This is a genomic window from Trueperella abortisuis (assembly GCF_030811095.1).
Taxonomy (GTDB): Bacteria; Actinomycetota; Actinomycetes; order Actinomycetales; family Actinomycetaceae; genus Trueperella; species Trueperella abortisuis.
Map to the genome: position 1 here is coordinate 1260549 of NZ_JAUSQL010000001.1, position 115343 is coordinate 1375891.

A 115343-nucleotide genomic window follows, 5' to 3' on the forward strand; every position below is an offset into this window, starting at 1 on the left:
ACGGGGATAATCTCCACCGTGTCTCCCCGCACGCGGAACGTGCCGCGCGTGAATGCCATGTCGTTACGCGTGTACTGCATGGTGATGAACTGCTTGAGCAGCTGATCGCGATCCAACTGGTCACCCACCTTGAGCTGCACCATCCGGTCCACGTATTCCTGGGGGGTGCCCAGGCCGTAGATGCAGGAGACGGAGGCGACCACCACCACATCGCGCCTCGTCAACAGCGAATTCGTGGCCGAGTGGCGCAGACGCTCCACCTCGTCATTGATGGAGGAATCCTTCTCGATGAAAGTATCCGACTGCGGCACATAGGCTTCGGGCTGGTAGTAGTCGTAGTAGGAGACGAAGTATTCGACCGCGTTGTTCGGCAACAGTTCGCGGAACTCCGCGGCCATCTGCGCCGCCAGCGTTTTGTTCGGTTCAAGGATGAGGGTGGGGCGCTGTATCTGCTCAATGAGCCAGGCCGTGGTGGCGGATTTACCGGTGCCAGTGGCTCCCAGCAGCACGATATCCGATTCACCGTTGTTGATGCGTTCGGCCAACTCCTTGATTGCCTGCGGCTGATCGCCCGAGGGCGTGTAGTCGGAGATGACTTCGAACGGGGCATCCTGGCGGATAATATCGGTGACGGGTCGCATGCCCTCAGGGTAGCGCCTTCCTCCGACAATTAGTATTGGCCGCGTGACACGTTCGCCCGCAGATCAAGAGCCGGGTTAGCCAAACGCCACGACGAGCCCTCCCAGACCCAACCGGCACGCGCCATCGCCTCGTCGGTACCTATGACGGCTAGACCCGCCTCGCCGCGCGGCCTAACCCCGTGGTAGCGCAATCTGGCCAGCTGCAGGCCGACGTCGTCGTTGACGGCGAGCGCCGGGTGGCACAGGCGCGTCGGAGTCCAGGATCCCGAGCGCAAGTTTTCGGCAAAAGGCAGGATCCAGCCCTCCCACGCCGCCCCAGCCGCCGACTGCAGGCTCGGCTCGTCGGCGTCGTTGACGATGGTGAGGTCGCTAATGAGCGAGCGTTCTTCATCAGTAGCCTGGGCGGCGATGCGTGCCCGCGCGTCGGCCTCAGACATAGCGCGATTCTCATGCAGGCGCTGGGCACGGATTTCGGGCGCCGCGGCGATGGAGACGTTGGCGATCATCTCAAACTCGCGACCATAGCCGGCCAGTAGCGGGACATCGTAGACGACGACGCCGTCGGGGTCTTCCCTCCTCACGGCCTCGATCTGCTCATTGACACTCGTCCAAATGACCGGGTGAGTGATGTCATCGAGGGCCTTCCGCGAAGCCGCATCCTCAAAGACGATCGCCGCGAGAGCCTGCCGGTTGAGGACGCCGTCATCGAAAACCTGCTCCCCCCACCGTTCTGCAATCTTTGCAAGCGCCGGGCTGCCCGGCTCGAGGATGGCGCGGGCCGTTCGATCGGCGTCGACGACGTGTGCGCCAAGGCGAGCCCAGATGGCGGCCACGTGCGACTTTCCTGACCCGATGCCTCCGGTCAGCGCAAGCGTCAGCATCTGTGCTCAATCAACTCGGACAACAAGAATTCAACAAGCACAGCGCCGTCATCAACGGAAAACACCTCCGCAGGAGGCAAATGAAGGAACCCCGCAGCCCGAGAGGTCTGGATTCCAGTGAACATCACCGTGTTGCACACGTACAGCCCCGCGCTGTACGACTCCTTCAGGCAATAGCCAGCGGCAGTGGCTCGTTCGATCAGGCGCCGTAGCGGCAACGTAGTCTCGAGGGCAAGCGGTGCCGTTTCGTCGATGCTCTCCCCTCTCGCCGTGTATCCGGCATTGTCGGGCGCCGCGGCATCTTGCCGGTTCATCGCAAAGCGCTCCAACGTGGGCATATCCCGATCAGCGGCAAGCCCGAGAGCGAGATGAACATCGAAAGACCCAAGCTCGCCTACCCGTGCGCGTGCCGCATGGTATTCGACGGGCAATATCTCCACCGTAAGCGGCACCGAATGGGACCACTGCTCCCCGACAAGGCGAGCAACATGCTCAGTCGGATTGTACGAATTGGGCCCGAAAGGACCGAAGGCGGTTAAGAGGATCGACATACAATCAGTCTAGCGAATACGCCCCCGAACACCATGCTCTCCGCTATATTTCTTGGCGTACCAGCTTGATTATTCGGTCGGCTCTTTGCGCGATGGCAGGATCATGCGTGACGAGCATGAGACAGCATTGACGCCGTCGTACCTGGGCAAGTAACAGATCCATGGCCTCGTCACGCAAGTCTGCATCGAGTGCTCCGGTGGGCTCATCTGCAAGGATCACCGCAGGATTATTGATGAGAGCCCGAGCCAGAGCTGTTCGTTGCCGTTCTCCACCAGATAGTTGTTCAGCCATACGTGTTTTTTCCACGTCTAGCTCACGCAAGAGTTGTGCGGCTTCATCTTGCACGGTTGGATCGTGCTTGTCCCAGAGTAAGCGCGGCAGCATCACATTGTCCAAGGCACTATAACCGCTGAGGAGTTCACCGTTTTGGAATACGGTACCTATCGTCGTCGATCTCAGCCGTGCGAGTTGGTCGAATTTGAGCTGGTGAACGTCAATTCCATTAATGACAACAATGCCACCAAGCGGACGGTTCATTCCAAGAATGGTCGTCAACAGGGTCGTCTTACCGACGCCAGAACGACCCATGATAGCGACGGTTTCGCCAGGGTTGAGCTCAAGGTCGAGCGGAGCAAACAACGGACCGGTGTAGCCACATGTGAGGTTGTGACATTGAAGGATGTTCATTTTACCTCTTTCCGGGCAGCCAGCTAGACGCTTCGTTTCTCACCAGCACATACATCAGAATTCCTTGGGTGAGAGTAAACATGAGATAGATGGCTCCTACGCTGATGATGAATGTAGACGGGAAAAACCCGCCGATGGGGAACAAGAACTGGTGAGCAAGGAAGATACCGACACTCAAGGAGAGGATTCCCGTGACGATATTGACCAGCGTAAGACGCATACTGATCGTTCGCGCAATCATATCCGCCTTGCCTGTTATAGATGCGATCGAAGCAAATTCTTTGGCATGATGGCCAGCCTCTCGCATGAACTGCATCCACACTGACACCATCGCATAGATGAAAGATAGCGTGGTCAACAAAGTCAACCACGATGCCTGTTGACGATATATCTGCGCTATCGCACGCCCATTTTCCCCATCGATGATAGACAAGGCCACGATCGCCGTATCGAACGTGATCTTTTGGATATGCGACAGCAAGTCCGAATTTTGGTCAGAAATCGTATAGATCCATGCCCAACGCGACTCTAACGATATCTCGTCAACCTCACCACCATATTCTGGACCTAGTCCATAGTGAATAAACTGCGACAAAAACGCCGGGTCCACCTGGCCGGCGCTGACCTGTGCAACACCTTGACCATAGGCGGCAACATAAACAGCAGCCGTAGGATCAGAGGAACGAACTCTGTCTGCTGCGCCTTTCAGACACGCCGTATAGTCCCCATCGCAATTAAGCGACGTCTTCACAATCTGGATACCGTCCGGAGGGCGTGGAGGGGGAACTTGGGCTCCAGCGATGGTTGCGAAGACGGCTACGAGAATCACCCCGACCGATACAAAACTTCCAGCGAAAGTGCCTGTTCGAGATGCGTCATAAGGATGGTGAATCACCCAACGGAAGAACACACCAGCCCGGAGGTCTTTACCCATGATCCTGATAGCAACACGAGTCATTACCGTACACAGCACCGCAAGAGTTGAATGCAGCCCCATGAGCACGAAGAAAACCGAGGCCAGCATCAAAAACGCCATAAGATTACTAGGGATCTTCACGTACCACAACCTCATGATAGCGGCAATAACAATCCCCAGGCCGAATAGCGCAAGCCCACTTCCGGTGCCAACCAACCGTCGTCTGTGTGAATGAGGCCGCGCCCACTGTAAACGCGGCCAGGTCAAGTAGGCAAACGCCAAGCCCGCACCTAAGGCGAAGTATCCGATGAGTAGTGCAAGCTTGTCAGTATAAAGATGGGTGTGCAGACGAAAACCAGTCAGCGGCACACTCACGCATCCAGCTATCAACACCACAATAAGCAACGCAGCAAGACTCACGCCCAACAAAAAGGGCTTGTAAAGATAGTTAACCGAATGGCGTATCAGCTCACGACGCGGAGCACCTATAGATTCAAGCACAAAACGCTCACCGGCGAGTGATTCGTCCACCGCTGCTCGTGTAGTACGAAGATTTTGAATAAGCGGAAAAGCGAAAACAAGCAGAGCAATCGGCAACAAATACTGCGACCACAACTCGTAGGTAATATCCCCGAAGAGCGCGCCCGTACGACCGTCATTGGCAAATCCAGAAGCGAAGTAGACCCCCTCACCTTTTCTTGCCATGTCAAGAAACGCTTGACCGTTACTGGGTCGGTAGTAAACGACAAGTTCGTCTTCAAGGATTACTGATTCATCGATAACAGCCTGAACTGGGCCAAACTGTCTTTCTAAAATATGCGAATACTGTACTGCAGCCTTCGACACCGCGATATGACCCGGCTCCAGCGAATCGGATAACCCTACCGGAACCACAAAGCCACCACCGACGGGTTCGAGTTCTAACACTCCCACCAAGTGTGAATCGATAAAGAGATTGTCCACCCGGTATGCGAAACTCGCGTCCTCTTCATCAACAACGTATTCAGGAGAACGCGAGTTCGCTATCGAATGCCTCGCATCAAGCTCAATAGGAATCGCTGCCAGGGCAAATAAACACATCATAAGAAAAAATGAGGTAAGCCCTACAATGATTCGCTTAACAAAAAGCTGATGCACCATCTGCACCCTCGAATACTAGTAGATCCAGGAGCCGCAGCTCATCGATAGGGGAAACGGGCGAGAGATGCACGGCTGGATCGCAGTAATCGTACTGGGAGCATACTTACTCACTGTTGTGCCATAACCATGCTTATTTGCCAAACCTGCTTGCTTCGTCCCCCATCATACTTGTAATTTACAGCAGGAAACCTTCCATCTCCATAAGCGTCCTTAATTGAGATGAACGAACCTGAGGTATAGGTATGTTGACCATATTCCGATCCTGAGTAACTAAGCGCGGATGCGGTGGATGCACCCCCCATCAACACGCCGATCGTAGCCAAACCTGCAACTAGTGATCGTTTCATATCGCTTGATCCTTCCCCATTGAAGACTCATGACAATTTCATGCGTGGAACTCCCACGCAATACATATATTACATGGCTCACTTTTCGCTGACAACTAAACTGTGTACCGAGCGCTTGGATGACAATATGAGAAAGCCATGGCGAAATGCTCGGAAACCATGACCAGCAACATATTGGTCAGCCACCCTTAGAGAAACAGTGCGCCCCGCCAATCTCATGGGATTGGCGGGGCGCGTGTAAATTTGAGCGGGCTATCTACCCTGCGTCAAGTCTTAGTTGCCCGTCAGCTTCTCGCGCAGAGCGGCGAGAGCCTCGTCGGACGCGAGCGTTCCGGCGCCGTCGTTACCGGAAGAGAACGACGTCGGCGCCTCGGCCGCGGAGGAAGCGTCGCCGCCGGCAGCGGCCTCGGCATCAGCCTCCATGTGGGCCAGGACCTGCTTCTTGTGAGCGATCCAGCGCTCCTCGGCCTTAGCGTACTCAGCCTCCCAGGCAGCCTGGTTCTCCTCGTAGCCCTCAAGCCACTCGTTCGCCTCCGGGTCGAAGCCCTCGGGGTACTTGTAGTTGCCATCCTCGTCGTACTCGGCGGTCATGCCGTACAGCGACGGGTCGAAGTCCTCCGAGTGCGGATCGACGCCCTCATTGGCCTGCTTGAGCGACAGGGAGATGCGGCGACGCTCGAGGTCGATATCGATGACTTTGACGAAGACCTCGTCGCCGACCTTGGCCACCTGATCGGGCAGGTCGATGTGGCGCTGAGCCAGCTCGGAGATGTGAACCAGGCCTTCGATTCCGTCCTCGACGCGGACGAACGCACCAAACGGAACCAGCTTGGTCACGCGGCCCGGCACAACCTGACCGATGTGGTGGGTGCGGGCGAAGGTCTGCCACGGATCTTCCTGGGTAGCCTTGAGCGACAGCGAGACGCGCTCGCGATCCATGTCCACATCCAGCACCTCGACGGTGACGGGCATGCCAACCTCGACAACCTCGGACGGGTGGTCGATGTGCTTCCAAGACAGCTCGGAGACGTGCACGAGGCCGTCCACGCCGCCCAAGTCGACGAAGGCGCCGAAGTTGACGATCGAGGAGACGACGCCCTCACGGACCTGGCCCTTCTGCAGGGTATCGAGGAAGTGAGCGCGGATCTCCGACTGGCTCTGCTCGAGCCAGGAGCGGCGGGAAAGAACGACGTTGTTACGGTTCTTATCCAGCTCGATGATCTTGGCCTGCAGCTCACGGCCGATGTAGGGCTGCAGGTCGCGCACGCGGCGCATCTCGACCAGGGAAGCCGGGAGGAAGCCGCGCAGGCCGATGTCGAGGATGAGGCCGCCCTTGACGACTTCAATGACCGTACCGGTCACGACGCCGTCCGCTTCCTTGATCTCCTCGATCTTGTCCCACGCCCGCTCGTACTGCGCACGCTTCTTCGACAGGAGAAGCCGACCCTCCTTGTCCTCCTTCTGGAGAACGAGGGCCTCGATCTGGTCACCAACTTCGACAACATCATCGGGATCGATGTCGTGCTTGATGGAAAGTTCCTTGGAGGGGATAACACCCTCGGTCTTGTAGCCGATGTCGAGCAGCACCTCGTCGCGGTCGACCTTGACTACGGTTCCTTCAACGATGTCGCCGTCGTTAAAGTACTTGATGGTTTCGTCGACAGCGGCAATGAGATCTTCTTCAGTGCCGATGTCGTTGATCGCGACCTCAGTGGAGGTCTGGTTGTTAGTTGTCATAGAGTTGGTGACTCCGAAATAATTCTACTGTTACGGACATGGTGCCGGATGGCACCACCTGCCAAGTTTACGGGGAGAAACAGCCGCGATTCAAGCGGACAAGCGCACCCAAATGCCGAATTGCCCACAGGATCAGTGAGCCGCGTCGCGCCAGTTACGCCCGACCCCCACGCTCACGGACAACGGCACCGACAGTTGCGCCGCTTTTTCCATTTCCTCGCGCACGATCCGCTCCACACTCTCGGCCTCCTCGGCCTTCACCTCAAGCACGAGTTCGTCGTGAACCTGAAGCAGGACGCGCGAGGCGAGACCGGCTTTCGTGAGGGAATCGTGGACGGCGACCATCGCGAATTTGATGATGTCCGCCGCCGAACCCTGGATCGGGGCATTGAGGGCCATGCGCTCGGCTGCCTCGCGTAGCTGGCGGTTGGGGCTGTCAAGCCCCGGCAGGTACCGACGCCGCCCCCAGATCGTCGAGGTGTAGCCATCCTTGCGCGCCTGATCGACAACCGCGCTCAGATACTGGCGTACCTTGCCGAAGCGGGCGTCGTAGTCCTTCATGAGCGCCTCGGCCTCCCCCACCGTGATGTGGAGCTGCTGGGAGAGCCCGTAGGAGGACAGACCGTAGGCGAGCCCGTAGCTCATCGCCTTAATCTTCGAACGCTGCTCGCTCGTGACCGCCTCCTGCGCCACTCCGAACACGCGGGATGCGACGAAGCTGTGAAGGTCCGCGCCCCGGCGGAAGGCTTCGATCAGATCCGCGTCCCCGGAAAGGTGGGCCATGAGGCGCATCTCGATCTGGGAGTAGTCGGCCGTCATCAGGTAGTCATACCCCTGCCCCGGAACAAACACGCCCCGGATTTGGCGGCCCTCCTCCGTGCGGGCGTGGATGTTTTGCAGGTTCGGGTCCGTTGAGGACAGGCGGCCCGTTGCCGCCACCGTCTGCTGGTACGTGGTATGGATCCGCCCGGAAATAACGGAGCGCTGCAGCCCCTCCACCGACTGGCGGAGCTTGAGCGCGTCGCGATGCTCGAGGAGCCCGGCGAGGAACTCCTGTGCCGCCACCGCAACGTCGTCCTCCCGGTAGGCAATCTTGGCCAGCAGCTCGGCGAGAGCATCCGCGTTCGTGGTGTACCCCGACTTCGTCTTCTTCGTCACGGGCAACTTCATACGCTCAAAGAGGACCTCCTGTAGCTGCTTCGGACTTGAGAGGTTAACCGAGTAGTCGTCGATTGCCTCGTGCGCCTTGCGCGCCGCATCCTCCACGCGCGTGTTGAAAGCGTGGTAAAGGGACTCCAGTAGATCTTCATCCACCGCGATGCCGACACTTTCCATTTCGAAAAGCACCTTCGCCACCGACAGTTCAAGCTCGACAAGCGCCCCAGCCGGATCAGCCTTGCTCAGCTCGCCAGCGAAGGCCTCCTGCAGGTCCAGGAGCACGCCGGCACGCTGGGCCGTTGCGGAGCGGATGATCGCGCCGTCCGCTCCGATGCCCAGCGTGTCGTCCCCGCCCGCGGAGATGTCCTGATCGAGGTAACGTTGGGCCAGATCGGCCAGGTCGTAGGTGCGCTGGTCTGGGTGGAGCAGGTAAGCCCCAATCTCCGTGTCCCCAACGACGCCGGCAAGACTCACCCCCACGCCCTTCCAGGCGTGGGCGAGCCCCTTCGTGCCGTGCCCGACCTTGGGCTGGTCGCCGTCTTCAAGGAAAGCCACGAGCGCCCGCTCGTCGGTAACGTCCAGCCCGGCGCGCTCGCCGTAATAGACATAGTGATCCGCGCAGGCCACGGCGAAGCCCACCACGTCTCCGCGCATCGCACGCCGATCCCCGTCAACCTCAATCCCCCACGGGCCCTCGTGACTGGCGAGGAACTCCGCGAACGACACGCTACCCGCTGGCACAAGCGTGGCCTCCACCGCTGGTTCAGCCGCCTCGGCCCGCTCACCGCCGCGCATCGGCAACTCACGTAGCACCCGTTCACGAAGTCGGGTGAAGTCGAGGGTGTCAAATAGCTCGTGCATTTCCTCCCGGGCGACGCCCGCCGGGCGCAGCTCGTCAAGGTCCTCCACGATCGGAAGGTCGCACACTAGGGTGTTGAGCGCGCGGTTACGGCGCACCATCTCCATATGGTCGCGCAGGTTCGCACCCGTCTTTCCGCCTACCTCGTCTGCGTGCTCGAGCAGGTTGTCCAAACTACCGTAGTGATTGAGCCACTTCGCCGCTGTCTTCGGACCCCACAGGGGCACACCCGGGATGTTGTCCGCGCCCTCGCCCACGAGAGCCGCCAGATCCGAGTACAGCTCCGGCTTCACGCCCGCCTTCGCCTCGATACCGGCCGGGTCGAGCACCGCCATCTGGGATCGCGGCATCGGGTAGATCAGCGTGATAGCCTCATCCACCAGCTGGTACGTATCCTTATCGCCGGAGGAGATGTAGACCTTCATCCCGCGTTCCTCGCCGCGCGTGGCGAGCGTTGCCACGATGTCGTCCGCCTCGTAATCCTCCACCGTCAGCCAGGCCATCCCGAGCACGTCCAACACCTGCTGAATAACCGAGATCTGGCCCTTGAACTCCTCCGGCGTGGCCGCACGCCCACCCTTGTAATCCGCATACTGGCGCGTGCGGAACGTGCCGCCAGGCAAATCAAAGGCAACGGCCACGTGGCTGGGCTGATAGTCGGCCACGAGCTTGAGCAAGGTGGATGTAAAACCGTGTACAGCGTTCGTGTACTGGCCCTGAGCCGTGACAAAGGAATCGGCGGGTAGGGCGAAGAACGAGCGGAAGGCCAGAGAGTGGCCGTCGAGCAAAAGCAGAGTTTCTTGAGTCACCCCACCAGCCTATCGTGCCCCGCCGACAAACACGCCAGTTCCGTCCCCGCGCCGGACGTTGCTACGCTGAATCCATGACCACACTCGACAAGACCCTTGACATCACCGTCGAAGTCAACACGCCCGAAACCTGCACCGTCTCCATGCCCACAGACCGCGCACACCAGCCCTACGGCGTCGTGCATGGAGGAATCAACGGGGTGCTGGTCGAGCACGCCGGCTCGCTCCTCGCGTTCGCGAACGCCCCCGAAGGCAAGGTCGCCGTGGGCACCGAGCTTTCTGTCTCCCACGTGGCGGCCAACGCAACCGCGCTGGTCCGGGCGAGCGCGAGCCTCATCAAGGTGACGCGATCCTCCGTCATTTCCTCGGTGATCGTCACCGACGAAAACGGCCAGGTGACCGCCGCCGGGCGGCTGACCTGCGTCTTCGTTCGCGCCTAAGCTACTTCTCGCCCACCTGCTCGACGACGGCGTCCGCCACCTCGCGCATCGTCAGGCGCCGATCCATCGACGTCTTCTGGATCCAGCGGAAAGCCTCCGGCTCCGTCAGGCCCATCTTCTCCTGAAGCAGGCCCTTCGCCTGATCCACGCGCTTACGGGTCTCGAACTTCTCGGTCAGCGAAGACACTTCGCTCTCCAGCGAGGCGATCTCCTGCGAGCGCGAAATCGCGATCTCGACCGCCGGGATCAGGTGCTCCGGGGTGAAGGGCTTGACCACGTAGGCCATCGCGCCCGCGTCCCGCGCACGCTCGACAAGCTCACGCTGAGAGAAGGCGGTAAGCATGACGATCGCCACCTGCTGCTCGGAGAGGATCTTCTCGGCCGCCGTCAGCCCGTCCATGACCGGCATCTTCACGTCCATGACGATAAGATCCGGGTTGTGCTCAGCGGCGAGCTCCACCGCCTCCTCACCCGAAGCGCCCTCGGCAACCACGGTATAGCCCGCATCCTGGAGCGTCTCCACGATGTCCAGGCGAATGAGGGTCTCATCCTCGACCACGAGCACCCTGACGGTTGCCGGATCGGTATCTGCCTTGATCTTCTCCACCCGGCTTCCCGCTACTTCCTCACTCACGGCTTCCTCCATTCTCTTCCCGCTACCCGTGGCTCACGCATATTCGGTGGCATGCCACAGTAAGAGCGTTAACCATCAAGTGCTCCCGGCGGGACTCGAACCCGCACGCCTTTCAGCGCTGCATTTTGAGTGCAGTGTGTCTGCCAATTCCACCACAGGAGCTCCGACCCCACCTTACAGCAAGGCCGCTTCATCCTCGTAATACGAGGACATTCGTCACATCACCGAAGAGAATGTCTCGCCCATCTTGTGGACGCGGATCGTGTTGGTCGATCCGACCTTGCCCGCAGGCATGCCTGACACGACGACGACGCGGTCGCCGTCCACGGCAAAACCACGATCACGCAGGGCATGATCGACCTGCTCGATCATGTGGTCGGTGTCCTCCACCTCGGGCACGATGATCGTCTGCGTTCCCCATGTCAGGGCGAGCTGCTGGCGGATGTCGTTGCTCGGCGTGAAGACCAGCAGCGGGATACGCGCACGCAGTCGGGCCATACGCCGAGCCGTCTGGCCCGAGGAGGTGAACACCGCCAGGTACTTCACGCCCAGGGCCTCCCCGATATCCATCGCCGAACGGGTGATAACACCGTTGCGGGTGCGGTGAAGGTTACCGATCTTCGGGATCGACTCCAGCCCGTGTTCCTCGGTGTACTGGATGATCGAGGCCATCGTCTGCACGCACGCGATCGGGTACTTGCCCACCGAGGTCTCGCCCGAAAGCATGACCGCGTCCGCACCGTCGAGGATGGCATTCGCGCAGTCGGAGGTCTCGGCGCGCGTCGGCGTGGGCGAAGTGATCATCGACTCGAGCACCTGGGTGGCAACAATCACCGGCTTGGCCTCGCGGCGCGCGATGGAGATGGCACGCTTCTGCACGATCGGCACCTGCTGGAGCGGGAGCTCGACGCCGAGGTCGCCGCGGGCAACCATGATGCCGTCAAACGCGGAGACGATCTCGTTCAGGGCGGTGACAGCCTGCGGCTTCTCGATCTTTGCGATGACCGGGATGCGGCGGCCGACCATGTCCATGATCGCGTGGACGTCCTTGACGTCCTCCGCCGTGCGCACGAAGGACAGCGCGCAGATGTCGGCGCCATAATTGAGCGCCCACTCGAGGTCGACCTTGTCCTTCTCCGACAGGGCCGGCACGGATACCGCAACGCCGGGGAGGTTAACGCCCTTGTTGTTCGAGACAGTTCCGCCGATGATGACCTCGGTCTTGACCTCCGGGCCGTCAACGGACAGGACGCGAACCTGCACCTTGCCGTCATCGATGAGGATCAGGTCCCCCGGGCTGCAGTCGCCAGGAAGACCCTTGAACGTGGTGGAGACCAGGTCCTTGTCACCCGGCACATCCTCCGTGGTGATCGTGAAGATGTCGCCCTGCTCGAGGAGGACCGGGCCGGACTCGAAGGTGCCGAGGCGGATCTTCGGCCCCTGGAGGTCGACGAGGATCGCCACCGCCTGCCCGAGCTCTTCAGCCGCCTCGCGCACCATGTCAATGCGCTGCTCATGCTCAGCATGCGAGCCGTGAGAGGCGTTAATGCGGGCAACGTTCATGCCCGCCTTGACAAGTTCGACGATTCGTTCCTTGGTGTCGGTGGCCGGACCTAGCGTACATACAATCTTCGCTCTGCGCATGACCCCCATCCTACCCGATGAAGGCCAGCTTCGAAGACCCATGACTCATCGTGTCAGGTTACTCGTTCGTCGGCGCTTGGGCCGGATCGCCTTCCTCGCTCTCAGCGTGTTCGGCAGCTGGAACGACGACGCCGTCCGCGGCTTCGGGATCCTTACCCGGAAGATAGACCTCGCCAAGCCCGGGATTGCTTCGGCGTAGCTTGGTCAACACGAGGAAGATGAGGACCGCCGCCACGAGCACGATGAGCGAGGTCCACACGTTCAGCCGCAGCCCCCAGACGATCTGGGCCGTGTCGATCCTCATGTTCTCAATCCAAACCCGGCCCAGCACGTAGAGGATGACGTACATGAGCGTGGTCTGCCCACCCTTGAAACGGAACTTCTTCTCCAGGGCAAGCAGGATCCCGGCCATAGCCACGCACCAGATCGCCTCATAGAGGAAAGTGGGGTGGAAGAGCGTGCCCGAGGGGTAGCCGGCGGGCAGGTGGGCATCGTCGATCCTCAGTCCCCACGGTAGATCCGTCGGGCCGCCGAAGAGTTCCTGGTTAAAGTAGTTGCCAAAGCGGCCGACCGCCTGGGCGATGAGGACGCCCGGCGCTACGGCGTCGGCGAAAGGCGCAAAACGCAGACCGCGCCGGTGAAGCGCAATGAAACCGCCGACCGCCCCCGCGGCAATGCCACCCCAGATGCCGAGACCGCCCTCCCAGATCCGCAGGGCCTTGAGGGGGTCGCCGTTCGGTCCCCAGTACGGGTCCGGGGTGGTGATGACGTGGTAGATCCGGGCGCCCACGATGCCAAACAGCACCATCCACACCGCCACGTCGATGGAAACATCCTCTGGGCCGCCCCAGCGCACGTAACGCCGATCGCCGATCTTCCAGGCCGCAAGGATACCGGCCAGGATGGCGAGGGCGTAGAAGTGGATGGACACCGGGCCGAGCGGGATCACGTTGATAGACGGTGACGGAATGGCGGTGAGCACTACTTCTCCCTCGGGGTATGGGCGCCGATGGCGATGTCCGTCGCGACCTCACGCACGCGGCGCAGGCTCGCCTCGCGGTCGCCCTCGTTCTCTAGCAACGCGCGGATGATGGCCGAACCAACGATGACGCCGTCGGCGAACTGGGCCACCTCAACCGCCTGGTCGTGGGTGGAGACCCCGATGCCGACACAGACGTTCTTGGCACCCGCCGCGCGCGTACGTGCCACCAGCGACTCCGCGTCGGAGGAGAGCGTGGCACGCAGGCCGGTCACACCCATGCGCGAGGCGGCGTAGACGAAGCCGCGCGCGGCCTGGGCATTAATCCGTAGCCGTTCGTCGGTACACGAGGGCGCAACGAGGAAGATGCGCTCCAGGTCATACTTGTTCGAGGCCTCGATCCACTCCCCGCTCTCCTCGACGATGATGTCGGGGATGATCAGGCCGGCGCCGCCGGCGTTGGCGAGGTCGCGGGCGAAGTTGTCCACGCCGTAGCGGAAGATCGGGTTGTAGTAGGACATGACGAGGGCGGCCGCGCCCGACTCCGCGACGGCCTCGACCATCTTGAACACGTCCGAGCGCCGCAGACCGCGCTCGAGCGCCTTCGTGCCCGACTCCTGGATAATCGGCCCGTCCATGGTCGGATCCGAATAGGGAAAGCCCACCTCAATGACGTCCGCACCCGCATCGACGACGGCCCGCGCCGCCTCGATGGAGAGGTCCACGTCCGGGTATCCCGCTGACAGGTAGGCGATGAATGCGGCGTGGCCCGCCGCCCGAGCCTGGTCGATCTTGTCTGCCGCGTACATCATGCGTTCTCCTTGGCCAGGTCGAAATACGTCATTGCCGTCTCCATGTCCTTATCGCCGCGCCCGGAGAGCGAGACGGCGATCGTGATCTTCTCGCCCTTCGCGGCCGCTTCCTTGCCGAGCTTCATCGCGACGGCGAGGGCGTGGGCGGATTCGATGGCCGGGATGATGCCCTCGGTACGCGACAGCGCCCGGAAGGCCTCCATCGCCTCGTCGTCGTTGATGGGCCAGTACTCGGCGCGGCCGCTGCGCGCGAGCCAGGCGTGCTCAGGGCCGACTCCGGGGTAGTCCAGGCCCGCCGAGATCGAGGTGGACTCGATCGTCTGGCCGTCCTCATCCTGAAGCACGTACGTCTTCGAGCCGTGTAGCACGCCGACGTCGCCCTGGGTGATGGACGCCGCGTGTCGCCCGGTGGCAACGCCCTCGCCGCCGGCCTCGCCGCCGACCAGGCGAACCGTGGGGTCGTCGAGGAAGGCGTTAAACATGCCGATCGCGTTCGATCCGCCGCCCACGCACGCCACGACGGCGTCGGGCAGTTCGCCCGTCAGCTCCAGGATCTGGGCGCGGGCCTCCTCTCCGATGATCTTTTGCAGATCGCGCACGAGGGTTGGGAACGGGTGCGGCCCGGCGGCCGTACCGAAGATGTAGTTGGTGGAATCGATGTTCGTCACCCAATCGCGGAAGGCTTCGTTAATCGCGTCCTTGAGCGTCTTCGAGCCGTTGTCCACTGCCACGACCTTCGCGCCCAGTAGCTCCATGCGGGCCACATTGAGAGCCTGGCGTCGGGCGTCCTTGGCCCCCATGTACACCGTGCATTCCAACCCGAGGAGCGCGGCCGCAGTCGCGGTAGCCACCCCGTGCTGGCCCGCTCCGGTCTCCGCGATCACGCGCTTCTTGCCGAGCGTGCGAGTGAGGAGGGCCTGGCCGAGCACATTGTTGATCTTGTGGCTACCCGTGTGGTTGAGGTCCTCGCGCTTCAAAATGATTCGGGCGCCCCCACAGTATTGCGCGCCGAAGCGGGGTGCCTCCGTGATGATGGAGGGTCTGCCCGAGTAGGTGCGGTGTAGGTGGTCGAGCTCGGCGTTGAAGTCCGGGTCCTGCCGCAGGGCCAACCACGCCTGCTCCAGCTCGGAAAGCGCTTTCACAAGCGCCTCGGGGATGAAGCGGCCCCCGAACTCGTCAAAATAGGGTCCCTGTACCTGAGCTAGTCGCATTTCTGTCCTCTTAGATCGAATATAGAGAGGGGTGTTGGCCGGCGGCCACCATGTCCCGTACCGTCTGGCGCGGATTCCCGTTCGTCACGAGCACCTCGCCCATCAGTACCGCGTCGGCTCCGGAACGGGCATAGTTGAGCATGTCCTGGGCGGAGGCAACACCGGACTCTGCCACGCGGATCACCGAATCGGGGACGACGTCGACCACCTCGTCGAAGGTGTGCATGTCAACCTTGAGGGTCTTGAGGTTGCGGGCGTTGATGCCGATCACTTGCGCCCCGGCATCGAGCGCGCGCAGCGCCTCGGTGCGGCTATGCGCTTCGACGAGCGCCGTCATTCCAAGGGAGTGGACGCGCTCGATGAGCGAGGTCAGCACCGTGTCCTCCAGCGCCGCCACGATGATAAGCGCCAGGTCGGCGCCGTGGGCGCGCGCCTCCCACACCTGGTATGGCGTGACGATAAAGTCCTTACGCAGCACCGGAATTTCAACCCGAGCGCGCACCGCGTCCAGGTCCGCCAGCGTGCCGTTGAAGCGGCGCTCCTCGGTCAGCACCGAGATCACGGCCGCACCGCCCTCCTCGTACAGGCCGGCGAGATAGGCCGGGTCCGGGATGTCGGCCAGCGCGCCCTTGGACGGCGACTTGCGCTTGACCTCCGCGATGACCTGCACGCTGTGGTGATCGTTGGGCTTGAGCGCGCTCATCGCGTTGCGTGGGCTGGGCACCTTCGCGGCGCGTTCCTTCAGCTCGTCGAGGCTGACGGCAGCCTCGCGTTTGGCGAGGTCGATGCGCACACCAGCGATAATGTCATCGAGCACAGTCATGGTTCATCCTTCCCTTGCCTCCACTCTACCGGCGTTGAGGCCGGTCACGAAAAGGGAGTCTCACTGGCCCTCGACGTGGTCGGGGATCGTCACGGGTAACTCTCCCCCGGCAAGGAAGCAGCTGCGCTCACCCGTGTGGCAGGCCGCCCCACGCTGGTGGACACGGACCAGGACCGTGTCGCCGTCGCAGTCCACCGCGACGCTCTTGACCAACTGGATCGCCCCGGAGGTATCACCCTTGCGCCAGTATTCCTGACGGGAGCGCGACCAAAACCAGACCCGCCCGGTGGTCAGAGTTCGCTCGAGAGCGAGGTCGTCCATGTAGCCGAGCATGAGGACCTCCCCCGTGCCCTCCTCTTGGATGATCGCCGGCACCAGGCCCTTATCGTCAAACTTCACGCGTTCGTTCACAGGCGTACCTCAATGCCTGCTGCGGCGAGTGCCTCCTTGACCTCGCGGATGGTCAGGGTGGCAAAGTGGAACACGGAGGCGGCGAGGACCGCGTCGGCGCCAGCCTTGACGGCGTCGACGAAGTGCTGTGCGGTGCCGGCCCCGCCGGAGGCGATGAGCGGCACGGCGACGGCGCCGCGCACCTTCTCGATGAGCTCCAGGTCAAAACCGTCGGTAGTCCCGTCCGCGTCCATGGAGTTGAGCAGGATCTCCCCCGCGCCGAGCTGCGCGGTGCGCACGGCCCACTCCACGGCGTCGACCCCGGCGCTGCGCGTGCCGCCATGGGTGGTGACCTCGAAGCCGGAGGGCATTGCGACCGCGCGCCGCGCGTCCACGGAGAGGGTGATGACCTGGTTGCCGAACTGGCTCGCCACCTCGGACAGGAGCTCGGGGCGGGCGAGCGCGGCGGTGTTGATCCCCACCTTGTCTGCGCCGGCCTCAAGCAACGCGCGCACGTCTTGCACGGATCGCACGCCGCCGCCGACCGTCAACGGCACGAAGACCTCGGCGGCCGTCTTCTTCACGACGTCGATCATCGTCCCGCGCTCTTCGACCGAGGCTGAGACGTCGAGGAAAGTGACCTCGTCGGCGCCCATCTGGCTGTAGCGACTCGCCAGCTCAACCGGATCCCCGGCATCCTTCAAGTTCTCAAAATTGACGCCCTTGACCACGCGACCATGCGAGACGTCCAGGCACGGAATGACCCTGATTGCTACGCCCATGCCACTCCTTTCGTTGCCCGTCCATCGTAGCGCGATTTAGGATGTGAGCCGTGAAGGACCACCTAGCGAACATCGCCCACGCCCGACTCCTCGTCGGTTCGATCGGCTCCGGACGATACCTGGTCGGGATCGACGGCCGCTCTGGCTCAGGCAAGTCGACCCTCGCCCACGCGCTCGGCGCCGAGCTGGTCGAGCGACGCGTAGAGATCGTGGAGGTGGAGCTCTTCATTGGAGGCTGGGATGCTCTCCTCGCCGACATCGGCAAGGTTGGCGCGCTGGCGCGGGATCTACGCAGGCGCGGCCACGCGCACGCCCGCCCCTGGGACTGGCATACGTCATCCTGGGGCGAGACCGTGAGAATCCCCGGCACGGGCGAGGCCGACGTCGTGCTCATCGTCGGCTGCGGATCGACCTCCGCACAGGTGCGCGAGTATCTGGATCTCACGGTGTGGCTGGAGGCCCCCGCCTCGGTGCGTCGGGAGCGGGTGCGCACCCGCGACCCCTACGACTGGTCGGAGCACTGGGAGGTGTGGGCGCACCAGGAGGAGGCGTTACTCAAGGAGTTCCCCTCGCACCGGCGCAACGACGTCATTCTTCGTTGATCTTGGCCAGCACGTCGATAATGATGCCCACGTCCGTATCCCCTTGCGCCATCCCCGCGGGGATCGCCAGCACGAGGCGCGAGCCCACTCGGGCATCCTCGAGGCCGGCGCGAAGCCCATCGAAGACGTCGTTGACGGTCACGACCACGGGAGCCGGCGCCTCCCACGTGTTCTCCGTGACGCTGCCGTCGGGCGCGACCAGCAGGTAGTTGACGACGATCGTGTCCCCCGCCTCGACCTGCGCTCCGCCGCCCTGAATCATCGTCGCTTCGCGCAGGGATGCCGCCTCTCCGCCAGGGCCGACGACGACGGGGCGACCGGCCCCGTCCGTACTGACGCCGGGCAGGCCGCCTCCCGCTTCGAGGTCGGAGGGCTCGCCGGGCAGAACGGTGGGCAGGACATCGATGACGGAGATGATGCCGGAACGTCGCGTCTCGGGCTCAAGGAGCACGATGCGACTACCCTCGCTCTGGCCGATGACCGAATCTGCGTAGTATCCGAGTGTGTCCGCGCCGGCAGAGCCGGTGTAATAGCGCGAGCCGGTCTGCGCGACCAGCCCGTCCTGGCGAAGATAGAAGGTGCTGACCCGAGCCAGAACCTGGCGGCCCTCCTCGATCTTGCGGCCCGCGCCGGCGATCTCGAGCGTAGTCGTCATCTCGGCCAGGCCGTCATCCAACTCGAAGTCCGCCTTGCCCGTCACGGCCACGGCGACGGAGGCACCGAAGCTACCGCCCACCTCAACAGAGAGAGGATCCCTCGATGCGGTGATCCGGTGCTGGGCACTCGCGATCGCGAATCCGATCATGAGCCCCAAGACGACGGTGAAGATCGCCAGCCCGACTCGGCGCCGCCTACTCACCGATGAGCTCCATCAGCTCCTCGACCTCGGCACTGACCGCGCTGAACGGATCCTTGAGCAGAACCTGACGGGCGCCCACGTCCTCGAGCAAGCGGATGTTCATCCAGTCGACCATGTAGTCGCGCCGGTGCTCCATCGCCAGCGCAACGAAGTCGCCGCGTACCTTGGCCCTGGTCGTCTGCGGCGGAATGCCCATCGCCTCGACGATCGCCTCATCGGACACGAGCTTCTTCAGCCCGCCGCCGGCCTCCAACCTTGTACGTAGCCCCGCTCCGGTGATGTCGTGCCAGGCCAGATCGAGGCGCTGAACCCGCGCGTCGTCGAGCCCGGTACCCAGCCGTTGCGCGAGGCGCGCCAGCAGTTTGCGCTTGGCAATCCAGTCGATCTCGCTGGCGAGCGCCTCGTGCTCGCCTCGCTCAAGAGCGTCGAGCGTGCGGCCCCACAGGTCGAAAACGTAGGAGCGTAGCGGATCGAGGGGGAACCAACCGTTGTCCTCGAAGTGGGTGCGCACGAGGTCATGCACCTCGCGCTGGATGTCGATCGCCCGCATCGTCGTGCCATCGGCCAGCTCAAGCACCGCCCGGCACGAGGTGTCAGCGCTGACCTCTCGAATCGAGCGGACCGGGTCGGCAAGCGCGCGGTCAGGCAGGCGCAACCCGTCTTCCACCGCGTCGAGGACCGCCTCCGTGGCGCCCATCTTGAGCGCGCAGGTGGAGTCGGACATGTTCGAATCCCCCACGATCACGTGCAGGCGCCGGTAGAGTTCGGCGTCCCCATGCGGCTCGTCGCGGGTATTAATCATCGGACGGGAGCGGGTGGTGGCGGCAGAGACGGCGTCGTTCATCTTGTCTGCGCGCTGGGAGATACGGTAGCTCGCGCCCTCCGGCCCCACGTGCAGGTATCCGGCGCCGACCATGATCTGGCGGGTGACGAAGTATGGGATGAGGCTGTCGATACGCTGGCGGAAGTCGCGCCGACGCCGCACGAGGTAGTTCTCGTGGCAACCGAAGGAGTTGCCGTAGGAGTCGAGGTTGTTCTTAAACAGGTGGATCCGCCCGCCCTCAAGCTTGAGGTCCGCCTCGGCCGCCATCTGGGCATACAGCGCGTCGCCTGCGCGGTCGTTGGCCAACAAGTCGGCAAGCTGGTCACACTCGGCGGTGGCGTACTCCGGATGCGCGCCGACGTCGAGATAGAGGCGGGCGCCATTGGGCAGGAACGCGTTCGTGGAGCGGGCCCGATGCAGCAGCGGGTCGAAGAGGTGGTGGGCGGTCTCCTCGGCATCAAGGAGCGGCTCGCCCGTGGTGGTGGAGGCATACAGCAGGCCGTACTCGGTCTCGATGCCCATGATCCGGCGAGGCTTCACTGGCCACCCTTTTGCACGAAGCCCTGCACGAAGCCCGTGGCGTTCTCCTCCAGGATGGAGTCGATGTCGTCGAGCAGGTCGTCGACGTCGAAGTCCGCCGCGGGCACACTCACCTCGGGCAGCTCCTGGGCCTCGTCCTCCTCGCGGCGGCGGGGCTGCATAAACTGTTGTTCAGACATAGTTTCCTTTCCAGACTCATTCTAGGACGACGCGCGCGGCTCAGGCCGTGGTCAGCCTCACGAGGAAATCCTCAACCGAATCGGCACCCTCGAGGATCTCACCCACGAGGTCGCGGGTGGCCCGCTCCGGGTGCATGAGCGGGATGCGCACCAGCGAATCGTAGCCAGGCACATCCAGCGTCACCCCATCCCAGCCGGCCGCAGCCACCCGATCCGGGAACCGGCGAATGAGCCCGCCGCGCAGGTAGGCGCGGGTGGACTCGGGTGCGTGGCGTACCGCCCACATCACCTGCTCAGGCTGGAAGAGACGTTCGATTCGTCCGGCGTGGTCGAGCCGGTTGACGATGGAGCGCTCGGGGCGAAGGTCGTGCCACTGCAGGTCGAAGGCCCGCAGCTTGTCGTTGTCCCAGGAGCCGCCGGTACGCCGGCGCATCGATTCAAGCATCTGATACTTGGCCACCCACTCCACCTTGCCCGAGGCGGCGAAAATGTCGGCGCGCAAGAGGTCGAGGACCTCCTGCCAGGTGGCGAGGACCTCCCGGGTGTCAAAGTCCGCCTCGCCGTGCTCATCGAGAGCCTCGCGCACGGCGTCGAGGTAGATCTGCTGAATCTCAATCGCGGTGCGAGACGAACCGTCCTGCATGTCGATGCGCCGAGTCAGGCTCGGATCGTGGGAGACCTCCCACGTGGCACGCACGGGCGAGAGCAGCATCGCCGAGTCCAAACCGAGGGGAAGCGCCTCCTGCTCAAGCATCCACAGCACGAGCGAGGTGGTGCCAACCTTGAGCAGATTGGACACGTCGAACTGGTTCGCGTCCCCGCCGATCACGTGCAGGCGCCGGTAGCGGGCGGCATCCGCGTGCGGCTCGTCGCGGGTATTGATGATCGGACGGTTGAAGGTGGTCTCCAGCCCGGCGTCGTTCTCCACGTAGTCCGCGCGTTGCGAAATCTGGAAGCCGGGGTGTTGAGACTTCTGCCCCAACCCCAGGCGTCCTGCCCCGCACAGGATCGGGCGCGTCACGAAGAACGGGGTCATGTAGCGGATGATGTCCGAAAAATCGAGGGCCCGATCCACCGCGTAGTTCTCGTGCGTGCCGTAAGCGGCGCCCTTGCCGTCCACGTTGTTCTTGTAGATGACGAGGGGGCGACCCGCCTCCCCCAGCAGGTCCATGGCCTCGGCCGCGATGAATTCCCCGGCCCGATCCCACAGGATCGCCTCGCGCGGGTTGGCCACCTCGGGGGCCGAGTATTCGGGGTGGGCGTGGTCGACGTAGAGGCGCGCGCCGTTGGTCAGTACTGCGTTGGCAGCATGGGGCAGGGCTAACTCCGCCTCCGACGGGCGAGCCACCCGCTCGAGCGCATCACCCGAGGGTGCGGGGGCCGACGGGTCGTCGGTCAGGAGCGAGGGATGCGCCGCGGCACGGTCGAGCCGGTAGCCGCGTGCGTCGTTGAGCGGGTCCTCCCCATGGTAGTCCCACCGGATCGCGCCGGCCCCACCGGACGCGCTGCCGCGCCCGCCATAGGTGTCCACCACCTCGGTGGATAACACGATGGGGTTGGCCTGCGGGTTACCCGCATCCGTGATCCCGAACTCGGTCTCGAGTCCGATACCTCGCCTTACGCTCATATCAGTCCCTCTCTGACGACGCCGTCCCATTCCCTCACCGGCCGCTGCGGCGTCGGCGCTGGCTCAGCCGCGACCTTCCGAGACACCAGTGGCTTGACGAACGTCACCCGCTTGCCCGAGCCGCGCCCGTGGATGCGCGCCCACTCGTCTGGGTTGGTCATTTGGGTCAGGTCCTCGTTCTCGTGCATCTCCTCGGCGAGCGCCGTCAGCATGTGGGAGGTGCGAATCCCGCGCTCGCCCGTGGCAAGCAGGTCCTTGATGGCTAGCTTCTTTGCCCGATCCACGATCGCGGCAAGCATCGCGCCCGAGACGAAGTCTGACACGTACAGCACCTCGGCGGTACCGTCCGCGTAGGAGACCTCCACGAACTCGTTGTCCGCATCCCGGGTAAAGAGCCGCTCCACGGTGGCCCTCGCCATCGCCCGCACCGCCGCCTCGGCGCTGCCGTGGGCCGCGATTTCGTCGGGGTGGATGGGCAGGTTGGGCGTGAGGTACTTGAGGATGATATCCCACGCGCCGTGCTGGTTGGGCCGTTCGATGCGGATCTTGATGTCGAGGCGGCCGGGGCGCAGGATCGCCGGGTCGATCATGTCCTCACGATTGGATGCACCGATGACGATGACGTTGTCCAGCTGCTCCACGCCGTCGATCTCCGCCAGCAGCTGCGGAACCACGGTGGTCTCCACGTCCGAAGAGATGCCCGAGCCGCGGGTGCGGAAGAGCGCCTCCATCTCGTCAAAAAAGATGACCACCGGGATTCCGGACGCCGCCCGGTCGCGTGCCCGGGAGAAAATCTCGCGGATCTGGCGCTCAGTTTCGCCCACGTACTTGTCCAGCAGCTGGGGGCCCTTGATGTTAAGGAAGTAGGAGCGCGACCTCGCCTGCCCGTCGCGCCGGGAGATCTTTTCCGCCAGCGAGGTTGCCACCGCGCGAGCGATGAGGGTCTTGCCCGTGCCGGGCGGGCCGTAAAGCAGGACTCCCTTGGGCGGCTTGAGCCCGTGCTCGCGGTAGAGCTCGGGTTGCTCGAAGGGCAGTTCCACCGAGTCCTTGATTTGGACGATCTGCGCGTCCAGGCCGCCGATGTCCTCATAGGAGACGTTCGGCACCTCCTCCAGGAGCAGGTGCTCGACGTCGGGACGCTCGACGTGCTCGAGGATAAATCCGCCACGCAGGTCGGCCAACACCGTGTCACCCACCTGGACCCCCTGGTCCTGGAGGCGCCCGGAGATGCGCAGCACCCGCTCGTCGTCGGCGTGCACCTGGACGAGGGCACGCGAGGAATCGATGACGAGCTTGACGGTGACGATTTCACCCGTGCGGTCGTAGGTGGTGACGCCGACGACGACGAGCGCCTCGTTCAGCAACAGCTCCTGGCCCGGACGGATCCGGCCGAGCTCGACGAGAGTGGAGGCCGCCAGGATCATCTTGCGCCCATTCACCATAGCCGTGACCTCGTGACGCTCGAAATTGGCTCCGAGGAAGGTCGCCGTGGAGCCCGGGGGCGCGGAGAGCTTTTCCACCTGCTCGGAGAGCTCCTGGATCCGCTTGCGCGATTTTTGCAGGGCGTTGGCCAGTCGATCGTTCTTCTCTTCGAGCGAGGCGATCGCGGTCTGTAGCCCGAAGATTTCTCCCTGCTCGCTCACTTTTCTCCCTCTCGTTGGCGGTTGCGCTGAGCCGCCTCCTCGTCCAACTCGCGGCGCATCTTCTCACTATTGTCCCCCGCCTGCGAGTATCCGGAAACCTCCACGTCCGCGCGGTGCGCCACATCGCGGCGGACCTTGCGGAGCTTCTTGTCTGAGATCGCGCGCTCCGGCAGGTCCGCCGGATCCCAGTTTTCCCATTCGGGAAGGTCGGGGCGCGCGGCCGGCGCCGGACGGCGCGTGCGGACCAGCGGTACCGAGCCGCGAGCGATCCTGCGCGCGACGACGAGGAAGCCGGTGTGGCCGACCATCGAATGGTTTGGGCGCACCGCCAACCCGTCGAGGTGCCACGTGCGAAGCATGGTCTCGAACGCGTCCGGCTCGGTGAAGCATTGACTGTCGCGCAGCTTTTCTACGAAGCGGGACAGCTGCGTCGTCGTCGTGACGTAGCCGATAACGACGCCGCCCGAGCGTAGCGCGCGAGCCGCCGGCTCGATGATCTCCCAGGGGGCGAGCATGTCGAGCACCACGTGGTCGAGCGCCTCCTCCCCCATCTCGTTGAGAGCATCGCCGGCCTCGCCCACCACAAGATCCCACGGAGGAAGGGCCGGCCCGTACCAGGACTCCACGTTAGCCCTTGCAATCTGGGCGAACTCGTGGCGACGTTCGCAGGAGGTCAGGTGGCCCCCGGGGCCGATCGCGGCGAGTAGAGATAGGGAGAGGGCCCCCGACCCCACCCCGGCCTCGAATACGCGGGCGCCGGGGAAAACGTCGCCTTGCTGGATAATCTGCCCGGCGTCCTTGGGGTAGACCGGGGTGGCGCCGCGCGGCATGGAGAGCACGTAGTCAGCGACAAGCGGGCGCAACGCCTGAAGAATGTGACCGGTCTCAGTTTCAAAGACTGTCCCCTCCGGCTTGCCGATCAGCTCGCGGTGGCGGAAGTTGCCGCGCTGGGACTGGAAGTAGCCGTCGAAAGTGAGGAGCGTGGTGTACTTGCGCCCCTTGGTGTCGGTGAGCTGGACGCGCTCGCCGGCGCGGAACGGGCCACGGCGGCGGTCGGCGCCGAGCGGATGTGGATAGGTACTCATTGGATTCATCTTACGGAAAAATGTCGGAGGCAGTCGCTACGGTAGGAAGCATGAAACGTCACGCTGCCATCTCTCCCTCCCGGGCCAAGGATTTCTCCTCATGCCCGCTCAAGTTTCGCTTTCGGGTGATCGATAAGCTCCCCGAGCCACCGTCGGTGGAGGCACTGCGCGGCACGATCGTCCACGCGGTCCTCGAGCACCTGTACGACTCGCCCGCGCTTGAGCGCACGCCCGAACGCGCCCAGTCGCTGCTCGATCCGGTCTGGTCCACGCACCTAGATAAGGAGCCCGCGGCGAGGGATCTGTTCGCCTCCGATCAGGAGCTACAGGAGTGGTTGGGCTCCGCCCGCCCGCTCATCGCGAACTACTTCAAGCTGGAAAATCCCGTCTTCCTTGAGCCCTTTGCGCGCGAGGAGTTCGTTAACGCAACCCTGCCCTCGGGTCTGGCGATCCGCGGAATCATCGACAGGATCGACCGCGCGCCAAGCGGCCAGATCCGGGTGGTCGATTACAAGACTGGCAAGTCGCCCTCCCCGCGCTTCCAGGCCGAGGCGATATTTCAGATGCGCTTCTACTGCGCCGCCCTCTACTATGCCGAGGGAACGCTACCCACCCGCACGCAGCTCATCTACCTCAAGGACGGCCGGGTGCTCACCTACGATCCCGTGCCGGCCGACGTGGATGCGCTGGCCATGGAGGTGGACACGCTGTGGTCGGGCATCCGTGCCCGGCTCGAGGATGGTTTCGAGGCGAAGAAGGGCCCGCTGTGCAACTGGTGTCACTTCCAAAGCATGTGTCCGGCCTTCGGTAACCAGGCTCCGCCCATGAGCGAGCAGGGGGCGAAAGATCTGCTCACAGCCGAGGTGGGACAGGGCCAGGTCAGCTAGACCGGGCGTACCTCGGCCATGACCGAGCGGAGGAAGGCCTCGTCGGCGTCGACCAGCGAATCGATCAGGGTCACGCCCGCCACGCCGGAGATATCCACCTTCAGCGGCACCCCCACCGTCACGCAACCGGCGGCGAGCGCCGAGGTCAGGCCGTGCACGGAGTCCTCGAAGGCGAGCGTGCGGTCGGGCGGAACGCCGAGCCTTACGGCCGCCAGTAGGTAGGGCTCGGGGTCGGGCTTGCCAACCTTGACCTGATCGCCGGTGACGGCCACCTGAAGAGTACCGGCCGGGGCCTGTTCTAGGGCGAGTTGGGCGAAGGCGATGTGGGAGGCGGTCACAAGCGCGCTCGGTATCCCCAGGTGGGCCACCAGCTCAAGGAGCTCGTAGGCGCCCGGGCGCCAGGGCATCCCGTGCTCGCGGCCGATCTTCGCCACGCGCTCGGTCAGCATCCAGCCGAGGGCGGCCGGATCCATGTCGATCTCAAGCGAGGTGGTCAGGTGGGTGGCGGCGTCGATGAGGTTGAGGCCGATGATGGCCATCTCGTCTCCGGCACGCCAGGGCCGGCCCAGCTCGCCCAAAACCTCGGTCTCCGCCTGGAACCAGAGCTTCTCGGTATCGGTGAGGGTCCCGTCCATGTCAAACAGGATCCCGGAAGGCAGAGGCATAATGCTCCTTACGCGCTCATGATTCCCGCGCCGAGCAGGAAGACCAGCGTGCCGGCCAGCAGGAGGCGGTAGACGACAAAGGGCAGGTAGCTCTTCGTGGACACGAGCTTGAGGAAGCCAACGATCACGGCATAGCCCACCACGAAGGCCGTCACGGTGGCCGCGAATGTGGGCATAGCGCCAGCCTGGGGGCCGGTGCCGTCGTCGGTGAAAAGCCGATAAAAGCCCGAGCCAAGGACGGCCGGGACAGCAAGGAAGAAGGAGATGCGGGCGGCTGCCACGCGCGTATATCCGAGCGCGAGGCCCACCGTGATCGTTCCGCCCGAGCGCGACACGCCCGGCACCAACGCCATAGCCTGGGCGAAACCGAGCGTGATGCCGTCGCGCAGGCTCATCTGGTCAAGGCTAAGCCGGCGTCGACCGTAGCGATCGGCCAGGCCGAGCAGCACCGCAAAGGTGGCGAGCATGAGCGCCGTGATGTAAAGGTTTCTGAATGTGGTGTCGATCCAGGTCTCGAGTAGCAGGCCAAGGACGACGATCGGGATCGAGCCAAGGATGACGATCCACCCCATCCGGGCGTCCGGATCGGTGGACGGCGTGCGCTTCCACCGGCCGGGCAGCGACGTGGCCCAACGCGTGATGATGCGCCAGATATCCTTCCTGAAGTAGATGAGGACCGCCAGTTCGGTGCCGATCTGAGTTACCGCCGTGAAGGTGACGCCGGGATCTCCCAGCGAGGGAAAGAGCTCGCCCACGATGCGCAGGTGCGCCGAGGAGGAGATCGGCAGGAACTCGGTCAGCCCTTGAACAATTCCTAAAATGATGGCTTCGAAAATACCCACGCGCCCAAGCCTAAACCAGTTCGGGCCGGATCGTAGGTTAGGCTCAGGGATATGAAGCACACGTTTTTGGGCGGCAGCGGCCTGCGCATGGGTAGCCTCGGCCTGGGCACTCTGACCTGGGGGCGCGACACCGACGTCGAGGACGCCACCAAGATGGTCGCGGCCCTCCTCGACCACGGCGGCACCACGATCGATGTCTCCCCCGTCTACGGCGACGGCCTCGCACAGCAGGTACTCGGATCGATCTTCGACGGCGGCGTAGATCGCTCCGACGTGGTCGTTATCGCCCACGCTGGAGAGTTTTATCACGACGACGGGGTGCGGTTTAACGGCGGCCACTCGGCCCTGGCCTCCTCGCTCAACGCCACCCTCACCGAGCTGGGCACCACCTACGTGGACATTCTGCAGGTGGCGGCGCCCGACCCACGGGTCGCAATCGAAGAGCAGTTGGAAAGCCTGGCACAGATGGTCAGGTCCGGCGCCGTGCGCTACATCGGTCTGGCTAATCATCCCGCGTGGCGGGTGGCCCGCGCCGCGCAATACCTGGCAGATCTGCGCCTGCCGCGGCTTGCCGCGGTCGGGGCCGAGTACTCGGTGCTACATCGCCAGCCGGGCGGGGAGCTGACCGCCGTCGCACGCGAGTTCGACCTGGGAATCATCGCGCAGGCCCCGCTCGCCGGCGGCGTGCTCACCGGAAAATACCGCCACACGATCCCCGCGACCTCGCGCGCGGCCACCGAACACCTGTCCGCCACCGTGGACCCTTACCTCACCGACAAGCCGCGCCGCACCGTCGAGGCCGTCGCCAAGGCCGCCGACGGGTTGGGACGCACCCCGGCCGACGTCTCGCTCGCCTGGCTCCTTGACCAGCCGCAGGTGACGACGGCGCTCATCGGCGCGCGCACGCACGCCCAGTTCGAGCAGGTACTATCCCTGCCGATTAACCCGCTACCCGGGCCGGTCGCGCAGGCGATCTCCGAGATCTAAAGGTCAGTCCTGAAGGTTGAACTCCTCCAGGTCGTCATCATCATCGTCATAGTCCTCGAAACGATCATCGAAATCGTCGTCGAGGTCGTCGTCGTAATCCTCGTCGTGCTCGTCATAGTCGTACGTGTCGAGCGGCGTCTCCACGCCGTACTGGGTGTAGAGCGCGTCGTCGTAGACCGTATAGGCGTCGGCAAGCGCATTCGCCGCCGCTAAGACGGAAGGATCTTCCGAATCCCGCGCTGAGATCGCCGCCGCGTTGAACTCCTGAAGAGCAAAGATGAGCCGATCGAATGCCGCTTGTGTTTCGTTAGCCATGCTTGAAGCCTAGCTTACGCGGCCGATTTTTAGTACCCTTCGACCATCTTTACAGGTGCTTCGGCGATCTTTAGATCCGCTCGATAAAGTCGCGTAGGATCTGCGCGCCGAAGCTGAGCGAGTCCACCGGAACGCGTTCGTCCACCCCGTGAAACATCGCCGGGAAGTCGAAACCCTCCGGCAGGCGTACCGGCGAAAACCCGTAGCCGTCGATGCCGAGTGAGCCGAGCGCCTTGTTGTCCGTGCCCGCCGAAAGCAGGTAGGGAAGCACGTGCGCGTGCGGGTCATTCGCCAACACCGCGTCCGTCATCGCCTCAACGAATGCGCCCTCCGTGGTGGACTCATACCCGTTGGCGCTCGACAGCCAGCCAACCTCGAGGCCGTCCGTCAGCTCCTCGATCCGGCGCGCCACCGCCTCCTCGGTGCCCGGGATCGCGCGCACGTCCACCGTCGCCTCGGCACTGGCTGGAATGACATTGGCCATGTAGCCGCCGTTGACGGAGGTGAGGTTGCAGCCCGTGCGCAAGGTCGCGCCCACGTAGGCCTTCGCCGGCCCGAGTGCGTCGACGAGCGCGTTGATGCTTGCCTCATCCTCCGGATCAAAGGGCAACCCGGAGATCTCCGCAGTGCCCCGCAACAGCTTGGTCACGGTGTCGGTCAGGATCAGCGGCCAGGGCTCCGAGTCTATGGCCACGAGCGCGCGAGAGAGCTTGGCGATGGCGTTGTCACCGTTGACCTGGGAGCCGTGACCGGCCTTGCCTTCGGCGCCCAAGGTGTACCAGGTCAGGGCCTTCTCCCCCGTCTGCAACAAGTAGACGCGCTCGCCGTTGACGTACGTGTTGTAGCCACCGACCTCGGAGATCGCGTGCGTGGCACCCTCGAACAGCTCCGGATGATTCTCTACCAGCCACCGGCAGCCCTGGTGCCCGCCGGCCTCCTCGTCGGCGAACATGCCGATGATAAGGTCACGCGGCGGCACGTAGCCGCTGGAGGCAATCTCGCGCACCACGGCAAGGATCATCGCATCCATGTTCTTCATGTCCACGGCGCCGCGACCCCACAGGAAACCGTCCTTGACGACGCCGCCAAACGGGTCCACCGACCATTCCCGCGCCACCGCGGGCACCACGTCCGTGTGCCCGTGAATGACGACGGCGCCCCGGCGTTCGCCCGTCACGGGGTCAACCTCGATCTCCCGCTTCTTGCCGGGGATGCGCACCACCACCGACGGGCGCCCGGGCGTCGGGCCGAGGTAGTGCGGCTGGAGACCGACCTCGTGGAGCAGGTCCATGACGTAGTCGGCCGCCGGCTTCTCAATGACGTCCCGCCCGTCGTTGGAGGTGTCGAAACGGATGAGCGTTCGGGCGATCTCGAGGGCTTCGCTATATGTCATTTCTCCTCCTTAAACGGTGCCGGATCCGTCCTAAACGGCGCTGGCTCCGTAACATCGTACGCCTGGGCGTGGTTCTGCTCCGCGGCGGCGATCCCGTCGAACTCGCGTAGGTCTGGGTTGAGCGGATGACCGGCAGCCATCTCAGCGATCATGAAGTCCACGATCGCCTCCCTCGAACGTTCAAAGTGGGAGCCGGCGCGTAGCAGGCGCTGGTAGGGAGCGCCGAGCTCGAGCACGGTGGTGACCATCTGTAGCTCCTCCAAGCACCCCAACTCCTGAGCGATCGGGGTGAGCTCGTCCACCGTGCGCGCAAGGGTCTGGCCCACCTGCTCCTCGTTGCCGTCCTCGTCAAGGATGAGGATCGCGTCGATCCCGTATCGGGCCGCGCGCCACTTATTTTCGTCCACGAACCAGGAGGGCAGGGTGGGAAGCTCTTCCCCGGCGTCAAGTTGGCGCGAGAAGTACTCGACCATACATTGCGAAAGAGCGGCAACCATCCCGATTTCCGCGAGGTTCGTGGCCGCGTCCGCCACGCGGAACTCGAGCGTGCCGAATTTCGGGGAGGGTCGCACATCCCAGCGCACCTCGTCGAAGTTCGAGATGACGCCCGTCTTGACCATGCCGGCATAGTATTCTTCGAGGTCACACCACCGCTCGAATTGATGCGGCACGCCAGCCGTCGGCAGCTGTTGGAAGACCATCGCCCGATTGTCGGCGTACCCGGTGTTCTTCCCGCTCCAAAACGGCGAGGAGGCGGTCAACGCCTGGATATGGGCGAAGCGGGTCAGCACCGCGCGCAGGATTGGCAGCACCTTGGCCCGGTCCTCAATGCCCACGTGGACGTGGGTACCAAACAGCAGCATTTGACGTCCCCAATACCGGGTGCGGTTGACCAGCTCAGCGTAGCGCTCCGTGTCCGTCACGCGCTGGTAGACCGGGTTGGCGAAAGGGTGCGTGCCCGAGGAGGCGAGCGTGATACGCATCGGTTCGACCACCGGCTCGAGGAGGTCGAGACATTCGCGTAGGTCGGCCACGCACTGACCCACGCGTTCATGCGGGCGCGAGACGAGCTCGATGGTGTTGAGCATCATCTCCCCGTGGATCATGGAAGTGTCTGCATCGAGCTGACGCACCAGCGCCAAGACCGTATCGGCCGCCTGACGCAAATCATTCGAGTCGCGGTCGATGAGCTGGAGCTCCCACTCGATTCCCACACTCGACCTGGGTGAGTTCGCAAATTCCAACGTCATCTCCTATACCTTTCCACGAAGGCGCCGATCAGGGCGGCGCACGCCGAATAGTCATGGCTGGTAGTCTGCGCGCGCACCCTGTCCACCTCTTCGGCGGCGAAGTAAACATCGCCGTAGTAATCAAGACGTAGCCCCACACTCACCGCGTCGATCTCGGGGTGAAATTGCACACCGTATACGTTGTCTCCGTAACGAATCGCCTGCACGGGACACAGCGCGGAGGAGGCCAGCACCGCCGTATTCGCCGGCACAAGACCAACCGCGTCTTCGTGCCCCACGATCGCCGGGAACGAATCGGGCAGCAGGGAGAAGATCGGGTCGGCGCGACCGTCGTCGGTGAGGTTGACACTGATCGTCGACAGCTCCTCGCCGTAGTCCGTGGTCAGCGTGCCGCCGAGCGCAAGCGCAATCGCCTGATGTCCGTAGCACAGGCCGAGGAAGGGCAGGTCCTCAGCCAGCGCCTCCTCGACCACCGCGAAGAGGACCTCCTCCGTGACGATCTGCTCGGTCGTCTTGGCGGCGCCGTGGTCGCCGAAACCGTACTGGGATCCGGAGACGATAAAGCCCGCGTAGTCCCCGACGTCGATCTGTGGGCGATCCTCAAGAGAAAGGTAGACGATGTCGGAGTCGGCAAGGCGCCCGTCGCGTTTGATCGCGGCGAACTCGTCACGGCGGATGCCGGCCGCAAAGGAGGGCCGGGCCGCGAGGAAGGCGAACGGTTTCATAGCAACAGCGTAGCGAAGCCCGGCCGATTTTTAGGACGTGACTGCCTGGCGGGCAACCTCCATCGGCATGTCAATGCCCAGCCATATCCTCTCCGCGATCGCCGCCTGTCCGAGCAACATCCGCAAACCGGGCACCGTTTTCGCGCCAGCCGCGCGGGCCTCGGCGATGAGGCGGGTGATGCGCGGGTGGTAGACGACGTCCGCCACCGTGTGGCCCGACGTGATCCATCTCGCGTCAACGAGTGTTTGACCCGCGAGATGGCCCATCCCCACCGAGGTGGCGTTGATGATGATGTCCGCATCCGCGCACGCTTCCTCCAGCCCGCCAGCCTCGAGGGTGTGCAGGGACAGGGCACAGCCGGTACGCGTGGAAAGCCGGTCGAGGGCGGTGCGGATCGAGGCGAGCTCCGGCTTGGCGCGGTTAAACACGCTCACCCTCGCCGCGCCGTCTAGCGCCGCTTGGGTCCAGATCGACGACGCCGCTCCCCCCGTCCCCAACAGCACAATGTGACTGCCCGCCACCGAAGTTCCCTCCGCTTCAATCTCGCTCAGCAGCCCGGCGCCGTCGGTGTTGTCCCCGCGAGCGTGCCCGTCCCGAAATGTGATCGTGTTGACGGCATTCATCTCGCGGGCGACGTCGCTGATCGAGTCCAGGTGCTCGATGACGGCCGATTTGAACGGCATCGTGACGTTCGCCCCCGCGTATCCCAACACGCGCATGGCCGCCACCGCCGCCCCGGCGTCGTCGACCTCGTGTGCCACGTAGACCGCGTTGATGCCGAGGTGGGAAAAGACGGCGTTGTGAAGCTCCGGCGATTTCGAGTGGCGTGCCGGATTACCGATGATGGCGAAAACCTGGGTACGAGCGTCCATGACTCCACTGTGCCATACGGAAACGAAAAAGGCCGGTATCTCTACCGGCCTCATCTGTGCGCGGAGGGGGACTTGAACCCCCACCCACTATACGTGGACTAGCACCTCAAGCTAGCGCGTCTGCCTATTCCGCCACCCGCGCAGGTGTGCGTTCGCAACAGGTAAGAATCTATCACCGAAGGCGATCCGAGCAAAATTCACCACTCACTTTCGAGGTGTGATCTGAGCCAACATGTAGGTAGGGGTAGATTGGAGGCATGACTAACGCACCCGATCCGAATCGTCCCGAAGACCTCGTCCGCCAGTTCCACGAAACCTACGGCCTTCCCATCGTCACTGACGCGCCGAACGCCGACCGCGAACGCGTCCACATGCGCATGAGCCTGGTGGCCGAAGAGTTCTCCGAGCTTGTCGGCGCCATCTACGGCGCGAAGGCGCGTGCCCTCATCGAGGAAGCCTACGATGCCGCCCGCGCGGCCGATGACCACACGCGCGACACCGTCCTGACCGCCGACGCGCTCGCCGACCTCACCTACGTCATCTACGGGATGGCCCTCGAGCTCGGCATCCCACTGAGCGACGTCCTGCGCGAGGTTCAGGCCTCCAACATGTCCAAGCTCGGCGCGGACGGCAAGCCCATCTACCGCGAGGACGGCAAGGTCTTGAAGGGTCCCGACTTCTTCGACCCGGACATCGCCGGGGCGCTCGGGCTCTAGCAGTAGGTGGCGCGCCCGCTAGCGCGCCACCTACTGCTCGCCGTCAACGATCTCCGCGTCCTCGATGTCGTCCTCCAGAGTGAGGGCGACGATCTTAGCCGACAGCGCGTCGAGGCGCTCCTCAAACTGGCGCATCTTAACCCGGCGAGCCTTGCCCTTCATGGCGGACACGACGGGCAGGGAGTTCTCCAGCCCATCAAGTTCGCGGCGCCAGGCTGCTGTCTGCTCGGCCACGCTAGTATTGTTGGCCGTCCCGTACAGGTAGGTGGTTTGCTCGCGAAGCACCCCGATTCGAGCCTTCATGCGGGGTTCGCCGCGCTTGGCCTTGGATGTCCCCGCCAGCGCGCTGAGACGCCCCTTCAACGTAGCGAAGAAGTCCGGGTTATCCTCGATGAGCTTGCGGATCTGCGGGCCGTAGTTACGTACAACCTCGAATACCACCGGCCCCACCGTCGTCGCGATCTTCAGCAGTGTCTTCATCTTGCGCATACTTCGCCCCTTTCATCTGCCTCACATCCTAACGCGAGGCGGGTTGCCCGTTCGAGGTCAGCAGTGCGAGGACCGCAAGGACGCCAAGCGCGGAAAACGCTAGGCCCATCGCCGCCGGCCAGTGCCCCAGATCCCACGCCAAGCCAAATCCGATTCCGCCCAGCGAGGACCCGGCGTAGTAATAGGTGAGGTACAGGCCCGAGCCGATACCCGGCTTCGGGTGCAGGCTCGTGGCGCGTCCAGACTGTATCGAGTGCATCGCGAAGAACCCGCCACACAGGATGAACAGCCCCGGCCACAGGGTGTACGCCGACGGCGGGATGAGTAAGGCGACGCCGACGGCCATCGTGACCGTACCGACGATCATTGCTCCGCGCACGCCGATGCTCGCGATGAGCCGCCCCGCCCGGGCGGAGGTGAACGTGCCGGCGAGGTATCCGAGGAAGAGGAGCGAGGTGACGGAGGTTCCCATGCTCAGCGGCGGCTCCGAAACTCGGTAGACGACCACGTTGTATAGGCCAACGAAGGTTCCCATCCCCACGAGGGAGAACAGGTAGGCCACCAGCCGCTGCCTTTTGTACCACGGGAGCTCCGGGCGCGGAGGCGGCTGCTCACCGCCGCCAGTCCCGCCCTCCGTGGCGGGCAGGAGGAGGTGGGCGAGTCCGCCCATGATGGCCGATAGCAGGGAAACGGCGGCTAGACCCATCCGCCAATCGCCTGTCATCTCGTTGACAAATCCGGACAGGAGACGCCCGGTCATTCCTCCCACGGTGGTCCCGGCGATGTAGAGGCCCGATACTTGGGCAACGGAGGCCAGCTCGACGTGCCGCCCGACCCAGGCGAGTGCGGCGGTGAAGGGCGCGGCGAGCGCGATCCCCTGTACCACGCGTTGCACCACGATGATCCCCCACGAGTGCGTGAACGGGATGATAAGCGAGACAAGCACCGCAGCGGCGAGGCCGCCGATGATCACACGTCGTTCGGAGACCCGTGAGGTGATCGCTCCCCAGATCAGCACGGAGGTGGCCAGACCGAAGGTTGCCGCCGAGAGCAGCAGGGCTGACTGCGAGGCTCCCACGCCGTATTCCTCGCCAATGACGCGCAGGAGCGGTTGGGGTGCATACGTCAAAGCGTAGGCGCCGATCCCGATGCAGAAGAGGGCGCCGAGCGCGCGCCCGTAGTCGGACGTGCCGCGGCTGACAAGTTGACCCATGCTTTGGACTATACGACATTTGTCTTCATACGACTCTCCGTGTCTCCGCGCTCCTGCCTGCCGACATCCCCGTGCTGATGCGCTAGCGAAAGTCCCTGGACGGGAGCGAGACTGCTAACTCAAGACGTTCGACCCCGTCCGCCACGACGTTCATCACGTCATCCGCGCGCTCCACGACGCCGCGGATCACCAGGCCTTGGCTGGTACGCAGCACCTGCCGGTATTTCTCCCATAACCCGATCGAGCACACGACGTTGAGAAGGCCTGTCTCGTCCTCGAGAGAGAGGAAGGTAATGCCGGAGGCCGTGTGGGGACGTTGGCGATGGGTGACGATTCCCGCCACTCTGGTCCTCTCCCCCGGCTCGCAGTTGGCAAGTTCCGCGATGCTCACCACCCCACGCTTTGCCAGCGATGCCCGGAGGAAGTCCATCGGGTGCGCGGCCAGCGAGATACCTGTAGAGCGCAGATCAGCCACGTTCTCTTCTACCGGGCTCATGTGGGGCAGGGGCGGCGGCGTGGCGCCCACGTGAAGTCCGGGGATGGTGGGCTGAAAGGAAGCTCCGAGCGTCTTGCCTGTGTGGGCGAGCGGCCCCGCCGCCCAGATTCCCTCCCGGCGTGTCATCCCCAGGCTGGACAGCGCACCCGCCGCCGCAAGCTTCTCCAGCTCGGGGGTGGACAGCTGCGCCCGGCGCGCCAGGTCTGCCACCGAATCGAACTGGCGTTCCGCGCGGGCCGCGAGGATACGTCCGGTGGCTCGCAGACCCTTGACGTTCGACAGGCCAAGCCGCACCCCTCGGCGCGGGTCGGCGCTGACCAGCGGGTGCGGGCGCACCTGGCGTTCCGGCGTCACCTCCACGCACGAGTGTTCCTCTGAGAAGCACACATCCACGGGCAGGACGGCCACGCCGTGGCGTTGCGCGTCCGCCACCAGGGTCTGCGGCGAGTAAAATCCCATGGGCTGAGCGGCAAGGATGCCCGCGTAGAAATTCTCGGGGTGGTGGACCTTGAGCCAGGCGCTGGCATAGACGAGATAGGCAAACGAAAAGGAGTGAGATTCGGGGAATCCAAACTCGGCGAAGGCCTCCAGCTTGGTGTAAATCTCCTCGCGCGCCTCCGAGCCGATCCCGCGCTCGGCCATGCCGGCCATGAGCTGCCCGCGCAGCTCGCGCATGCGGTCATGACTGCGCTTGGCACCCATGGCCTTGCGGAGTTGGTCAGCCTGGGCCGGGCTGAAGCCGGCTGCATCAATGGCGATCTGCATGAGCTGCTCCTGGAAGAGTGGCACGCCGAGCGTCTTTTCGAGCGCGCCTTTGAGGAGCGGATGGGCGTAGCTGACCGGCTCGCGCCCGCGCCGGCGGTTGATATAAGGATTCACCGAGCCGCCCTGGATCGGACCGGGGCGGATAAGGGCCACCTCGATGACGATGTCGTAGAACGTGCGCGGGCGGATACGCGGTAGGGTGGCCATCTGGGCCCGTGACTCGACCTGAAACACACCAACCGTGTCCGCCGCACACAGCAGGTCATAGACCCGCGGATCCTCCTGGTCGATATTGTGCAAGCCCAGTGGCTGGCCGTTGCCGGCGCGCACACCCCGCTCCGTGAGCTCGGTGAAAGCGATCCGCAACGCGCTGAGCATCCCCAGCCCGAGCAGGTCAAACTTCACCAGCCCCGCTTCAGCGCAGTCATCCTTATCCCACTGCAAAACGCTTCGCCCCTCCATGCGTGCCCACCCCACCGGGCACACGTCAATGATCGGCCTATCGCAGAGCACCATTCCGCCCGAGTGGATGCCGAGGTGGCGGGGTAGGCGTTGGAGACGAGCGGCGATCTCCGCCACCCGTTCCGGCACCTCGGATTCGATCCCCCAACGGCGCGCGAACCGTACCCCCGGATGCGGCGTCGCGCATTCCTCCGGCGGCACATCGAAACCTGGCCGGCGCTTCGGGCTCTCCGTCGATGTCTCCGCCGCCTGCCCCCGCACGCCAACGCCTCCCGCCGGTAACCGGCGCTCGATCGACTTCGCCCATGCATCTGCCTGACCCGCGTCATACCCGAGGGCGCGCGCCGCGTCATGAATGGCTGAGCGCGGCCGGTAAGTGATGACGTTGGCCACCTGTGCGGCGCGCGTGCGCCCGTAGCGTGCGTAGACGTGTTGAATCACCTCTTCGCGCCGACCGGCCTCGATGTCAAGGTCGATGTCCGGCGGCCCGGAACGCCCGGGGGACAGGAACCTCTCGAAGAGCATCCGATGGCGGACGGCGTCGACCGCCGTGATCCCGAGCGCGAAGCACACCGCCGAGTTCGCCGCGGAGCCGCGCCCCTGACACCAGATCCCCTGACCGTGGCAGAAGGAGACGATCTCGTGGACGATAAGGAAGTAACCTGGAAAGCCCAACTGCTCGATCACCTCCAGCTCGTGATCGATCTGCCGCCAGGCGCGCGGGTGGGCTTGCCGGCTGCCGTACCTGCGAAGGGCGCCCTGCTCGGTAAGGTGACGCAGCCAGCTGGCCTCAGTGTGCCCGCCGGGCGTGGGAAACAACGGCAGGCGTGGGGCGACGAGCGTGAGGTCGAAGGAACATTCCCGTCCGATCTCGGCTGCGGCCGCCACTGCGCCGGGGTGTTCTGCGTGCAGGGCGAGCATTTGCTCGCCCGACTTCAAGTAGGACGGCCAGGCCGGTAGCCAGCTTCGATACTCCTCCAAGGGCTGATTCGCGCGCGTGGAGGCCAACACGTCCGCGATCACCGCGTCCGAAGGACGGGCGGCGTGGACATTCCCGGTGGCCACAACCCGCAGCCCCGCCTCTTGGGCCAGGGAGACGAGGAGGCGGTTGCGCTCGGCGTCTAAAGGCTGGTTATTGTGCGTGATCTCCACCGCCACGCTGTCCGCACCAAAGAGCGCGGTGAGGGTGTCCAGATACCTCCGGGCGCCATCCACCCCCCACACCCCCGGCTCACTCTCAAGCGCACGGCGCACCCCACCTTTGCGGCACCCGGTGAGGACCTGCCAGTTCTTCGCTCCGGCCGCGAGCGACTCGAGGGTGTGGGAGGCGTACCCCTTCTCCCCCGAAGCAAGCATCGCCTCCCCGATTGTGCGCGACAGGGCGTGGTAGCCCTCCGCGTCCCGCGCGAGGATGAGGAGGTGGTCTCCGTCCGGATCCTTCTGCCCCGGACGAGGCCGGCCGCCCACCGTGACCTCGGAGCCGATGACGGTGGGCAAGCCGTGGCGTCGCGCGGCGCTCGCCAGTTGGACGACGCCGGGCAAGCCGTCGTGGTCGGTGAGCGCCAAGGCGCTCAGCTCAAGCTCCACCGCCCGTTCGACCAGATCGGCGGGCATGGAGGCACCGTCGAGGAAGCTGTAGGCCGAGTGCACGTGAAGTTCCGCGTAGGGGATCATTCGTACACCCCCGCCAGCCACCACTGCCCGCTCTCGCGGTAGACGAGATAGCCGCGCGGGCGGGAATCGGCAAACTCCATCCACGCCTTGCGTTGCTGTGTGCCCGGCGCCCACCACCCCGTGGCCTGCAGCCATGGCCCCGCCGCCGCAACGAGCCGCTCCGAGGCTCCGCCCGCAACCAGTGCCGCCGGACGCGGATCGCGGCAACCTTGCTCGCAGTAGAAGGCGCCCAGCCCGGTGAGCGCGCAGTCGTGACCTCGCGCGTCGAGTACAGCGATCTTTTCCGGATTCTCCTTCACGAGGCTGGGCCACGGTTCCGGGATCCTGCCCGGCCACGGATCGTTCCGGTGGCGGGAGTCCGAGGGCGGTGTCTCCCACGGCCGCATCTGGTGCGCCTCCAGCGGATGGCGGCCTCCCACGCGCTCCGGGGTCAGCACGGCATCCTCCCCGAGCAGGCTCTGAATGCGGCTTACCGCCCGCGCGGCCGCGTCCGTGCTGGCGCGATCCGAGCCCCACAGTGTGCCCTGCGCGTAGCCGGCCGGAAGGATCACGCTGGCGATGATCGAGATCCGGCAGATCCCCTGCTTTTCCTCGGACATCCATGCGCTCAACTGCCAGCGCACGCGATCAGAGATGTCCCGGGTGCTGGCAGCGTCCATCGACCAGGTGCGCCGGCGCTCCACGCTAGCGCGCGTGCAGATCGTCAGTTCGCGGGCAATGACACCCCGGCGCGTGAGATCCTCGGTCAGCTCCTGCGCCATCTCGCGTGCGAGGAAGGCTGCCTGGTCGAGGTTGGCAAGCGGCGGATCCGCCTCCCGCTCAACCACCAGCTCCTGCACGCTGTAGCTGGTTACCTCCCGCTCCGGCTCTCCCCCATCAATGAGGGCAAGAACCCGCCCTGCCGCCTCGAAGCGGGTTACTAGGGCGGCCCGATCCACGTGCCGAAGATCCCCGATCGTATGCACCCCCAGGTTTTCCATCGCTTCGACGAAGGCGCGCATCTGCTCCCTCGAGCGCGCTGTGACCGCGCCGTGGAGGATCGCCTCGACCGCATGGGCATCCAGGAACGGGCGCGCGTATCGGACGTGAGCATCCCTCCTGGCGGCCAAGATGGAGGTCAACAGGCCATCACCGAATCCGACATGGGCCTCCAGGCCCGTGTGGAGCGCGATGTCTCCCACCAAGTTTTCCGACAGCGTCCGCGCACTTCCCGCCGCGCCCACCGGCCCACGCGCGAGGAAGGTGATAAGGCCGGGTTTGAGCACGCTGAGGTAGGCGATGTGCTCCTCGCACACCCGCACGACCCGCTCGAAATTGGCCACTTCCAGCTCCGGATCCTGCCGGATGAGGCGCAGGCTGGAAGCAATCGACTGCGCCTGGCGCCGCTTCATCCCCTCCCGGACGCCCTCCGCATGCGCCACCCCGTTGACGGAGACAACGCGGTTGGCATAGACCGCTACCGGCTCCTCCGCCAGCGCGCGACCCGCCATGATGGCGCTGGCCACCGGCCAGTCCGGGATCCAAACGCTTCCCCGCATCATGATGCCCGGCCTCCCACAAGGCTCAGGCCGCTCTCGTAGCGCACCGGTTCCCAGCCGTCCCGCCCGTAACGCACGGCTACGCTCCCCCAGCGTGTGGCGATCTCATAATCAACGCCGCTGATGTGACCCTCCTCCAAGCCGCGTACCCCGGACAGCCGGCAACCAATCCGCAGGGATCCCTGCGGCCACTTAGTCGCCAACAGAAGCGAGCCCTTGGCCACCGCTCGCCGGTGAAGCACGCGGCGCTCGCGGGCGTCGAGCGAAATGTCCCCCACAACCACCACGTCAAAGCCGTCGATCGCGGCGCTGACCACGCGGGCCCCCTGCACATCGACCCGTGGGACGGCCACGACGCGGCTCATCTCCATCCCCAGCCGCTCCGCGCACGCCCACCCCACATCCGGAGTGCCAAGGAAGGCGATCCACGCCTTTTGCTGGGAGAGAATGGCCGCAAGGAAGGTGAGCAGGAAAGGCGATCCCTCCACGCTGACCACCCCGCGCCGGATGAGTCCGTGTGGCAGGACCACCGAAAGATGGCGAGGAAGGGAGAAGGCATCGGAAGCCACCTCACCGCTCGGCTCCCCGCCGACCGGCGTACGCACGACGCGCAGACCTGCGCGCGTCTCCGCCACAGCAAGCGCTTTGCGCGCGATTGCTAGCCTGTCCACCGCTCACCTCCTTCGAACACGTGTTCGATACTTATCTTAGAATCGCCCTCCGACAAAAACTAACCGTCCAATTCCCACCCCTGCGCAAGCGGCCAAGAATCTGCCCGCCTGTGACAGACATCGCATATGATGACGTCATGAACCTTGAACGTCCCCTCGCCCCAGATCCCTACGAGCTTCTTCCCGCAGTCCCCTCCTTCACCCTGACCAGCCCCACGCTTACCGACGGCGGCGTCATGCCGGAGCGCCACCTCGGCTTCGCGGACAACGTCTCACCCGCCCTCGAATGGTCGGGTTTTCCGCCAGAAACCCAGGGCTTCGCCGTGACTTGCTTCGACCCCGACGCGCCGACACCCTCGGGCTATTGGCACTGGATCGTACTGGACCTCGTGGACGTCACCAGCTTGGATGAGGGCGCCGGCCAACACGACCTCACACTCCCGGGTGCCGCGAGCCACATCCGCAACGACGCAAACGAGTTCGCTTACTACGGGGCCGCTCCCCCGCCGGGCGACGTCCACCCACATCGCTACATCTTCGTGGTTCACGCTCTTGACGTCCCCTCCCTCGAGCTTGATCCCGAGGACACGACGCCGGCAACGGCCGCCTTCCACACCGTCTTCCACACGCTCGCGCGAGCCCGCCTCACGGTGACATACCAGCGCTAGCCGCCATCAGGCAGTCGAGCACCCGCGTTACACTAGGCGGGTGCTCGACTTCGTTTTTCATGAACCTAAGATCCCCGGCAACACCGGAAACGCTATCCGGCTCGCCGCCTGCACAGGCGCACGCCTGCATCTGATCGAACCGCTCGCCTTCAACTTTGACGATGCCCACCTGAGGCGCGCCGGGCTCGACTACCACGACCTCGCCGAGCTCGTCATCCACAAATCCTGGGAGGACGCCAAAGCCTACTTTGGACCCGACCGGCGAATCTTCGCCTTCACCGGACACACGTCCAACAATTTTGCCAACGAATCTTACCGCGAGGATGACGTCCTCCTTTTCGGCACGGAGCCGACCGGGCTACCTGAGTCGGTCCTCGACGATCCTCGGATCACGAAGAAGCTCCGAATTCCCATGTTGCCCGGCCGGCGTTCACTCAACCTCGCCAACGCCGCATCTATCGCAGTGTACGAGGCCTGGCGGCAGTTAGGATTTACCGCCTCCTCGATGTAGCGCGAGACCCGGCCACGAACGCCACTCCCAGGCAGGCAATGCCGATGGCCCCGATGGCTAGCGGCAAAGACGCGTCGCCGGTCTTCGCGAGGACCGCCGGCGGCGTAGTCGGCGTCGGCGTAGGCTCCGGTGTCGGCGTGGGTTCCGGCGTGGGTTCCGGCGTCGGCGTGGGTTCCGGCGTGGGTTCCGGCGTCGGCGTGGGTTCCGGCTCAGGCTCGACGAACACCGTTTCAGCCGGCTCGAAGAAGGGCATCACGACGTGCGCCTGCGGAAGACCCGCAAAGTCGCCTACGTCGCGGAATTGACCCTCCACCACCACGGTGTACCAACCGGGACTGGGCTCGTGGTCGAAGGTCACCTCGTAGGTTCCTGACGCGAAGACGCTCACAGTCGTGCTTTCCACGCTCTCCACGCCGTCTGGCACCGAGTCACGCTGATCAATCCGCTCGTCGAACGGTCCGTAGAGGTGCGCGGTCAGGTCAAAGGTCGCGGGAATGCGTTCGACCGCCGGCCACTCGTCCGCGCTGACTGTGACGAGGTCACGGATCATGCCCGAGTCCTCCACAATCCTCGCCTCCGTGGCGATTTTTACCGCCGTCTCCGCCGGCGCTTCGCGCAACACCACGTTGCGTTCGAGCACGCCACGCTCACCGCGCATGTGCATATCTTGCGCCACGGCGTGATGGCCGGTGACGAACGAGTGGCCGGGAATCTCGGAGAAGGTGACCTTCATTGTCACTTCACCGAAAGCTGGAGCGCTGACAGCGAAGCTCTGTTCTTCGGCTGCGGTCTTCCCCGTCAACACTGACTCGCCGGTAGATTCCCACACGGCGCCGGTGAGCTCCGCCCGGAAGGGGACGTCCAGCAACGCGACCCCCGCCTGACCGGTCACGGTGAAGCCACGGAGGTGGCCATCTGCGAAGACCAGCTCGCCGGCCGCGTGCGGTCCCGCAATCGTCGAGGCGAGGTCGAGCAGCCGGCGCGCCTGTTCCTGCCAGGCCTTATTTGACGACGAAGTTAGCCCGCGCGAATCGGCGGTCAACTCGTGGATGGCGAGAGTGAAGGCTTCGGGAACGATCCCCGCCACGGCGTCGGTGCCCCACAGATCGAGTATCGCGGCGACCTTGCCCGTGTCGGATGCGCTGATGGAGGTATTCCATCCCCTCTCCGCGTCCGTTTGGGCGTAGGCTTCGCCTGCGCGGGTCAGGCTCCGGCTTTCGAAGTCGGCCTTCTCAAGGCCGGGCTGGTAGCTGAAGTTCAGCTGGGTGTCACCGGTGCAGATGCCGATCGGCACGTGCGGGCTGGAAAGTGCTCCCCACCGGCTCGGCTCGCTTGCCACGCGCGTCCAGTTCTGCTCGCCGGCAATGGCGAATGGGACGAACGCAAATAGCGCGGCTGCGAGGACAAAAATAAATGATCGACGAATGATGGTTTCCATGTCTCTCCCTTCGACGTGACCATCATGTCGAGAATCGGAACGAGCCGTTTTTGCCACAGGCCCGAATGTGGATACCGACGCCCACCAGCAAAACTGTGTATAACTTTTCTCAGCCCTCTCCACACCGGGTATACCCTGCTGACCTGCGCCGGGTAAACACGGACCATTGCTCCGTGACTTCGTATTCCCCCGCAGAACGCGCCTTCGCCTCGACCTTCGCCAAGACGCTCATTGAGCGGCGCAAACAGATGGGGCTGACACAGGAGCAAGTGGCACTCGCGGCTGACATCAATCGCAATCATTACCAGCTCATGGAGCACGCGCGCGCCGACCGTCGCACCAACAGCCCGGCAAACCCGCGCATGAGCACTCTTATCAAGCTCGCCAAGGTCTTCGACTGCACCGTCGCCGACCTCCTCGAGGCCGCCCTCGCCGAGTACAAGGCCGTCGAAGAGCGTCAGTGAGGCCGCAGCGCCCACGCCGCCACCGCGCTCGTCGCGGCCACGTTCAGCGAGTCCACCCCACCCGACATCGGGATTGTGACCACGTAGTCGCAGTGGGCCAGCGTCGCGTGGGCCAGCCCGTCTCCCTCCGTACCGAGGATCATTGCCACCTTGCCCGAGGCCGCCTCGCTTGCCGCGAACTCCTCCAGCGTCACCGCGTTGTGTGACAGCGCCAACGACGCCGTCACCCACCCCGCGTCCGTCAGCTCACCAATCGAACGGGGCCAGTCCGTGATGCGTGTCCAGGGCACCTGAAAGACCGTCCCCATCGAAACCTTCACCGAGCGCCGATAAAGCGGGTCGGCGCAGTGGTCCGTCACCAGCACGGCGTCAACCCCGAGAGCAGCTGCCGAGCGGAAGATGGCGCCAACGTTCGTGTGGTTGACGAGGTCCTCGAGGATGAAGATCCGCCGCGCATCCGGGCGTCGTGCGAGGAACTCCGCCAGCCCCGGCAGCGCGGGCCGGTTCATCGAGGCAATCGCACCGCGGTGAACCTGGAAACCGGTCAGCTCCGTCAGGAGCTCTTCGGGCACGACGAACTGCGCCACGTCCTGAGGAAAGAAGTCGGCCAGGCTGTCAACCCACCGCTGCGTCAGCACCGCGGCCCGCGGCGTGTGCCCCGCGGCGATCGCGCGCCTGATGACCTTGTCCCCCTCGGCCAGGTATAGACCACGCTCGGTCTCCAGCTTCTTACGCAACGCGACGTCGGTGAGGCGAAAGAAGTCGTCGAGGCGGGGGTCTGAGAGGTCATGAACGTAAGTGAGCACGGTTCATACTTTGCCACACCGGCGCGCTGGTGGCACAAAGCCGCGGGCACACAAAAGGTGGCCGCCAATCGGCGGCCACCCCTTGTTGCGATACTTTACTCGCCCGGGCGCTCGGGGATGTCGGCGTCCGGCACGTCCGGCTGCTGTCCGAGTTCGGCGCGTGGGTCGAATGGCTTGCCCGAGTGGGTGCCGGACTCCTCCGCTTCCGAAGACGCGCGGGTCGCCTCGCCACGGGCGCTCGCCAGCGCCTCGTCCACGTCCTGCAGGCTGGTGGAGGCCAGCGAATCTGCGATGTCCTCGTCCAACCCGTCGAAGTTGACCGTGACCGGCTCGTCGCCGGCGCGGCCGGTGAAGCCCTTGGTGACGGCGTCGAGGGCGGCAGTGAGTTCGGTGGGGACGATCCACAGCTTCGAGGACTGCGAATCGGCGATCTGCGGCAGGATCTTGAGGTATTCGTAGGAGAGCAACTTCGGATCGGCGTTTCCACGGTGGATAGCGTCGAAGACCTGCAAAATGGCGCGGGACTCACCCTGCGCCTCGAGGATGGCCGACTGTGCCGAGCCCTCCGCTCGCAGGATGGCGGACTGCTTCTCGCCCTCGGCGGTAAGAATCGCCGACTGCTTGACGCCCTCTGCCGTCAGGATCGCGGCGCGGCGGTCACGCTCGGCCTTCATCTGCTGCTCCATGGCCGACTGGACGGTGGCCGGCGGGTCGATCGCCTTCAGCTCCACGCGCGAGACGCGGATGCCCCAGCGGCCGGTCGCCTCGTCGAGGACGCCGCGAAGCTGGCCGTTGATCTGATCGCGGCCCGTGAGCGCCTGCTCCATGTCCATCGAGCCGATGATGTTACGCAACGTGGTCACGGCCAGCTGCTCGATGGCGGACATCGGATCGGCGATCTCATAGGTGGCCGCCTCCGGTTGGGTCACCTGGTAGTAGATGACCGTGTCGATGTTGACCACGATGTTGTCCGACGTAATCACCGGCTGCGGCGGGAACGGGACAACCTGCTCACGCATGTCGATGCGTTGGCGGACCGAGTCGAAGAACGGGATGAGGAAGTGCAGACCCGGTCGGAGCGTCTTGTTGTATTTTCCGAGACGCTCGATAATGACCGTGAATCCTTGGTGAACCTGGATAACGGACTTCGCAATGCCGACGACGACTAGCAGCGCCAGAATTGCGAGGAATGTGAGCAGAACTGTGCTTTCTGGCATGACTCCTACTTTCTATTAGGACACTTAGGGGGCAGGTGCGACGACGACGCGGGCGCCCTCTACGCTTTGGATAACAACGGTTGCCCCTTCGTCGATGGATGCGCCGTCGGTCTTCGCGCTCCATACCTCTCCGCCGAGCTTGACGCGACCGGCGTTCGCGGTGATGTCAGTCAGGGCCGTGCCCGTCTTTCCCGCCAGGGCGTAGACGTTTGACTCGCCGCGCGAAGAATCGTTGACATGCTTGCGCGCCCAGGGGCGGACGAAGGCGATCCCGAGGGTAGAGATAATGCCGAAGACGACGATCTGTAGCGCAAGGGCCGTCGGTGAGGCCAGCGAGACAAAGAGCGCCGCGAGAGTCCCGGCAGCGAACATCATAAACAGGAAATCAACGGTGATCGTCTCCACAATGAGCAACGCGACGGTGATGATCGCCCATATACCCCACGCCATAGATTACCTCCTCAGTCGGCATGCCATTCGTACTTATTATACGTGTTAAACGTCTCGACTCCCGCATGCGACACCGCCAGCTATCACCCCTTTGCGCGCGCAGTGTAGCGCCCCTCGTCGAGTTTGAGCTCGACGTCGACGCCGAAGATAGACGAGAGCGTCTGGGAGGTCATGACTTCCTCCAGCTCGCCTGCGGCGGCCACCTTTCCATCCTTGAGAAGCAGTCCGTGAGTGAAGCCCTGCGGAATGTCCTCCACGTGGTGGGTGACGAGGACGATGACCGGGGCATAGATCCCGCCCGCCAGCTGCGACAGGGAGGTCAGCAGTTCCTCGCGCCCGCCGAGGTCGAGGCCGGAGGCTGGTTCGTCGAGAACGAGCACTTCCGGGTCGGGCATGAGGGCCCGGGCAATGCCCACCCGCTTGCGTTCACCGGAGGAAAGGGTGCCCCACCGCTGCTCGGCCAGCTCGGCAACCCCGAGGGTCTCGAGCAGCCCGAGGGCACGCTCGTCGTCGACCTCCTCATAGGACTCTTTCCACATGCCCATGAGTCCATATGCCGCGCTACGCACGACGTTGAGCACCGTTTCGGCGTCGTTGATCCGCTGGTCGAGTGCCGAAGAAGCGAGCCCCACGAGCGGGTAGAGTTCGGAGACGTCGGTGTGGCCCAACTGCTCGCCGATGATCGTGACCTTGCCCGACGTCGGGTGCATGCGCCCGGAAATGAGGCGGATGAGCGTCGTCTTGCCCGCGCCGTTCGGGCCGAGCACCACCCAGCGCTCTCCCTCGTTGACCGACCAGTCAATCCCATCGATGATGTGTCGTCCGCCGCGGCGGACGACGACGTTGCTTACCTGAAGTACATCTCCCATATCATTCAGCCTAGTTCACGCGAGGGTCGGCGCGCTCGTCGCACGCCGACCCTCATCAAGGTTGCTTCTTCCACCGGCCTGATCGGCTGGCCTTACCGGCCGAGGATGTCCTCGTAGAAGGCCATCGTCTTAACCGCAATGGACTCCCAGGAGAAGTGATCCTCCACCCGCTTGCGCCCGGCCTTGCCCATCTCCTTGGCCCGTGCCGGGTCGGCGACCATGTCCGCCAGCGCCTGGCCGAGATCCTTCTCGAACTTGTCTGGGTCGAGCGGGGTGCCCGTGCCATCCTGCTTTTGCTCAATCGGCACGAGTGTGCCCGTCACGCCGTGGTCAATGCAGTCCGGGATACCGCCTGTGGCGGTGCCGACTACCGGGAGGCCGACAGCCATCGCCTCGAGGTTGACGATGCCGAGAGGCTCGTAGACGGAAGGGGTGACGAAGGTGGTCGAGCAGGACTCGAGGGCCACGATCTTCTCGTGTGGCAGGTGCTCGTCGATCCAGACGACGCCGTCGCGCGTCTTTTGCAGCTCCTCCACCAGGGCGCGGGTCTCCTCGAGAATCTCCGGGGTATCCGGGGCGCCGGCGCAGAGGATCACCTGGACCTCTTCGGGCACGTACCGCAGGGCGCGCAATAGGCCCGGCACGCCCTTCTGGCGGGTGATGCGGCCGACGAAGATGATGGTGGGCTTGCTCGGATCCAGGCCGTAGGAGCTGAAGTATTCCCGGGCCTTGTCCCATTCTTCCTCGCTCTGCGGAGCCTTCCAGTCGTCGAGATCGATGCCGTTGTGGATCACACGAACCTTGTCTGGATCTACGTTCGGGTAGGAACGCAGGATGTCGTCACGCATGCCGTTAGAGACGGCCACGATCCCGTCGGCCGCCTCGTAGGCAGTTTTCTCAATCCAGGACGACACCTCATAACCGCCGCCAAGCTGCTCGCGCTTCCAGGGGCGAAGCGGCTCAAGGGAGTGGGCCGAGATGACGTGCGGGATGCCGTACATGAGCTTGGACAGGTGGCCGGCCATGTTGGCATACCAGGTGTGGGAGTGGACGAGGTCCGCCTCACCCGTCTTGTCGGCAATGAGAAGGTCGACGCCCAAGGTCTTGAGCGTGCCGTTGGCGCCGGCGAGCTCGGCTACGTCGTCATAGCCGTGGACGCCCTCCTCCTCGCGCGGGCCGTCGAAGGCGTGGACGTGGACCTCTGCGTGTGCGCGAAGAACCTTCGCCAATTCGGTGACGTGAACGCCCGCTCCGCCATACACGTGTGGGGGGTATTCGCGAGTGAGCAGATCGACTCTCATCGGTATTCCTTTCGTGAAGATGAACACCTTCAAGACTATCGTCAAAACTTGAGCAATTTGTTAGAACTGCCAAATTCGTCGGCGCAACCGGATATGGTTGTAAACATGAGATCAATTCCACGAGTACTCGCCATTGTCCTTGCGGGAGGCGAAGGAAAACGCCTCATGCCGCTCACGCAGGATCGCGCTAAGCCCGCGGTCCCATTCGGCGGTACGTACCGCCTGATCGATTTTTCACTGTCCAACATCGTTAATTCGGGCTACCTGAAGATCGTTGTGTTGACGCAGTATAAATCGCACTCGCTTGACCGTCACATTTCCAAGACGTGGCGCATGTCGAGCCTACTGGGGAACTACGTCTCCCCAGTGCCGGCTCAGCAACGCGTGTCGAAGGAATGGTTCTCCGGCTCGGCGGACGCGATTTACCAGTCGCTCAACATTCTCGACGATGAGCGGCCGGATTACGTTGTCATCACCGGCGCTGACAACATCTACCGTATGGACTTCTCCCAGATGGTCGAGCAGCATATCGACACCGGCGTGGGGATGACTGTTTCCGGCATCCGCCAGCCGATCGAAATGTCGACCTCCTTCGGCGTCATCGACACGGATCCCAACAACCGGAAGATGGCCCGCCAGTTCCTCGAGAAGCCCGCTGAAGTGGAGGGCCTACCGGACTCCCCCAACGAGATTCTCGCCTCGATGGGCAACTACGTAGTCAGCGCAGACGCGCTCTACCAGGTTCTGCGCGAGGACGCACAGAACCTCGAGTCAAATCACGACATGGGTGGCGACATCGTGCCCCGCTTCGTGGCCGGCGGCGATTGCGGCGTTTACGACTTCACATTCAACGAGGTCCCCGGTGCAACCGACCGCGACCGCAACTACTGGCGCGACGTCGGCACGATCGACATGTTCCACGAAGCGAACATGGATCTCATCTCGGTCAATCCGATCTTCAACCTGTACAACGACAAGTGGCCGCTCTACACGGGCTACACCGGCTTGCCGCCGGCCAAGTTCGTCTACGGCCACCGCGAACGCCTCGGCCACGCGCTCGATTCGATCATCGCCCCCGGCGTCATTATCTCCGGCGGTGAGGTCCTCGGCTCGGTTCTCTCCCCACACGTGCGGGTGAACTCGTGGTCCTCGGTTCGCGACTCGGTGCTCTTCGACGGCGTCAACGTCGGGCGCAACGCCACCGTGGTCGGCGCAATCCTGGATAAGTACGTCCAGGTGGAGGAAGGGGCCCAGGTCGGCATCGATCACGAACACGACCGCGCTCGCGGTTTCCACATTTCCGAAGGCGGAATCGTGGTCGTACCCAAGGGCGCGCGCGTCACGATGCACTAGTGATGCAACGCGATGGGGGGGCAACTTCGGTTGCCCCCCCATTTTCTTCGCTGTCAGTGACATCACGTGACGGAACTGCGAATAGACGGCTACCCTGTAGGCATGTTGCATCGTTTCTCGCTCGTGGCACCGCATCCGATACCGGCCTCGCTGTGCCATCACGTATCCCAAACGATCGAAGACCTCACCTCAGATTACGACGCGCGGCCTGTGATGACAGTCGGTCTGCACGCGCACACCTGGTTATTCGAGGGGCCAGATCCGGACGACGCGGGTGGTTACGGTTCGCGCTATTCCACCCGCGCCGATTTCAACGAAGAACTGCGCGGCCCGGCCATGGCGCTCGCGATCGACTCGGCACTCATGACTGGCAAGATGGCCGAAGCTGGCCCCGCTGCGATTGTCACCGACGTCGACTCCACCTTTATCACCACTGAGGTCATCGAGATGTTGGCCGCCCATGCCGGCGTCGAGGAGGAGGTTCGGGCGGTGACCGAAGCCGCGATGCGCGGTGAGCTTGACTTTTCCCAGTCCCTTGCCCATCGCGTGGCCATGCTCGCGGGAGTGCCCGAGTCGGTGTTCGGTCACGTGCTCGCCGAGGTGCGCCTGACCCCGGGCGCCCGCCGCCTGGTCGAGGAGATCCACGCCCGCGGCGGCAGGTTTGGTCTTGTCTCTGGCGGCTTTACCGAGGTGGTCGGCCCGCTCGCTGAGCGGGAGGGCATCGACCGCTTCGTCGCCAACGGCCTGAGCGTCGAATCCGGCGCGCTCACCGGCCGCACCTACGGCACCGTGATCGACGGCGCAGCCAAGGTGGCCGCCGTCGAGACTTGGGAGCGCGAGTGGGGCATCGACGCGGACATGGTCCTATGTGTCGGCGATGGCGCGAACGACCTGCCCATGATGCGCCGCGCGGGTCTCGGCGTCGCCTTCCAGGGCAAACCTGTGGTGCGCGAAGAGGCAGACTGCGCGGTGAGCTTCCCTCGCCTAGACGCGGTCGCGGCCCTTGTGGGGTGGGATATTCATGCCTAGTCCCATGTGTCCGCTCCGCTTCGGGGAGCCGTGTACGCTGTGCCAGCTCTACGTCACCGGTCCGGAGGATTGCCAGACCGTCAAACTCGTCATGGAGGATCCTGAGTTACGCGCGGAGTGGGCACGCCGTCGCGCCGAATACAACCGCGCCAAGCGGGAGCAACAAGCGGCGACGCGCGCGCCTAGGGCCGATCGCGGACCCGATCTCGAGACCACGGACCGTTAGTCGTTGGCGAGCCTCCATCCCTCAGCCTTCGTCCGATTCTCCCAGAACTCTCGATAGATTCCCGGACTCTCCACCAGCTCGGCGTGAGTGCCGCGCTGGGCGACGCGCCCCGACTCGTCGAGCACCACGATCTGATCCGCCGAGGTGATCGTGTTGAGCTTGTGAGCGATCACCAGAACTGTCGACTCGGACCGCAACGAGGTGAACGCGCGGGCGAGGTTCGCCTCGTTCTCGGCGTCCAAGGCGCTCGTCGCTTCGTCAAATAGGCAAATCGGAGCCTTCTTGAGCAACGCGCGAGCGACAGCGACCCGCTGACGCTCGCCCCCGGAGAGGGCCGTGCCACCCTCGCCGACGCGGCTTGCCCAGCCCTCAGGTAGCCGCTTGACGATCTCGTCGACCCCGGCAAGGTGAGCGGCCTGCTCAATCTCTTCCCGGCTGGCGTCAGGATTTCCGACCTGGATGTTCGCCTCCAAGGTGTCGTCGAAGAGGTAGACGTCCTGGAATACCATCGACAGTTTTGACATGAGATCGGCCGAAGTCTGATCCTTCACATCGACTCCGCCGACGAGCACCTGGCCCGAATCGACCTCCCAGAAGCGGCACACCAGACGGGTGATCGTCGTCTTGCCCGAGCCCGATGCGCCGACGATCGCCGTCATCGATCGCGCCGGCACGTCGAAAGACACATCGTCGAGCACCTTGGTACGTCCGTCGTAAGAGAAGGACACCCCGCGTAGCTCCACCGCCCCGGGGCGCTCGTCACTGGAGCTGGTTGCCGGCTCGCTGAGCGGCTCGGTGCTTAGCACGTCGTCGACCGTTGCCAGGGTCGGGCTCAGCGTCTGAAGCCCGACGCGCGCATCGTTGAGTGCGTTCAAATAGACGAGGATCTGGAGAGTGAGGCCGGCGGCGGCGACCGCCTCGAGACCCGAAAACTCCCCGTTGAGCGCCATTGAGACGATCTGCATGATCAGCACGACCGTGATCGTCTGGGCGGCCATCCCTCCGATCAGCTGGGCGATCACATCGATGAGCAGCACGCGGCGAGCCCGGCGTTGGTTCTCATCGATCGCGCGCGCAAGCTGGGGATATTGAAGCCGGTCGCAGGCCCTGAGCATCGGCTGAACGGCTGCGAACTCCACCACTCGATCTGACAGTTCCTCCTCGGCCGGTTCCCGGTAGGCGGCGGTGCGCCCGTTGATCGCGGTCAGCGCCGCGATGAGCACCACGTAGCCGACGAGCATGGCGCTCGCCAGCCACCCGATGGCGGGATACCAGACGATCAGACCGACAGTGAGCGTCACAAGGGTCACGAAGGCGACCGTCATGAGGGAAAGCATGTGGCCCGCGAGGGAACCCATCTCGTTTACCGCCGCTGCCGACAGACGCGAGAGTCGGCCGACCGAATCGGAAGTGAACCAGCCCAAGGGAAGGGTCGACAGCTTGTCGCCCACCTTGGTGTGGACGCGGCGCATAACCTGGAAAGCGGAGGCATACGAACACTTCTCGCGAACGAAGATCGTCACCAAGCCGGTCGCTCCCAAGATCGCCAGGACGACGATCCATCCGCGAACGTGGGTGCCGCCGTCAGCGAGCGCCCTCGCCAACCTCATCAGGGCCAGTAGACCCAGACCCTGAATGACCCCGTTCGCCACCCGGCATATCCAAGCGAACACATTGGCCGAATCGTGGGTACCTTCGTTGAGCTTTCCGTAGTTTCGTAGCGTGGCGACAAAACCCATATGCTTCCCGCTCATGCCTCCACCTCCTCGGGCTCTGCTGCGGAGGCGCGCAGCAGTCGCCTATAGCATTCGTTGTCTCGGATCTCGTCGTGTTTTCCTGCGGCCTGGACGCGCCCGTGGTCGAGCACGACGATCTGATCGGCCCCGCGCACCGATGCCGGGCGGTGGTCAATCACGATCACCGTCCGGCCGGTAACGAGATGGTTGATAGCCTCTTGTATTTGTGCCTCGCAGGCCGGGTCGACCATCGCCGCGGCCTCGTCGAGAATGAGGACCGGCGTGTCTCGCAATAGCGTGCGGGCGATCGCGATACGTTGCTCCTGACCGCCTGAGAGCTTGACCTCGTCGCCGATGACCGTGTCGTAGCCATTGGGTAGCTTGCAGATCTCATCGTGGATCCGGGCGCGCTTGGCCGCCTCCTCGATCTTCTCCCTGCTCGCTCCCGGCCTGCCCATCGCGATATTCTCAGCCACCGATGCGCGAACGAGCAGTGCGTCCTGAAGTACGAATCCGACGAGGGAGTATAGCTGAGTCTCGCTCATGGAACGTATGTCGACCCCTCCGATCTTCACGCTTCCCGCCTCCGGGTCAACGAAGCGGGCGACCAGCTTCGCCAGCGTCGACTTTCCCGCGCCCGACGGGCCGATGAGCGCGGTGATAGTTCCCGGGGCACACCTCATGCTCACACCATCGAGTGCGATCGTCGAGCCGTAGGTGACCCGCGTGTCTGAGACGACGACCTCGCACCCGCAAGGAGCCTTAGCGGTGGGCTCGATATGGGAAATCATCGGGGTATTTCGTGCCTCACAGATCCGTTTCGCGGCCGCACCGGCAAGCTGGTAATTCCAGGCCATATTTGCCACGAGCGTGATCGAGTCAGGCAAGGAGATTGCGATGAGGCATCCGACGATCACCTCGACGGGGGTCACCCAGCCGCGTGTACACAACCAGGTTCCGACAAATCCCACCATGAGCACGATGACCGGGGTCGAGACGATCCCGGCGGTCAGCGCGCTGGCCGTGGTCAGCGGGCGGTTCCACTCCTCCATGAAGTCGCACGCATCTTCAGCGGCGTCCGCATAGCGGCGGTGGGCCCGCCCGACGATGCCGAACGTCTTGACCACGGCGATTCCCTTGACAAACTCGATCATCGCCGCGGAGACCTTATCGAGGTAGCCGTTGAGCTCCACGGAGCGCTCGCCCACTCCGCGCATAAGGATCGAGAAGATGAGGGCGTAGATCGGGATCGACGCTGTCGCGAGCAGACCCAGCCTCCAGTCGATCACGAAGGCGTAGATGCCGCACATCACCGGCACGCAGCAAGCGACGATAGAGTCGACCGGCCGGTGCGCGACGAGCATGTGCAGGGTCTTCACGTCATCGGAGACCACCTTGCGAACGTGCCCGGAGGTATTTTCCCCAAACCAGTCCAGAGACGTCTTTCCAAGGCGCGCCACGATATCCCGCCGAATCGACGCCCCAAGTCGGACATCGGCAAGGTGGGTGATAAGCGACGCGATGAAATAGACTGCCAGGCGGGCGAGGAAGGTGGAGAGCAGTACCATGACCCAGCGCTTGACGACCTCGGGATCGACCGAGCCACCAGAGGGGGTAACGAGCTCGTTGCCGATGCCGACAAGCGCAACATAGGGGAAGACCGCGAGCACCGAAGATACCACCGCCAACGTATTAGCGATCAACCGGGCTGAGCGCACCGGGGCAAGTAGCGAGGCGAGTGCCTCACGTCCTTCGCGATTGGCGGCCTTGAGAGCGGCCTGCTCGGAATTCTGCTGTTTCTTGGGCATCCGCCCATCTCCTTCTCTAGTTCTTGGAGCGTGATCGCGTCCCGAGGGCACGTATCTGCGGCTCGTCGTTGGCGCGGGCATCCGCGAGGGTGTCGAGCCACAGGCGCCGATCGGCAACCTCGTCGATGAACTCCAAATCGTGGCTGATGATAAGTACCGTCTTGCCACGCGCGGCGAGGGCACGAATCTCTTCACTGATCGATCGAAGCTGGGCGTAGTCCACACCCGAGGTCGGCTCGTCGAAAACGTATAGCTCCTTATCTGCCACGAGCGAGCAGGCGATGACGAGTCGCTGTTTCTGCCCACCCGACAGCGTCATGGGATGACGGTCGGCGAGCTCGTCGAGGTCGAGAGCTGCCAGTACCCCATCGATGCGCTCGTCGCTGACCTCCACCCCACCGATACGCATCTCAGCCCGGACGCTCTGTCCAAAAAGCTGACGGTTGACGTCCTGCATCACCAGCACAGATCTGGCCTGGCGCATGTGCTTGCCGGCGTCCTTTCCGGCGAAGCTGATGCGCCCGGCGGAGGCATCGGCCAGGCCGATGAGCACCCGGGCGAGCGTCGTCTTGCCCGCCCCGTTAGGCCCCTCCAGGCTCGTCACCTGGCCGGGATAGAGCGTAAGAGAATCTATGTCCAGGACCTCTCGATCGCCGTAGCTGAATGTCAGATTGTCGGCAACGACCGCATCCGTTGTCCCGGACCGATCCGATCCTTCGCCCAGTATGCCGGCATCCGGCGCCTTCAGGGTTCTTAGGCCCATTGCACGGCGTTCGACGTCGCTGCGAGAGTAAAACTCGTTGGCGCCACACACCTCGACGACGCGCCCGCCGGCAAGCCTGACCACCCGGTCGGCGATCTCGCGGAAGGGGTAGACGCGGTGTTCGGCACACACGATTGTCCATCCCCGCCCCTTCAACTCGCCGAGCGCGGCAGCGAACCGGCCAATCATCTCCACCGAAAGGTTGGAGGTCGGCTCGTCGAGCAACAGGATGTGTTGGGGCCCCGCGGTGGCGACAGCGCTCGCAACGAGCTGAGCCTGCCCACCCGAGAGCTTGGTCAGGTCGCGATCGAGGAAATCGGCCAGCGCCCAGGTATCGGCGGCATCCTCGATGCGCCTTGCGATCACCTCGGGGGCCTCGCCCGCGTTCTCGCTTGCAAATGCGAGCTCCTCGATGACGTTGGCGGTGAAGAATTGCGAGCGAGGATTCTGGAAGACTATCCCTGCGCATCGCCCGAGGCTCTGAATGTCAGTCGAGGTCGTCTCGTGTCCGGCGAGCGTGACCTTGCCGGACAGATCGCCGGAGAACAGCTCGGGGATGAGCCCGTTGAGCAATTTCAGGATCGTGGACTTTCCGCAACCAGAAGGCCCGGTGATGAGGACGAACTGCCCGGGGGCGAACTCTAGGTCGATGTCCATGACGCCGCCCGAGCGCGGTGCCCCCTCTCCCTCACCGAGGGCGTAAGCGAATGTGACGTGAGAGAGCGTCGTCATTATGCCGCTCCGATTCCAAGCAGGTCGATGTGCCGGACGAAGGGTCCGACGCCGATCAGTGCCGCGAGGATCACGAGCCAGGCAACGTCGGAGGGCCGCATGTGCAGGCGGCGCATCGTCGTGGGCCGAACGTGCGAGCCGAGACCTCGGACCATTCCCGCCGCGGTCATCTCATCGGCGGTGCGTGAACAGGACATGAGCAGCGGCACAAGCACCATTTCTAAATAGTCCAACGGATGAATCAGCACCCTCCACCCCGGAGCAAGCCCCCTGAGAGTCATCGCCTCACGAATCCCTCGATACTCGCTCACAACCAGGGGAATGAAGCGCAACATGACCGTGAGGGGGACCACGACGGCGACTGGGCAGCGTAGCTGACGCATCGCGGCGACAAGCTCCCCGGGCGCGATGACGGCGATCGCGTAATAGGCGATGGCCACGGTGGCGCCGAACTGAGCGAGCCACATGCACGCCACGGTCACGAAGGCGGTAAATCCGTTCGGCCACAGGGACGAGGGGACGATCGCTAGGGCGACCAGAATCGCCTGTGCCAGACCGATCTTCACCGCTGCCCTCACCCGTCCCAGCGTCCACACCGCCGCCCAAGCCACGCAAAAGGCAACGAGGCAGCCGGCGAAGCCCGCTCTCCTCGACATCGCGAGAACATTGATAACTAAGACGGCAAGCAGAACGGTTCGAGGATCGGGGTGCGAGCTACTCGCCCCGACACGCGTCGGGGAGGGCTGCTCGCTCCTGACGCTCAGCGTCCCAACACGATCCTCCAGGAAGCTCACTTGGCGATCCCAGCTTTGGCAAAGTGGCGAGTGACTAGCTTCTGGCCGAAGAAATAGGCCGCGAGGAAGGCGGCGACAAAGGCGAACAGGCCCCAACAGACGATCGGCAGCGGGCTCAAGAACCAGTCGAGCTTGGCGGCATAGGCATCGCCCATGCTTGAGACGATGTATTCGCGGTAGCTTTCGGCGTTGATAAAGACGGGGAACCAGGGAACGATGTACCAGATGGTCAACACGGCGTAGCCAAGAGAGTTAGCCAGGCGAGAGAAGCCTCCCCGGGCCATGATGAACTCCCCCGCGAAGCCAAGCAGCGGGGCCAAGATAACCACGATCCAGGGGTGTCCCGTGAGCACCATGAGCCCGCCAACCAGTAGGCCCATGATTGTCAGCGCCCCGGTTGCGGGAACGCGCGCCTTGAACAACCCGATGACCGCGCTATTCGCGGTGATCCCCAGGAGATAGCCGACGAACATCATGAGCGGGTTGATGACGCCGAGCATGCCGGTGGCAAACACCAGAACGAAATAAATCGCCGTGAAGGCACCGATATTGACGAAATCCTTTGTTTTCATGGGCAGGCTCCTATCTGCGTGAAGGCGGGCCAACCACCGCCCCGCCTTAGGTTAGCCTACCCTTACTTTCTATAATGTCAAGGGTGCCGCATCACGTCGATACTCCGGGGCAAAAGACCACCTCGTCGTCTTCTCACCCATGTTTCTCCCAACGCCTCTCCAAGCCAGACAAACCAGCTTAATCAAGCGGCAACAAAGAAAGGACAACCCCTGAGAGCAAAGGTGCATTAGCGCGAGTCATGAAGACCTCCGAGTCAAGATTAGATTATGGCTAACCTAATTCTCGCCCGGAGGTCTTCACCTATCTCAAATGTTCACAACCTCAAAGGAAGCACAGTACGCCTAGACCTTCGCGCGTCGGCATCGTAGGACGGACAGCCCGGCGCCGATCGCAGCCGCAAGGTTGAAGATCCACAGGAATCCCGTGGGCGCCAAGGCCATGAGGATAAAACCGACGACCATTGCCCACGGCGCGCTCTTGATCCACCCTGCACATACTGTGATCGCGCCGGCAACAGCCGCGATAGCGAACGGGTCAAGTTCGGTGGTTCCGCCCTGGTAAATAAATGCGACGTACGTGCCATAGGCAACACCGCCGAGCCCGAAGAGGAAGGCGATTGCGAGAGCGACGTTGAGCTTCATAATATCGCCCGCTGACAGCTCGTAGCACTTGCAATATCTGCCGTTGGCGCATATCGCACAAATATGATTGGCACAACTGCCTCCCTCATTTGTTTTCCTCTAACATTAACAGCTGTACACTTATCCGATATATTGTATTCAACTGCAATTTCGTTTCCCTCTTCAACAGCTGCATTTACCTCGACCATAGTCGTTGCACAATCACCTTCTCCAGTTGCTACATCGGCGCCCGGATGAAGGCCTGTAGCGGGAGCGAACCCAGTACCAGCTGCGGCCAAGCGGTATCGACGCTGAAGACCGCGGCCGCAGACGTCGGGAAACCCGAAGCGAAGCCGGCCTGACCCTTTCCGTCCCACAGCTGGTAGGCGACCGCGGTCATGGTCGGTTCGTGCCCGAGCACCATGACCACGCGCTCGGTGGCGGCCGCGCGCAACAGCTCCACCACCTCGTCCCCGCCGGCCGAATACAGACCCGGCTCGACGATGCGTTCCCGAACGCGCAGGCCGCCGGAGGTCAACGCCTCCAGGGTCTGCAGGGTTCGGGTCGCATCGGACACGAAGAGCTGGTCGACCTCACCGACGACGCGACCGATCTCTCCCCCAACGAAGCCGGCCTGGCGCTTGCCGTGATCGCTGAGCGGACGGGCGTGATCCACGCCGGCATGTCTAGCCTTCGCGTGGCGCATCAGAATCAGAGTCATGCCTTCAGCCTAGGCCAGAGAGATCAGCTCGATGTAGTCTTCCGACCATAGGTCCTCGTCCCCGTCAGGCAGGAGCAGCACCCGGTCGGGCTCAAGGGCGCTGACAGCCCCCTCGTCGTGGGTGACGAGCACGACGGCGCCCTCATACTTGCGTAGCGCATCGAGGATCTTTTCCCGCGAGGCCGGGTCGAGGTTGTTCGTCGGCTCGTCGAGGAGAAGGACGTTCGCGCCGCTGGCCACGATCGTGGCTAGCGCCAGGCGGGTCTTCTCGCCGCCCGAGAGGACGCCGGCCGGCTTGTCGGCGTCGTCGCCGGAAAAGAGAAAGGAGCCGAGCACGCTGCGCACGTCGGTGTCCGTGAACTCGGTGGGCGCCGCGCGGCGCATGTTCTCATACACGCTCGCACCGGTGTCAATGAACTCGTGCTCCTGGGCATAGTAGCCGAGCTTGAGGCCGTGGCCGTCGACAACCTCGCCGGTGTCGGGTTGCTCGACCCGAGCCAGCAGGCGTAGGAGCGTGGTCTTGCCGGCGCCGTTGAGGCCGAGGATAACGACGCGCGATCCGCGATCGATCGCCAGGTCCACACCCGCGAACACCTCAAGCGAACCGTAGGACTTGCTCAGGCCTTCCCCGCGTAGCGGCGTCTTGCCGCACGGCGCCGGGGTCGGGAAGCGTAGGTTCGCCACCCTCTCCGCCGCGCGCTCGGCCTCCAGGCCCTCCAGCATCCGCTCGGCGCGCTTCTCCATGTTCTGCGCCGCCACGGCCTTCGTCGCTTTGTAACGCATCTTGTCGGCCTGGGCCATGAGCGCGGCGGCCTTCTTCTGCGCGTTTTGCCGTTCACGACGCCGGCGCTTCTCGTCCGTCTCGCGCTGGAGCACGTACTTGTTCCATCCCATGTTGTAGACGTCGAGCGTGGAGCGGTTGGCATCCAGGTACCACACCGTGTTGACGGTTTCTTCAAGGAGCTGGACATGGTGGGAGACGATGACGTAGCCCCCGCTGTAGGCCTTGAGCCAGTCACGCAGCCAGAGGATGGAGTCATGGTCGAGGTGGTTCGTCGGCTCATCGAGCAGGAGTGTCTCGGCGTCGGAGAACAGTACCCGGGCGAGTTCGACGCGACGACGCTGACCTCCCGAGAGCGTCTCAAGCGGCTGGTCGAGCACGCGATCGGGTAGGCCGAGCGCGGCGGTGATGCGGGCGGCCTCGGAGTTGGCGGCCCATCCCCCGGCGGCGGTGAACTCGGCATCTAGGCGCACGTAGCGCTCCATCGCCTTGTGTTGCTTGGGCCCGGTAAGGGTGGACATCTCGCGTTCGGCACGGTTGATCCGCGCGAGCATCTTCTCAATTCCGCGCACCGAGAGGATCCGCTCGCGTGCGATCTGGGTGAGGTCACCTTCGCGGGTGTCCTGGGGCAGGTAGCCGACTGTGCCGCGCCGGTGGATCGAGCCGCCGCGTTCGACGACGTCCGAGGTGGCCTCTTCGCCCGCCAGCAGGCGCAGCAACGTCGTCTTTCCAGCGCCGTTGCGTCCCACCAACCCGATCCGTTTGCCCCGATCGACGGTGAGGGAAACTTCGTTTAAAAGGACGCGCTCGCCGATGCGCATGTGAAGGTCCTGTCCCTGAATCATTCCCCCAGTCTAACGGGGTAAGGGAAGCAACCCCGACTCAGCATGTGTCGGAGGGACGTTATAGACTCGTGGTGATCGACACGAAAGGCGGCCGGTATGACCTTCAATGACAACGCTCGGCTCAGCACGTCCGGGGTGAGCCGAGGCAGGCGCGGCGCCGCCGTTGGAGGCGGGATCGGCGGGTTTGGCCTGATGGGAGTCCTTCTCTACTTTCTCCTCACCGGCACCCTGCCCGACTTCGGCCAGTCCTACGAGGCGCCCGTCCAGCGGGCGGACACGGCGACCAGCCTCGAGCAACTGTGCCAGACGGGCGCGGACGCGAACCGGCACGTGGAGTGCCGCATGGTGGGAGGGAAGAACTCGATCGATGACTTTTGGGGGCGCCAGGCGCCGCAGGAGCTCGGGATCCGCTACCAGCCGGCCTCCCTCAACCTCTTCTCCGGACAGGTCTCCACCGCCTGTGGCATGGGCTCCGCGCAAACCGGGCCGTTTTACTGCCCCGGCGACCAGACGATCTACATTGACGTGTCGTTCTTCGATCAACTCGACCAGCTCGGCGCGGATAATGCCCCGCTCTCCCAGCTTTACATCCTCGCCCACGAATACGGCCACCATATGCAGCTGCTGACCGGCGATCTCAACAGGGTCGACCACCGCTCCAGCGGCGAGAATTCCTCCATGGTTCGCTCGGAACTCCAGGCCGACTGTCTTGCCGGCGTGTGGATCCATAACGCCGCCGCCACCACGGATGCTAACGGCACGGCGTTCCTCCGCCAGCCCACGCAGGATGAGTTACGCTCCGCACTGAGCGCCGCCCAAGCCGTCGGCGACGACCGCATCTACGAACATGCCGGTCTGCAAGCAAACCCGGACAATTTCTCCCACGGCTCTGCCGACAAGCGCATGGAGTGGCTCACCCGCGGCATCAACGGAGGCACATATGACACGTGCGACACCTGGAGTGTCGCACGTCCCTGAGTCCGACGCCGCCCTCACCGAGCGAGGACCAGCGTCTTAGACGTTGAAGCCGAGGGCGCGAAGCTGGTCGCGTCCGTCGTCGGTGATGCGCTCCGGCCCCCACGGCGGAAGCCAGACCCAGTTGATTCGCAGGTCGTCGACGAGTCCGGCGACCGCCTGGCGCGCCTGCTCCTCGATGACGTCCGTCAACGGGCACGCTGCCGACGTCAGAGTCATGTCCGCAATCGCGCAGTTGCCTTCAAGCGTGATGCCATACAGCAGGCCCAGGTCGACAATGTTGACGCCCAGTTCGGGGTCGATCACGTCGCGCAGAGCCTCCTCGATGTCCGCGGTGCTCGGTGGAGTAACGTCACTCATTGCCATCTCCTTATCTCCGGTTATCTCCAGCCCTATTCGAGGGCCTGATCGGTAGCGTCACGCAGGGCCATCCAGCCCAGTAGCGCGCACTTGATTCGCATGGGGAACTTCGACACGCCCTGGAAGGCAGAGGCGTCTTCCAGAAGGTCCGCGTCCTCATCCGAGATCGCCGCGCCTTGGCCGTCCATCATGTGGCGGAACGTGCGGTAGAGCTGGTCGAACTCCTCGACCGTCTTACCCTCCACGAGCTCCGACATGATGGAGATCGAGGCCTGAGAGATCGAGCAGCCGTGCCCATCCCACGCTAAGGCGATTTTGCCGTCATCGATGCTGACCTGCATCGTAACTTGATCGCCGCACGTCGGGTTAACCTGGAAGGACTCCCCCGCAGGCTCATCGAGCACCCCCGCACCGTGACGCTCGCGCGCGGCGTCGAGGATGATCTCCTGGTACATCTGTTCGAGTTCGTTCATCGCCTCAATCCCCTAGTCCAAAGAACGAGCGTACACCCGATAGCGCCTCAAGGAAGGCGTCGATTTCTTCTGCCGTATTGTATGGCCCGAACGACGCGCGGCTGGAGGCGTGGACGCCGAAGTGCGCGTGGACGGGTTGGGCGCAGTGGTGGCCCACACGAATCGCGATGCCCTTCGAGTCAAGCACCTGCCCGACGTCGTGCGGGTGGACACCCTCGACGTCGAAACTGACGATGCCGAGCCGGTCTGCAGCATCGGCCGGGCCGAGCACTCGCACGCCCGGGATCCTCGCGATTCCCTCGAGCGCGCGGGCCGTGAGGGCGGCCTCGTGCTCTTCTACCCTGTCCATGCCGATGTTCATGAGGTATTCGGCGGCAGCTCCCATGCCCACCGCCTGCGCGACCGGCTGCGTGCCGGCCTCGAAGCGCGCCGGCGGCAACGCGAACGTCGTCCGCTCCAACGTCACAACCTCGACCATCGAGCCGCCCGTCAGGAACGGCGGCAAAGCCTCAAGCAGTTCCTTGCGCCCGTAGAGCGCACCAATTCCGGTGGGGCCGAGCATCTTGTGCCCGGAGAAGGCAGCAAAGTCCACGCCCAACGCGTGAAAATCTACAGGCATGTGCGGCACAGACTGACACGCGTCCAAGACGACGATCGCTCCGACGCCGTGAGCCAGCTCGACGAGCCTGTCCACGGGCGCGACCACACCGGTCACATTGGCCACGTGGGCGAAAGCCAGCACCTTCGTGCGCTCATCGACGATGCCCTGCGCGATCCCCCGATCGACGTCGATCCGCCCGTCCGCCGTCAGCTCGAACCAACGCAACTCGGCGCCGGTGCGCAAGCACAGCTCCTGCCACGGGATGAGGTTGGCGTGATGCTCGGCGCGGGTGATGACGACGTTGTCGCCTTCCCGGATTATCATCCGCTCCTGAATCTCTCGCAGGCGCTGGGCGTGCTTGCGCCCGCCGCGGATCACTGACTCTCCGCGCCCGCGCGAGACGTCGTCGAAAGCGTAGGCGAGGAGGTTGAGAGCCTCGGTCGAGTTCTTCGTCCACACGATCTCGTCAGTCTCGGCGCCCACCAGGCGCGCGACTAACGCGCGGGCACCTTCGTAGGCCACTGTCGACTCGGCGGCCAGCTGGTGCGATCCACGCTTGACGGCGCCGTTGCTGTAGAGCTCCTGGCGATCAACGGCATCGATCACCACCTGCGGCTTTTGCGAGGTGGCACCGGAATCTAGATAGACGAGCTCTTCCCCGCCCCGCATGCGGCGTTGCAGGACGGGGAAATCCTCGCGTGGAGCGACCGAGTTCATTACTTCTCGAAACGCTCGTAGCCCTCGGCCTCAAGCTGGTCGGCGAGCTCGGGACCGCCCGAGAGTGCCACGCGGCCGTCCACGAAGACGTGGACGTGGTCAGGCTTGATGTAACGCAGGATGCGGGTGTAGTGCGTGATGAGCATAATGCCGTTACCGTTGGAGGCGTGGACGCGGTTGACTCCCTCCGAGACCAGGCGCAACGCGTCGATGTCCAGGCCGGAATCCGTCTCGTCGAGGACGGCAAACTTGGGCTTGAGCACCTCCATCTGGAGGACCTCGAGGCGCTTCTTCTCGCCACCGGAGAAGCCGACGTTGACGTCACGACCAGCCCACTCCTTCTCGACCTTGAAATTCACCATCGCCTCGTCGAGCTCCTTGACCCACGTCCGCAACTTCGGGGCCTCGCCGTCGATCGCGGTCTTGGCCGAGCGCAGGAAGTTAGTTACGGTCACGCCCGGCACCTCCACCGGATACTGCATGGCCAGGAACAGGCCAGCCTTAGCGCGCTCGTCGGCGGTCAGCTCGACGATGTTCTCGCCGTCGAGGAGGATCTCACCTTCGGTGATGGTGTAGCTTGGGTGACCCGCGATCGCGTAGGCGAGCGTGGACTTGCCCGAGCCGTTGGGGCCCATGATGGCGTGGATCTCACCGTGCTCGATCTTCAGGTCGACGCCCTTGAGGATCGGCTTCGGACCCTCGGCGGTCTCGACGGACACGTGCAGGTTCTTAATTTCGAGAGTAGACACGAGTTTTCTTCTTTTCTCTTTGAGGATCAATAGTTACAGCGTGAGGAGGACGCTTTCGCCGTCCACCCGCACCGGGTAGGTCTGGATCGGCTCGGTGGCCGGTGGGGAGAGCGGCTCGCCAGTTTCCACACTGAAGGCCGCGCCGTGACGAGTGCATTCGATTTCGTCATCGAAGACCTCGCCCAATGAGAGCTTGAATCGTCCGTGCGAGCACTGATTGTCCATGGCAAACCAGCGTCCGGCCTCGGTGTGGATCACCGCGATGTCCCTGCCATCCACGGTGAATCCCTCCACGGTTCCGGGATCGACGTCCGACACGGTACAGATCTGCACGTCGCTCATTCGGAAAGCTCCAACACGATGTCAAGCTCCTTCTCGATGGACTCCATGAGCTTGCTCTGAACCGACTCGACGCCGATCTGGTTGATCAACTCGGCGAAGAAGCCGCGCACCACGAGTCGTCGCGCCTGATCCTCCGGGATGCCACGCGAACGCAGGTAGAACAGCTGCTCGTCATCGAATCGGCCGGTGGCTGACGCATGGCCGGCGCCCTCGATCTCGCCCGTCTCGATCTCCAAGTTCGGCACCGAGTCGGCCCGCGCGCCCTCGGTCAGGACAAGGTTGCGGTTGAGTTCGTAGGTGTCCGTGCCCTCGGCGTTCGGCTGGATGAGCACGTCGCCGATCCACACCGAGTGGGCGTCCTCCCCTTGAAGCGCGCCCTTGTAGGTGGCGTTCGAGGTGCAGTTGGCCTGATTGTGGTCGACAAGCAGGCGATTCTCGATGTGCTGGCCCTCGTCGACGAAGTAAGCGCCCAGCAGGTTGAGCTCGCCGTTCTCGCCGCCGAAGTCCACCGACGTCGTCGTGCGCACGACGTCGCCGCCGAGGGATACCACGATGTGCTTGAGGTTGGCGTCGCGCGCCACGTGAGCGCGGTTGGAGGAGATGTGGACGGCGTCGTCGTCCCAGTCCTGGATCGTGACGAAGGTCAGGTGTGCGCCGCTCTCGACGTTGATCTCGATCCCCTCGGCCAGCCGCGCCGAACCGAAGTGGTTGATGACCACGGTCGCCTCGGAGAAGGGCTGGGCGTCGATGAGGAGGTGAAGGGCGGCAACGTCCTTCGAACCGGAGCCGTCGATAGTCACGACGACCTCGCGCTCCAGCTTCGTGTCCTTCGGCAAGGTCAGGACGTAGACCTCCCTCGCACTATTCCACGCCAGGGCAGCCACGCGGTCCTCGGGCGCCATGAGGCGGCCGATTCGGGTATCCTCGCGCGAAACTCTCTCGAGGAGGGAGGGCTCGGAAGCGCTGATCGCCGGCACCTCGCCGGAGACCTCGTCAGCGAAGAAGTCCTCCATGCGTTCGAGCGGCGTAAAGCGCCACTCCTCCTCGGTGCCCTGCGGGACCGGGAAGTCCCCTAGGTTAAAGGAGAGCAAACGCTCAGCTCGAGACGCTGCGGGTTGAATGGTAGTCATCAGCCAACGGATCCTTCCATCTGAAGAGCAATAAGGCGGTTAAGTTCGAGCGCGTATTCCATCGGGAGCTCACGGGCAATCGGCTCGACGAAGCCGCGCACAATCATCGCCATGGCTTCCGTCTCCTCGATTCCGCGGCTCATGAGGTAGAACAGCTGATCGGCCGACACCTTTGAGACGGTCGCCTCGTGGCCCATCTCGACGTCGTCAGTGCGCACATCCACATAGGGGTAGGTGTCCGAGCGCGAGATCTGGTCAACCAGCAACGCGTCACACAGCACGTTCGACTTCGAGTGGCGCGCGTTTTCGTTGACCTGAACCAGGCCACGGTACGAGGAGCGGCCGCCGCCGCGCGAAACGGACTTGGAAACGATCGAACTGTGCGTGTTCGGCGCATTGTGGACCATCTTCGAACCCGTGTCCTGATGCTGGCCCTCGCCGGCAAAGGCGATCGAGAGGGTCTCACCGCGCGCCTGCTCACCCATGAGGTAGACGGCCGGGTACTTCATCGTCACCTTCGAGCCGATATTGCCATCGATCCACTCCATGGTGCCGCCCTGCTCGACCATCGCACGCTTCGTGACGAGGTTGTAGACGTTGTTTGACCAGTTCTGAATGGTCGTGTAACGCACCCGGGCGTCCTTCTTGACGAAGATCTCCACGACTGCGGAGTGCAGTGAGTCCGACTTATAGATCGGGGCAGTACAACCCTCCACGTAGTGGACCGAGGAGCCTTCGTCGGCGATGATGAGCGTGCGCTCGAACTGGCCCATGTTCTCCGTGTTGATGCGGAAGTAGGCCTGGAGCGGAATCTCCACGTGGACGCCCTTGGGGACGTAAACGAAGGAACCACCCGACCACACCGCGGTGTTCAGAGAGGCAAACTTGTTGTCGCCCAGCGGGATCGCTGTGCCGAAGTACTCCTCGAAGATCTCCGGGTAGTCCTTCAGGCCCGTGTCCGTGTCAAGGAAGATGACGCCCTGCTGTTCGAGGTCCTCGCGGATCTTGTGGTAGACCACCTCGGATTCGTACTGTGCGGCGACGCCGGCCACCAGGCGCTGCTTCTCGGCCTCCGGGATGCCCAGGCGGTCGTAGGTGCGCTTGATGTCCTGCGGAAGGTCGTCCCACGTGGTGGCGGTCTTTTCCGTGGAGCGCACGAAGTACTTGATCTGGTCGAAATCGATGCCGCTCAGGTCGGCGCCCCAGGTGGGCATGGGGCGCCGCTGGAACATCTTCAGCGCGCGCAGACGCTTGTTCAGCATCCATTCCGGCTCGTTCTTCAGCGCGGAAATATTGCGCACGACGTCCTCATTCAGGCCGCGTTGAGCGGACTCAGCGGCCGGATCCTCGTCATGCCACCCGTACTGGTAATTGCCGATGGAGGCAATCGTTTCTTCCTGGGTCAAACCCTCGTTTGTACCCGGTGCGGTTTGGGTCATCAGTTTCCTTCCGAGACGCCGCCAAGTGGCGGTGTTGTTGTTGCGCGCTCCTCGGAGCGCGCCGTTCGCGAACGAGTTCGCAAATTCTTGGGTAGCCCGAGCGGGATGTTCGTGGTGCACACGTGCCCGCCGGAGGCGATGGTGGACAGCCGTTGAATCGGCACGCCCAGTAGCCGGGCGAAGGCCTCCGTCTCCGCCTCGCACAGAAGCGGATAATCCTCCGCGCTTTCGTGGATCGGACAGTGCCCCTGGCAGATCTGGATCGCCAGCGCGTTCGGTCCGCCCCGGCGAAGGGTAGCGACATAGCCGTCTCTATTGAGGGCGTCCGTGAGCGCTGCTGCGCGGGCAGCCGGTCCGGTGCCGGCGGCGTCGAGGATCGTCCCGTAACGTTTCATCAACGACTCGGCGCGCGCCTGGATGAAGGCCTCCAGGCCTTCATCGCCCATGGCGTTGCGGACGAATTCGAGTGCGTTACCCGCCAGATCGGAGTATCCCTGGCCGAGCTGGCTCTGGCCTTCCGCTGTGGCAACGTACTTGCGCGACGGGCGCCCGCGCCGGGTGTGCGTGCGTACCGGGGCGTCGTATTCCTCGATGAACTGATCGTCGACGAGCACCCCGATGTGACGGCGGACCGCGGCCGGGGTGAGCACCAGGATCTTGGCGAGTTCGCCGGCGGTGATTGGGCCACGTTCGACGATCAGACGCAGAATCTGCCCGTATGTTCCTTGGTCATTCACTCACTTCACCTCCTTGCGCCATTAAGAAACATGATCGTTGCTTTAATCTGAAATCGCAAGTCGAGGCGCACGCCGTGGCCTCGCACATACCCGTTCCATGAGGCTGGCGGTAGCTCGCAAACCGCCTGATCCTTGCCCTTGGCGCGGGAGCGCGGCTTTGCGGCAGGGACGTCCTTAGCTCGTCAGCGGGAGGCGAACCTCATCCTCCGCGCGCAGACCGCGGTGGAGGGCCACATTCGCGGCGAGTACACCGGCCACGAGACTCGGGCTGCTCAGCTCCTGGGCGAAGATTGCCTCAGTAACCTCGTGAAGTCCAAACCACTCCACAACGATCTCGGCCTCTTCCTCCATTCGCGTAAACGACGACGGGCAATGGGTGAGATCGAAGGCAAGAAAGACCCCTAGGTCCTCGTCCGACACGCCTGGCGAGGTGACGAAGTTGATCATCCGATACCAGCGGGCTGCGACGTAGTCCGTCTCCTCCTGCAGCTCACGTGCGGCGGCCGCCACTTCGGCCTCCCCCTCGGCATCGCACAGACCAGCGGGAATCTCCCACATGATGCGCCGTGGCGCGTGGCGATACTGGCGAATCAGAAGCACGTCCCAGTCCTCACCCGGTGCCTCGGAGGGGCGTAGCGCGACGATGGCGACGGCGTCGTCATGCTTCATCCACTGCCGGCGCGCTCGGTCCCCGGCCGCAAACTCGATCTCGTCATCGAAAATGGTGAAGATCGGACCGCGGAAACGCTCGAGGCGATCGGTTAGACGGACGTGGTCGGGGGCAGGGGTATCGCGCAGTTCAGGTCTCACGCCTCCAGCCTAACGCCTAAGCCCGGCAAACGCCTGCCTGTCGGTGGCGTGGAGCGCAGTCAGGCAGGTTCCGATGATCACGACGCCGCCCGCGACGGCCGCGCCCAGCGCCGCGACGATCGAGGAGCCACCGGCTTCGAGGATCCAGCCCACAAGCGCCCACGAGAGCGCACCCGAGGCGGCGGCCACCGGCACGAGGACGAGCACGCGAGTCATGCCGGCCAGCGCCTGTGCGCCCAGGGAGGTACGGATCATCGCCAGCACGGTGATTCCGCCAGCCGTCAGCCCCACCGACATCGATGCCCCGATGCCGACCAGGGTGGCCGTCCGCCCGCTCACGCCGACCGCCCGCATGAACACGAGGCAAGCCACTACCACGCCCCAACCGACCGAGTTGACGATGATGACACGGCGAGCCTCCCCGCGCGCGTAAAGCACCCGCACGCCGTGATAGAGCAGCGAGAATCCGACCAGGCCCACACCCATCGCCTGCATGGCCGTATCGAGTCCCTGGATATCGCGCCCAACCTCGAGCACAATCTTCGCCGGCCGCGAGAGCACAATCAGCAGCGAGGCGCAGACGATCCCCATGGACAGGACAAGGCGCGTGGACTGGGCGACAAGGCGGCGCAGACGATCCCCCGCGGCCGCCGAGATCTGGGGGAAGGTGACGGTGGCAATTGGAACGGCCAGCACGGCGTAGGGCACCATGAAAATCGCGTACGCGTAGTTGAAAGCGGCATACGTGCCGGCGTCGTCGGCGCGGTTGGCGGTGAGCATGATCGCGATGATGGCGATCTGCTGGGCCGCTAGCGCCCCGAGGCCGGCCGCGCCCAGGCGGATTGTTTCCCGCCCGACACCGGGAGGGAAGGTGAACGTGGGCCGCAACCGCACGCACCGCCCCGCGACGACAAGCTGAGGCAGCGAGAACAGCACGACGCCGAACGTCGTACCCCAGGCCAGCAGCGCCACGTCGGCGGCGGTGAGGTCGGCCGGCGAGGCGACGACCGGCACGCGCGTGGCGTAGATGAGGAACATCGCCGTGACGGATATTGAGGACAACAGCGGGGAGAGCGCTGGCCAAAAGAAGCGGTCGTAGCTGTGCAGCACGCCCGTGGCCACCACCGACAGCCCGTAGAGCGGAACCTGCGCCGCGAATACCCGTAACAGGAGCGCGGCGAGGTGGGCGGTGGCCGGGTCGGCTTGCGCCAACAGCGCGGTGGCAAGCGGGTCGGCGAAGACGGCGACGACGACGGCGATGAGCGTTCCCACGCTTAAGATCCACGTGGCCAACGCGGAGGCCGTCTGCCCCGCGAGGCGCTCCTGCCCGCGCCCGACGAATCGGGAAAGGATAGGGATGACGGCGCCCGCTAGCGCGCCGCCGGCAGCCACCTCAAACAGTACGTTGGGTACGGTGTTGGCGGTGTCATAGGCGCTGGCGATCGCCGAGTCGGATAGTGCCCAGGATTGGGCAAGCTTGCGTAGCAGGCCGAAGAGGCGAGAGACGAGGGTGAGGACCGCGACGAGCCCGGCCGCCCCGGCAAGTGCCCGCACCGACCGCATTATTCCCGGCCTAGCGCGTCCAGCTCGCGCAGGACGGGAGTGGACTCAATGATGGAGGAGAAGGAGACCTTCTCGGAGGCCGCGGTCAGTGCGACAAGGGCGGCAAGGATCGCAACCTTGATTCGCAGTGGCAGGGCCGACAGCGCAACGCCGAGGTGTGCCCCCAGCGCATTGGCCCCGAGATCTCCGAGCATCTTCTTCCCCTGCAGATCCTCACGAAGACCCGCCACCGTAGCCCCGAGGGCCACCTGCGCGAGGGGCGAAGCGGGCGCCAGGCAACATGCGACGACGCCGGCCGCCTTGCGAGCACGCCCGGGCCGCAGGTCGAGCAGGTTGATGAAGTTTGCGCTCAGCGCGATGAGGGCGGCATCCAGCGCCTTCTCCCCGGCGCGTCCGCCCGTCAGGCTCCCCGCGCACAGCGCGCCCACACCAATGGCGCCGATCTTCAGCACGCCGGAGGTCGGCTTACCAGACTTGAGGGCACCGAGGTGCCCTCGGAAGCCCTTTCCCTGCGCGGGGAAGCGGTCCTCCAGGTGGTCATCGATATACCCGGCGCCGGCCGCTGTGAGGGTGGCAACGAGCGCCGCCAGGGCGTACCGCGCGCCGGACTGCTCGCTCGTCGAGCTCCACCAGGTCGCCCCACGGCGCGACGCACCAGCTGCCAGGGTGCCCGCCACAAGGCCGGCCGCAGTCTCCACGCCGCCGGTCAGCGAGACCGCGCTACCGGTGTAGTTCGTACGCTCCCAGCCAGGAAGCCCGCCGGTCAGACCGTGGCGCGCCGCGACGCTACCAGCGATCGCGCCGGCGAAACCGATCATGAGTTATCGGCCTCGCCAGCGTCGGCAGGCGCCTCGGACTGCTCGCCCGCAGGTTCCTGCGCGGGCTCATCCGAGGCCTGCCCGCTCGGCTCCGGTGCGGGCTCGTTGCTCGGTTGGGCGGGCGCCGCCGGCGCAGGCGACTCCGTGCGAGTGCCGATGATTGCCTGTGCGCCCGTCTGAAGACCGAGATGGGCCAGCTGGTCGTTGAGCTCCGTGGCCACCGCGATGGCCACGTTGATCTGGCCCACCGCGGTGTCAGGCGAGTCAACCGTAGAGACCGGGGCCCCGGCATCGCGCAGCCCCTTGACCACGTCGGCGTCGGAGGTCGCGCCGCCGGCGGCGACCGTGGGACCGCGCGTGCCGAGTTCTGTCACGAGCGCGGTCAGGGTCTGGGTCGTGTACTGTTGCTGGGCCACCAGGTCGGCGTTGCCGGTCGCTGGCTCGACCTCAGGAGCAAAGACCACCACCGCGTCGGCGGCCTCTGCGAGCGCGTCGATCGCGAGCATCGGGGTGTCAGTGCCCGTCATGAGGCCCGCGAGCGTGTCATGCTTAGTCGTGCCCTCGCGCACGAGGGCATTCAGCGCCTGCGCCAGGACGACGTTCGTGTCGGCGTCGTTAGCCACGCCCGGCACGTAGGAACGGATCTGGTCGGAGAAGGTGGAGCGGAAGGACGTCGTGCTGGCAGCGGTCCAGGCATCCGTGACCGTCACCTGACCCGTCACGCTCGCCCCCGCAAGCTCCAACTTGGCCCGGGACTCGCTGACCTGCGCATCCACCACGCCCGGCAGCACGACGACGGCGACCTTACGGCCTTCGAGCGTGCCCTGCACCAGGCTCGGCGCGATCTCGTTGATGGCTCGCTCCTGGTAGTCGAGCGCGCGGGTCAGGTCGGAGTTATCCCCCTTCAGCTTCTCGTTCGTCACCCGCAGGTCAGCCACCTGGCCCTGGAGCACGTTTCCGATCGAGTTCTGTAGCGGCCCGGCGCCCAAGATAATGCCGATCGCGAGGGCGAAGAAAACCGAGATGAGCGAAACTAAGTGATACCTAAAATCAACCACGATGAGACCCTAAAATAGATTCTTAATCCAGATGATCAGATCAGACCACCACACGTTACCTAGGTCGAACGCGATCCGTCCCAACTCCGTCGCGGACACCGCCGCGATCACGCCGGCGATGCCAGCGATGAGGAGGAAGGCGATCTGCCAATTCGAGATGCGCGACCGGTAGAGCCGGTTCACCCCGCGGGCGTCGACCAGCTTCGAGCCGACCTTAAGCCGCGTCAAGAACGTCGAGGCCATGCCCCGCCTGCCCTTGTCGAGAAAGTCCATGAGATTCGAGTGCGTCCCCACGGCCACAATCATGGTGGCGCCCTTGCCGTCAGCCAGCAACATCGCGATGTCCTCCGACATGCCCGTCGCCGGGAAGAGCACGTGCTCCACCCCAAGATCCGCCACGCGCTTCTCACCCGGGGCGGTGCCGTCCCGGTATGCGTGAACCACGATTTCGGCGCCCGAGCGGATCGCCTCATCGGAGACCGAGTCCATATCGCCGATAATCATATCCAGCTTGTAGCCGGCCTCGAGCACGGCGTCGGCGCCGCCGTCCACCCCCACGATAATCGGACGGTACTCGCGGATATACGGGCGCAGGGTTTGCAGGTCTTCCTTGTAGTCGTGCCCGCGCACGACGATCAGCACGTGGCGCCCCTCGAACTGGGTGCGCACGGCCGGCATGCCCACGCCATCCAGGATGAGGCCCTGTTCCTTCTCCAGATACTCCATCGTGTTGTTCGCGAACGCCTTGAGCTGGACCGTCATCCCCGCCCGGGCGGTGGCCTGGTTCGCGTCGATCGTCTCCTGAGTCTGGACATCGCCGTGGCTGATCAGCGTAGAACCGCGGTAGACCTCGCCCTCCGGCGTGATGCGTAGGGTGTGTCCCTCGTGGACATCCATAATCCCCGAGCCGAGGTTGTCGATCACGGGGATACCGGCGTCGTGGAGAATCTGCGGACCGATATTCGGGTAGCGCCCCGAGGTGGACTTGGCGGCGTTGAGCACGGCGGCCGGCTGCTTTTCGACCAACCCCTCTGCCGCGACGCGGTCGATGTCTTCGTGGTCAATCACCGCGATGTCGCCAGGTCTGAGCCGTTTCACTAGATTTTTCGTGCGCGAGTCGACACGGGCCACTCCCCCGAGCTCCCCCGTTGAGATCTCCTCGTCGCGACGACGCTTAAACATCATGCCTTCATCATGACACAACAGCGCCGCGAATGAGCTCAGCCGCGTGGGTGCGCGCCACCGCCAACTCGGCATGGCCGGAGAGCATGCGGGCCAGTTCCGAGACCCGTCCCTCGCCCTCAACCACGACGACGTCCGTGGCCGTCGTCGCGCCCTCGCTCTTCTTCGCGACGACGACATGGTGATCCGCGTATGCAGCCACCTGAGCCAAGTGGGTGACCGTGAGCACCTGGCTGGCTTTGCCGACCTTTGCGAGCCGTTCACCCACGCAAAGCGCTGTCTTTCCGCCGATTCCAGCGTCCACCTCGTCGAAAATAAAGGTGTGATCGGGGCGCGGGTTGGCATTGAGCACCACCTCAAGGGCGAGCATGATGCGCGAGACCTCCCCGCCCGAGGCGGTCGCCGTCAGCGGAAGATCGGGCGCACCTCGGTGGGCGCGTAGCAGGAATCTGACGGCGTCGAGGCCGTGCCGGGCGGGCTCCTCGCGCGGCTCAACGAGGACACTAAATGTGGCGTCTTTCATGGCCAGATCGTGCAGCTCGGCGGTCACCATCTGCCCGAGTTTCTCAGCCGCGGCGCGGCGAGCCGCCCGCAGCTTGCGGCCAGCTTCCATGAGCGCCTTGTGTGCCGCCCGCGCCTGCCCCTCCAACTGCTCCAGGTGCTCCTCGGGAGCCGAGAGCCGGGCAAGCCTGTCGTCTGCCGCACCCCGCTCGGCGAGGATCTCCTCGATCGTCATGCCGAGGTCACGTTGCAGGGAGCGCAACTCCGCCCGGCGGGCGTGGATCGAATCGAGCTCCTCCGGGTCGGCGTCAAGGCCTGAGAGCTTCAGCCCCAGCGCGTTGGCCACGTCCGAAGCCAGTAGCGAGACTTCACGCAACTGATCCGACAGCGCGCCAAGTTCGGCGTCGGCGTCACGGACCTGGGCAAGCATCTCGGAGGCGGCGTCGATCGCGCCAAGCGCCCCGGCGTCGTCGGCGTCGGAACCCGAAAGTGCCGCCACGGAACCGGCCATCGCCGAACGCAGATCCTCCACGTTCTCCAGAACCAGCGCCCGTGCCTTGAGTTCGTCCTCTTCGCCGACTCGCGGCTCGACGGCGTCCACACGCTTAACCAGCGCCTCCAGCGCGAGCCGTTCGGCGGCGGCCTGGCGCATGTCCGACCTAAAGCGTGTGAGCGTCTCCTCGCTCTGACGCCACGCCGCCCATGCCCGCTCGTAGGAGGCGCGTAACGCGGCAAGCTTTCCGGCGCCGAACGCATCGAGCGCGTGTCGTTGCTGAGACTCCGAACGGAGCTTGAGCTGGTCGGACTGGCCGTGCACGGTGATGAGATGCTCGGCGATCTCCTGCAGTAGGGCGACCGGGACCGACTGCCCACCGGCATACGCCCGCGACCTTCCCTTAGCCGGGACCCGTCGAGCCAAAATGACTGCCGCCTGATCGCCGTCAATGTCGACGACGCCGCCCGCGTTCTCCACGAGTCCAACCACCGGCGAGTCGGCGCGGACCACAAACGTGGCCTCCACGTTCGCCGCGTCGGCCCCCTGGCGCACCCGATGCGACTCCGCCTTCGCGCCCATGAGTAGGCCCAACGAGGTCAACGCCATCGTCTTGCCCGCACCCGTTTCGCCGGTGATCGCCGTCATCCCACCCTGAAGCTGGACGTGTGCGGACTCGATCACGCCCAGGTTCGAAATGCGTAGCTCGTCGATCACGCCTCACCCTTCGGTCTGCGCCAGCCCTCGACAGGCAGGTGGAACTTGCGCACCAGCCTGCCCGAGAAAGGCGAGTCGTTGAGGCGGGCGAGCTTGACCGGGTGACGGCCCTTGACCGCTGTGATGAGCGAACCCTCCGGGGCCTCGACGTTCCGCCGCCCGTCAAACCACACCACCGCGTTGTCGGAGCGAATATAAACCTCCAGCGTGGACTCCTTCGAGACGACGAGTGGCCGAGCGAAAAGTGCGTGCGCCGCGATCGGCGTTAGCAAAAGCGCCTCCACGTCCGGCCACACGATCGGGCCGCCCGCGGAAAAGTTGTAGGCCGTCGAACCCGTCGGGGTCGACAGCAACACCGCGTCCGCCTTGAAGGAGGACAACCCACGCCGATCAACCCCGATGTCGGCCTCGATCATCCGCATGTGCGGCCCCTTCTCCACCGACGCCTCGTTCAGCGCCCAGTTCGAAGCGGTGCTTCCGTCAGGGAAGGTGACCGTGACGTCGATAGTCAGGCGCGAGTTCACGGTCCAACGCCGCTCGACCACCGACTGCACCACCAGGTCGAAAGCCTCCGGATCCTCCTCTGCGAGGAATCCGACGTGGCCGAAATTAATGCCAAGGATCGGGGTTTCGTATGGCCGGGCCAGCTCAGCTGCCCGCAAGATCGTGCCGTCGCCACCGATGACGAGGAGCAACTCGGCGTCGGCAAGCCTATCCGGTTGGTCGCCCACCCAGAAGGCGTCGGCGCCAGCCGCAACGAGGCGATCGCGCGCGAATAGCGCCTCCTCACGAGCCTCATCGCGACGCTCGTGCGTGACGACTCCTACGCAAACACTCACTCGCCCTCCCAACGCGCGCCGGCCGGACCCGACGCCACCGCGGCCTCGATGGCGCCTTCTAACCGATCACCCAGGTCGACTCCGCCAGCTTTCATATGCAAGAAGTATTCTACATTGCCGGCCGGGCCGGGTAGCGGCGATGGAGCCGCCGCACAGACCGCCAGGCCCGACTCTCGGGCAGAGAGCGCCACGTTGAGCACGGTTTCAACGTGCTGTGCCGGGTCGCGAACAACCCCACCAGCCCCGAGGCGTTCCCTGCCGATCTCGAATTGTGGCTTGACCATGAGCAGGAAGTCAGCCGAATCGCTCGCGCACCGCGCCAGCGCCGGAATAACCAAGGTCAACGAAATGAAGGACAGATCCCCCACCACGAGGTCAGGGGCAGGGGCGACGTCCTCGGGCCGGAGCGTGCGCACGTTCGTGCGCTCCATGACGATGACCCGCGGGTCTTCCCGCAAGCGCCACAGCAACTGTCCGTAGCCGACGTCGACGGCGAGCACCTCACGCGCGCCGCGCCGTAGCAACACGTCGGTGAATCCGCCGGTCGAGGCACCCGCATCCAGCGCTCGCACGCCCTTGATGAGCGGTGCGTGCGCGCCCAAGTAATCGAGTGCGCCAATAAGCTTATGGGCACCGCGGGAGGCGAAATCGTCCCGCTCGCCTTCCTTGACCACGAGCGGTAGCGCCGGGTCCATCTGCCGGGCCGGCTTGGTGACCTCCAACCCGTCCAGGTAAACCCGGCCGGCATGGATGAGGTCCGCCGCCTCCGCACGCGAACGGGCGAGCTTACGCCGCACCAGCTCCGCATCAACCCGGATCAGCTTCGCCATCTACGCCTGCGCCCGATTCAACCGGATCGTCAGCTCCTCGTGGATCTTCTCCAGGTCCGCGATCTGCTCCTCCCGATCCCTGGCGGAAAGAGCCTCCAGCGTCTGGGCAACGTTGATCCGTAGCGGCATCGTTGGCCTCTCCATCAGCGCACGACCTTCAGCTCCGGCAACCACGCCAGCTCCTCGCGCGGGGTGCCCTCGTCAATCACCTGCCACACTGCCGCCACCGCCGCGCGATATTCATCGAGCGTGACCGTAGTGTCGGGCTCCGCGCCGTTGACGACGAGGCGCCCGTTCTCTACGCGCGCATGGGCCCCCCGGCATACAAAGCCGGCACCCTCGGCGGCGACCGCCGGCGCCGGCTCGTTGAGGTCCATGAGGTCAAGTGCAAGGAAAGTGGGCCGCTCGGAGTCAATGGCGAGCATGACGTCCCGGGCCTTGCTCACACCCGTGAGCACGTGGAGCGAGTCTAAACCGCCCGCGTTCGCGCCCGCAATGTCAGTATTGAGGCGGTCACCCACGCACAGTGGGCGACGCGCGCCCGTGTCACTCATCGCCAGGCGATACATGTCCGGTGCGGGCTTGCCTGAGCTCAGAGGCTGAACGCCGGTCGCGTGTACGACCGCCGCCACCATCGACCCGCACCCGAGGTGCTGGCCGCGCTCGAGCGGAAGCGTCGCGTCCAGGTTTGTTGCCACGTACAGCGCGCCGGCCCGGATCGCCATCGCAGCTTCGGACAGCTCGCGCCACGACAGGTCCTTCGACAGGCCCTGCAGGACGGCGTCGGGCTTGTCATCCGCCGACGTGACAATCCTCAGGTCCGTCCGCTCCAGCTCGTAGAAGAGCCCCTCGGTTCCGAGCGGCAGCACCTTGGCGTCGGGTGCCACATGTTCGAGCAACTGGGCCACGCCCGTGCGCGAGCTCGTGTAGATTTCCTCATCGGTGGCCCCAATGCCGACAGCCTTCAGCTTCTGCGCCACCGACGCCGGCGAGGCCATCGAGTTGTTCGTGATGAATGCCGCACCTACGCCCGCGCCACGCGCCTCGGCCAGGCCTTGTGCAGCGTTCTCCACCGGGAGCGTACCGCGGTAGCACACGCCGTCGAGGTCAAGAAAAAGGTAGTCGTAGACGTCGCTCAGCGGTGAGTCAGTGTGTCCCAGACTCATTCGTCCTCCTCGTTCAGATCCAGCTCCTGATCCTCCTCAAGCGCGGCGTCGAGCGAGTCGCCAAAGAGATCGTCCTGGACGAACTCCCCGTCCTCAGCCGACGCGTCGGCCTCCGACTCCACGACGTCTGCGACCTCACCCGCATCTGCGACCTCACGCTCCTCATCGCCGTCGGCTTCCTGAGGGGCCTCCGACTCCTCGGCAGCCTCGCCATCCCCGAGATCTTCCGCATCCACTTCCTGCGCGAGTTCCTCGGCTAGTTCCTCTTCAAGCTCGCTTTCAAAGTCAGCCTCGTGAGCACCAGCCTCGTCAACGTCCGTGAAGTCATCCGAATCGCCGGGCGTCTCGTCGCCAGAACTCTCCTCATCGCTTTCGACCACAGGAGCCGGCTCCGCGTCGTCAAGCACCTCGTCGAGGTCAACCATGATGTCGCCGCCCTCGTCCTCGTAAATGGGCGCCCAGGTGGCGCGCAGTTCCTCGGCTTCGTCGGTGCGGCCGAGTTCTTCGAAGCGATCAGCCTTGATTAGCTGCACGCGCGCGGCAAGCTCCTCAGGCAGGTTGTCAACGATGATCTTCTCAAGCACAGACAGGCCGCCCTCGGAATTCCCGGTCTCTGCACGGGCGCCCGAAGTCACGAGTGCCAGCTCGATCTGCCCCTCCGGCTTCAGGCGCTGGAGCGGTATGCCGTCAATGAATCGTAGCGCCTTTTCCGGCCGTCCTAGCCCGCGCTCCGAATCGGCTTCCAGTGGCACGTGAGTGTAGTCGTCGCTCATGCGACGGTAGGTGCGTAGCTCGCGCAAGGCTTCCGAGTAGCGGCCCGTCGCGTATGCGGTCAGACCCAGCGCCTCGCGTACAACGTCGATGCGCGCAGCACTCTTGTAGGCGGCACGCGCGTGCTCGTAGGCAACCTCGGGGTCAATCTCGAGCATCTCACCCGCGTACACGAGGTGACGTGCCACGCGCTCTGCGTTGTCCTTATTGAGGGAACGAAGCTGTTTGCGCGCGCCAGCATCGAGCGCGTCGGCACTGATGGATTCCGGGATCTCCAAACGATCCGGCTCGTGAGTGTAGCGTGCATCCGAGGAGGCGCCGCGCGAATCGTCGTCGAAGCGATCTCGACGCGAGTCCTCCGGGCGATCATGACGGTCTCGGTCCCAGGAACCCCGGTTATCCCGGCGATCGTCGCGCCCGCGATTCCAGTTGCCGCGATCCCCGCGTCGATCATCACGGTTCCACGACTCGTGCCGATCATCGCGCCCGCGATTCCAGTTGCCGTCCCTGCGATCCGAGCGGTCATCGCGATTCCGCGAACTCCGTCGGTCGGAGTTCCGGCTCCAGTTCCCGCGGCCTTCGCGACGGTCATCGCCACGATCGTCACGATCCCACCGACGACGATCGTCACGACCACGGTCCCAGGATCCCCGATTATCACGGCGATCATCACGATCCCGATCCCAGTTGCGACGCTCGCCATCACGCCGGCCCCAATTACCGCGGTTACCACGGTCATCACGATCCCACGAACCACGATGGTCATCACGGTCACGATCCCGACGATCGTCACGCCGATCCGACCGGCCATCCCGACTCCACGAACCACGACGGTCATCACGATCCCGATCCCAGTTGCGACGCTCACCATCACGCCGGCCCCAATTACCACGGTTACCACGGTCATCACGATCCCACGCACCACGACGACCATTGCCGTCACGATCCCGACGATCGTCACGCCGATCCGACCGGCCATCCCGACTCCACGAACCACGACGGTCATCACGATCCCGATCCCAGCTACGATCCTGGCGGTATGACCCGCCCCGGCCGCGATCGTCGCGGCCCCAGGATCCCTGCCGATCGCCACGGTCTCGATCTGACCTGTTCCAGCTACCCTGTCGACCACCGTCGTTGCGCTTAGACGCCGAGCTCCATCCGGAGGAACGGCGCTCATCGCGCTGGGGGTTGTCATAGTTATCGTATTGAGACATGGATTCCTCACGGTTTAAGTTTTCAAACAGCTACATTCAACGCCTCTAAGCCTACCGGAGATAGGCGTCCTGGCGACGGTCCATTCTTGTAAGACGCGTGACACCGTTTTGGGGGTATACAAAAGAAGGGGGGTCCCGGCACTTGTGCCGGGACCCCCCTTCTTCTTCACAAACAATGACGGCAGTGTCCTACTCTCCCACACCCTCACAAGTGCAGTACCATCGGCGCTAGCAGGCTTAGCTTCCGGGTTCGGAATGGGACCGGGCGTTACCCCACCGCTATAACCACCGTCAAAAACACGGGAAACACACACGCACGGCGTAGTGACCCAGAATCGTATAGTAGATGCGAACACAACAAAAAAGTTGTTTAAGTAAGTAATCGGCCAATTAGTACCAGTCAGCTCCACACCTTACAATGCTTCCACGCCTGGCCTATCAACCCCATGATCTATAGGGGGCCTCACAACAACAAATGTCAAGGAAACGTAATCTTAAAGCAGGCTTCCCGCTTAGATGCTTTCAGCGGTTATCCCTCCCGAACGTAGCCAACCAGCCATGCACCTGGCGATACAACTGGCACACCAGAGGTTCGTCCGTCCCGGTCCTCTCGTACTAGGGACAGCCCTCCTCACGTTTCCAACGCGCGCAGCGGATAGGGACCGAACTGTCTCACGACGTTCTGAACCCAGCTCGCGTACCGCTTTAATGGGCGAACAGCCCAACCCTTGGGACCTACTCCAGCCCCAGGATGCGACGAGCCGACATCGAGGTGCCAAACCATGCCGTCGATATGAACTCTTGGGCAGGATCAGCCTGTTATCCCCGGGGTACCTTTTATCCGTTGAGCGACGGCGCTTCCACAAGCCACCGCCGGATCACTAGTTCCTACTTTCGTACCTGCTCGACCTGTCAGTCTCACAGTCAAGCCCCCTTGTGCACTTACACTCAACACCTGATTACCAACCAGGCTGAGGGAACCTTTGAGCGCCTCCGTTACCATTTAGGAGGCAACCGCCCCAGTTAAACTACCCACCAGGCACTGTCCCTGAACCAGATCATGGTCCAAGGTTAGACATCCAGCACGATCAGAGTGGTATTTCAACAATGACTCCACCACCACTAGCGTGACAGCTTCACAGTCTCCCACCTATCCTACACAAACCGTACCAAACACCAATACCAAGCTATAGTAAAGGTCCCGGGGTCTTTCCGTCCTGCTGCGCGAAACGAGCATCTTTACTCGTAATGCAATTTCACCGAGTTCGCGGTTGAGACAGCGGAGAAGTCGTTACGCCATTCGTGCAGGTCGGAACTTACCCGACAAGGAATTTCGCTACCTTAGGATGGTTATAGTTACCACCGCCGTTTACTGGGGCTTAAATTCTCAGCCTCGACACCACAAAAGGGCATCTAACCGATCCTCTTAACCTTCCAGCACCGGGCAGGCGTCAGTCCGTATACATCCACTTACGTGTTCGCACGGACCTGTGTTTTTGATAAACAGTCGCTTCTCCCTGGTTTCTGCGGCCATCACCCCTAGCACGCAAAGTGCTTCAAGGATCAGGCCCCCCTTCTCCCGAAGTTACGGGGGCATTTTGCCGAGTTCCTTAACCACGATTCACTCGAACTCCTTAGTATACTCTACCAAACCACCTGTGTCGGTTTAGGGTACGGGCGGCTAGAACCTCACGTCGAGGCTTTTCTCGGCAGCACAGGATCACTCTACTTCGACCACAAGGTCTCATCATCCAGCCTCACTCAAAACGCTTCCCGGATTTACCAAAGAAACAAGCTGCGCTGTTAAACGTGGCAAGCCATAAGCCACGCGGAAGCTACCACTCTGCGTCACCCCTGTTAACACGCTTGCCTACCACAAGATCAGGCCCCACGCTCACCACACCACCAACCCCCAAAAGGGCCAGCAGTAGGCAAGGATGGTTAGTATCCCCCGCTTCAGCATGGACGGTCCTTCGCCGGTACCAGAATAACAACTGGTTACCCATCGACTACGCCTGTCGGCCTCGCCTTAGGACCCGACTAACCCAGGGCGGACGAACCTGCCCCTGGAACCCTTAGTTTTTCGGAGGACGGGATTCCCACCCGTCAATCGCTACTCATGCCTGCATTCTCACTCGCACTCAATCCACCACACGGTCACCCGGCAGCTTCACCTCAAGCACGACGCTCCCCTACCCAACAAAAACTGTTGCCACGGTTTCGGCGGTGTACTTAGCCCCGCTACATTGTCGGCGCGGAATCACTTGACCAGTGAGCTATTACGCACTCTTTCAAGGATGGCTGCTTCTAAGCCAACCTCCTGGTTGTCACAGCAACTCCACATCCTTTCCCACTTAGCACACCCTTAGGGGCCTTAACCGATGATCTGGGCTGTTTCCCTCTCGACAATGGAGCTTATCCCCCACAGTCTCACTGCCACGCTCAACTTAACCAGCATTCGGAGTTTGGCTGATCTCAGTACCCGGTATAAGGGCCATCAACCATCCAGTCGCTCTACCACCAGCAAGCACACGCAACGCTGCACCTAAATGCATTTCGGGGAGAACCAGCTATCACGAAGTTTGATTGGCCTTTCACCCCTAACCACAGGTCATCCCCTCCATTTTCAACTGAAGTGGGTTCGGGCCTCCACACGCTCTTACACGTGCTTCACCCTGCCCATGGCTAGATCACTCCGCTTCGGGTCTAGAACATGCAACTATGGCGCCCTATTCAGACTCGCTTTCGCTACGACTACCCCACACGGGTTAACCTCGCCACACATCCTAACTCGCAGGCTCATTCTTCAAAAGGCACGCCATCACCCCCACCAAGAAGGCTCTGACGGATTGTAAGCGCACGGTTTCAGGTACTATTTCACTCCCCTCCCGGGGTACTTTTCACCATTCCCTCACGGTACTATCCACTATCGGTCACACGAAGTATTTAGGTTTACACAGTGGTCTGTGCAGATTCACACGAGATTTCACGAGCCCCGTGCTACTCGGGAACACCACAAGAAGAGCGCAAGATTTCAACTACCCGACTATCACGGTCTACGGTCCAGCTTCCCAACTGATTCGCCTATCCCACACCTTTATCACTTCACGACCCCTCGTCGGAGGAATCACGCAGCTCCCACAACCCCGAATATGCAACGCCCGACGGCTATCACACACACCCGGTTTAACCTCATCCGCTTTCGCTCGCCACTACTCACAGAATATCTCTTCCTACGGGTACTAAGATGTTTCACTTCCCCGCGTCACCCCCAACCACCCTATACATTCAGGTGGCGGTACCCAGAAACAACTCCAGGCAGGTTCCCCCATTCGGACACCCTCGGATCACAGCTCGTATGCCAACTCCCCGAGGCTTATCGCAGGCTACAACGTCCTTCATCGGCTCCGTGTACCAAGGCATCCACCGAACGCCCTTACACACTTACAAAAACCAAAAGATGCTCGCATCCACTATACAATTCTCAACCACCACACCAACACCACACACAAACCCCACAACAGAGCCCGGCGCAGGCAGCACAGGTGTTACCCCACACCCCAACAGCATGCCAGCCCCCCACATTGCGAACCACTAAAAACCCCACACACAAACACCCACAACCACAACAGTCACAGGCACACATGAGGCTCCTTAGAAAGGAGGTGATCCAGCCGCACCTTCCGGTACGGCTACCTTGTTACGACTTCGTCCCAATCGCCAATCCCACCTTCGACCGCTCCCCCCAAAAAGGTTAGGCCACGGGCTTCGGGTGTTACCAACTTTCGTGACGTGACGGGCGGTGTGTACAAGGCCCGAGAACGTATTCACCGCAGCGTTGCTGATCTGCGATTACTAGCGACTCCGACTTCATGGGGTCGAGTTGCAGACCCCAATCCGAACTGAGACCAGCTTTAAGAGATTAGCTCACCCTCACAGGCTCGCAACCCTCTGTACCGGCCATTGTAGCATGCGTGAAGCCCAAGACATAAGGGGCATGATGATTTGACGTCATCCCCACCTTCCTCCGAGTTAACCCCGGCAGTCTCCCGTGAGTCCCCAACACAACTTGCTGGCAACACAGGACAAGGGTTGCGCTCGTTGCGGGACTTAACCCAACATCTCACGACACGAGCTGACGACAACCATGCACCACCTGTACACCACCCCAAAGGCTGCACCATCTCTGGCACATCGCAGTGTATGTCAAGCCTTGGTAAGGTTCTTCGCGTTGCATCGAATTAATCCGCATGCTCCGCCGCTTGTGCGGGCCCCCGTCAATTCCTTTGAGTTTTAGCCTTGCGGCCGTACTCCCCAGGCGGGGCACTTAATGCGTTAGCTACGGCGCAGAACCCATGGAAAAGGCCCCACACCTAGTGCCCAACGTTTACGGCGTGGACTACCAGGGTATCTAATCCTGTTCGCTACCCACGCTTTCGCTCCTCAGCGTCAGTAATGGCCCAGTAACCTGCCTTCGCCATCGGTGTTCCTCCTGATATCTGCGCATTCCACCGCTACACCAGGAATTCCAATTACCCCTACCACACTCTAGTCTGCCCGTACCCACTGCAACCCCGAAGTTAAGCCCCGGTCTTTCACAGCAGGCGCAACAAACCGCCTACGAGCTCTTTACGCCCAATAATTCCGGACAACGCTCGCGCCCTACGTATTACCGCGGCTGCTGGCACGTAGTTAGCCGGCGCTTCTTCTGCACATACCCTCAACCACAAAGGCCTTGTTCTGTACTGAAAGGAGTTTACAACCCGAAAGCCTTCATCCCCCACGCGGCGTCGCTGCATCAGACTTGCGTCCATTGTGCAATATTCCCCACTGCTGCCTCCCGTAGGAGTCTGGGCCGTATCTCAGTCCCAATGTGGCCGGTCACCCTCTCAGGCCGGCTACCCGTCGACGCCTTGGTAGGCCATCACCCCACCAACAAGCTGATAGGCCGTGAGCCCATCCCCATCCAAAAAATCTTTCCAACCCCCACCATGCGGCAGAAGCAGAATATCCGGTATTAGACCCAGTTTCCCAGGCTTATCCCAAAGACAAGGGCAGGTTACTCACGTATTACTCACCCGTTCGCCACTAATCCACCAAAACAAAAGCTTCAGCTTCATCGTTCGACTTGCATGTGTTAAGCACGCCGCCAGCGTTCGTCCTGAGCCAGGATCAAACTCTCCACAAAAAACCAAACCCACCAAGCACAAAACCCAGCAGGAAAGATCCAAACAGAAAGCCAAAACAGACTCAAAAAACCAGAAAAACTGGCAAAAAAAACTGCAACCAACCCAACCCAACAAAAAGCCAAGCCAAGCCAGCCACAACAACAACCAACCCAACCAAAAAAGGAAGAGCCAGCCATCAAAAAAACACAACATAAAAAGCTGACACACTATTGAGATATCAAACAACACACCCACATCCGAAAACATCCGTCATAACGGAAACTTCCGAAGGGAGGAAGGCTAGATTAGCATTCCCGCCGCCGCTTGTCAAAACCGGTTAAGATCCTGACGTCGAAGAGCGCAACTTGCCCCAAGAATTTGCTTCTTTGGACTTCGTTGCTCTCCGCGGCAACGAATAAATACTTTACGCACGAACGGCGTCAGCGTCAAATTCTTGTACGGTGTCGCTGGTCACAGCGATAAAACCGCGAGATTCCGCCATTTCTCCGTTTCCCGTAACTTGCGCTGCCCTGCGTTCGCGCCGCCGCCGGATTTCCTTGACACCCATGAAGGCGACGAAGATGAGACCGTCGACGAAGGCCATGGTCGGCGTCGTGGGTACATCTGCGAGCCAGGCGATGAGGAAACCGCCGACGGCCGAGGCAGCGGCAACCCCTAACGACGACGCGAGCATCACCGGCAAGCTACGTGAGAACAGGAGTGCAGTTGCGGCCGGCACCACCATGAGCGCGATGACGAGGATTGCCCCCGCCACGTTGAAAGCCGTGACAACGGTCAAGGCAACGAGAATCATGAAGACGGTATCGACGATCTTGACGGGCATACCGGAGACCACGGCAAAGTCGCGATCAAAGGTGGAGGCCTGCAGAACACGGTAGGTCACCGCCATGAAGGCCGCGTTCACCACGGCCACCCCGAGAAGGATCCACATCATCCGCGGTCCCATGTCAAACCGGCCGAGGGCAACGTGCTCGGTCTGCAGCGCCATGAGGTTGAGGTCGCCCACGAGCACCGTATCGGCGCAAATGTGCACGTTCGAAAGCCGAGTGGAGAGCAGTAACACGCCGAGCGCGAAGAGCGCGGGGTAGATTGCCCCCTGGTTGGCGTCGCCGGCGAGTAGACCCGACCCCTTAAGCCGATCTGCGCCGATCACGACGATGAGTCCGCACACCGTGGCGATGAGCGTCATGAGCGGCGAGTGTGTGCTGCCCGAGACGATCGCGCCGATGACTATCCCCGGCAGGACCGCGTGCGAGAGCGCGTCGACCAGCATGGACTGCCCACGTAGCACCAGGAAGGTACCCGGCAGGGCACAGGTGAGCGCCGTCGTGAGTGCGAGCAGAAGCACGGAAAGAATGAAGGTCATGCGACGGCCCTCCGAACCCTCGCGGCACGTCGGCGCGACATCCTCCGCGGCGAAAAGACGAGCGCAACGAGGAAGACGGCGAAGAGAATCAGGACGACGACGGGTCCCGTCGGCACGCGCCCGGCCGTGACGGAGAAATAGGCCCCGGCGAGGCCAGAAACTCCCCCGATCGCTGCAGAGCCGGCGACGAGCCCAGACATCGAAGAAGTGAACTGGCGTGCGGCGGCTGGCGGCATGATCGCGAAGGCGACCACAAGGATCATCCCCACCGCCTTGATGCCAACAACAATCGCCACAGTGGTGGTCACGATGACGAGGGCCTCCATCGTGCGTGGCTTGAAGCCCTGGACGTGTGAGGCCACCTCGTCGAAACAGTAGAGCTTGATCTCCTTCCAGAACGCCACCAGGGTCAGGAGCGCGAGGCCTCCGAGGATGGCGACGGTGACGATGTCGACCTGACGCATCGTTGCGGCGTTACCGAAAAGGTAGCTGTCTATCCCGCCGCGGTTCGGCAGGCTGGAGTGGTTGACGAGGTAGAGGCCGATCATGCCGCCGCCGTAGAAGATCGCCATGGAAATTGCCATGGCGGCGTCGACGCCGACCCGTCGGCGCGCAATCGCGTTGGTCAATAGCAGCGCAAGGATAGAGGCGATCGTTCCGCCCACCGTCAGCACGAGGATGGAGCGTCCGTCCAGGCCCAGGAGCGTGGCGAGAACGAAGGCGCCGATGACGCCGGCGAGCGAGGAGTGGCCGACGACGTCGGAGGCCAGCGACTGCCTGCGAAGGTAGAGGATCGCGCCCAGTGCGCCGGCGAGCGCCCCGATAAGGATCGTGCCGATGGCCGTGGTGCGGAAGGCGTACGTACCAAAGAATTCGGCGAGGCTCACGGGATCACCTCCGCAAGCCCGTAGGCGCGGTGGATGGTCTCAGCTGTGAAGGCATGCTCGAGCGGGCCGCTCGCCTCGACCCGGCCCTCACGCAGGAGTGTCGCGTGAGTACAAAAGTCTTTGACCGTGGCGAGGTCGTGGTGCACGACGCCGATGGCTCGCCCCTCGCCCGCAAGCGAACGCAGGACGTCGGTGATGGCCAGGGCCGAGGCGATATCGACGCCCGCGAATGGCTCATCAAGCAGGAGGAGGTCGGGCTGACCGGCGAGCGTTCGAGCGAGGAAGGTGCGCTGTTTCTGCCCACCGGACAGCTCCGAGATGTGCCGGCCCGCGAGGTCGGTGATCGACAGGCGCTCCATCGCTTCCTGCGCCAAGGCTCGCTGTGCCGGACCGGGGCGCCGTAGCCAGCCGAGCCGCCCGTATGTGCCCATGAGGACGACATCGCCGACAGTGGCTGGAAAGTCCCAGTCGACCGCCGCCACCTGCGGCATGTAGCCCACGCGGTGACGGACGGCGGACAGCGGCTGGCCGAAGAAGGCCGCCGAACCGGCCAGAGGAGGAACAAGGCCGAGCGCGGCCTTGATGAGCGTGGACTTGCCCGCGCCGTTTGGTCCCAGAATCGCCATGATCTGTCCGGCGCCTATGGACATAGTGGCGCCATGGAGCACCACGCGTCCGCGATAGCCCGCGGTCAAAGATGTGATCTCAAGGTGCATTGTTCCTCCCCTAGCTCTTGGTTGACTTGATTGCCCCGTTACTTCAGACCGGCAACGATGGCGTCGACGTTGTGCTGGAAGGCGCCTAGGTAGGTGTCGACGGGAGCCTCCACGCCAAGCGTGTCAGCGAAGAGCTCGTCGTCGGCAATCTTAACGTCCCAGCCTGCAGCTTTGACGGCGTCCTGCAGGTGCTTGATGACCTCGGGGTTCTTGAGATTGTCTGCGAAGAGGACGGGGACCTTCTTCTCGGCGATGAGTTTGGCGAGCTCGTTGATCTGGACGGCCGACATCTCGGACTCGGAGGAGACGAAATCGGTGGCGTAGATGTCGAGGTCGTAGGTGCGCCCGAGGTAGTTGAAGGCGTCGTGTCCGGTGACGAGGGTGCGGCGGTCGGCGGGGATCTTGGCGAACTCAGCCTTGGCAGCCTCGTGCATCGCTTGGATCTTGCCGTTGTACTCGGCGGCGTTGTCACGGTAGGTCTTGGCGTTGTCCGGATCGATCTGTGCGAGCTTCTCGGCGGTGGCTGTCACCACGAGCTGCCAGGCGACCGGGTCGTTCCAGATGTGCGGATCGTGGCCCTCGATCTTTCCATCCTCTTCCCACGGGAGGAGGTCGGATTCGGGGATCGCCTCGCCGGCGGGGAGCTGGCGGTCGCCGAGCTTGTCGAACTGGGCCATCATCTTGTGCTCCATGTCGTGGCTGGTCCACACCACGAGGTCCGCCTTGCCGATCTTTTCGGTGTCGGCGGTGGTCAGCTCCTGCGTGTGCGGGTCGCCGCCGGGGCCGACGAGCACGGTGAGGTCGGCGTCGGGTGCGATGTTGGTGATCGCGTCCCCAAGGTACCCGGTGGTCGCCACGATGGTGAGCTTGCCGTCCGAGTCCTTGCCGCCGGCATTATCCTGCGCGCAGGCCGTCACGGACAGCGCGAGCACCGAGGCGGTAGCGAGGCCGAGAAGTCTTTTAATAGTCATAGCCATCTTTCTCTTAGGGAACCCTTAGTGGATTCGGTACAATCAAACTACAGTTTTCGCCCTACCGCAACCTAGGACCTTCGGCCAAGCGATAGCAGGAAAAAGGCGCCGGGGAACCCCGGCGCCTTTTTCCTCGCTGCGAACCTAGATCCGGATCGCCGTCATATTCTTCTTGCCCTTGCGCAACAACACGAGCGAACCGGGCAGGACATCACTGGCCTCGATCACCCTCTCAGCATCCGCGACCTTGGCGTTGTTGATATACACGCCACCGCCGTCGATCGTTCGGCGCGCCGCACCCGCCCCCTTTTCCAGCCCGAGGGAGACGAGGATGTCCACCACGGCATCGCCAACCTTCGCCTCCGCCGAGGGAAGCTCGGCCGTCGCGTCGTGCAGCGTGCGCTCGTCCAGCCCCGCCGGCTCAGCCTTGCCAAACAGCACGAGCGAGGCCTGCTTGGCACGTTCGGTCGCCTCGGCGCCGTGGACCCAGGTGGTGACCTCCTCGGCCAGTACCCGTTGCGCCTCGCGCGCCTGGGGTCGCTGCGCGACCGCGGCCTCAAGCTCCTCTATCCTCTGCCGATCCAGGAAGGTGAAGACCTTGAGCATCCGGACCACGTCCTCGTCGGCCGTGTTCAGCCAGAACTGGTAGAACTTGTAGGGGCTGAGCATCTCGGGGTTGAGCCACACGGCGCCGCCCTCGGTCTTGCCGAACTTCGTGCCGTCGGCCTTGGTGATGAGCGGGTTGGTCAGCACGTGCACCGACTCCCCTTCCGTCTTGCGGATGAGGTCGAGGCCTCCCACGAGGTTGCCCCACTGGTCGTCCCCGCCCACCTCGAGCGTGCAACCATATCTGCGGTAGAGCTGGAGGTAGTCGTTGGCCTGGAGGATCTGGTAGGAGAACTCGGTGTAGGACAGGCCCTCCTCCGATTCGAGGCGCCGCCGGACGATGTCCTTGTTCAGCATGGTGCCCATGCGGAAGTACTTGCCAAGGTCGCGCAGGAAGTCGATCGCCGACAGCTCATTGGTCCAGTCGAGGTTGTTGACTGTCCGGGCGGCGTGCTCCCCCTCAAAGTCGAGCAGGCTCTCCAGTTGCCCGCGCAGCGCCTCGGCCCAGCCGGCCACCACGTCCTTCGTGTTGAGCTGGCGCTCTCCCTTGGCGCGCGGGTCGCCGATTAGCCCGGTGGCCCCGCCCACGAGCACGAGCGGGTTGTGACCCGCCATCTGCAGGTGGTGCATGACCTTGACCGCCACGAGGTGGCCGTGGTGGAGGGAGGCCGCCGTCGGGTCGAAGCCGCAATAGAAGGTTACCGGGCCGTCCGAGAGCGCCTTGCGCAGCTGGTCGATATCGGAGGTCTGGGCGATTAGCCCGCGCCATTGCAGTTCATCGAGGACGTCGGTCACTTCATTGCCTTTCATTCGCGTTCGCCGCCGTGGCGAACCACATCAATTTTGCCCTATCCGCTTCGCTTGGCTCAATTCTAACCTTCTTCACGACGCCGGTAAGGCAGTGCCGCATCTACGTGTCGACGAACACCGTTGACGAAATGTAGTATGTCTACTACACTTTGTTCCGTCAAGACGATATCAGGAGGCTTTATGCTAACCGTCACCGACGTATGCTTCGCCTACGGCAAGAACGAGGTTCTGAAGGGCGTCTCGCTCAGCCTCGATGCCGGCGAGCTTCTCGCCGTTCTCGGACCCAACGGAGCCGGCAAGACCACGCTGATCGAGATCATCCTCGGTACCTACGCCCCGGCGTCGGGAACCGTGTCCGTCTTCGACGGCGGGCCCGTCTGGACGCGCATCGGGTTGGTCCAGCAGCACTGGACGGACCACGCCAAGTGGCGCGTGAGTGATCAGCTGGGTTGGGTTGAGCAGGCATTCAAGGCAGCTGGCCGACCCACCCACGACGTCGACGAGCTGCTCGCCCGCGTAGGGCTCTCCGACAAGAAGGACCAGCGCCTCGGCCAGCTCTCGGGCGGCCAACGCCGGCGGGCAGACTTCGCCACAGCACTCATTGGCCAGCCGGACCTGCTCATCCTCGACGAGCCGACTACCGGGCTCGATCCAGCCGGCAAGCTCGAGATCCACGACCTCATCTCCGACGCCGCCGACCGCGGCACCGGCGTCCTCATGACCACCCACGATCTGACCGAGGCTGAGAAGCTCTCCACCAAGATCGCCATCATTAACGACGGCGTCGTCGCGGCCCGCGGCACCGCAACGGAGCTACGCGAGAAGCTCGTGCGCCCGGCCGAGGTGACATGGGTGGAGGGCGGGACGCGCCAGGTCCATCCGACCGAGCATGTTGAGCAGTTCGTCTCCACCCTCGATCTGTCGGCCGTCACCGGCCTGACCATCACCCGACCCACTCTCGAAGACGCCTACCTCGAGCTGGTCGGCCACCAGCGCGCCAGTTAAGGAGAAAAAACGATGTCTTTTGCCAAGGCTGTCAAGATCCAGGCCGTGGCGGACCTGCGCCCACAACTCCTCGGTCTGTCCACGCTCAACATCCTCATCATCCCCGCCCTGTGGACCTTCCTCGGGCGCCGATTGACGGGCACGATCGGGGACCTCGACGTCAGCGCGGGTCACTACCTCGTTGCCAGCTCGCTCGTCGGTTTCTCGGCGATGGTGGCCTACCAGATCGCGGCGGAGATGTATAACGAGTACATGGCTGGCACGCTGTTGCGGGTGCGGACTTTGCCGAAGGGGGTGAAGATTTGGTCGACGGCGAAGCTCGCGACCTCGGCGGGGGTTATCCTCGTCCCCCAGGCGCTCATCCTCCTCGCCACGGCCCTCTTCATCCCCGGCTTCAACCTGACGTGGACGAAGATGGCACTCGCGATCCCCTTCCTCCTCCTCACCCTCGCCGCCACGGCGCCGCTCGGCTTCATCATCGGCGCCTTCACGCGCTCGACAACAGCACTACTCATCGGCATGCTTGTTTTCATGGCGCTGATGGCGATCTCGGGGATCTTCTTCCCCCTCGACGTACTACCAGGCTGGCTCCAGGGCGTATCGAAACCGCTGCCGTTCTACCACGCCGGCATCGTCTCGCGCTGGGTGTTCATCGGAGGGACCGGAAACATCGCGATGTCGGCTTCGGTGCTAGCCGCGTGGGCCATCCTCGGGATGATCGTGGCCCGCAAGGCGATAACCTTGAGCTTTAGCAAGGTCAGCATGGGTACCGTGGCGCGCGCCCAGCAAAAGATGAAGAACACCCTGGGAATCTGATGAAAGAAGACGTCGTATACAATCGGATCGCCCTGCTCCGTACGGACCGGGGCGTGTCTCGGCGCGAGCTCGCCGAGGCACTCGGCGTGCATTACCAGACCATAGGTTATCTTGAGCGCGGCGAGTACGCGCCCTCGCTCCATTTGGCCCTTCGCATCGCGGCATTCTTTGACCTGCCGCTCGAGCGGGTGTTCTCCCTTGAGGAGTTTCCGCCGCTCGCCTAGCGCAACGCCCGCGGCCGCCGGTGCGAGACCGGCGGCCGCGGGCGGATGCTAGGGATTTATCGGGCGACGATGCGCGAATCGGTAAACTCGCGCAGTTCGGCGATCCGGCGGGAGGCCTCATCACGTTGTTCGCGCACGCGTTCGGGCGCAGTCCCTCCCCGCCCACGACGCGCGGCCACTGAGCCCTCAACGGTGAGTACCTCGCGGACGGCGGGCGTCAGCCGCGGATCGATGCGGGTGAACTGGTCGTCAGTAAGGTCCCACAGCTCGATACCCAACCGCTCACAGGTGGCCACGCAGGCGCCCGAGATTTCGTGGGCCTGCCTGAAGGGAACGCCCCTGCGAACAAGCCACTCGGCGATGTCGGTGGCGAGTGAGAAGCCCTGGGGGGCGAGCTCGGCCATGCGTTCGTAGTTGAGCTTCATCGTGGCGATCATGCCGGCGACTGCGGGCAGGAGCACGTCGAGGGTATCCACCTGGTCGAAGACGGGTTCCTTGTCCTCCTGCAGATCGCGGTCGTAGGCCAACGGTAGCCCCTTGAGCACCGCTAGCAACCCCGCGAGGTCGCCGATGAGGCGGCCGGCCTTGCCGCGGGCGAGCTCGGCCACATCCGGGTTCTTCTTTTGGGGCATGATCGACGACCCGGTGGAGAAGGCATCGTCAAGCGTGACGAAGGAGAACTCCTTCGTGTTCCAGATGATGATCTCCTCGCTGATGCGGGACAGGTCGATGCCGATCTGGGCCATGACGAAGGCGAACTCGGCCGCGAGATCGCGGGCGGACGTGGCGTCGATCGAGTTCGGCGAGCTCGTGGAGAATCCTAGGTCGGCGGCCACGGCCTGGGGGTCCATGCCGAGCGTGTTGCCGGCCAACGCCCCCGAGCCGTAGGGGCTCTCTGCGAGTCTGACGTCGAGGTCGGTCAACCGGTCGACGTCGCGCAACATCGGCCACACGTGAGCCAGTAGCTGGTGGGCCACGAGCACCGGCTGAGCGTGCTGCATGTGGGTGCGCCCCGGCATGATCGCATCCCCGGCGCACTCCACCTGGCGCATCAGGGCATCGACGACGTCGAGTAGCTTGCCGCCGATGACGCGGGCCTGGTCGCGTAGGTACATGCGGATGAGCGTGGCGATCTGGTCGTTACGCGAACGCCCGGCACGCAACTTGCCGCCGAGCTCGCTACCCGCCCGCTCGATGAGTCCGCGTTCGAGGCAGGTGTGCACGTCCTCGTCGTCCGGGCTCGGGGCAAACGCACCGGAGGCGACGTCGTCGTCGAGGACGGCGAGCGCGGCGAGCATGCTTGTCAGCTCGGAATCGTCGAGGAGCCCGGCCGCGTGCAGGGCGCGGGCGTGCGCGCGCGAGCCGGCGATATCATAGCGCGCCAGCCGCCAGTCGAAGTGTGTGGAGCGAGAAAGCTCGCTCAACGCGTCCGCGGGCGCGCCGCTGAAACGACCGCCCCACAATGCCAAGTGTTCCATAGGTTTAATCATGCCAAAGAAGCCTGGCCGGTGCAGGTATTGCCAGCGGCGAGTATGATAAGAGGCACACCGAGAGAAGGGAACAGTAATGAAGGTGTTGGTCGCAGGCGGAGCCGGATACATCGGTTCACACACTGTCGTGGAATTGGTCGCGGCGGGCCATGAGCCCGTCATCGTCGACAACTTTTCCAACTCAAAGGAGACCGTCATCGATCGCCTGGAGGAGCTGACGGGGCGCTCGCTAGAATGGTACAAGGCGGACCTGACCGACCAGGAGATCACCCGCAAGATCTTCCTTAAGACCCGCCCGGACGCCGTCATTCACTTCGCCGGCTACAAGGCCGTGGGCGAATCAGTGGAAAAGCCGTTGGACTACTATGAGAACAACTTCGACACCACCTTCTCCATCTGCCGCGCCATGATCGCCGCCGGCACGAAGGAGATCGTGTTCTCTTCCTCGGCTACCGTCTACGGCGACGTGCCGCTGCCGTTGTTGGAAGACGAAAAGCATCTCGACTCCCTCTCCCCCTACGGCTACACCAAGGTGGCCAACGAGCGCATCCTCACCGACATCGCCCACGCTCACGGCTTCAAGCTCGGCCTGCTGCGCTACTTCAACCCCGTCGGCGCCCACAAGTCCGGGCGCATCGGAGAGAACCCACTCGGCATCCCGAACAACCTCATGCCGGCGGTGGCCAAGGTGGCGGCGGGCCGCCAGGACAAGCTGCTCATCTTCGGCGATGACTACCCCACGCGCGACGGCTCATGCATCCGCGACTACCTCCACGTGGTGGACCTGGCCAAGGCGCACGTGGTGACGCTGGAGAAGATGGTCGACGGGCCGTGGGACGTGCGGATTTGGAACCTCGGCACGGGACGCGGCACCTCCGTCTTTGAGCTCGTCCACGCCTTTGAGAAGGCCTGCGGACACGAGATCCCCAAGGAGGTCGCCCCCCGCCGCGCCGGCGACCGCGACGAGGTCTACGCCGAGCCGACGCGCGCGCTCAAGGAGCTGGGCTGGAAGACCGAGCTCACCATCGAGGACATGTGCGAGGACACGTGGCGCTGGCAGTCCGCCAACCCGGACGGCTACCCTGACGGCCCGGCAAAGTCCGAGCCTGCCACTGTCTAGTTGCGAATACTTCCCCCGCGCGGGGGTGAAATCCGATGCCCTGTGGCGTGCGTGCGGATACACTACCACCATGCACGAACTTCACGGACGCTCCTTCCTCAAGGAGGCTGATTTCACCCCCGCGCAGTGGCGCTCGCTGATCACTCTGGCCGCCGAGCTCAAACGAGAGCGGAACGAGGGGCGCGAGGTTGCGCGCCTTTCGGGCAAGACGATCGCACTCATCTTCGAAAAGACATCCACCCGCACGCGCACTGCCTTCGAGGTGGCGGCCTACCACCAGGGCGCACACGTGACCATGCTAGACGGGACCACCTCACAGATCGGCCACAAGGAAAGCTACGCGGACACTGCGGCCGTGCTCGGGCGCTTCTTCGATGCGATTGAATTCCGTGGCAACTCCCAGGCTGACGTCGAGCTGCTTGCCGCGTGGTCGGGTGTGCCGGTCTACAACGGGCTGACCGACGAATGGCATCCCACCCAGATGCTCGCCGACGCTCTGACGATCTTCGAACACGTGGACAAACCCTTCGAAGAGGTCACGCACGTCTACGTCGGAGACGCCCGGTTCAACACCGGACGCTCGCTTCTCGTTTCCTCCGCGATGCTCGGGATGGACGTGCGGATCGTGGCGCCGCGCGCCTACCAGCCCGACGCCGAAGCGGTGCGGATTGCCTCACACTTCGCGGAGGAGACGGGCGCCCGGATCACGATCACCGACGAGCTCTCGGCGGTCGAGGGCGCCGACGTCGTCTCCACGGATGTGTGGGTGTCGATGGGAGAGCCCAAGGAGGTCTGGCAGGAGCGCGTGGCGGCGCTGCGCGACTATCAGGTCAACGCCGCGCTCATGGCGGCAGCCGGCCCGGGCGCGATCTTCATGCATTGCCTGCCCGCCTTCCATGACCTCAACACGACCGTGGGCCGCGAGGTCTACGAGGCCACCGGCATGGACGCGCTCGAGGTCACCGACGATGTCTTTTCCTCGGCCGCCTCCGTCGTCTTCGATCAGGCCGAGAACCGGATGCACACGATCAAAGCCGTCATGGTGGCGACGCTGGGCGCAGACCTTGCCTAAGATCCTCGACCGCAACCCCATCACCCGGCTCATCCTGCCCATCTACCTGCCGGCGCTCATCTTCGCCATTGGTTCGGGAACCGTCATGCCCATCCTTGCCCTGGCTGCCCTCGATGTCGGTTTCGACGAGGCCGGCTCCTCGGCGGCCGTGGGCGTGCTCGGTTTCGTCTCCATCGTCATCTCGCCGATACTGGGAAGGATTATCGCCAAGATAGGCGACAAGTCCGCGCTCATCGCCGGTTCGGGGGTGGCGATCGCGGCGATGTGCGGCTTCCTGGGGACTCTCGCTTTTCCGGGCACGACGCCGTCCCGCGTCGTCTTCGTCGCCTCTATCGTGTTCCTGGCGGTCGGTTCGAACTCATGGTCGCTGGCCCGGCAGGCGTATTTGGCTGAATCAATTCCGCCCATGTGGCGTGCCCGCGGCCTGTCCACGCTCGGCGGGATGATGCGCATCGGCCAGCTCATCGGCCCGTTGGTGGCGACCGCGTTGCTGGCGGCGTGGGCGCTGCAGTCCACCTTCATCTTCAACATCCTGCTCATCTGCTTGGCCCTTGCCCTGATCGTGGCCTACGTGGTGCCTGACCCGGCCACCGAACGCAAACGCGTCTCCGCCGGCCAGAGTGAGGACGGGAGCCGCGGGCTCGAGCACCGTTCGAAGCTGGCCACCCTCATCCTTGGCATCGGCATCAACTGCCTCAACGTCTTGCGGGCCAACCGCTCGGTTATCGTGCCGCTGTGGGGGACCTTCCTCGGCTTCCAACCCACGTTTATCACCGCCACGTTCGCTGTGACCGCTCTGCTCGACACGATGATGTTCATCGTCTCCGGCTCCCTCATGGATCGCCGCGGGCGCCACTGGGCGCTGTTGCCTTCATTGCTCTTCATGCCGATCGGCATCGTCGTGATGGTCGCCTGGACTTCCCCGGTCGGTTTCGTCGTGGGCGCAGCGATCCTCGGCTTCGGCAACGGCTTCGGCGCCGGCATCGTCATGACGATGGGTGCCGACCTCTCCCCCACCACGAATCGCGCGGCGTTCCTCGGAATCTGGCAGTCCATCGTGGCCATCGGCACGGCGGCGGGCCCCTTCGTGATCTCCGGAATGACGGCGGCGGTCGACCTGCGGGCCGGTTTGTGGGCAACCATCGCCATCGGAATCTTCGGGCTCATCTGGTGCGCGACGCTCGTGCCGGTCGCCTACCGGCGTCTGGGCACCGACCTGCGTGGCAAGCCGTTGCGATAGCGCGACATGTGCGAGGGCATGGGTGTGGCCCGCCTGACAGGCGGGCCACACGGCTTAACGCTACCTATTTTTCTTGCTGGCGTGCGTCACTGCGGTGATGCCCAGCGCGCCCAGGAGCAACGCCAGCGCGGCCAGACCGCCGACCTGCGCGCCCGTGAGCGGTAGGGACGAGCCCTGTCTTGCCGTTTCCGGAGCAGTAGTCGGTGCAGCGCTCACGCTCGGCGTATCAGGCTTGGCGGGAGCCTGCGAGCCCGGCTGATCCGGCTGATCCGGCTGGCCCGGCTGGTCCGACTGGTCCGACTGGTCCGGAGCTGGCTCCGGCGTCGGCTCGGGCTGCGGTTTCGGTGTCGCCCACGCGCTCACCTCCTGGGCGTTGATCATGAACTGGCCCTTTTCGTCCGGGCTCACCCAGGCATCGTTGATGAGCTTGAAGCTTCGCTCGGAGCCGTCGGTTCTCGAATCCACGCCGAGGCTGATCCTGTCCTTGCCGCCATCGAGCTGCGTGTAGGACACGTAGTAGGATCCGTGCACCGGGATCGGGTAGGGCGTGTGCAGCTCGACCCAGCCGCCGCCAACACCTGCCTCGACACGGGCCTTCACGGGTCCGACCAGCATGCGGCCGGGAAGGCCGTCACGGTCGTCGTGCTCCCACAGCGCCCACTCGAAATCCTGGGCCTTACCCGAGCGGAAGATGTAGAAGCGCGCGCCCGTCACGTGGCTACCCTGGCCGGCGTCGAACCGCACGGCCGCGGTCTTTCCCCCGGCCAGGGTGGTCAGCGCCGCGTCAGCGTTGCCAGAGTCGTAGGAGATCCAACCGGTCTCCCCGATCGTCGCGGGAGCAAGCTCGATATCGACGCCGGCCTCCTTACCTTCCTCTACAGTGAACGGGATATCCGCCTCCAGGTAGCCCGGAGCGCCGGCACGCAGGGTGTACTCGCCGGGCAGCAATTCGGAGGCGACGGGCTCGCTCGCCGCCTCAGTGAACACGGGCGCCGGCCGCCCCTTGGCGTACACGCTCACCCGAGCGTCCCGCACGCCCTTTCCGGAGCCGTCCGTTACGGTGAACGTGACCTTCTGCGGGTTGGCCTTCTCGAGGTAGAAGTGCTGCGTCAGCGTGTTTGCGTCCGCGAGTTGCACCGTCGCCGTCGCGGGCCGGTAGCCGGGAGCCTTCGCCACCAAGACGGCCTCGCCTGCGTGGCCACGCAGCAGGTAGGCGCCGGTGCCGGCCTCGGTGGATACCTTCGTCCCACGCTCGGCGAGCTCGACCGTCGCACTCGTCGCGGGAACCCACGACTCGTCCCCTTCGGCCCCGGAGGCGTTGGCCACCGCTTGTGCGTGTGCGAGCGTCGGCGCAGAAAGCTCCTCACCGTCGTAGATCCCCAACGACGCCGACTGCGCCAGCTTCGGCTGCGGGATCGTGGCTCCCGCCGTGTTGGCAAACAGGATGTCGTCGAGGAACCAGCCGCCGGCGAAGTCGAATATCTCGCTGCCGGTCACCAGCTCGAACTTTACCTGGGTGTTGGCGCTCAGATACTCGGCTGGGATGGCCACGCCGTCCACGTGCCAGGCGTTTGTGGTGCGCAGGGCCGTCTTCTTGTCGGTGGGATCGACTTCCTCGATCTTGGCGTCGTTGAGGGTGAAGATCTCCTTCCACTCTCCCCCGTTGGCGCGCACGTAGATGTGGCCGATGTCGTCGTCGTAGGTGGTCCACTCGTCGCTACCCGTCCGGCCGCGGGTGTTGAACCACTGCTGGAAGTACATGGTGACGTCGGTGTACGCAGACAGATCCAGGCTCGGCGAGGTCAGCGAGTAGGTGGCCTTCGCCTTTCGGTAATCGTTCAGGACGGTCGCGAACACGTTCGGGCTGCCCGGATTCTTGCCGGCGCTCTGTGGCGTGGTCGGCGCCTTGCCGGTCGCCTGCGTGTCGTCGAGTGAGGGGGTGCCACGCTCGAAGACGTTGCCCTTACTATCTGGCTCCGAGGTCCAACCCTGGGCGTCGGATTCGAAGTCGAATAGCGAGATCTTCTCGCCCACCGTGAAGGTGCGCTGGAGAATCTTGGACGGCTCGGATTCGGCCTGGCCCGCCACCGCGGTGACGTAGTAGGAGTAGGTGCCCTGCTGCGGCGTCGGATAATCGTAGAAGGAGACAGTGTACTTGCCGATCTCCGCGCCCGTGAGCTCCTTGACGCGGCTGAAGGGGCCGTCGTCGTGGGCGCGGTAGAGCCGGTAGGCGCTGATCTTCTCGTCCTTAATCGGGACGAAATCGATGACAGTGCGGCCCGAGGCGTGTTTCGTGATCGCGAGTTCATCCTCGACCTTCGCCACGGTCGTGGTCTGGATCGGCTCGAGGGCGATGTCGTCGATGAACCAGCCTGCAGTGGCGTGCTCGGACTTCCACGCCCCGCGCACGCCGAACATCACGCGGATCGTCTTGCCGGCGTAGGCCGTCAGGTCCACGTATCCGCGCTCCCAATCGCTCACGTGGTTCTTGAACAGCAGCTGGGGCTTGGTTTCCCACGCCACGGTGCCGTCCTCGCGGACCTCGCCGACCCACACCTCCGCGGTGTCGTAGGCCGCGTACTCGTAGTTATCGAGGTCATACCAGTGTTTGAACGTCAGGGCAGCAGAATCCCCAGCTTTCAGGCCGATCGGCGGGGTCAGGAGCACCGAATCCTTCAGACCCGGGTAACCCTGGCCATCCAGTCCCACGCCCACGAGCTTCTCACCCGACGTCGGACGCTTCAGCGACGCCGCCGGCGCGCCCCACGCCCACATCGGCGTCTCGCCACTCATCTCGAAGCCGTCCGTGCCGGATTCGAAGTCTTCACTCCAGCCGACGCTGACGGAGACCTTCTGCTCGAAGCCGTGGACCGGGGTGCAGGCCTCTTTCTTTTCGCGGTCGGTGGCGCAAATCCGGTAGGAGACGTCGTCGGAGGCGAGCGTCGTCGGGGAGACGACGAACTCGTATGTTCCCTCAACCTTCGTGCCCTTGACCAGCTTCATCGCTTCCGTGCGTTCCCCGGCGCCTCCCGTGATCTTGAGGGAGACGGAGGCGACGCCGGTGTCGTCGGTGACCTTCGCGGTCACGTCGGTCGTCGTGGCACGGTAGAAGACGCTCACGGGTGTGTGCTCGATGTGCGGCGCGTCGGCGTCGACACCGCGGACGTACACGTTGCCCTGAACGGTCCCGATGCTCGAATCTGCCTTGGCCATGTCGATGGCGAGGGCGGCGTTGACCTTGCCGGCGCCGTAGGCGTGGTTCGGGGAGTTCACGTGCTGCGGGTCGGTCAGCGGCGTGGCGGAGCTTCGCAGGATGCTCTCCAGCTCGTCTACCGTCAGCTTCGGATTGACGCCCAGGACGAGGGCGGCGACGCCGGTCACGTGCGGGGCGGCCATGGAGGTGCCCGACTGGATCTTCATCGACTGCTTGGTCCACCCCGAACGGATGTTCACGCCGGGGGCCGCGATGTCGGGCTTGGCCCGCTCCGTGTACTTTGATGGGCCGCGTAGCGAAAACTTCGCGACGACGTCGTCGGATCGCAGCGCGCCGACGGCGAAGGCCTCCGGGAAGGAACCCGGCTGGGTGATTGAACCCGGGCCGCCGGGGTTGTTCCCATCGACGTTACCCGCCGAGAAGACGGGAAGGATGCCGGCCTTGCGCCACTGCTTGAGGGCGTCCTGGAAGAGGAGGTTGGTGGCGGAGCTTCCCCACGAGTTGTTGACGACGCGCGGGGCGAGCTCGGGGTGCCTCACTCCCTGACTGTCAACCGGGGCGAGCATCCACTGCATGGCCTGGAGCAGGCGCGAGTCGCTCGTCTCGCCCTCCTCGTCGAAGACGCGGGCCGCGATGAAGGTGGCCTTGGGCGCGACGCCGAGGTAGCCGGTCCCGCTGGGATCGGAGCCGAGGATCGTTCCGGCGACGTGGGTGCCGTGGCCCGTGGAGTCGACGGGCTCGGTCGTGGTTCCTACGGTGTCATACCAGCTCACCGCCTTGTCGCCAGTATTGCCGCGCCACTTGTCCTTGAGGGCAGGATGAGTGACGTCGACGCCGGAATCGATGATGCCCACCGTGACGCCCTCTCCGGCATATTCGTCGAGCAGGCCCTCCGAGGCGGAGATTTGCCTCAGGTTCCACGGGAGGTGCAACGCGGCGGGCTTGCCGCCAAGGGCCGACATGCGCATGCCGGAGTCGTCGGAGATCGGATCGGCCTCAATCTTGTGGTCGATGCTGACCTCGCTCACTCCCGGCGTCTTTGCCAGGTCGAGGGCGACTTCCTTCGTCACCGTGGCCGAGACCGCATTGACGACGTAGAGCGGCTGGACGTCGTGGGCCTGGTGATCCTTCTCGGCGCCCTCAAGCTTGGCGAGGACGGCCCGTTGAGAGGACTTGGCCGTGTCGATCAGGTCTTGCACGTGATCGATCTTTTCTTGCGGGGTGGTGGCGGGGACACCCTTCTCCTCGTGCTTGTCATCCATGACGACGATGACGGAATGCCACGACGCATCCGATGATCGGGCGATCTCTTCGTCAACCGGTGGTGCCGCCACGGCAGACGGTATCGCCGCTATCGTCGTTGCCGTGAGAGCGCCCATGGATAGCGCCGCGATTATGCGTCCAAAACGGCCGCGCATATAACCTCCAACATGCGTAAGACCCATCGGGGTCATTGATTGAATGGCCTGTCAGTGCACACACAGACCGCCAAATGCCGAAGGTTAGGCTACCCTAAGGTCTACGCATGTGGATGGGACCTTGGATTCTTACCGTTTCGTAACCTCTGCTCGCGGATCGGGCGACAAAAATGGCGCGGACGAATCCGCGCCATTCTCATTCCTGGCTCCCCTAGGACAGGTGCAGCTTCGGCATCGCCTCACCCTTGCCGAACTTGACGTCGCGGGCCGCGGCCAGCCGGCCCGTCAGGCCGGTCAGTGCGATGAACCCGCGGGCGTGCGACTGGTTAAACGTGTCGCCCTGGTCGTACGTGGCCAGGTTGAAGTCATACAGCGAAGTCGGCGAGCGCCGGCCGGTCACCACGGCGCGCCCGCCGTGCAGCGTCATGCGGATCTCGCCGGAGACGTAGTCCTGGGTGTCCCGGATGAAGGCGTCGAGGGAACGCTTGAGCGGGGAGAACCACTGACCCTCGTAGACCAGCTCCGACCAACGCAACCCCACGCGCTCCTTGAAGCGGGCCTGCTCACGATCCAGCGTCACGCGCTCAAGCTCGCGGTGGGCGGTGATGAGAGCCATCGCACCCGGAGCCTCATAGATCTCCCGCGACTTGATGCCAACCATGCGGTCCTCGACAATGTCAATGCGGCCGATACCCTGAGCGCCCGCGCGGGCGTTCATCTCCTCAATCGCCTGGAGCGGCGTGACGTCGCGCCCGTCGATCTTCACCGGAATGCCGCGTTCGAAGGTGATGACAACCTCGTCAGGCAAAGGCGGGTAGGACGGATCGTCGGTGTAGTTGTAGACGTCCTTGGTGGGCGCGTTCCACAGGTCCTCGAGGTAGCCCGTCTCGATCGCGCGGCCCCAAACGTTCTGGTCGATCGAGAAGGGGTTGGACTTCGTCGTCTCGATGGGCAGGTTGTGCTTCTCGGCATAGTTGATCGCGAACTCGCGGGTCAGGGCCAGATCGCGCACGGGCGAGAGGCACTTCATATCCGGGGCGAGCGAGGTGATGCCGTTCTCGAAGCGAACCTGATCGTTACCCTTGCCGGTGCATCCGTGGGCAACCGTCTCGGCGCCGAACTGACGGGCCGCCGTCACCAGGTGCTTGACGATGACGGGCCGCGAAAGTGCGGAAACAAGCGGGTACGCCTCCATGTAAAGGCCGTTGGCCTGCAGGTCGAGCATGCAGTACTCCTCGGCGAACTCGTCGCGAGCGTCGGCCACGTAGGCCTCCACGGCGCCGCAGTCGAGCGCGCGCTGACGGACCACGTCGAGATCCTCGCCTCCCTGCCCGACGTCGACGGCGACGGTGATGACCTCCGCCCCGGTCGCTTCGCCGATCCAGCCGATCGCCACCGACGTGTCGAGTCCGCCGGAGTATGCGAGGACTACGCGTTCCTTTGCCATGATGAACCTTTCTTAGTTGTTAGAAGAAGAGTGAGCGATGTCGATGAGGCGGCTAAGCAGCTCGTCGGCACGTTTGGTGGATTCGGTAATGACCAGCACCGTGTCGTCACCGGCGATGCAGCCGAGCACGCCGTCGAGCACGGCGCGGTCGAGCGCCGAGGCCAGCAGCTGCGCGGCCCCGGGCGGTGTGCGTAGCACGATCTGGTTTCCCGCCGACTTGGCCGAGACCATGACCTCCCGGGCCCAGCGCTCCAGGTGGAAGCCCGCGGGTGCGTCGCTCTCCCCCTCCACACCGGGGCTGGGCACCTTGTAGTGGCGCCCACCCATACCGTCGGGGACCTTGCGCGCCTGAAGCTCGTCGAGGTCGCGCGAGAGCGTGGCTTGTGTGACCACGATCCCCTCGTCCGCGAGCAACGCCCGCAGCTCGGCCTGCGAGCCAATGGGCTGGGATTCGACGATGGCGGTGATGCGGGCGAGCCGGGCCGCCTTGGTCACCATGGTTCCTGTCACGAGTGTTTCTCCATTTCTTCGATGAACGGCGCAAGTTCATCTTGCGTGATGACAAGCGGTGGCGCCAACCGGATCGTCGTGGTGTTCGGCGCGTTGACGATGAAGCCCCGGCCCAAAAGCTCGGCCTGGAGCGCCGGGGCGTCTTTGACGACGACGCCGAGCAGCAGCCCCGCACCGCGCACCTCGAACCCGCGCGCCTCGAGCTCGCCGGCTAGCCACTGCCCCGTTCCGCGCACGTGGTCGAGCAGCCCGGCCACCTCGCCGACGACGGCGTTTGCTGCCGCACACGCCAACGGATTGCCGCCGAAGGTGGTGCCGTGGCTGCCGGGGGTCAGCAGACGCCCGGCTTTCTCGATCCCGACGACGGCTCCGATCGGAACGCCCCCGCCCAGGCCCTTGGCCAGGGCGATGACGTCTGCCTTGACGAGGTCAGAGTGGGCGAACCATCGTCCGGTGCGCCCCACACCCGTCTGTACCTCGTCGACCACGAACAGCGCATTAAAACGTTCGCACAGGGCGCGGGCGCGGCGCAGGAAGGCAGCGGGGACGGGAACAACGCCGGCCTCGCCCTGGATGGTCTCGACGAAGATCGCCGCAACGTCGTCGTTGAAGACGGCGTCGAGGGCCTCGACGCTGGGGTCGATGAAGATGACGTTTCCGCCAAGCGGCTCGAAGGGCTCACGGATGGCGGGTTTGTGGGTGATGGACAGGGCGCCGAGCGTGCGCCCGTGAAAGCCACCCTTGAGCGCGATGATCGTTCCTCGCGGCTTGTGCAGGCGAGCCATCTTGATGGCGGCCTCGTTGGCCTCTGCTCCCGAGTTACAGAAGAAGACCCGGGCTGAGGCGCCCACATAGCCCTCGTCGGAGAGCATGCGCTGAATCGCGCCGGCAAGCTCCAGCTGTGGTGCGGTGGCAAAATAGTTCGACACATGGGTCGCCCTGCCCGCCTGCTCGGTGATCGCACGCACGATCGCGGGATGGGCATAGCCAAGGGCGTTGACCGCGATGCCGGCAAGCAGATCGAGGTAGCGTTTGCCGTTCTCGTCCCACACGTAAACGCCCTCGCCGCGCTCGATCACCAGCTGCGGCTCACCAAAGGCGTTCATCATCCGCTGAGAGTATAGTTCCGACATCACTTCTCCTCCTTCGCCCCGGTCACGGCCTCGCGCCGGGCCGCGGCCGTGACCTGGGTGCCGATGCCGTCGTCGGTGAAGATCTCGAGCAGAATGGAGTGAGCCATCCGCCCGTCAATGATGTGGGCCTTGGGAACGCCGCGCTCCACTGCCCTGAGCGCAGCCTCCATCTTCGGTTTCATCCCCGAGTCGAGGACGGGCAGGAGCGCGCGTAGGTCGTCGGGATGGATCTCGGAGACGAGCGACGATTTATCCGGCCAGTCGAGGTAGAGACCCTCAACGTCTGTGAGCATGATGAGCTTGTCCGCGCCGGCGGCGTCGGCGATCGCTCCCGCAGCCGTGTCGGCGTTGACGTTGAGCACCTCCTCGGGGTTGTCGACGTCGGTGGCAACGGTGGAGATGACGGGGATATGTCCGGAGGTGAGCATGTGATTGAGCGATTCGATGTTGATCGAGACAATGTCGCCCACGTGCCCGATGTCCACCTTCTTTCCGTCGACGTCGGCCGTGCGGCGCCGTGCGCTCAGCAGGCCCGCGTCCTCCCCGGAAAAGCCGATGGCCCGCGGCCCGTCGACGTTGAGGAGGGAGACGAGTTCGCGCTGGACCTGGCCGGTGAGCACCATACGCACCACGTTCATCGTCTCGCGGTCTGTCACCCGCAACCCGCCGCGGAACTGGGACTGGATGCCGACCCGCTCAAGCATGGCGTTGATCTGCGGGCCACCGCCATGGACGACGACGGGCTGCAGGCCCACCGAGTGCATGAAGATGATGTCCTTGGCAAAGGCACGCTTGAGGGAGTCGTTGATCATGGCGTTGCCGCCATACTTGACCACGACGCGGCGCCCCGCGAATTCGTTGATCCAGGGTAGGGCCTCGATGAGGATTTCGGCCTTGTGTTGGGCGCCGGCCAGGCGCGTGAGGATGCTCATGTCGAATACGCCGAGTTCTCGTGGACGTAGTCGTGGGTGAGGTCGTTGGTCCACAGCTCGACGACCTCCCCTCCCGCGTGCAGGTCGATGTCGATGGTGACCTCCCGGTCTGCCGCGAGGTCCACTAGGCCACGATCCTCGCCGACTCCCCCGGCGCGGCACACCTGCACGCCGTTGAAGTAGACGTCAAGCGCGTCGGCCTCGAAGGGTGCGACATCGGCCGGGACGGTTCCCACCTGGGAGATCACGCGGCCCCAGTTCGGGTCGTTGCCGAAGATGGCGGCCTTTAAAAGGTTGGATCGGGAGACGGCGCGGGCGACGGCCAACCCCGCCTCCTGCGAACTGGCTCCCGACACCCGAATGAGGACATCGTGCGAGGCGCCCTCGGCGTCCGCGATGAGCTGGCGGGCAAGCGACTGGGCCACCGCCGTCAGATTTGCCACGAAGTCCTCGCCGGCGACGCCGGAGGCACCGCTAGCGAGCAGAAGAACCGTGTCGTTCGTGGACATCGCGCCGTCGGAGTCGATCCTATTGAACGACGCCGCCACCGCGGCCTCAAGCGCCTCCTGGGCCTGCGCCGCGCTCAGCACGGCGTCGGTGGTGATGACACAGATCATCGTGGCCAGGCCGGGGGCGAGCATGCCCGCGCCCTTCGCCATCCCGCCGATCGTGTAGGGCCCGGCGATGCCGGCCTGCTTGGTGACGGTGTCGGTGGTGCAGATCGCCTCGGCCGCCTCGGCTCCGCCGCCCGTGCTGAGGCGCGCTGCGGCGTTGGAGACGCCCGCGAGCAATTTCTCCATGGGCAGGCGCTCCCCGATGAGGCCGGTAGAGCACACCGCCACCTCCTGGGGTGCGCACCCGAGGAGGGTGGCCGCGTGTTCCGCGCTCGCCCGCGCGTCCTCGTAGCCGGGCTTGCCGGTGGCGGCGTTTGCCCCTCCGGAGTTGATGACGGCCACGGTGTGGGTTGCCTCGGCGATCTCCTTCATCCAGCGCACGGGCGCCGCGAATACGCGGTTGGAGGTGAGGACGGCGGCCGAGACCGGATGCGGGCCGTCGTTGACGACGAGCGCGACGTCCCGGCCCGCGCTCTTGAGCCCGGCACGCACGCCCGCGGCACGGAAACCGCGCGGAGCGGTGACGCCGAGCGTCTCGACGTGCGGCGTGGGGTCAGAAAAGAGGATCACGGCGCCACTCCGATCTGTGAAAGGCCGGTGGTTTCGGACAGCCCAAGGGCGAGGTTCATCGACTGGGTGGCGGCCCCGGCGGTGCCCTTCACCAGGTTGTCGAGCGCGCAGATGGCGGTGATGCGCCGCGCGTCGGCATCGAGTTCGGCGTGGACGAGGGCCAGGTTGGAGCCGACCACGCTGCCCGTGGCCGGCCAGTCGGGCGACCACACGACGAAGGGTTCGTCAGCGTAGGCGGCCTGATATGCCTCGAGCACCTGCTCGGGGCTTACGCCGCTGACGGGGATCGAGACGGTGGCCAAGATCCCTCGCGACATCGGTACGAGGACGGGGGTAAAGGACACGGATACGGAGCGTGCGCCCGCCACGCCCAGGTTTTGCGTTATCTCCGGGATGTGCCGGTGGACGCCGCCCACCGCGTATGGCGACGCCGACTCGATGGCCTCCGCGGCCAGCAAGTGGGGCTTGGGAGACTTGCCGGCGCCGGAGTAGCCAACGGAGAGGATCGCCACGATGTCCTCCCCGCTGGCGATCCCCGCCGCGATGGCGGGCTGGGCCGCGAAGGTGACGGCCGAGGCGTTGCAGCCCGGGGCGGCGATGCGCCGGGTGGTGGCGAGGAGCTCGCGCTGGCTCGGCCCCGCGCAGTGGATGAGCTCGGGCATCCCGTAGGTCCACGGCTGCGCGGGCGCTGTGTGGTAGTAGCGCTCCCATGCGGCCGGGTCGGTGAGGCGATGGTCGGCGCCGAGGTCGATGATGAGGCAGTCGGGATTGATGTGCTCGATCTGGGCCGTGAAAGCGGCGGAGGCGCCGTGCGGCAGGCCGAGGATGACGACGTCGTGCCCCGCAAGATTCTGCGGCTGCAGCGGCTGTATCTCGAGGTGGCGCAGTGGCCATAGGTGGCTCTGATGCTGGCCGAGGGCGCCGCTGGAGCTGTGGGCGGCGACCGTCGTGATCGTCACATCGGGGTGTGCCGCGAGTATGCGCGCGACCTCGCCACCCGCGTAACCGGTGACGCCGGCAATAGCAACAGAGTACGTCATGCGCATAACTATACACTGGAGCGCATGATTCCCCGCTCGCGCCCGCTGTGAGACCGGACACCGGGGAGGAGCGCACTTATGAGCACAGTTGGCGAATCTCTCCCCACATGAGTGAATAGCTGACAGACTCAAAACATGAAGAAAGCAACGCCGCATTCGTCCCGCGACGACCTCATGTTCGAGGCAGCCTACCTGTATTACATGGAAGGCCTCACGCAGCAGGCGATTGGCACGCGCCTTGGCTACACCCGCTGGACCGTCGGGCGTCTCATCGAAGAGGCACGCCAGACCGGGCTCGTCACCATCACCATCAACCACCCCCGCATCCAGACCCACCACCTCGAGATGCAGATCGCCCAGCAGCTGGGGCTCAAGAGCGTCATCGTCGTACCGAACACCAACGGGGAAGGCCGCCAGCTGGTGGCCCGCGCGACCGCCCAATACCTCATGGGGCGCGCCCCGATCCGCTCCCTCGCAGTGGCGTGGGGTCGCACGATGACGGCGCTGGCCAACGCACTGCCCGAGAACTGGTCGCCGGGCATCAAGGTCTACCAGACCAACGGTGGCCCCACCCACCACGGCGACAACGAAGTCTCCTCCTCCATCTCCGCCATGGCTCGCAAGGCCCCCGGCACCGCCTACACGCTGCCGGCCCCCACGATCATCGGCAACCCCGACCTCGGTCCACAGCTCATGGCCGAGCCCGCCATCACCCGGATCTTCGAGGGCGCGGCCAACTCCGACCTCGTCGTCTACTCCCCCGGCACCGTCAGCAAGGAATCCGTGCTCGTCGAGTCAGGCTTCATCACTAAGGAGAGCATCGACATGCTCCGACGCAAGGGATCGGTGGGAGACATCCTCTCCCACTACGTCGACGCCGACGGCAACCCGATCTCCCCCCAGCTCGAGCGGCGCACCATCGCCTACCCGTTACGCAACCTCACACAGGCCCGCCTCTCCGTCGCCGTCGCCGGCGAAGCCGAGAAGGCACCCGCCATGGTGGCGGCCGCGCGCGCCAAGCTCGCACACGTATTCATCATCGATATCTACACGGCCGAGGCAATCTTGGCCTACACCACGAAGGAGAAATAAATGGCAACCATCGCAATTCTCGGCGCCGGCATCATGGCCACCGCCCTGACCTTCCCACTCACGGAAAACGGCCACAAGGTTAACCTCGTAGGCACTCACCTCGACCGCGACATCATCGAGTCGATCCAGACCACCGGCGTCCACCCCGATCTCGGGCTCAAGGTCAACGACAAGGTGGTCGCCTACCAGCTTGAGGACGCCGAGGCCGCCTTCGAAGGCGCGGACGTGGCGATGTCCGGCGTCAATTCCTTCGGCGTTCACTGGGCGGGCGAGCGCCTTGCCAAGCTCGTCAAGCCCGGCATGAAGGTACTCAACGTCACCAAGGGCATGGAGGCCGACGACGACGGCACGCTCCACCTCCTGCCCGACGTGCTGCGCTCCTTCTTCGACGAGGACCTGGCCAAGGCCGTGACCTGGAACGCGATCGTCGGCCCGTCGATCGCCGGCGAGGTTGCGGTCCACCACGATACCTGCGTGATCTTCGCCGGCGAGGATCAGGCTTCGCTCGACTACCTGGCCGATCTTTTCCGCACGGACTACTACCACGTGTGGACGTCCACCGACTTCCGCGGTTGCGAAATCGGTGCAGCCACAAAGAACATCTACGCCTTCGCCGCCGGCCTCGGTGCCGGTCTGCTGCGCAAGGAAGGCAAGCAGGACGACCGCTACGTGCGCTTCAACTACAACGCGGCCGTCTTCGGCCAGGGCCAAACGGAGCTGCGCCAGTTCATGACGCTGCTGGGCGGCAAGCCTGAGACGGCAGACGGCTTGGCGGGCGTGGGCGACATGTACGTCACCTCGGCCGGCGGGCGCAACGTCCGCGCCGGCACCTACGTCGGTGAGGGCATCCCGTTCTCCGAAGTGCGCGATTCCCTCATGAAGGGCGTCACCCTCGAGGGTGTCCAGGCGATCCGCGTGATCGGCGGAGCACTCGAGCCGCTCACCGAGCGCGGCGTTATCAAGCCTGAGGACTTCCCGCTGTGCCGCTACCTGTATGAGATCATCGAGAAGGACGCCCCGCTCGACATGCCGTGGGAGAAGTTCTTCGGCGGCATGAAGTAATCACGTCCCGATAGGGGCAAATCGCGCCCGAGTGAGCCCGGCCAAATCGGCCGGGCTCACTGCTACCGACATGGTTCGCTTGCCCGCGGAGACCACGATGCGCTCTAGCTGCTCGGCGGAGGCGTCGATCCAGGTGGGTAGCTGGCGCATCTGCCCGAGCGGGGAGATCCCGCCGCGCACATAACCCGTGAGCTTCTCGGCGTCGTGCGGGGCAACCATCGCGGCGCTCTTGCCACCCGCCGCCCTCGCCAGAGCCTTGAGGCTGAGCCGCCCCGAGGCCGGCACAACGGCGACGACCGGGCGCCCATCCACAGTGGCCAGCAGGGTCTTAAAGATCATGTGCGGGTCAATTCCGAGCACCCGCGAGGTATCCAGCGCGTAACCGCCATCCATCTGCTCGGAGTGCTCATATTCTATGAGCTCGTAGTCCACGCCCGCACGGTTGAGTACCTGGAGTGCCCGTGTGGCGCCCTTGTTCTTCGCCATACCACCATCCTAGTGGTGCGGGCCCTGCCTTCAGGCAGGGCCCGCACCACTCAGCTACGCCCGAACTACCTCAGACGCGAAGCTGCGCGCCGAAGGACTTCTTCGCCGCCTTGATAACTCGGTTGCGCACCTGGGCGATCTCGTCGGCCGGGAGCGTGTGATCGCCCCGGAAGCGCAGGGCGAAGGCGAGCGACTTCTTGCCCTGATCAATCTGGTCGCCGGTGTAGACGTCGAAGAGGCGAATCTCCTCCAGAAGATCCCCCGCAGCCTCGGCAAGCACCCTTTGAACCTGGGCGGCCGTCACCGAATCATCCACGACAAGTGCGATGTCCTCCTTGGCCACCGGGTGGGTAAGGACGGGGGCCACAGCGATCGGCTCGGCGCCTCGCGAGGCGATGAGCGCGTCGAGGTCGAACTCGAAGGCGATCGTGCGGGCGGGCAGCTCAAAGGCCTTGCACACGCGAGGGTCAAGCTCTCCGGCGTGACCCACCACCGACTCGCCCGCCCTCAACTCGGCGCAGCGGCCAGGGTGGAATGGAGCCCGCTCCGCGTTGGCCACATCCAGGCTCAAGTCGATTGTGCGGCCCGCGGTCTTGACCGCCTCGATCGCGTCGCGCCAGTCCCAGGTCTGGGCCGGCAGCCCCGCCGCGGCCTGCATGACCGCCGGGATCGCCACGCCCGCCACGTGATGAGGCTGGTGCGGGATAGAGGACATGAGCGCGTCGAGCTCCTCGGGCTCAGGTCGCTTGCCCACACCGGGGCGCGCCGCGGCCACGACGCCCTCCGGTCGGGTGACGACGCCGGCCTCGAAGATCGCCACGGTGGGGTTGCCGCGCGCCACGTTCATGTGGGCCGTGGCCAGCAACGTGTCAAGGAGCGAGGTGCGCATGTAGGGAGCCTCGTCCTGGAGAGGATTCGCGAGCCGGACGGCGAGCCGGCGATCGTCGTCGTCGGCGATACCCTGCTTGGCAAAGGCCTCGGCGGAGACGAACGGGTAAGACAACACCTCGGTCCAGCCGGCCTCGGCAAGCGCTCGGCTGATGTCGCGCCGGTGACGCTGGGCCGGGCTCAACCCCGAGCCGGCGGGAGCCGCGGGCAGGCGGGAGGGGATCTGGTCGTAGCCGACGAGGCGAGCGACCTCCTCCACCAGGTGCGCCGGGCCCGTGAGGTCAGGGCGCCAGGTGGGCGGGGTGACGGACAGAAGCTCATCGCCGCGGACCGTGCAACCGATCTGCTCCAGGATCTCCACGATCCGATCGCGACCGAGGTCAAGGCCGGTCAGCCGGGCGACCTCGGAGACGTTAAAGGATAGAGCCTCGGGAGGCGTGGTGACGTCGTAGTCGGAATTTGCCTCGTCGATGCGCCCGCCGCCGAACTCCACGAGGAGCTCGGCAACACGCTGGGCAGCCACGCCAGCAACCCGCGGATCCACCCCGCGCTCGAAGCGCTTCGAGGCCTCCGAGGGCAACTTGTGCTTGCGGGCCATACGCGCCACAGACACGGAGTCGAAGTGCGCCGCCTCAATGAGAACGTTCGTGGTCGAATCGGTGATCTCGGTGTCCAGGCCGCCCATCGTGCCCGCCAGGCCGATCACGCGCGCGCCCTTTCCTCCCTGCGAATCCGCGATCAACAGGTCGTCCCCGCCGAGGCGGCGCTGAACGCCGTCAAGCGTGAGAAGCGATTCACCATCGCGAGCCCGGCGCACCACGATCGGCGCGACCACCTTGTCGAGGTCGTAGGCGTGCAGCGGCTGGCCGAGGTCAAGCATGACGTAGTTGGTCACGTCCACCGCCAGCGAGATCGGGCGCATGCCGGCCGCGAGCAGGCGATCCTGCATCCACGACGGGGAGGCGGCCAGCGGGTCGATGCCCCGCACGATGCGCGTCACAAAGCGGTCGCAGCCCGCCACGCCGTGGATCGGAGCGGCGTCGTCGACCTCCACCGGGAAGCCGTCCGGCGTCGGTGTCGGCAGCGGAGCCGAGAGGTTCTCCTCCAGCCCGAGGTCGGTGAAGCGCGCACCCGTGGAGTGGGAGTACTCACGCGCCACCCCGCGCATGGCGAAGCAGTAGCCGCGGTCCGGCGTCACGTTGATCTCAAGAACCTCGCCGGCCAGGCCCAGGTAGTCCAGCACGTCCTCGCCCACGGCCGGGATACCGCGCTCGGCGGCCTCCTCCGGACTGGAGGCGAGCACGATGATGCCGTCGTGGTCCTCACCAAGGCCGAGTTCGGCCTTGGAGCAGATCATGCCGTCCGAGATGTGGCCGTACGTCTTGCGAGCCGCGATGCGGAAGTTTCCCGGAAGCACGGCGCCGGGCAACGAAACAACCACGTAGTCGCCCGCCACGAAGTTGTGGGCGCCGCAGATGATGCCACGCGAGGGTAGCTCCGAAGGCTCCTTGCCCTCCCCGGGAGCGTCGTTATGCTCGCCCACGTCCACGCGGCAGTAGTTGATGAGCTTGCCGTTCTTCTGTTCCTTCTTGTCGAGGGTGAGTACCCGCCCGACGACGATCGGCCCGGTCACGTCCGGGCGGTGGATTTCCTCTTCCTCCAGGCCGACCTTGACCAGGTCCGCTGCAAGCTGTTCCGCGCTCAGCCCGGCGGGAACCTCCACGTGGTCGGAGAGCCAGTCGATATCGATCCTCGGCATTAGTTGCCCCTTCCGGTCGCGGCGAATTGGGCGGAGAAGCGCACGTCGCCCTCCACCATGTCGCGCATGTCGTCAATGGAGTTGCGCAGCATGAGCGTGCGCTCGATACCCATGCCGAAAGCGAAGCCGGTGTATACATCCGGGTCGATACCAGCGTTACGTAGCACCTCCGGGTTAACCATGCCGCAGCCTCCCCATTCGATCCATCCCGGGCCGCCTTTCTTCTGCGGGAACCACAGGTCCATCTCGGCGCTCGGCTCGGTGAACGGGAAGAACGACGGGCGCAGGCGGGTGCGGGCCTCGGGGCCGAACATGCCCTTCGCGAAGTGGTCAAGCGTGCCCTTGAGGTGCTCCATCGTCAGGCCCTTGTCTACCGCGAGCCCCTCGATCTGGTGGAAGACCGGGGTGTGGGTGGCATCCAGCGCGTCGGTCCGGAAAACCTTGCCCGGGCAGACCACGTAGATCGGCGGTTCTCCGCGTTCCAGCATGACGTGGGACTGGACCGGCGACGTGTGGGTGCGAAGTACGAGCCCGGAGGCGTCGGAGACCCTCGCCACGCCGTCGGCGCCCACGCGCTCCACGGCGTCCACATAGAACGTGTCCTGCATCTGGCGGGCCGGATGATCCGGGCCGAAGTTCAGCGCGTCGAAGTTAAACCACTCGTTTTCCACCTCGGGGCCTTCGGCCACCTCCCAGCCCATGGCGACGAAGAGGTCGCAAATGTCCTCCATGAGCACGGGTAGCGGGTGACGCGCGCCCAGCGGCGCCCGGCGCGTGGGGACCGTGACGTCCACGCGCTCCTCGCGTAGCACGCGCTCCTGGTCGGCGGCCTCGAGGCGGGCGCTGGCCTCGGCGAGCGCCTCCTGGATCGCCTTGCGCGCCGCACCCATGAGCCTGCCGGCCACCGGCTTATCGGCCTTCTCCAGGTGACGAATCTGCATGTTTGCGTGCGTGATCGGCGCGTTGTCTCCGCTGTGGGCGAGCCGCGCCACCTTCAATTCATCGAGGCTCGAAGCACTTTCGAATGCGGCCCGCGCATCGGCCACCGCCTGCGCGATCCCGGCCTCGTCGAGTGGACTGAGAGTCATGTCTACCTTTCCTTGCCCCGCCAGCGCGGGTTTTCCCTTCCAAGTCTAGTCATTGACGTGGCATCGGGCGATTGTCGTCCACTGTGGCCCGCGCTACGACGACGCCGAACGAGGCCGTTCGATCGCGGAGCCCGGAGCCGTCACGGCGCCGCGATCGGCCCGCTCCATGCCGGGAGGGAGGCAACATCCGTTCGTCGCCAACCACGTGCATCCGCGACGGCGTCGGCAAAGCTCTGCGCCCACACCGCGTACCACGGGGTGTTGGGATGGAAGAGGTCGATCGCGTGGTAGGAGAACATGTAGGTAGGCAACGGAAGGGACTGGGACAGCGAGCGAATGTCGACCATGTGATGGGTACCCGCCAGGCGCTCGATGCTCCCGGAGAAAGCCTCGGCCCGCGCGTCGGCCTTCGCCATGACGGCGAACGAGGGGATGTTCATGACGAATGTGCCTTCCGGCAGCTCGCAACCGGCTCGCTCTACATACGCGTCGAAGTCCTCCTTACTGAGCCAGGGCTGGAGAACATCGTTGCCGCCGATGTCAAGGGTGACGACGTCGGGGCGCAGCGGCTCTCCCGCGACCCGCAGCCCGCGCAGTTGCGGCAGCTGAGTACCTAGCACGGAC

The 115343-nt window shown here is 64.2% G+C and carries 103 protein-coding genes, 2 tRNA genes, 3 rRNA genes and 1 pseudogene (2 of these 109 cut by a window edge); 21 read left to right on the top strand and 88 right to left on the bottom strand.

What is annotated here, in order from left to right:
* The 7 genes from uvrB to polA form a co-directional block, all read right to left on the bottom strand.
* Positions 1 to 641, bottom strand: the beginning of a protein-coding gene (gene uvrB / locus J2S45_RS05560) for an excinuclease ABC subunit UvrB (protein WP_307634790.1). The gene continues 1408 nt to the left of window position 1, outside the view; only the first 641 of its 2049 coding nucleotides appear in the window; the start codon lies at positions 639 to 641; its stop codon lies off the left edge, out of view.
* Between the two features lie 29 nt (positions 642 to 670).
* Entirely contained in the window at positions 671 to 1522 is an 852-nt protein-coding gene (gene coaE, locus J2S45_RS05565; protein WP_296929112.1) for a dephospho-CoA kinase, read from the bottom strand.
* Positions 1516 to 2073, bottom strand: coding sequence for a pyroglutamyl-peptidase I family protein (locus tag J2S45_RS05570; protein WP_296929114.1), 558 nt, complete (start codon positions 2071 to 2073; stop codon positions 1516 to 1518). Before J2S45_RS05570 ends, coaE begins: the two co-directional genes overlap by 7 nt.
* A gap of 43 nt (positions 2074 to 2116) precedes the next feature.
* Positions 2117 to 2761, bottom strand: a complete 645-nt coding sequence (locus tag J2S45_RS05575) for an ABC transporter ATP-binding protein (RefSeq protein WP_307634791.1) — start codon at positions 2759 to 2761, stop codon at positions 2117 to 2119.
* A 1-nt stretch (position 2762) separates the two neighbouring features.
* Complete coding sequence (locus J2S45_RS05580) at positions 2763 to 4823, bottom strand: hypothetical protein (RefSeq protein ID WP_296929117.1); 2061 nt, start codon at positions 4821 to 4823, stop codon at positions 2763 to 2765.
* 614 nt (positions 4824 to 5437) lie between these two features.
* Positions 5438 to 6901, bottom strand: a complete 1464-nt coding sequence (rpsA, locus tag J2S45_RS05585) for a 30S ribosomal protein S1 (protein WP_296929119.1) — start codon at positions 6899 to 6901, stop codon at positions 5438 to 5440.
* A 132-nt stretch (positions 6902 to 7033) separates the two neighbouring features.
* Positions 7034 to 9727, bottom strand: coding sequence for a DNA polymerase I (gene polA, locus J2S45_RS05590; RefSeq protein WP_307634792.1), 2694 nt, complete (start codon positions 9725 to 9727; stop codon positions 7034 to 7036).
* 74 nt (positions 9728 to 9801) lie between these two features.
* Here polA and J2S45_RS05595 point away from each other — a divergent pair, with 74 nt between their 5' ends.
* Complete coding sequence (locus J2S45_RS05595; RefSeq protein WP_270974600.1) at positions 9802 to 10167, top strand: PaaI family thioesterase; 366 nt, start codon at positions 9802 to 9804, stop codon at positions 10165 to 10167.
* Between the two features lies 1 nt (position 10168).
* Here J2S45_RS05595 and J2S45_RS05600 read toward each other — a convergent pair whose 3' ends face one another.
* The 9 genes from J2S45_RS05600 to hisF all read right to left on the bottom strand — a co-directional run bounded on the left by J2S45_RS05600 (position 10169) and on the right by hisF (position 17442).
* The gene (locus J2S45_RS05600) at positions 10169 to 10765 is read right to left on the bottom strand and encodes an ANTAR domain-containing response regulator (RefSeq protein ID WP_296929161.1); all 597 of its coding nucleotides are present in this window, start codon (positions 10763 to 10765) and stop codon (positions 10169 to 10171) included.
* Positions 10766 to 10881: 116 nt separating this feature from the next.
* Positions 10882 to 10963, bottom strand: a tRNA-Leu gene (locus J2S45_RS05605).
* Positions 10964 to 11017: 54 nt separating this feature from the next.
* Positions 11018 to 12445 (bottom strand): pyruvate kinase, encoded by a 1428-nt coding sequence (gene pyk, locus J2S45_RS05610; RefSeq protein WP_307634793.1) that lies wholly within the window; start codon positions 12443 to 12445, stop codon positions 11018 to 11020.
* Positions 12446 to 12503: 58 nt separating this feature from the next.
* Positions 12504 to 13427, bottom strand: a complete 924-nt coding sequence (lgt, locus tag J2S45_RS05615) for a prolipoprotein diacylglyceryl transferase (protein ID WP_296929127.1) — start codon at positions 13425 to 13427, stop codon at positions 12504 to 12506.
* Positions 13427 to 14236, bottom strand: a complete 810-nt coding sequence (trpA, locus tag J2S45_RS05620) for a tryptophan synthase subunit alpha (protein ID WP_307634794.1) — start codon at positions 14234 to 14236, stop codon at positions 13427 to 13429. Before trpA ends, lgt begins: the two co-directional genes overlap by 1 nt.
* The gene (trpB, locus tag J2S45_RS05625) at positions 14233 to 15447 is read right to left on the bottom strand and encodes a tryptophan synthase subunit beta (protein WP_296929130.1); all 1215 of its coding nucleotides are present in this window, start codon (positions 15445 to 15447) and stop codon (positions 14233 to 14235) included. The genes trpA and trpB overlap by 4 nt, the downstream gene beginning before the upstream one ends.
* 10 nt (positions 15448 to 15457) lie before the next feature.
* Complete coding sequence (trpC, locus tag J2S45_RS05630) at positions 15458 to 16270, bottom strand: indole-3-glycerol phosphate synthase TrpC (protein ID WP_270974607.1); 813 nt, start codon at positions 16268 to 16270, stop codon at positions 15458 to 15460.
* Positions 16271 to 16330: 60 nt separating this feature from the next.
* Complete coding sequence (gene hisI, locus J2S45_RS05635) at positions 16331 to 16681, bottom strand: phosphoribosyl-AMP cyclohydrolase (RefSeq protein WP_296929132.1); 351 nt, start codon at positions 16679 to 16681, stop codon at positions 16331 to 16333.
* On the bottom strand, positions 16678 to 17442 hold the full coding sequence (gene hisF, locus J2S45_RS05640) for an imidazole glycerol phosphate synthase subunit HisF (protein ID WP_270974609.1): 765 nt from the start codon (positions 17440 to 17442) through the stop codon (positions 16678 to 16680). The genes hisI and hisF overlap by 4 nt, the downstream gene beginning before the upstream one ends.
* Before the next feature lie 50 nt (positions 17443 to 17492).
* On the opposite strand from hisF, the gene J2S45_RS05645 reads away from it, so the two are divergent.
* Positions 17493 to 18044 (top strand): nucleoside/nucleotide kinase family protein, encoded by a 552-nt coding sequence (locus tag J2S45_RS05645; RefSeq protein WP_296929135.1) that lies wholly within the window; start codon positions 17493 to 17495, stop codon positions 18042 to 18044.
* On the opposite strand, the gene J2S45_RS05650 is transcribed toward J2S45_RS05645, so the two are convergent.
* From J2S45_RS05650 to J2S45_RS05675, 6 genes are read right to left on the bottom strand one after another with little or no spacing between them, the layout of a single operon-like run.
* Entirely contained in the window at positions 18031 to 18903 is an 873-nt protein-coding gene (locus J2S45_RS05650) for an FKBP-type peptidyl-prolyl cis-trans isomerase (protein WP_307634795.1), read from the bottom strand. The genes J2S45_RS05645 and J2S45_RS05650 overlap by 14 nt on opposite strands.
* Positions 18896 to 20266: a Pup--protein ligase gene (gene pafA / locus J2S45_RS05655; RefSeq protein ID WP_307634796.1), complete on the bottom strand. Its 1371-nt coding sequence runs from the start codon at positions 20264 to 20266 to the stop codon at positions 18896 to 18898. The genes J2S45_RS05650 and pafA overlap by 8 nt, the downstream gene beginning before the upstream one ends.
* Positions 20263 to 20445: a ubiquitin-like protein Pup gene (locus J2S45_RS05660; protein ID WP_270974613.1), complete on the bottom strand. Its 183-nt coding sequence runs from the start codon at positions 20443 to 20445 to the stop codon at positions 20263 to 20265. The genes pafA and J2S45_RS05660 overlap by 4 nt, the downstream gene beginning before the upstream one ends.
* Before the next feature lie 40 nt (positions 20446 to 20485).
* Positions 20486 to 22072 (bottom strand): depupylase/deamidase Dop, encoded by a 1587-nt coding sequence (gene dop / locus J2S45_RS05665; RefSeq protein WP_307634797.1) that lies wholly within the window; start codon positions 22070 to 22072, stop codon positions 20486 to 20488.
* Complete coding sequence (gene arc / locus J2S45_RS05670; RefSeq protein ID WP_296929144.1) at positions 22069 to 23715, bottom strand: proteasome ATPase; 1647 nt, start codon at positions 23713 to 23715, stop codon at positions 22069 to 22071. The genes dop and arc overlap by 4 nt, the downstream gene beginning before the upstream one ends.
* Positions 23712 to 24800 carry a tRNA (adenine-N1)-methyltransferase gene (locus J2S45_RS05675; RefSeq protein WP_307634798.1) on the bottom strand — a complete coding sequence of 363 codons (1089 nt, stop codon included), beginning with the start codon at positions 24798 to 24800 and terminating at the stop codon, positions 23712 to 23714. The genes arc and J2S45_RS05675 overlap by 4 nt, the downstream gene beginning before the upstream one ends.
* 50 nt (positions 24801 to 24850) lie before the next feature.
* On the opposite strand from J2S45_RS05675, the gene J2S45_RS05680 reads away from it, so the two are divergent.
* Positions 24851 to 25687 (top strand): RecB family exonuclease, encoded by an 837-nt coding sequence (locus J2S45_RS05680; protein ID WP_296929147.1) that lies wholly within the window; start codon positions 24851 to 24853, stop codon positions 25685 to 25687.
* Here J2S45_RS05680 and J2S45_RS05685 read toward each other — a convergent pair.
* Both J2S45_RS05685 and J2S45_RS05690 read right to left on the bottom strand, forming a co-directional pair.
* The gene (locus J2S45_RS05685; protein WP_307634799.1) at positions 25684 to 26352 is read right to left on the bottom strand and encodes an HAD family hydrolase; all 669 of its coding nucleotides are present in this window, start codon (positions 26350 to 26352) and stop codon (positions 25684 to 25686) included. The genes J2S45_RS05680 and J2S45_RS05685 overlap by 4 nt on opposite strands.
* An 8-nt stretch (positions 26353 to 26360) precedes the next feature.
* A complete protein-coding gene (locus J2S45_RS05690; RefSeq protein ID WP_307634800.1) occupies positions 26361 to 27194 on the bottom strand; it encodes an undecaprenyl-diphosphate phosphatase in 834 nt (277 codons plus the stop codon).
* Positions 27195 to 27245: 51 nt separating this feature from the next.
* Here J2S45_RS05690 and J2S45_RS05695 point away from each other — a divergent pair, with 51 nt between their 5' ends.
* Positions 27246 to 28181: an aldo/keto reductase gene (locus J2S45_RS05695; protein WP_307634801.1), complete on the top strand. Its 936-nt coding sequence runs from the start codon at positions 27246 to 27248 to the stop codon at positions 28179 to 28181.
* Between the two features lie 3 nt (positions 28182 to 28184).
* On the opposite strand, the gene J2S45_RS05700 is transcribed toward J2S45_RS05695, so the two are convergent.
* The 6 genes from J2S45_RS05700 to J2S45_RS05725 all read right to left on the bottom strand — a co-directional run bounded on the left by J2S45_RS05700 (position 28185) and on the right by J2S45_RS05725 (position 32879).
* Positions 28185 to 28496: a DNA primase gene (locus tag J2S45_RS05700; RefSeq protein WP_307634802.1), complete on the bottom strand. Its 312-nt coding sequence runs from the start codon at positions 28494 to 28496 to the stop codon at positions 28185 to 28187.
* Between the two features lie 70 nt (positions 28497 to 28566).
* On the bottom strand, positions 28567 to 29889 hold the full coding sequence (locus J2S45_RS05705; protein ID WP_296929153.1) for a M20/M25/M40 family metallo-hydrolase: 1323 nt from the start codon (positions 29887 to 29889) through the stop codon (positions 28567 to 28569).
* Positions 29886 to 31139: a glutamate--cysteine ligase gene (locus tag J2S45_RS05710; RefSeq protein ID WP_307634803.1), complete on the bottom strand. Its 1254-nt coding sequence runs from the start codon at positions 31137 to 31139 to the stop codon at positions 29886 to 29888. Before J2S45_RS05710 ends, J2S45_RS05705 begins: the two co-directional genes overlap by 4 nt.
* On the bottom strand, positions 31136 to 31864 hold the full coding sequence (locus tag J2S45_RS05715; RefSeq protein ID WP_307634804.1) for a glutamine amidotransferase-related protein: 729 nt from the start codon (positions 31862 to 31864) through the stop codon (positions 31136 to 31138). Before J2S45_RS05715 ends, J2S45_RS05710 begins: the two co-directional genes overlap by 4 nt.
* Positions 31865 to 31894: 30 nt before the next feature.
* Positions 31895 to 32737: a shikimate dehydrogenase gene (gene aroE / locus J2S45_RS05720; protein ID WP_307634805.1), complete on the bottom strand. Its 843-nt coding sequence runs from the start codon at positions 32735 to 32737 to the stop codon at positions 31895 to 31897.
* Positions 32738 to 32794: 57 nt separating this feature from the next.
* A tRNA-Leu gene (locus J2S45_RS05725) sits at positions 32795 to 32879 on the bottom strand.
* Between the two features lie 142 nt (positions 32880 to 33021).
* Between J2S45_RS05725 and J2S45_RS05730 the strand changes: the two are divergent.
* Positions 33022 to 33453, top strand: a pseudogene (locus J2S45_RS05730) (pyrophosphohydrolase domain-containing protein); the annotation flags it as partial.
* A gap of 30 nt (positions 33454 to 33483) precedes the next feature.
* On the opposite strand, the gene J2S45_RS05735 reads toward J2S45_RS05730, so the two are convergent.
* From J2S45_RS05735 to J2S45_RS05755, 5 genes are all read right to left on the bottom strand, one after another.
* A complete protein-coding gene (locus J2S45_RS05735) occupies positions 33484 to 33942 on the bottom strand; it encodes a hypothetical protein (protein ID WP_296931664.1) in 459 nt (152 codons plus the stop codon).
* Between the two features lie 28 nt (positions 33943 to 33970).
* Positions 33971 to 35155 (bottom strand): MFS transporter, encoded by a 1185-nt coding sequence (locus J2S45_RS05740; protein WP_307634806.1) that lies wholly within the window; start codon positions 35153 to 35155, stop codon positions 33971 to 33973.
* A gap of 82 nt (positions 35156 to 35237) precedes the next feature.
* Entirely contained in the window at positions 35238 to 38552 is a 3315-nt protein-coding gene (locus J2S45_RS05745; protein ID WP_307634807.1) for an error-prone DNA polymerase, read from the bottom strand.
* Positions 38549 to 40093 carry a DNA polymerase Y family protein gene (locus tag J2S45_RS05750; RefSeq protein ID WP_307634808.1) on the bottom strand — a complete coding sequence of 515 codons (1545 nt, stop codon included), beginning with the start codon at positions 40091 to 40093 and terminating at the stop codon, positions 38549 to 38551. Before J2S45_RS05750 ends, J2S45_RS05745 begins: the two co-directional genes overlap by 4 nt.
* A complete protein-coding gene (locus tag J2S45_RS05755; protein ID WP_307634809.1) occupies positions 40090 to 40761 on the bottom strand; it encodes a hypothetical protein in 672 nt (223 codons plus the stop codon). The genes J2S45_RS05750 and J2S45_RS05755 overlap by 4 nt, the downstream gene beginning before the upstream one ends.
* Positions 40762 to 40898: 137 nt before the next feature.
* Between J2S45_RS05755 and J2S45_RS05760 the strand changes: the two genes are divergently transcribed.
* Positions 40899 to 41429: a YbhB/YbcL family Raf kinase inhibitor-like protein gene (locus tag J2S45_RS05760; protein ID WP_296931672.1), complete on the top strand. Its 531-nt coding sequence runs from the start codon at positions 40899 to 40901 to the stop codon at positions 41427 to 41429.
* A gap of 40 nt (positions 41430 to 41469) precedes the next feature.
* The gene (locus tag J2S45_RS05765) at positions 41470 to 41940 is read left to right on the top strand and encodes a tRNA (cytidine(34)-2'-O)-methyltransferase (RefSeq protein WP_270974634.1); all 471 of its coding nucleotides are present in this window, start codon (positions 41470 to 41472) and stop codon (positions 41938 to 41940) included.
* Here the strand turns inward: J2S45_RS05765 and J2S45_RS05770 are convergent.
* A complete protein-coding gene (locus J2S45_RS05770; RefSeq protein ID WP_307634810.1) occupies positions 41921 to 43378 on the bottom strand; it encodes a hypothetical protein in 1458 nt (485 codons plus the stop codon). The genes J2S45_RS05765 and J2S45_RS05770 overlap by 20 nt on opposite strands.
* 173 nt (positions 43379 to 43551) lie before the next feature.
* Between J2S45_RS05770 and J2S45_RS05775 the strand changes: the two genes are divergently transcribed.
* Positions 43552 to 43842: a helix-turn-helix transcriptional regulator gene (locus J2S45_RS05775; RefSeq protein WP_270974636.1), complete on the top strand. Its 291-nt coding sequence runs from the start codon at positions 43552 to 43554 to the stop codon at positions 43840 to 43842.
* Here J2S45_RS05775 and J2S45_RS05780 read toward each other — a convergent pair.
* From J2S45_RS05780 to glgA, 5 genes are all read right to left on the bottom strand, one after another.
* On the bottom strand, positions 43836 to 44648 hold the full coding sequence (locus J2S45_RS05780) for a TrmH family RNA methyltransferase (RefSeq protein WP_270974637.1): 813 nt from the start codon (positions 44646 to 44648) through the stop codon (positions 43836 to 43838). The two genes, J2S45_RS05775 and J2S45_RS05780, sit on opposite strands and share 7 nt — an antisense overlap.
* A gap of 95 nt (positions 44649 to 44743) precedes the next feature.
* Positions 44744 to 45865 carry an SPFH domain-containing protein gene (locus J2S45_RS05785; protein ID WP_270974638.1) on the bottom strand — a complete coding sequence of 374 codons (1122 nt, stop codon included), beginning with the start codon at positions 45863 to 45865 and terminating at the stop codon, positions 44744 to 44746.
* Between the two features lie 24 nt (positions 45866 to 45889).
* Positions 45890 to 46315, bottom strand: a complete 426-nt coding sequence (locus J2S45_RS05790) for an NfeD family protein (RefSeq protein WP_296931677.1) — start codon at positions 46313 to 46315, stop codon at positions 45890 to 45892.
* Between the two features lie 83 nt (positions 46316 to 46398).
* On the bottom strand, positions 46399 to 47184 hold the full coding sequence (locus J2S45_RS05795; protein WP_296931678.1) for an ABC transporter ATP-binding protein: 786 nt from the start codon (positions 47182 to 47184) through the stop codon (positions 46399 to 46401).
* 92 nt (positions 47185 to 47276) lie between these two features.
* A complete protein-coding gene (glgA, locus tag J2S45_RS05800) occupies positions 47277 to 48485 on the bottom strand; it encodes a glycogen synthase (RefSeq protein WP_270974641.1) in 1209 nt (402 codons plus the stop codon).
* A 105-nt stretch (positions 48486 to 48590) separates the two neighbouring features.
* Here glgA and glgC point away from each other — a divergent pair, with 105 nt between their 5' ends.
* The 3 genes from glgC (at position 48591) to J2S45_RS05815 (ending at position 51093) form a co-directional block, all read left to right on the top strand.
* Positions 48591 to 49838, top strand: coding sequence for a glucose-1-phosphate adenylyltransferase (glgC, locus tag J2S45_RS05805; RefSeq protein WP_307634811.1), 1248 nt, complete (start codon positions 48591 to 48593; stop codon positions 49836 to 49838).
* Between the two features lie 102 nt (positions 49839 to 49940).
* The gene (gene serB, locus J2S45_RS05810) at positions 49941 to 50867 is read left to right on the top strand and encodes a phosphoserine phosphatase SerB (protein WP_307634812.1); all 927 of its coding nucleotides are present in this window, start codon (positions 49941 to 49943) and stop codon (positions 50865 to 50867) included.
* Positions 50860 to 51093, top strand: coding sequence for a DUF6767 domain-containing protein (locus J2S45_RS05815; protein WP_296931681.1), 234 nt, complete (start codon positions 50860 to 50862; stop codon positions 51091 to 51093). The genes serB and J2S45_RS05815 overlap by 8 nt, the downstream gene beginning before the upstream one ends.
* Here the strand turns inward: J2S45_RS05815 and J2S45_RS05820 are convergent.
* The 8 genes from J2S45_RS05820 to J2S45_RS05855 all read right to left on the bottom strand — a co-directional run bounded on the left by J2S45_RS05820 (position 51090) and on the right by J2S45_RS05855 (position 60466).
* Complete coding sequence (locus J2S45_RS05820; protein WP_307634813.1) at positions 51090 to 52847, bottom strand: ABC transporter ATP-binding protein; 1758 nt, start codon at positions 52845 to 52847, stop codon at positions 51090 to 51092. The two genes, J2S45_RS05815 and J2S45_RS05820, sit on opposite strands and share 4 nt — an antisense overlap.
* A complete protein-coding gene (locus tag J2S45_RS05825; RefSeq protein WP_307634814.1) occupies positions 52844 to 54637 on the bottom strand; it encodes an ABC transporter ATP-binding protein in 1794 nt (597 codons plus the stop codon). Before J2S45_RS05825 ends, J2S45_RS05820 begins: the two co-directional genes overlap by 4 nt.
* A 16-nt stretch (positions 54638 to 54653) precedes the next feature.
* A complete protein-coding gene (locus J2S45_RS05830; protein ID WP_296931687.1) occupies positions 54654 to 56132 on the bottom strand; it encodes an ABC transporter ATP-binding protein in 1479 nt (492 codons plus the stop codon).
* Positions 56132 to 56926 carry an energy-coupling factor transporter transmembrane component T gene (locus tag J2S45_RS05835; RefSeq protein WP_296931689.1) on the bottom strand — a complete coding sequence of 265 codons (795 nt, stop codon included), beginning with the start codon at positions 56924 to 56926 and terminating at the stop codon, positions 56132 to 56134. The genes J2S45_RS05830 and J2S45_RS05835 overlap by 1 nt, the downstream gene beginning before the upstream one ends.
* Positions 56923 to 57498: an MptD family putative ECF transporter S component gene (locus tag J2S45_RS05840; protein ID WP_296931691.1), complete on the bottom strand. Its 576-nt coding sequence runs from the start codon at positions 57496 to 57498 to the stop codon at positions 56923 to 56925. The genes J2S45_RS05835 and J2S45_RS05840 overlap by 4 nt, the downstream gene beginning before the upstream one ends.
* A 342-nt stretch (positions 57499 to 57840) precedes the next feature.
* A complete protein-coding gene (locus J2S45_RS05845) occupies positions 57841 to 58140 on the bottom strand; it encodes a hypothetical protein (protein WP_307634815.1) in 300 nt (99 codons plus the stop codon).
* A gap of 217 nt (positions 58141 to 58357) precedes the next feature.
* Complete coding sequence (locus J2S45_RS05850; protein ID WP_296931695.1) at positions 58358 to 58840, bottom strand: SixA phosphatase family protein; 483 nt, start codon at positions 58838 to 58840, stop codon at positions 58358 to 58360.
* A 9-nt stretch (positions 58841 to 58849) separates the two neighbouring features.
* Entirely contained in the window at positions 58850 to 60466 is a 1617-nt protein-coding gene (locus J2S45_RS05855) for an ABC-F family ATP-binding cassette domain-containing protein (RefSeq protein ID WP_300048532.1), read from the bottom strand.
* 96 nt (positions 60467 to 60562) lie between these two features.
* On the opposite strand from J2S45_RS05855, the gene ypfJ reads away from it, so the two are divergent.
* Positions 60563 to 61444 (top strand): KPN_02809 family neutral zinc metallopeptidase, encoded by an 882-nt coding sequence (ypfJ, locus tag J2S45_RS05860; protein ID WP_270974653.1) that lies wholly within the window; start codon positions 60563 to 60565, stop codon positions 61442 to 61444.
* 36 nt (positions 61445 to 61480) lie between these two features.
* On the opposite strand, the gene J2S45_RS05865 is transcribed toward ypfJ, so the two are convergent.
* From J2S45_RS05865 to J2S45_RS05955, 19 genes are all read right to left on the bottom strand, one after another.
* Positions 61481 to 61807 (bottom strand): metal-sulfur cluster assembly factor, encoded by a 327-nt coding sequence (locus J2S45_RS05865; protein ID WP_376707133.1) that lies wholly within the window; start codon positions 61805 to 61807, stop codon positions 61481 to 61483.
* 26 nt (positions 61808 to 61833) lie between these two features.
* Entirely contained in the window at positions 61834 to 62274 is a 441-nt protein-coding gene (gene sufU / locus J2S45_RS05870; RefSeq protein ID WP_270974655.1) for a Fe-S cluster assembly sulfur transfer protein SufU, read from the bottom strand.
* Positions 62275 to 62278: 4 nt separating this feature from the next.
* Positions 62279 to 63592: a SufS family cysteine desulfurase gene (locus tag J2S45_RS05875; protein WP_307634816.1), complete on the bottom strand. Its 1314-nt coding sequence runs from the start codon at positions 63590 to 63592 to the stop codon at positions 62279 to 62281.
* On the bottom strand, positions 63592 to 64341 hold the full coding sequence (sufC, locus tag J2S45_RS05880) for a Fe-S cluster assembly ATPase SufC (RefSeq protein WP_270974657.1): 750 nt from the start codon (positions 64339 to 64341) through the stop codon (positions 63592 to 63594). The genes J2S45_RS05875 and sufC overlap by 1 nt, the downstream gene beginning before the upstream one ends.
* A gap of 33 nt (positions 64342 to 64374) precedes the next feature.
* On the bottom strand, positions 64375 to 64683 hold the full coding sequence (locus tag J2S45_RS05885; RefSeq protein ID WP_270974658.1) for a Rieske (2Fe-2S) protein: 309 nt from the start codon (positions 64681 to 64683) through the stop codon (positions 64375 to 64377).
* The gene (gene sufD, locus J2S45_RS05890) at positions 64680 to 65813 is read right to left on the bottom strand and encodes a Fe-S cluster assembly protein SufD (protein ID WP_296931705.1); all 1134 of its coding nucleotides are present in this window, start codon (positions 65811 to 65813) and stop codon (positions 64680 to 64682) included. The genes J2S45_RS05885 and sufD overlap by 4 nt, the downstream gene beginning before the upstream one ends.
* On the bottom strand, positions 65813 to 67252 hold the full coding sequence (gene sufB, locus J2S45_RS05895) for a Fe-S cluster assembly protein SufB (protein ID WP_270974660.1): 1440 nt from the start codon (positions 67250 to 67252) through the stop codon (positions 65813 to 65815). The genes sufD and sufB overlap by 1 nt, the downstream gene beginning before the upstream one ends.
* Positions 67252 to 67989 carry a helix-turn-helix transcriptional regulator gene (locus J2S45_RS05900; protein ID WP_270974661.1) on the bottom strand — a complete coding sequence of 246 codons (738 nt, stop codon included), beginning with the start codon at positions 67987 to 67989 and terminating at the stop codon, positions 67252 to 67254. Before J2S45_RS05900 ends, sufB begins: the two co-directional genes overlap by 1 nt.
* A gap of 174 nt (positions 67990 to 68163) precedes the next feature.
* Entirely contained in the window at positions 68164 to 68799 is a 636-nt protein-coding gene (locus J2S45_RS05905; protein ID WP_270974662.1) for an NUDIX domain-containing protein, read from the bottom strand.
* A gap of 9 nt (positions 68800 to 68808) precedes the next feature.
* Complete coding sequence (murJ, locus tag J2S45_RS05910; RefSeq protein WP_307634817.1) at positions 68809 to 70353, bottom strand: murein biosynthesis integral membrane protein MurJ; 1545 nt, start codon at positions 70351 to 70353, stop codon at positions 68809 to 68811.
* Between the two features lie 8 nt (positions 70354 to 70361).
* A complete protein-coding gene (locus tag J2S45_RS05915) occupies positions 70362 to 71180 on the bottom strand; it encodes a hypothetical protein (RefSeq protein ID WP_296931715.1) in 819 nt (272 codons plus the stop codon).
* Positions 71177 to 72238, bottom strand: coding sequence for a copper transporter (locus J2S45_RS05920; RefSeq protein WP_307634818.1), 1062 nt, complete (start codon positions 72236 to 72238; stop codon positions 71177 to 71179). The genes J2S45_RS05915 and J2S45_RS05920 overlap by 4 nt, the downstream gene beginning before the upstream one ends.
* A 9-nt stretch (positions 72239 to 72247) precedes the next feature.
* Positions 72248 to 73423: a putative cytokinetic ring protein SteA gene (steA, locus tag J2S45_RS05925; protein WP_270974666.1), complete on the bottom strand. Its 1176-nt coding sequence runs from the start codon at positions 73421 to 73423 to the stop codon at positions 72248 to 72250.
* A gap of 7 nt (positions 73424 to 73430) precedes the next feature.
* A complete protein-coding gene (recN, locus tag J2S45_RS05930) occupies positions 73431 to 75131 on the bottom strand; it encodes a DNA repair protein RecN (protein ID WP_307634819.1) in 1701 nt (566 codons plus the stop codon).
* Entirely contained in the window at positions 75128 to 75970 is an 843-nt protein-coding gene (locus J2S45_RS05935) for an NAD kinase (RefSeq protein WP_270974668.1), read from the bottom strand. The genes recN and J2S45_RS05935 overlap by 4 nt, the downstream gene beginning before the upstream one ends.
* Entirely contained in the window at positions 75967 to 76800 is an 834-nt protein-coding gene (locus J2S45_RS05940; RefSeq protein WP_270974669.1) for a TlyA family RNA methyltransferase, read from the bottom strand. Before J2S45_RS05940 ends, J2S45_RS05935 begins: the two co-directional genes overlap by 4 nt.
* Positions 76801 to 76944, bottom strand: a complete 144-nt coding sequence (locus J2S45_RS05945; RefSeq protein ID WP_296931726.1) for a hypothetical protein — start codon at positions 76942 to 76944, stop codon at positions 76801 to 76803.
* Positions 76944 to 77966, bottom strand: coding sequence for an HAD-IIA family hydrolase (locus J2S45_RS05950; RefSeq protein WP_296931728.1), 1023 nt, complete (start codon positions 77964 to 77966; stop codon positions 76944 to 76946). The genes J2S45_RS05945 and J2S45_RS05950 overlap by 1 nt, the downstream gene beginning before the upstream one ends.
* Positions 77963 to 79015, bottom strand: a complete 1053-nt coding sequence (locus J2S45_RS05955; protein ID WP_296931729.1) for a tetratricopeptide repeat protein — start codon at positions 79013 to 79015, stop codon at positions 77963 to 77965. Before J2S45_RS05955 ends, J2S45_RS05950 begins: the two co-directional genes overlap by 4 nt.
* Before the next feature lie 12 nt (positions 79016 to 79027).
* Here J2S45_RS05955 and J2S45_RS05960 point away from each other — a divergent pair, with 12 nt between their 5' ends.
* On the top strand, positions 79028 to 79780 hold the full coding sequence (locus J2S45_RS05960; RefSeq protein WP_296931731.1) for a hypothetical protein: 753 nt from the start codon (positions 79028 to 79030) through the stop codon (positions 79778 to 79780).
* A gap of 350 nt (positions 79781 to 80130) precedes the next feature.
* Here the strand turns inward: J2S45_RS05960 and rrf are convergent.
* From rrf to tyrS, 8 genes are all read right to left on the bottom strand, one after another.
* Positions 80131 to 80247: ribosomal RNA gene (rrf, locus tag J2S45_RS05965) — 5S ribosomal RNA — on the bottom strand.
* Between the two features lie 77 nt (positions 80248 to 80324).
* Positions 80325 to 83404, bottom strand: a 23S ribosomal RNA gene (locus J2S45_RS05970).
* A gap of 208 nt (positions 83405 to 83612) precedes the next feature.
* Positions 83613 to 85142: ribosomal RNA gene (locus J2S45_RS05975) — 16S ribosomal RNA — on the bottom strand.
* Together the 16S, 23S and 5S rRNA genes form the textbook arrangement of a ribosomal RNA operon.
* Positions 85143 to 85546: 404 nt before the next feature.
* Positions 85547 to 86509 carry a metal ABC transporter permease gene (locus J2S45_RS05980; protein WP_307634820.1) on the bottom strand — a complete coding sequence of 321 codons (963 nt, stop codon included), beginning with the start codon at positions 86507 to 86509 and terminating at the stop codon, positions 85547 to 85549.
* Positions 86506 to 87396: a metal ABC transporter permease gene (locus J2S45_RS05985; protein ID WP_270975439.1), complete on the bottom strand. Its 891-nt coding sequence runs from the start codon at positions 87394 to 87396 to the stop codon at positions 86506 to 86508. The genes J2S45_RS05980 and J2S45_RS05985 overlap by 4 nt, the downstream gene beginning before the upstream one ends.
* Positions 87393 to 88112, bottom strand: coding sequence for a metal ABC transporter ATP-binding protein (locus J2S45_RS05990; RefSeq protein ID WP_307634821.1), 720 nt, complete (start codon positions 88110 to 88112; stop codon positions 87393 to 87395). Before J2S45_RS05990 ends, J2S45_RS05985 begins: the two co-directional genes overlap by 4 nt.
* Before the next feature lie 38 nt (positions 88113 to 88150).
* Positions 88151 to 89083, bottom strand: coding sequence for a metal ABC transporter substrate-binding protein (locus tag J2S45_RS05995; protein ID WP_296930232.1), 933 nt, complete (start codon positions 89081 to 89083; stop codon positions 88151 to 88153).
* Between the two features lie 144 nt (positions 89084 to 89227).
* Entirely contained in the window at positions 89228 to 90484 is a 1257-nt protein-coding gene (gene tyrS / locus J2S45_RS06000) for a tyrosine--tRNA ligase (RefSeq protein WP_307635432.1), read from the bottom strand.
* A 195-nt stretch (positions 90485 to 90679) separates the two neighbouring features.
* On the opposite strand from tyrS, the gene J2S45_RS06005 reads away from it, so the two are divergent.
* From J2S45_RS06005 to J2S45_RS06015, 3 genes are read left to right on the top strand one after another with little or no spacing between them, the layout of a single operon-like run.
* Positions 90680 to 91504, top strand: a complete 825-nt coding sequence (locus J2S45_RS06005; protein WP_307634822.1) for an ABC transporter ATP-binding protein — start codon at positions 90680 to 90682, stop codon at positions 91502 to 91504.
* Between the two features lie 12 nt (positions 91505 to 91516).
* Complete coding sequence (locus J2S45_RS06010; protein ID WP_307634823.1) at positions 91517 to 92320, top strand: ABC transporter permease; 804 nt, start codon at positions 91517 to 91519, stop codon at positions 92318 to 92320.
* Positions 92320 to 92544 (top strand): helix-turn-helix transcriptional regulator, encoded by a 225-nt coding sequence (locus J2S45_RS06015; RefSeq protein WP_296930241.1) that lies wholly within the window; start codon positions 92320 to 92322, stop codon positions 92542 to 92544. The genes J2S45_RS06010 and J2S45_RS06015 overlap by 1 nt, the downstream gene beginning before the upstream one ends.
* A gap of 56 nt (positions 92545 to 92600) precedes the next feature.
* On the opposite strand, the gene argH is transcribed toward J2S45_RS06015, so the two are convergent.
* A complete protein-coding gene (gene argH / locus J2S45_RS06020) occupies positions 92601 to 94022 on the bottom strand; it encodes an argininosuccinate lyase (protein WP_307634824.1) in 1422 nt (473 codons plus the stop codon).
* An 88-nt stretch (positions 94023 to 94110) separates the two neighbouring features.
* On the opposite strand from argH, the gene galE reads away from it, so the two are divergent.
* The 3 genes from galE (at position 94111) to J2S45_RS06035 (ending at position 97466) form a co-directional block, all read left to right on the top strand.
* Positions 94111 to 95154 carry a UDP-glucose 4-epimerase GalE gene (gene galE / locus J2S45_RS06025; RefSeq protein WP_270975426.1) on the top strand — a complete coding sequence of 348 codons (1044 nt, stop codon included), beginning with the start codon at positions 94111 to 94113 and terminating at the stop codon, positions 95152 to 95154.
* 70 nt (positions 95155 to 95224) lie between these two features.
* Positions 95225 to 96226 carry an ornithine carbamoyltransferase gene (gene argF, locus J2S45_RS06030; RefSeq protein ID WP_307634825.1) on the top strand — a complete coding sequence of 334 codons (1002 nt, stop codon included), beginning with the start codon at positions 95225 to 95227 and terminating at the stop codon, positions 96224 to 96226.
* Positions 96219 to 97466 carry an MFS transporter gene (locus J2S45_RS06035; protein ID WP_307634826.1) on the top strand — a complete coding sequence of 416 codons (1248 nt, stop codon included), beginning with the start codon at positions 96219 to 96221 and terminating at the stop codon, positions 97464 to 97466. Before argF ends, J2S45_RS06035 begins: the two co-directional genes overlap by 8 nt.
* A 60-nt stretch (positions 97467 to 97526) precedes the next feature.
* Here J2S45_RS06035 and J2S45_RS06040 read toward each other — a convergent pair whose 3' ends face one another.
* The 7 genes from J2S45_RS06040 to argC form a co-directional block, all read right to left on the bottom strand.
* On the bottom strand, positions 97527 to 102059 hold the full coding sequence (locus J2S45_RS06040) for a S8 family serine peptidase (protein ID WP_307634827.1): 4533 nt from the start codon (positions 102057 to 102059) through the stop codon (positions 97527 to 97529).
* A gap of 250 nt (positions 102060 to 102309) precedes the next feature.
* On the bottom strand, positions 102310 to 103545 hold the full coding sequence (locus J2S45_RS06045; protein WP_270975422.1) for an argininosuccinate synthase: 1236 nt from the start codon (positions 103543 to 103545) through the stop codon (positions 102310 to 102312).
* 12 nt (positions 103546 to 103557) lie between these two features.
* Complete coding sequence (locus J2S45_RS06050) at positions 103558 to 104055, bottom strand: arginine repressor (protein WP_270975421.1); 498 nt, start codon at positions 104053 to 104055, stop codon at positions 103558 to 103560.
* Complete coding sequence (locus J2S45_RS06055; protein ID WP_307634828.1) at positions 104052 to 105188, bottom strand: acetylornithine transaminase; 1137 nt, start codon at positions 105186 to 105188, stop codon at positions 104052 to 104054. Before J2S45_RS06055 ends, J2S45_RS06050 begins: the two co-directional genes overlap by 4 nt.
* The gene (gene argB / locus J2S45_RS06060; RefSeq protein ID WP_307634829.1) at positions 105188 to 106120 is read right to left on the bottom strand and encodes an acetylglutamate kinase; all 933 of its coding nucleotides are present in this window, start codon (positions 106118 to 106120) and stop codon (positions 105188 to 105190) included. Before argB ends, J2S45_RS06055 begins: the two co-directional genes overlap by 1 nt.
* Positions 106117 to 107304, bottom strand: coding sequence for a bifunctional glutamate N-acetyltransferase/amino-acid acetyltransferase ArgJ (argJ, locus tag J2S45_RS06065; RefSeq protein ID WP_307634830.1), 1188 nt, complete (start codon positions 107302 to 107304; stop codon positions 106117 to 106119). The genes argB and argJ overlap by 4 nt, the downstream gene beginning before the upstream one ends.
* Positions 107301 to 108344, bottom strand: a complete 1044-nt coding sequence (gene argC / locus J2S45_RS06070; protein WP_307634831.1) for an N-acetyl-gamma-glutamyl-phosphate reductase — start codon at positions 108342 to 108344, stop codon at positions 107301 to 107303. The genes argJ and argC overlap by 4 nt, the downstream gene beginning before the upstream one ends.
* A gap of 135 nt (positions 108345 to 108479) precedes the next feature.
* On the opposite strand from argC, the gene J2S45_RS06075 reads away from it, so the two are divergent.
* Entirely contained in the window at positions 108480 to 109436 is a 957-nt protein-coding gene (locus tag J2S45_RS06075; RefSeq protein ID WP_296930269.1) for a sugar-binding transcriptional regulator, read from the top strand.
* Positions 109437 to 110498, top strand: coding sequence for an NAD(P)H-dependent glycerol-3-phosphate dehydrogenase (locus tag J2S45_RS06080; protein ID WP_270975415.1), 1062 nt, complete (start codon positions 109437 to 109439; stop codon positions 110496 to 110498).
* Here J2S45_RS06080 and ybaK read toward each other — a convergent pair whose 3' ends face one another.
* The 4 genes from ybaK to J2S45_RS06100 form a co-directional block, all read right to left on the bottom strand.
* Entirely contained in the window at positions 110499 to 110984 is a 486-nt protein-coding gene (gene ybaK, locus J2S45_RS06085) for a Cys-tRNA(Pro) deacylase (protein ID WP_296930276.1), read from the bottom strand.
* A gap of 70 nt (positions 110985 to 111054) precedes the next feature.
* Positions 111055 to 113631 (bottom strand): phenylalanine--tRNA ligase subunit beta, encoded by a 2577-nt coding sequence (pheT, locus tag J2S45_RS06090; RefSeq protein WP_307634832.1) that lies wholly within the window; start codon positions 113629 to 113631, stop codon positions 111055 to 111057.
* A complete protein-coding gene (gene pheS, locus J2S45_RS06095) occupies positions 113631 to 114719 on the bottom strand; it encodes a phenylalanine--tRNA ligase subunit alpha (protein ID WP_307634833.1) in 1089 nt (362 codons plus the stop codon). Before pheS ends, pheT begins: the two co-directional genes overlap by 1 nt.
* A gap of 140 nt (positions 114720 to 114859) precedes the next feature.
* Positions 114860 to 115343 carry the 3' portion of an SGNH/GDSL hydrolase family protein gene (locus J2S45_RS06100; protein WP_307634834.1) on the bottom strand. Its footprint extends 362 nt past the window's final position, so only the last 484 of its 846 coding nucleotides appear in the window; its start codon lies beyond the right edge, outside the window — the gene reads right to left on this strand; the stop codon is at positions 114860 to 114862.

Coding starts and splice junctions, on each gene's coding strand:
- coaE (WP_296929112.1), bottom strand. CDS start 1,522: ATGCTGACGCTTGCGCTGACCGGAGGCATCGGGTCAGGAAAGTCGCAC.
- J2S45_RS05570 (WP_296929114.1), bottom strand. CDS start 2,073: ATGTCGATCCTCTTAACCGCCTTCGGTCCTTTCGGGCCCAATTCGTAC.
- J2S45_RS05575 (WP_307634791.1), bottom strand. CDS start 2,761: ATGAACATCCTTCAATGTCACAACCTCACATGTGGCTACACCGGTCCG.
- rpsA (WP_296929119.1), bottom strand. CDS start 6,901: ATGACAACTAACAACCAGACCTCCACTGAGGTCGCGATCAACGACATC.
- J2S45_RS05595 (WP_270974600.1), top strand. CDS start 9,802: ATGACCACACTCGACAAGACCCTTGACATCACCGTCGAAGTCAACACG.
- pyk (WP_307634793.1), bottom strand. CDS start 12,445: ATGCGCAGAGCGAAGATTGTATGTACGCTAGGTCCGGCCACCGACACC.
- trpA (WP_307634794.1), bottom strand. CDS start 14,236: ATGATGTACGCGGCAGACAAGATCGACCAGGCTCGGGCGGCGGGCCAC.
- trpB (WP_296929130.1), bottom strand. CDS start 15,447: ATGCGACTAGCTCAGGTACAGGGACCCTATTTTGACGAGTTCGGGGGC.
- trpC (WP_270974607.1), bottom strand. CDS start 16,270: ATGACTGTGCTCGATGACATTATCGCTGGTGTGCGCATCGACCTCGCC.
- hisF (WP_270974609.1), bottom strand. CDS start 17,442: ATGGGCGTAGCAATCAGGGTCATTCCGTGCCTGGACGTCTCGCATGGT.
- J2S45_RS05660 (WP_270974613.1), bottom strand. CDS start 20,445: ATGTCTGAACAACAGTTTATGCAGCCCCGCCGCCGCGAGGAGGACGAG.
- dop (WP_307634797.1), bottom strand. CDS start 22,072: ATGAGCGTAAGGCGAGGTATCGGACTCGAGACCGAGTTCGGGATCACG.
- J2S45_RS05675 (WP_307634798.1), bottom strand. CDS start 24,800: ATGAGTACCTATCCACATCCGCTCGGCGCCGACCGCCGCCGTGGCCCG.
- J2S45_RS05680 (WP_296929147.1), top strand. CDS start 24,851: ATGAAACGTCACGCTGCCATCTCTCCCTCCCGGGCCAAGGATTTCTCC.
- J2S45_RS05685 (WP_307634799.1), bottom strand. CDS start 26,352: ATGCCTCTGCCTTCCGGGATCCTGTTTGACATGGACGGGACCCTCACC.
- J2S45_RS05695 (WP_307634801.1), top strand. CDS start 27,246: ATGAAGCACACGTTTTTGGGCGGCAGCGGCCTGCGCATGGGTAGCCTC.
- J2S45_RS05700 (WP_307634802.1), bottom strand. CDS start 28,496: ATGGCTAACGAAACACAAGCGGCATTCGATCGGCTCATCTTTGCTCTT.
- J2S45_RS05705 (WP_296929153.1), bottom strand. CDS start 29,889: ATGACATATAGCGAAGCCCTCGAGATCGCCCGAACGCTCATCCGTTTC.
- J2S45_RS05710 (WP_307634803.1), bottom strand. CDS start 31,139: ATGACGTTGGAATTTGCGAACTCACCCAGGTCGAGTGTGGGAATCGAG.
- J2S45_RS05715 (WP_307634804.1), bottom strand. CDS start 31,864: ATGAAACCGTTCGCCTTCCTCGCGGCCCGGCCCTCCTTTGCGGCCGGC.
- aroE (WP_307634805.1), bottom strand. CDS start 32,737: ATGGACGCTCGTACCCAGGTTTTCGCCATCATCGGTAATCCGGCACGC.
- J2S45_RS05735 (WP_296931664.1), bottom strand. CDS start 33,942: ATGCGCAAGATGAAGACACTGCTGAAGATCGCGACGACGGTGGGGCCG.
- J2S45_RS05740 (WP_307634806.1), bottom strand. CDS start 35,155: ATGGGTCAACTTGTCAGCCGCGGCACGTCCGACTACGGGCGCGCGCTC.
- J2S45_RS05745 (WP_307634807.1), bottom strand. CDS start 38,552: ATGATCCCCTACGCGGAACTTCACGTGCACTCGGCCTACAGCTTCCTC.
- J2S45_RS05750 (WP_307634808.1), bottom strand. CDS start 40,093: ATGATGCGGGGAAGCGTTTGGATCCCGGACTGGCCGGTGGCCAGCGCC.
- J2S45_RS05760 (WP_296931672.1), top strand. CDS start 40,899: ATGAACCTTGAACGTCCCCTCGCCCCAGATCCCTACGAGCTTCTTCCC.
- J2S45_RS05770 (WP_307634810.1), bottom strand. CDS start 43,378: ATGGAAACCATCATTCGTCGATCATTTATTTTTGTCCTCGCAGCCGCG.
- J2S45_RS05785 (WP_270974638.1), bottom strand. CDS start 45,865: ATGCCAGAAAGCACAGTTCTGCTCACATTCCTCGCAATTCTGGCGCTG.
- J2S45_RS05790 (WP_296931677.1), bottom strand. CDS start 46,315: ATGGCGTGGGGTATATGGGCGATCATCACCGTCGCGTTGCTCATTGTG.
- J2S45_RS05795 (WP_296931678.1), bottom strand. CDS start 47,184: ATGGGAGATGTACTTCAGGTAAGCAACGTCGTCGTCCGCCGCGGCGGA.
- glgA (WP_270974641.1), bottom strand. CDS start 48,485: ATGAGAGTCGATCTGCTCACTCGCGAATACCCCCCACACGTGTATGGC.
- glgC (WP_307634811.1), top strand. CDS start 48,591: ATGAGATCAATTCCACGAGTACTCGCCATTGTCCTTGCGGGAGGCGAA.
- serB (WP_307634812.1), top strand. CDS start 49,941: ATGTTGCATCGTTTCTCGCTCGTGGCACCGCATCCGATACCGGCCTCG.
- J2S45_RS05815 (WP_296931681.1), top strand. CDS start 50,860: ATGCCTAGTCCCATGTGTCCGCTCCGCTTCGGGGAGCCGTGTACGCTG.
- J2S45_RS05820 (WP_307634813.1), bottom strand. CDS start 52,847: ATGAGCGGGAAGCATATGGGTTTTGTCGCCACGCTACGAAACTACGGA.
- J2S45_RS05825 (WP_307634814.1), bottom strand. CDS start 54,637: ATGCCCAAGAAACAGCAGAATTCCGAGCAGGCCGCTCTCAAGGCCGCC.
- J2S45_RS05830 (WP_296931687.1), bottom strand. CDS start 56,132: ATGACGACGCTCTCTCACGTCACATTCGCTTACGCCCTCGGTGAGGGA.
- J2S45_RS05840 (WP_296931691.1), bottom strand. CDS start 57,498: ATGAAAACAAAGGATTTCGTCAATATCGGTGCCTTCACGGCGATTTAT.
- J2S45_RS05845 (WP_307634815.1), bottom strand. CDS start 58,140: ATGAAGCTCAACGTCGCTCTCGCAATCGCCTTCCTCTTCGGGCTCGGC.
- J2S45_RS05850 (WP_296931695.1), bottom strand. CDS start 58,840: ATGACTCTGATTCTGATGCGCCACGCGAAGGCTAGACATGCCGGCGTG.
- J2S45_RS05855 (WP_300048532.1), bottom strand. CDS start 60,466: ATGATTCAGGGACAGGACCTTCACATGCGCATCGGCGAGCGCGTCCTT.
- ypfJ (WP_270974653.1), top strand. CDS start 60,563: ATGACCTTCAATGACAACGCTCGGCTCAGCACGTCCGGGGTGAGCCGA.
- J2S45_RS05865 (WP_376707133.1), bottom strand. CDS start 61,807: ATGGCAATGAGTGACGTTACTCCACCGAGCACCGCGGACATCGAGGAG.
- sufU (WP_270974655.1), bottom strand. CDS start 62,274: ATGAACGAACTCGAACAGATGTACCAGGAGATCATCCTCGACGCCGCG.
- J2S45_RS05875 (WP_307634816.1), bottom strand. CDS start 63,592: ATGAACTCGGTCGCTCCACGCGAGGATTTCCCCGTCCTGCAACGCCGC.
- J2S45_RS05885 (WP_270974658.1), bottom strand. CDS start 64,683: ATGAGCGACGTGCAGATCTGTACCGTGTCGGACGTCGATCCCGGAACC.
- sufD (WP_296931705.1), bottom strand. CDS start 65,813: ATGACTACCATTCAACCCGCAGCGTCTCGAGCTGAGCGTTTGCTCTCC.
- sufB (WP_270974660.1), bottom strand. CDS start 67,252: ATGACCCAAACCGCACCGGGTACAAACGAGGGTTTGACCCAGGAAGAA.
- J2S45_RS05915 (WP_296931715.1), bottom strand. CDS start 71,180: ATGATCGGTTTCGCCGGCGCGATCGCTGGTAGCGTCGCGGCGCGCCAC.
- steA (WP_270974666.1), bottom strand. CDS start 73,423: ATGATGTTTAAGCGTCGTCGCGACGAGGAGATCTCAACGGGGGAGCTC.
- J2S45_RS05940 (WP_270974669.1), bottom strand. CDS start 76,800: ATGGCGAAGCTGATCCGGGTTGATGCGGAGCTGGTGCGGCGTAAGCTC.
- J2S45_RS05945 (WP_296931726.1), bottom strand. CDS start 76,944: ATGGAGAGGCCAACGATGCCGCTACGGATCAACGTTGCCCAGACGCTG.
- J2S45_RS05950 (WP_296931728.1), bottom strand. CDS start 77,966: ATGAGTCTGGGACACACTGACTCACCGCTGAGCGACGTCTACGACTAC.
- J2S45_RS05980 (WP_307634820.1), bottom strand. CDS start 86,509: ATGACCTTCATTCTTTCCGTGCTTCTGCTCGCACTCACGACGGCGCTC.
- J2S45_RS05990 (WP_307634821.1), bottom strand. CDS start 88,112: ATGCACCTTGAGATCACATCTTTGACCGCGGGCTATCGCGGACGCGTG.
- J2S45_RS05995 (WP_296930232.1), bottom strand. CDS start 89,083: ATGACTATTAAAAGACTTCTCGGCCTCGCTACCGCCTCGGTGCTCGCG.
- J2S45_RS06005 (WP_307634822.1), top strand. CDS start 90,680: ATGCTAACCGTCACCGACGTATGCTTCGCCTACGGCAAGAACGAGGTT.
- J2S45_RS06010 (WP_307634823.1), top strand. CDS start 91,517: ATGTCTTTTGCCAAGGCTGTCAAGATCCAGGCCGTGGCGGACCTGCGC.
- J2S45_RS06015 (WP_296930241.1), top strand. CDS start 92,320: ATGAAAGAAGACGTCGTATACAATCGGATCGCCCTGCTCCGTACGGAC.
- argH (WP_307634824.1), bottom strand. CDS start 94,022: ATGGAACACTTGGCATTGTGGGGCGGTCGTTTCAGCGGCGCGCCCGCG.
- galE (WP_270975426.1), top strand. CDS start 94,111: ATGAAGGTGTTGGTCGCAGGCGGAGCCGGATACATCGGTTCACACACT.
- argF (WP_307634825.1), top strand. CDS start 95,225: ATGCACGAACTTCACGGACGCTCCTTCCTCAAGGAGGCTGATTTCACC.
- J2S45_RS06040 (WP_307634827.1), bottom strand. CDS start 102,059: ATGGGCGCTCTCACGGCAACGACGATAGCGGCGATACCGTCTGCCGTG.
- J2S45_RS06045 (WP_270975422.1), bottom strand. CDS start 103,545: ATGGCAAAGGAACGCGTAGTCCTCGCATACTCCGGCGGACTCGACACG.
- J2S45_RS06055 (WP_307634828.1), bottom strand. CDS start 105,188: ATGTCGGAACTATACTCTCAGCGGATGATGAACGCCTTTGGTGAGCCG.
- argB (WP_307634829.1), bottom strand. CDS start 106,120: ATGAGCATCCTCACGCGCCTGGCCGGCGCCCAACACAAGGCCGAAATC.
- argC (WP_307634831.1), bottom strand. CDS start 108,344: ATGACGTACTCTGTTGCTATTGCCGGCGTCACCGGTTACGCGGGTGGC.
- J2S45_RS06075 (WP_296930269.1), top strand. CDS start 108,480: ATGAAGAAAGCAACGCCGCATTCGTCCCGCGACGACCTCATGTTCGAG.
- J2S45_RS06080 (WP_270975415.1), top strand. CDS start 109,437: ATGGCAACCATCGCAATTCTCGGCGCCGGCATCATGGCCACCGCCCTG.
- ybaK (WP_296930276.1), bottom strand. CDS start 110,984: ATGGCGAAGAACAAGGGCGCCACACGGGCACTCCAGGTACTCAACCGT.
- pheT (WP_307634832.1), bottom strand. CDS start 113,631: ATGCCGAGGATCGATATCGACTGGCTCTCCGACCACGTGGAGGTTCCC.
- pheS (WP_307634833.1), bottom strand. CDS start 114,719: ATGACTCTCAGTCCACTCGACGAGGCCGGGATCGCGCAGGCGGTGGCC.